Annotated in this window: 93 protein-coding genes, 1 tRNA gene and 1 pseudogene (1 of these 95 running past the window's edge); 44 read left to right on the top strand and 51 right to left on the bottom strand. The window is 41.7% G+C overall.

Annotation, left to right across the window (positions count from 1 at the left end):
• The 13 genes from E0E36_RS20610 to E0E36_RS20550 all read left to right on the top strand — a co-directional run.
• Nucleotides 1-1,779 carry the 3' portion of a SusC/RagA family TonB-linked outer membrane protein gene (locus tag E0E36_RS20610; protein ID WP_130857566.1) on the top strand. The gene continues 1,212 nt to the left of window position 1, outside the view, so only the last 1,779 of its 2,991 coding nucleotides appear in the window; its start codon lies off the left edge, out of view; it ends in the stop codon at nucleotides 1,777-1,779.
• Nucleotides 1,780-1,790: 11 nt separating this feature from the next.
• On the top strand, nucleotides 1,791-3,455 hold the full coding sequence (locus tag E0E36_RS20605; RefSeq protein WP_130857565.1) for a RagB/SusD family nutrient uptake outer membrane protein: 1,665 nt from the start codon (nucleotides 1,791-1,793) through the stop codon (nucleotides 3,453-3,455).
• Between the two features lie 386 nt (nucleotides 3,456-3,841).
• Nucleotides 3,842-6,943, top strand: coding sequence for a SusC/RagA family TonB-linked outer membrane protein (locus tag E0E36_RS20600; RefSeq protein WP_130857564.1), 3,102 nt, complete (start codon nucleotides 3,842-3,844; stop codon nucleotides 6,941-6,943).
• A gap of 30 nt (nucleotides 6,944-6,973) precedes the next feature.
• A complete protein-coding gene (locus E0E36_RS20595) occupies nucleotides 6,974-8,656 on the top strand; it encodes a RagB/SusD family nutrient uptake outer membrane protein (protein ID WP_013666157.1) in 1,683 nt (560 codons plus the stop codon).
• 122 nt (nucleotides 8,657-8,778) lie between these two features.
• On the top strand, nucleotides 8,779-10,410 hold the full coding sequence (locus tag E0E36_RS20590) for a glycoside hydrolase family 28 protein (protein WP_130857563.1): 1,632 nt from the start codon (nucleotides 8,779-8,781) through the stop codon (nucleotides 10,408-10,410).
• An 8-nt stretch (nucleotides 10,411-10,418) separates the two neighbouring features.
• On the top strand, nucleotides 10,419-12,320 hold the full coding sequence (locus tag E0E36_RS20585; protein ID WP_130857562.1) for a glycoside hydrolase family 88 protein: 1,902 nt from the start codon (nucleotides 10,419-10,421) through the stop codon (nucleotides 12,318-12,320).
• Between the two features lie 139 nt (nucleotides 12,321-12,459).
• Nucleotides 12,460-14,001 carry a tagaturonate reductase gene (locus E0E36_RS20580; RefSeq protein WP_130857561.1) on the top strand — a complete coding sequence of 514 codons (1,542 nt, stop codon included), beginning with the start codon at nucleotides 12,460-12,462 and terminating at the stop codon, nucleotides 13,999-14,001.
• A 3-nt stretch (nucleotides 14,002-14,004) separates the two neighbouring features.
• A complete protein-coding gene (locus tag E0E36_RS20575) occupies nucleotides 14,005-15,648 on the top strand; it encodes a UxaA family hydrolase (protein WP_130857560.1) in 1,644 nt (547 codons plus the stop codon).
• A gap of 116 nt (nucleotides 15,649-15,764) precedes the next feature.
• Nucleotides 15,765-17,177 carry a glucuronate isomerase gene (uxaC, locus tag E0E36_RS20570; RefSeq protein ID WP_013666162.1) on the top strand — a complete coding sequence of 471 codons (1,413 nt, stop codon included), beginning with the start codon at nucleotides 15,765-15,767 and terminating at the stop codon, nucleotides 17,175-17,177.
• 316 nt (nucleotides 17,178-17,493) lie between these two features.
• Nucleotides 17,494-18,936 (top strand): MFS transporter, encoded by a 1,443-nt coding sequence (locus tag E0E36_RS20565; protein WP_130857559.1) that lies wholly within the window; start codon nucleotides 17,494-17,496, stop codon nucleotides 18,934-18,936.
• A gap of 232 nt (nucleotides 18,937-19,168) precedes the next feature.
• Nucleotides 19,169-20,338, top strand: a complete 1,170-nt coding sequence (locus tag E0E36_RS20560; RefSeq protein ID WP_013666164.1) for an MFS transporter — start codon at nucleotides 19,169-19,171, stop codon at nucleotides 20,336-20,338.
• 764 nt (nucleotides 20,339-21,102) lie between these two features.
• Nucleotides 21,103-22,512, top strand: coding sequence for an alkaline phosphatase (locus E0E36_RS20555; RefSeq protein WP_130857558.1), 1,410 nt, complete (start codon nucleotides 21,103-21,105; stop codon nucleotides 22,510-22,512).
• A gap of 75 nt (nucleotides 22,513-22,587) precedes the next feature.
• Nucleotides 22,588-23,571 (top strand): 2-hydroxyacid dehydrogenase, encoded by a 984-nt coding sequence (locus E0E36_RS20550; protein WP_130857557.1) that lies wholly within the window; start codon nucleotides 22,588-22,590, stop codon nucleotides 23,569-23,571.
• A gap of 593 nt (nucleotides 23,572-24,164) precedes the next feature.
• Here E0E36_RS20550 and E0E36_RS20545 read toward each other — a convergent pair.
• The 10 genes from E0E36_RS20545 to E0E36_RS20500 all read right to left on the bottom strand — a co-directional run bounded on the left by E0E36_RS20545 (nucleotide 24,165) and on the right by E0E36_RS20500 (nucleotide 40,282).
• Nucleotides 24,165-25,247: a metallophosphoesterase gene (locus E0E36_RS20545; RefSeq protein WP_130857556.1), complete on the bottom strand. Its 1,083-nt coding sequence runs from the start codon at nucleotides 25,245-25,247 to the stop codon at nucleotides 24,165-24,167.
• Nucleotides 25,244-25,924 (bottom strand): GDSL-type esterase/lipase family protein, encoded by a 681-nt coding sequence (locus E0E36_RS20540; RefSeq protein WP_130857555.1) that lies wholly within the window; start codon nucleotides 25,922-25,924, stop codon nucleotides 25,244-25,246. The genes E0E36_RS20545 and E0E36_RS20540 overlap by 4 nt, the downstream gene beginning before the upstream one ends.
• Nucleotides 25,925-25,932: 8 nt before the next feature.
• Nucleotides 25,933-26,886 carry an HAD family hydrolase gene (locus E0E36_RS20535; protein ID WP_242627347.1) on the bottom strand — a complete coding sequence of 318 codons (954 nt, stop codon included), beginning with the start codon at nucleotides 26,884-26,886 and terminating at the stop codon, nucleotides 25,933-25,935.
• Between the two features lie 5 nt (nucleotides 26,887-26,891).
• A complete protein-coding gene (locus E0E36_RS20530) occupies nucleotides 26,892-27,671 on the bottom strand; it encodes a glycerophosphodiester phosphodiesterase family protein (protein ID WP_130857554.1) in 780 nt (259 codons plus the stop codon).
• Nucleotides 27,672-27,788: 117 nt separating this feature from the next.
• Complete coding sequence (locus E0E36_RS20525) at nucleotides 27,789-29,363, bottom strand: RagB/SusD family nutrient uptake outer membrane protein (RefSeq protein WP_207303792.1); 1,575 nt, start codon at nucleotides 29,361-29,363, stop codon at nucleotides 27,789-27,791.
• A 20-nt stretch (nucleotides 29,364-29,383) separates the two neighbouring features.
• Complete coding sequence (locus E0E36_RS20520; protein WP_130857553.1) at nucleotides 29,384-32,479, bottom strand: SusC/RagA family TonB-linked outer membrane protein; 3,096 nt, start codon at nucleotides 32,477-32,479, stop codon at nucleotides 29,384-29,386.
• Nucleotides 32,480-32,711: 232 nt separating this feature from the next.
• Nucleotides 32,712-35,894, bottom strand: a complete 3,183-nt coding sequence (locus E0E36_RS20515; protein WP_242627345.1) for a TonB-dependent receptor — start codon at nucleotides 35,892-35,894, stop codon at nucleotides 32,712-32,714.
• A 247-nt stretch (nucleotides 35,895-36,141) separates the two neighbouring features.
• Nucleotides 36,142-36,876 carry an MIP/aquaporin family protein gene (locus E0E36_RS20510; RefSeq protein ID WP_130857551.1) on the bottom strand — a complete coding sequence of 245 codons (735 nt, stop codon included), beginning with the start codon at nucleotides 36,874-36,876 and terminating at the stop codon, nucleotides 36,142-36,144.
• A 258-nt stretch (nucleotides 36,877-37,134) separates the two neighbouring features.
• Complete coding sequence (gene glpK, locus E0E36_RS20505; RefSeq protein WP_013666175.1) at nucleotides 37,135-38,649, bottom strand: glycerol kinase GlpK; 1,515 nt, start codon at nucleotides 38,647-38,649, stop codon at nucleotides 37,135-37,137.
• A 34-nt stretch (nucleotides 38,650-38,683) separates the two neighbouring features.
• On the bottom strand, nucleotides 38,684-40,282 hold the full coding sequence (locus E0E36_RS20500) for a glycerol-3-phosphate dehydrogenase/oxidase (protein ID WP_242627343.1): 1,599 nt from the start codon (nucleotides 40,280-40,282) through the stop codon (nucleotides 38,684-38,686).
• A gap of 177 nt (nucleotides 40,283-40,459) precedes the next feature.
• On the opposite strand from E0E36_RS20500, the gene E0E36_RS20495 reads away from it, so the two are divergent.
• The 6 genes from E0E36_RS20495 (at nucleotide 40,460) to E0E36_RS20470 (ending at nucleotide 45,793) form a co-directional block, all read left to right on the top strand.
• The gene (locus E0E36_RS20495; protein WP_013666177.1) at nucleotides 40,460-41,224 is read left to right on the top strand and encodes a DeoR/GlpR family DNA-binding transcription regulator; all 765 of its coding nucleotides are present in this window, start codon (nucleotides 40,460-40,462) and stop codon (nucleotides 41,222-41,224) included.
• A 290-nt stretch (nucleotides 41,225-41,514) separates the two neighbouring features.
• A complete protein-coding gene (locus tag E0E36_RS20490; RefSeq protein ID WP_130857550.1) occupies nucleotides 41,515-41,760 on the top strand; it encodes a thioredoxin family protein in 246 nt (81 codons plus the stop codon).
• Between the two features lie 16 nt (nucleotides 41,761-41,776).
• A complete protein-coding gene (gene nrdI / locus E0E36_RS20485) occupies nucleotides 41,777-42,181 on the top strand; it encodes a class Ib ribonucleoside-diphosphate reductase assembly flavoprotein NrdI (protein WP_013666179.1) in 405 nt (134 codons plus the stop codon).
• Complete coding sequence (nrdE, locus tag E0E36_RS20480) at nucleotides 42,144-44,261, top strand: class 1b ribonucleoside-diphosphate reductase subunit alpha (protein ID WP_013666180.1); 2,118 nt, start codon at nucleotides 42,144-42,146, stop codon at nucleotides 44,259-44,261. Before nrdI ends, nrdE begins: the two co-directional genes overlap by 38 nt.
• A gap of 192 nt (nucleotides 44,262-44,453) precedes the next feature.
• Complete coding sequence (gene nrdF / locus E0E36_RS20475) at nucleotides 44,454-45,437, top strand: class 1b ribonucleoside-diphosphate reductase subunit beta (RefSeq protein WP_013666181.1); 984 nt, start codon at nucleotides 44,454-44,456, stop codon at nucleotides 45,435-45,437.
• A gap of 101 nt (nucleotides 45,438-45,538) precedes the next feature.
• The gene (locus tag E0E36_RS20470) at nucleotides 45,539-45,793 is read left to right on the top strand and encodes a YgaP family membrane protein (RefSeq protein WP_013666182.1); all 255 of its coding nucleotides are present in this window, start codon (nucleotides 45,539-45,541) and stop codon (nucleotides 45,791-45,793) included.
• 184 nt (nucleotides 45,794-45,977) lie between these two features.
• Here the strand turns inward: E0E36_RS20470 and E0E36_RS20465 are convergent, their stop codons facing one another.
• Entirely contained in the window at nucleotides 45,978-46,868 is an 891-nt protein-coding gene (locus tag E0E36_RS20465; RefSeq protein WP_130857549.1) for a bestrophin family protein, read from the bottom strand.
• Nucleotides 46,869-47,128: 260 nt separating this feature from the next.
• Here E0E36_RS20465 and E0E36_RS20460 point away from each other — a divergent pair, with 260 nt between their 5' ends.
• From E0E36_RS20460 to E0E36_RS20440, 5 genes are all read left to right on the top strand, one after another.
• On the top strand, nucleotides 47,129-47,917 hold the full coding sequence (locus E0E36_RS20460) for a hypothetical protein (protein WP_013666184.1): 789 nt from the start codon (nucleotides 47,129-47,131) through the stop codon (nucleotides 47,915-47,917).
• Nucleotides 47,918-47,942: 25 nt separating this feature from the next.
• A complete protein-coding gene (locus E0E36_RS20455) occupies nucleotides 47,943-49,442 on the top strand; it encodes a GH3 auxin-responsive promoter family protein (RefSeq protein WP_130857548.1) in 1,500 nt (499 codons plus the stop codon).
• Nucleotides 49,443-49,543: 101 nt separating this feature from the next.
• Entirely contained in the window at nucleotides 49,544-50,722 is a 1,179-nt protein-coding gene (locus tag E0E36_RS20450; RefSeq protein ID WP_130857547.1) for a 1-deoxy-D-xylulose-5-phosphate reductoisomerase, read from the top strand.
• Nucleotides 50,723-50,725: 3 nt separating this feature from the next.
• Nucleotides 50,726-52,066, top strand: coding sequence for an RIP metalloprotease RseP (rseP, locus tag E0E36_RS20445; RefSeq protein ID WP_130857546.1), 1,341 nt, complete (start codon nucleotides 50,726-50,728; stop codon nucleotides 52,064-52,066).
• Nucleotides 52,067-52,151: 85 nt separating this feature from the next.
• Nucleotides 52,152-52,231 (top strand) — tRNA-Leu (locus E0E36_RS20440).
• Here E0E36_RS20440 and E0E36_RS28410 read toward each other — a convergent pair.
• The 23 genes from E0E36_RS28410 to E0E36_RS20325 all read right to left on the bottom strand — a co-directional run bounded on the left by E0E36_RS28410 (nucleotide 52,192) and on the right by E0E36_RS20325 (nucleotide 77,543).
• Complete coding sequence (locus tag E0E36_RS28410; RefSeq protein WP_423213034.1) at nucleotides 52,192-53,721, bottom strand: recombinase family protein; 1,530 nt, start codon at nucleotides 53,719-53,721, stop codon at nucleotides 52,192-52,194. The two genes, E0E36_RS20440 and E0E36_RS28410, sit on opposite strands and share 40 nt — an antisense overlap.
• 418 nt (nucleotides 53,722-54,139) lie before the next feature.
• Complete coding sequence (locus E0E36_RS20430) at nucleotides 54,140-54,433, bottom strand: hypothetical protein (RefSeq protein WP_130857545.1); 294 nt, start codon at nucleotides 54,431-54,433, stop codon at nucleotides 54,140-54,142.
• Between the two features lie 7 nt (nucleotides 54,434-54,440).
• Nucleotides 54,441-55,514, bottom strand: coding sequence for a hypothetical protein (locus E0E36_RS20425; RefSeq protein ID WP_130857544.1), 1,074 nt, complete (start codon nucleotides 55,512-55,514; stop codon nucleotides 54,441-54,443).
• 21 nt (nucleotides 55,515-55,535) lie between these two features.
• Entirely contained in the window at nucleotides 55,536-56,336 is an 801-nt protein-coding gene (locus E0E36_RS20420; protein ID WP_130857543.1) for a hypothetical protein, read from the bottom strand.
• Nucleotides 56,337-56,367: 31 nt separating this feature from the next.
• Nucleotides 56,368-57,192, bottom strand: a complete 825-nt coding sequence (traN, locus tag E0E36_RS20415) for a conjugative transposon protein TraN (RefSeq protein ID WP_130857542.1) — start codon at nucleotides 57,190-57,192, stop codon at nucleotides 56,368-56,370.
• A gap of 34 nt (nucleotides 57,193-57,226) precedes the next feature.
• Nucleotides 57,227-58,495: a conjugative transposon protein TraM gene (gene traM, locus E0E36_RS20410; RefSeq protein ID WP_130857541.1), complete on the bottom strand. Its 1,269-nt coding sequence runs from the start codon at nucleotides 58,493-58,495 to the stop codon at nucleotides 57,227-57,229.
• Between the two features lie 44 nt (nucleotides 58,496-58,539).
• Complete coding sequence (locus tag E0E36_RS20405; protein WP_130857540.1) at nucleotides 58,540-59,364, bottom strand: DNA-methyltransferase; 825 nt, start codon at nucleotides 59,362-59,364, stop codon at nucleotides 58,540-58,542.
• 20 nt (nucleotides 59,365-59,384) lie between these two features.
• The gene (locus E0E36_RS20400; RefSeq protein ID WP_130857539.1) at nucleotides 59,385-59,828 is read right to left on the bottom strand and encodes a hypothetical protein; all 444 of its coding nucleotides are present in this window, start codon (nucleotides 59,826-59,828) and stop codon (nucleotides 59,385-59,387) included.
• Nucleotides 59,829-60,449 (bottom strand): conjugative transposon protein TraK, encoded by a 621-nt coding sequence (traK, locus tag E0E36_RS20395; RefSeq protein ID WP_242627341.1) that lies wholly within the window; start codon nucleotides 60,447-60,449, stop codon nucleotides 59,829-59,831.
• 9 nt (nucleotides 60,450-60,458) lie between these two features.
• Nucleotides 60,459-61,682 carry a conjugative transposon protein TraJ gene (gene traJ, locus E0E36_RS20390; RefSeq protein WP_130857538.1) on the bottom strand — a complete coding sequence of 408 codons (1,224 nt, stop codon included), beginning with the start codon at nucleotides 61,680-61,682 and terminating at the stop codon, nucleotides 60,459-60,461.
• Complete coding sequence (locus E0E36_RS20385; RefSeq protein WP_242627339.1) at nucleotides 61,679-62,341, bottom strand: TerB family tellurite resistance protein; 663 nt, start codon at nucleotides 62,339-62,341, stop codon at nucleotides 61,679-61,681. Before E0E36_RS20385 ends, traJ begins: the two co-directional genes overlap by 4 nt.
• Nucleotides 62,331-62,987, bottom strand: coding sequence for a hypothetical protein (locus E0E36_RS20380; protein ID WP_130857537.1), 657 nt, complete (start codon nucleotides 62,985-62,987; stop codon nucleotides 62,331-62,333). Before E0E36_RS20380 ends, E0E36_RS20385 begins: the two co-directional genes overlap by 11 nt.
• Nucleotides 62,988-62,991: 4 nt before the next feature.
• Complete coding sequence (locus E0E36_RS20375) at nucleotides 62,992-63,432, bottom strand: hypothetical protein (RefSeq protein WP_130857536.1); 441 nt, start codon at nucleotides 63,430-63,432, stop codon at nucleotides 62,992-62,994.
• Nucleotides 63,433-63,443: 11 nt separating this feature from the next.
• Complete coding sequence (locus E0E36_RS20370; RefSeq protein WP_130857535.1) at nucleotides 63,444-64,133, bottom strand: conjugal transfer protein TraI; 690 nt, start codon at nucleotides 64,131-64,133, stop codon at nucleotides 63,444-63,446.
• Nucleotides 64,134-64,135: 2 nt separating this feature from the next.
• Nucleotides 64,136-66,589 carry a TraG family conjugative transposon ATPase gene (locus E0E36_RS20365; RefSeq protein ID WP_341273593.1) on the bottom strand — a complete coding sequence of 818 codons (2,454 nt, stop codon included), beginning with the start codon at nucleotides 66,587-66,589 and terminating at the stop codon, nucleotides 64,136-64,138.
• A gap of 101 nt (nucleotides 66,590-66,690) precedes the next feature.
• The gene (locus E0E36_RS20360) at nucleotides 66,691-67,239 is read right to left on the bottom strand and encodes a hypothetical protein (protein WP_130857534.1); all 549 of its coding nucleotides are present in this window, start codon (nucleotides 67,237-67,239) and stop codon (nucleotides 66,691-66,693) included.
• Between the two features lie 299 nt (nucleotides 67,240-67,538).
• Nucleotides 67,539-69,158 (bottom strand): hypothetical protein, encoded by a 1,620-nt coding sequence (locus tag E0E36_RS20355; protein ID WP_130857533.1) that lies wholly within the window; start codon nucleotides 69,156-69,158, stop codon nucleotides 67,539-67,541.
• Nucleotides 69,158-70,291: a hypothetical protein gene (locus E0E36_RS20350; protein ID WP_130857532.1), complete on the bottom strand. Its 1,134-nt coding sequence runs from the start codon at nucleotides 70,289-70,291 to the stop codon at nucleotides 69,158-69,160. Before E0E36_RS20350 ends, E0E36_RS20355 begins: the two co-directional genes overlap by 1 nt.
• Nucleotides 70,292-70,303: 12 nt before the next feature.
• Nucleotides 70,304-70,642 carry a DUF4133 domain-containing protein gene (locus E0E36_RS20345; RefSeq protein WP_130857531.1) on the bottom strand — a complete coding sequence of 113 codons (339 nt, stop codon included), beginning with the start codon at nucleotides 70,640-70,642 and terminating at the stop codon, nucleotides 70,304-70,306.
• A 27-nt stretch (nucleotides 70,643-70,669) separates the two neighbouring features.
• The gene (locus E0E36_RS20340; protein ID WP_130857530.1) at nucleotides 70,670-76,177 is read right to left on the bottom strand and encodes a helicase-related protein; all 5,508 of its coding nucleotides are present in this window, start codon (nucleotides 76,175-76,177) and stop codon (nucleotides 70,670-70,672) included.
• A gap of 34 nt (nucleotides 76,178-76,211) precedes the next feature.
• Nucleotides 76,212-76,646 carry a hypothetical protein gene (locus E0E36_RS20335; protein ID WP_130857529.1) on the bottom strand — a complete coding sequence of 145 codons (435 nt, stop codon included), beginning with the start codon at nucleotides 76,644-76,646 and terminating at the stop codon, nucleotides 76,212-76,214.
• Between the two features lie 8 nt (nucleotides 76,647-76,654).
• The gene (locus E0E36_RS20330; protein ID WP_130857528.1) at nucleotides 76,655-76,984 is read right to left on the bottom strand and encodes a DUF4134 domain-containing protein; all 330 of its coding nucleotides are present in this window, start codon (nucleotides 76,982-76,984) and stop codon (nucleotides 76,655-76,657) included.
• An 82-nt stretch (nucleotides 76,985-77,066) separates the two neighbouring features.
• Nucleotides 77,067-77,543: a hypothetical protein gene (locus E0E36_RS20325; RefSeq protein WP_130857527.1), complete on the bottom strand. Its 477-nt coding sequence runs from the start codon at nucleotides 77,541-77,543 to the stop codon at nucleotides 77,067-77,069.
• 436 nt (nucleotides 77,544-77,979) lie between these two features.
• On the opposite strand from E0E36_RS20325, the gene E0E36_RS20320 reads away from it, so the two are divergent.
• Complete coding sequence (locus E0E36_RS20320; protein ID WP_130857526.1) at nucleotides 77,980-78,357, top strand: DUF2784 domain-containing protein; 378 nt, start codon at nucleotides 77,980-77,982, stop codon at nucleotides 78,355-78,357.
• 113 nt (nucleotides 78,358-78,470) lie between these two features.
• Here E0E36_RS20320 and E0E36_RS20315 read toward each other — a convergent pair whose 3' ends face one another.
• The 4 genes from E0E36_RS20315 to E0E36_RS20300 all read right to left on the bottom strand — a co-directional run bounded on the left by E0E36_RS20315 (nucleotide 78,471) and on the right by E0E36_RS20300 (nucleotide 85,363).
• Nucleotides 78,471-81,608, bottom strand: coding sequence for an error-prone DNA polymerase (locus E0E36_RS20315; RefSeq protein ID WP_130857525.1), 3,138 nt, complete (start codon nucleotides 81,606-81,608; stop codon nucleotides 78,471-78,473).
• A gap of 3 nt (nucleotides 81,609-81,611) precedes the next feature.
• Entirely contained in the window at nucleotides 81,612-83,117 is a 1,506-nt protein-coding gene (locus E0E36_RS20310; protein WP_341273592.1) for a Y-family DNA polymerase, read from the bottom strand.
• A 2-nt stretch (nucleotides 83,118-83,119) separates the two neighbouring features.
• Nucleotides 83,120-83,863 carry an ImuA family protein gene (locus E0E36_RS20305; protein WP_130857524.1) on the bottom strand — a complete coding sequence of 248 codons (744 nt, stop codon included), beginning with the start codon at nucleotides 83,861-83,863 and terminating at the stop codon, nucleotides 83,120-83,122.
• Nucleotides 83,864-84,223: 360 nt separating this feature from the next.
• Nucleotides 84,224-85,363, bottom strand: coding sequence for a hypothetical protein (locus tag E0E36_RS20300; RefSeq protein WP_130857523.1), 1,140 nt, complete (start codon nucleotides 85,361-85,363; stop codon nucleotides 84,224-84,226).
• 603 nt (nucleotides 85,364-85,966) lie between these two features.
• Between E0E36_RS20300 and E0E36_RS20295 the strand changes: the two genes are divergently transcribed.
• The 3 genes from E0E36_RS20295 (at nucleotide 85,967) to E0E36_RS20285 (ending at nucleotide 87,601) form a co-directional block, all read left to right on the top strand.
• The gene (locus E0E36_RS20295) at nucleotides 85,967-86,515 is read left to right on the top strand and encodes a Crp/Fnr family transcriptional regulator (RefSeq protein ID WP_165447040.1); all 549 of its coding nucleotides are present in this window, start codon (nucleotides 85,967-85,969) and stop codon (nucleotides 86,513-86,515) included.
• Nucleotides 86,503-87,060, top strand: coding sequence for a Crp/Fnr family transcriptional regulator (locus E0E36_RS20290; RefSeq protein WP_130857521.1), 558 nt, complete (start codon nucleotides 86,503-86,505; stop codon nucleotides 87,058-87,060). The genes E0E36_RS20295 and E0E36_RS20290 overlap by 13 nt, the downstream gene beginning before the upstream one ends.
• Nucleotides 87,061-87,235: 175 nt before the next feature.
• The gene (locus tag E0E36_RS20285; protein WP_130857520.1) at nucleotides 87,236-87,601 is read left to right on the top strand and encodes a hypothetical protein; all 366 of its coding nucleotides are present in this window, start codon (nucleotides 87,236-87,238) and stop codon (nucleotides 87,599-87,601) included.
• Here E0E36_RS20285 and E0E36_RS20280 read toward each other — a convergent pair.
• The 5 genes from E0E36_RS20280 to E0E36_RS20260 all read right to left on the bottom strand — a co-directional run bounded on the left by E0E36_RS20280 (nucleotide 87,555) and on the right by E0E36_RS20260 (nucleotide 95,507).
• Nucleotides 87,555-88,913 carry a TlpA family protein disulfide reductase gene (locus E0E36_RS20280; RefSeq protein ID WP_130857519.1) on the bottom strand — a complete coding sequence of 453 codons (1,359 nt, stop codon included), beginning with the start codon at nucleotides 88,911-88,913 and terminating at the stop codon, nucleotides 87,555-87,557. The two genes, E0E36_RS20285 and E0E36_RS20280, sit on opposite strands and share 47 nt — an antisense overlap.
• A gap of 9 nt (nucleotides 88,914-88,922) precedes the next feature.
• Nucleotides 88,923-90,245 (bottom strand): RagB/SusD family nutrient uptake outer membrane protein, encoded by a 1,323-nt coding sequence (locus E0E36_RS20275; RefSeq protein WP_130857518.1) that lies wholly within the window; start codon nucleotides 90,243-90,245, stop codon nucleotides 88,923-88,925.
• A gap of 11 nt (nucleotides 90,246-90,256) precedes the next feature.
• On the bottom strand, nucleotides 90,257-93,550 hold the full coding sequence (locus E0E36_RS20270) for a SusC/RagA family TonB-linked outer membrane protein (protein ID WP_130857517.1): 3,294 nt from the start codon (nucleotides 93,548-93,550) through the stop codon (nucleotides 90,257-90,259).
• A gap of 110 nt (nucleotides 93,551-93,660) precedes the next feature.
• The gene (locus tag E0E36_RS20265) at nucleotides 93,661-94,818 is read right to left on the bottom strand and encodes a FecR family protein (protein WP_130857516.1); all 1,158 of its coding nucleotides are present in this window, start codon (nucleotides 94,816-94,818) and stop codon (nucleotides 93,661-93,663) included.
• A gap of 83 nt (nucleotides 94,819-94,901) precedes the next feature.
• Complete coding sequence (locus E0E36_RS20260) at nucleotides 94,902-95,507, bottom strand: RNA polymerase sigma factor (protein ID WP_130857515.1); 606 nt, start codon at nucleotides 95,505-95,507, stop codon at nucleotides 94,902-94,904.
• A 316-nt stretch (nucleotides 95,508-95,823) separates the two neighbouring features.
• Between E0E36_RS20260 and E0E36_RS20255 the strand changes: the two genes are divergently transcribed.
• Entirely contained in the window at nucleotides 95,824-96,354 is a 531-nt protein-coding gene (locus tag E0E36_RS20255; protein ID WP_130857514.1) for a MauE/DoxX family redox-associated membrane protein, read from the top strand.
• Between the two features lie 35 nt (nucleotides 96,355-96,389).
• A complete protein-coding gene (locus E0E36_RS20250) occupies nucleotides 96,390-96,677 on the top strand; it encodes a hypothetical protein (protein WP_130857513.1) in 288 nt (95 codons plus the stop codon).
• A gap of 56 nt (nucleotides 96,678-96,733) precedes the next feature.
• On the opposite strand, the gene E0E36_RS20245 is transcribed toward E0E36_RS20250, so the two are convergent.
• From E0E36_RS20245 to E0E36_RS20225, 5 genes are all read right to left on the bottom strand, one after another.
• Complete coding sequence (locus tag E0E36_RS20245) at nucleotides 96,734-98,104, bottom strand: TlpA family protein disulfide reductase (RefSeq protein ID WP_130857512.1); 1,371 nt, start codon at nucleotides 98,102-98,104, stop codon at nucleotides 96,734-96,736.
• Nucleotides 98,094-99,467 carry a RagB/SusD family nutrient uptake outer membrane protein gene (locus tag E0E36_RS20240; RefSeq protein WP_130857511.1) on the bottom strand — a complete coding sequence of 458 codons (1,374 nt, stop codon included), beginning with the start codon at nucleotides 99,465-99,467 and terminating at the stop codon, nucleotides 98,094-98,096. Before E0E36_RS20240 ends, E0E36_RS20245 begins: the two co-directional genes overlap by 11 nt.
• Nucleotides 99,468-99,472: 5 nt before the next feature.
• The gene (locus tag E0E36_RS20235) at nucleotides 99,473-102,382 is read right to left on the bottom strand and encodes a SusC/RagA family TonB-linked outer membrane protein (protein ID WP_130857510.1); all 2,910 of its coding nucleotides are present in this window, start codon (nucleotides 102,380-102,382) and stop codon (nucleotides 99,473-99,475) included.
• Between the two features lie 56 nt (nucleotides 102,383-102,438).
• Entirely contained in the window at nucleotides 102,439-102,642 is a 204-nt protein-coding gene (locus E0E36_RS20230) for a hypothetical protein (RefSeq protein WP_130857509.1), read from the bottom strand.
• Nucleotides 102,643-102,792: 150 nt separating this feature from the next.
• Nucleotides 102,793-103,407 (bottom strand): hypothetical protein, encoded by a 615-nt coding sequence (locus E0E36_RS20225; protein ID WP_130857508.1) that lies wholly within the window; start codon nucleotides 103,405-103,407, stop codon nucleotides 102,793-102,795.
• A gap of 447 nt (nucleotides 103,408-103,854) precedes the next feature.
• Between E0E36_RS20225 and E0E36_RS20220 the strand changes: the two genes are divergently transcribed.
• Together E0E36_RS20220 and E0E36_RS20215 are read left to right on the top strand one after the other, a co-directional pair.
• On the top strand, nucleotides 103,855-104,268 hold the full coding sequence (locus E0E36_RS20220; protein WP_130857507.1) for a helix-turn-helix domain-containing protein: 414 nt from the start codon (nucleotides 103,855-103,857) through the stop codon (nucleotides 104,266-104,268).
• 31 nt (nucleotides 104,269-104,299) lie between these two features.
• The gene (locus E0E36_RS20215; protein ID WP_130857506.1) at nucleotides 104,300-104,704 is read left to right on the top strand and encodes a helix-turn-helix domain-containing protein; all 405 of its coding nucleotides are present in this window, start codon (nucleotides 104,300-104,302) and stop codon (nucleotides 104,702-104,704) included.
• A gap of 73 nt (nucleotides 104,705-104,777) precedes the next feature.
• Here E0E36_RS20215 and E0E36_RS20210 read toward each other — a convergent pair whose 3' ends face one another.
• Complete coding sequence (locus E0E36_RS20210) at nucleotides 104,778-105,605, bottom strand: hypothetical protein (RefSeq protein ID WP_130857505.1); 828 nt, start codon at nucleotides 105,603-105,605, stop codon at nucleotides 104,778-104,780.
• 183 nt (nucleotides 105,606-105,788) lie between these two features.
• On the opposite strand from E0E36_RS20210, the gene E0E36_RS20205 reads away from it, so the two are divergent.
• Entirely contained in the window at nucleotides 105,789-106,946 is a 1,158-nt protein-coding gene (locus E0E36_RS20205; RefSeq protein WP_130857504.1) for an AAA family ATPase, read from the top strand.
• A gap of 20 nt (nucleotides 106,947-106,966) precedes the next feature.
• Entirely contained in the window at nucleotides 106,967-107,413 is a 447-nt protein-coding gene (locus E0E36_RS20200) for a hypothetical protein (protein WP_130857503.1), read from the top strand.
• Between the two features lie 193 nt (nucleotides 107,414-107,606).
• On the opposite strand, the gene E0E36_RS27820 is transcribed toward E0E36_RS20200, so the two are convergent.
• Complete coding sequence (locus E0E36_RS27820; RefSeq protein ID WP_165447038.1) at nucleotides 107,607-107,756, bottom strand: hypothetical protein; 150 nt, start codon at nucleotides 107,754-107,756, stop codon at nucleotides 107,607-107,609.
• Nucleotides 107,753-108,241, bottom strand: coding sequence for a Y-family DNA polymerase (locus E0E36_RS20195; RefSeq protein WP_130857502.1), 489 nt, complete (start codon nucleotides 108,239-108,241; stop codon nucleotides 107,753-107,755). Before E0E36_RS20195 ends, E0E36_RS27820 begins: the two co-directional genes overlap by 4 nt.
• 303 nt (nucleotides 108,242-108,544) lie before the next feature.
• On the opposite strand from E0E36_RS20195, the gene E0E36_RS28215 reads away from it, so the two are divergent.
• The 10 genes and pseudogenes from E0E36_RS28215 to E0E36_RS28405 all read left to right on the top strand — a co-directional run.
• Complete coding sequence (locus E0E36_RS28215) at nucleotides 108,545-108,673, top strand: hypothetical protein (RefSeq protein ID WP_278045573.1); 129 nt, start codon at nucleotides 108,545-108,547, stop codon at nucleotides 108,671-108,673.
• Nucleotides 108,674-108,727: 54 nt separating this feature from the next.
• Nucleotides 108,728-109,864, top strand: coding sequence for an LpxL/LpxP family acyltransferase (locus E0E36_RS20190; RefSeq protein WP_165447039.1), 1,137 nt, complete (start codon nucleotides 108,728-108,730; stop codon nucleotides 109,862-109,864).
• 7 nt (nucleotides 109,865-109,871) lie between these two features.
• Nucleotides 109,872-111,056 carry a sensor histidine kinase gene (locus tag E0E36_RS20185; RefSeq protein WP_130857500.1) on the top strand — a complete coding sequence of 395 codons (1,185 nt, stop codon included), beginning with the start codon at nucleotides 109,872-109,874 and terminating at the stop codon, nucleotides 111,054-111,056.
• 6 nt (nucleotides 111,057-111,062) lie between these two features.
• Nucleotides 111,063-111,770 carry a LytR/AlgR family response regulator transcription factor gene (locus E0E36_RS20180; protein WP_130857499.1) on the top strand — a complete coding sequence of 236 codons (708 nt, stop codon included), beginning with the start codon at nucleotides 111,063-111,065 and terminating at the stop codon, nucleotides 111,768-111,770.
• A gap of 4 nt (nucleotides 111,771-111,774) precedes the next feature.
• Nucleotides 111,775-112,071, top strand: a complete 297-nt coding sequence (locus tag E0E36_RS20175; RefSeq protein ID WP_130857498.1) for a hypothetical protein — start codon at nucleotides 111,775-111,777, stop codon at nucleotides 112,069-112,071.
• A complete protein-coding gene (locus E0E36_RS20170; RefSeq protein ID WP_130857497.1) occupies nucleotides 112,052-113,224 on the top strand; it encodes a hypothetical protein in 1,173 nt (390 codons plus the stop codon). Before E0E36_RS20175 ends, E0E36_RS20170 begins: the two co-directional genes overlap by 20 nt.
• A 42-nt stretch (nucleotides 113,225-113,266) precedes the next feature.
• A complete protein-coding gene (locus E0E36_RS20165; RefSeq protein ID WP_130857496.1) occupies nucleotides 113,267-113,800 on the top strand; it encodes a hypothetical protein in 534 nt (177 codons plus the stop codon).
• 504 nt (nucleotides 113,801-114,304) lie between these two features.
• A complete protein-coding gene (locus tag E0E36_RS20160; RefSeq protein ID WP_130857495.1) occupies nucleotides 114,305-114,844 on the top strand; it encodes a single-stranded DNA-binding protein in 540 nt (179 codons plus the stop codon).
• A 41-nt stretch (nucleotides 114,845-114,885) separates the two neighbouring features.
• The gene (locus tag E0E36_RS28060) at nucleotides 114,886-115,092 is read left to right on the top strand and encodes a hypothetical protein (protein WP_341273591.1); all 207 of its coding nucleotides are present in this window, start codon (nucleotides 114,886-114,888) and stop codon (nucleotides 115,090-115,092) included.
• A pseudogene (locus tag E0E36_RS28405) lies at nucleotides 115,043-115,216 on the top strand (DUF932 domain-containing protein); the annotation flags it as partial. The gene E0E36_RS28060 and the pseudogene E0E36_RS28405, both read left to right, overlap by 50 nt.
• Between the last annotated feature and the right edge of the window lie 127 nt (nucleotides 115,217-115,343).

Here is a 115,343-nt window from a genome sequence, read left to right as displayed (position 1 = left end):
GATAATTATATTATTTACCCCGGACAGGGTGGAGCCATCAACCCCTTGGCGGATGAGCAACCAGGCAATTACAAAAACAATGTAAAAACACTCCGTGTATTCCCAACCGTTTTTGCGGAGTTTAAACCCGTTGAAGGATTGAGTATTCGCGGTAACTTTGCAGTAAATCTTTCTAATTTACGCGATGGTTTATATGAGGGTTCCTACTCAATTCGTCGTAACGGAGCGAATTCACGCGCTACCTATGTGACAAACAATGGGTTAGGCTATAACTGGCAAGCAATTGTGAATTACCAGAAGACTTTCGGTGAACATGATTTCAGTATAACAGGTATCAGTGAATACCTTTATAATGATACCGAGAATGCGACAGCGCAAGGGGAAAATCAATTATTAGACAATAATTTCTTTTATAACCTTGGTTCGAATACGCAAAACCTCGCTATAACCAGCGCTTATACCGAAACAAAACTACTATCGTATGCCGCTCGGGTAAATTATGGTTATAAAGGAAAATACCTGTTGACACTAACGGCACGGACGGATGGTGCTAGTCAGCTGGCTGTAGGGAACAAATGGGACTTTTTTCCTTCTGTAGCGGGCGCTTGGCGTATCGTAGATGAGGGATTTATGAAGGAGCAATCGTTGTTTAGCGATCTTAAATTGCGAGCAAGTTATGGTGTTTCCGGCAACTCTTCAGTCGTTGCTTATTCATCGCAGAGTACGCTCACCAGAATCCCTTTTGCTTATGGTGACGCGTCTGCTCCTGGATACGGTTTTCCAAACAATTCACGAAACCCCCAGTTAGGTTGGGAAAAATCGGCTAACACCAATATCGGGTTGGACTTCGGATTGTTCAAAGGAAGACTAAACGGTACCTTAGAACTCTATCACACCAGTACGAGCGACTTATTGCTCGATAGAATCCTGCCACCTACTTCCGGCTATTCTTTCGTTACACAAAATATTGGTAAAACAGAAAATAAAGGTATTGAGTTTATGTTAAATGCGGCTCCAATAAGCAACAACCAATTTAAATGGAACAGTACGGTATCATTTACCAAAAATATTGAAAAGGTGAAAGAGCTGATCGATAACCAAGATGTGATCAGCTTGGATGCTCGTTACGTAGTTGTTGGCTATCCCGTTAATTCTTATTTCGATTATGAAAAGCTCGGTATCTGGCAACTAGGAGAAGAAGAACTAGCGGGTCAATATGGTCAAAGACCCGGTGACATACGAGTAAAAGATCAGAACGGCGATAACGTGATTACCGCAGATGGTGATCGCGTAGTAGTAGGCTCGCAAGTGCCTAAATGGAGCTTGGGTTGGAACAACGATTTTAGCTATAAAAATTTCGATTTAAACATTAATGTTTTTGCGCGCATTGGACAAATGATCAACGCCAATTACCTGACCCGATACGATCCCCAAGCCGTTGAAAATAGCACAGCTGATATTAGTTACTGGACACCCGAAAATCCTAGTAATCAATGGCCACGGCCTAATGCCAATTTAAGTAGAACAAGTATGCTCTATACTTCTACCTTGGGTTATACGGACGGCTCTTTTGTGAAATTGAGAAATGTAACCCTAGGGTATACTTTACCCACTTCCGTGACGGATAAATGGGGCTTAGCTAAATTGAAGGTATATGTGTCGGGTAGAAACTTGGCGATGTGGACCAAAACCATTAACGGATACGATCCGGAGCGTGGAGGCGGTGAATCAGCTCCCTTAACGCGCTTAATTGTGGCAGGTATTAATGTTAACTTTTAAAGGCTATTATAATGATTGTACATACTAGATATAAAACAGTTTTAATCGCTGCTTTTTTATTGGCAGCTGGACTAACTTCATGCAAAAAAATGCTTGATGAGGAGAACCTCAGTGGTATTACCGACGAGACTTTGTATACAACACCTAAAGGTTTTGAGACCTTGGTTAATGCCGCTTATAGTTATCAACGTTGGTGGTATGGTAAGGAGCGTGGCTATAATATAGGAGAAACTGGTACCGACTTATGGACCAATGGTGCGGGTGATGTATATCCGGATCTTACGACCTATCAAAATCTTCAAGCAACCAACGGCGCCTTACAGGAAGTATGGTCTAATTTTTACAAGGCCATTAATGTATGTAATGCCGGTATCGCAAGAGTCGGAAATTCGGGGATGGATCAGGCACTGCAAATACAGCGGACAGCGGAATTTCGATTTCTGCGCGCCTTCTATTACTATCACATTGTAGAAACCTGGGGAGGCGTCCATTTGACAACCGAGGAAACAGTAGGTGTCGTTACAGAAGCAAGGAAATCGAGTGTCGATGATTTTTACAACTTAATTATCGAAGATTTACGTTTTGCTGTTGATCATTTAGCGCCTACTACCGCTGATTATGGGCGCGTAACAAAGCCAGCTGCGGAGGCGTTTTTGGCACGTGTATACTTAACCAGAGGGTTGAATGCCGAAGCGGGTGCTTTAGCTAAAAAGGTAATTAGTGATTATGGTTTTGCTTTACTGCCTAATTATGCTGACTTATGGAGAATGAACAATCTCCAAAATAGTGAAATTGTTTATGCCGTTAATTATTCTTCTAATCTGAACGATAATGACAAACAGGACGATAATGTTTATCCGGATGGAGATAATAGAGGGTCAAATAGTGCCCATATGCTTTTCCTGATGAAGTATGATGATCAACCGGGAGTGATTAGAAGCTTGGAATATGGTCGGCCTTTTAACCGTTATCAGCCATCAAGATATTTATTATATCTTTTTAATGAAAACATCGATAGCCGATTTGAAGCCTCTTTTCAGAACGTATGGTATTGTAATCAACCGAATGCGTCGGGAAGACCTGCAGGGATGAATGTTGGCGACACAGCCGTATTTATTTCAAAGTATACGGTTCCGGCCTCGGTACGTGCAACAAAAAATTACACCATCTATGATGATGGCGATATTTATAATACAGATGGCTCATCGAAGAATCGGCTACGTTATATTTCACTTAAAAAGTTCATGGATAACACCCGAGGAAGTATAAACGAAGCGCAGAGTGTTCGGGATGCTTTTGTTATTCGCTTAGCCGAAATGTACTTGATCGTAGCCGAAGCTGCCTTTAAAACCGGCAATAACGAGGAGGCCGTGACTTATTTGAATATTATTCGTGAACGTGCTGCAAAAGAAGGACATAAAGAAGAAATGGATGTTAACGCTGCTGATGTAACGCTCGATTTTATATTAGAGGAACGGGCAAGAGAGTTCGCGGGAGAGCAGATGCGATGGTTTGACTTAAAACGTACCGGAAAATTAAAAGAAAGTCTGCAAAAATACAACCCACATGCGATTACTTATTTCAGAGATTATCATATGCTTCGTCCAATCCCTCAAAACCAATTAGACGCCGTAACCAATAAAAGTGAATTTACTCAAAATCCGGGATATCAGTAGCAGGTGGTTGAGTAGTTGAATAGTTGAGTAGGGAAGTAGTTAAGTAGTTGAGTTGTCAAGTAGGGAAGTGGTGAATTAGCCAATGTGATGATTAGCCAATGTGATGATTAGCCAATGTGATGATTAGTCTTTATACTTACCTGCTTACCGTCAGGCAGGTGTCCTGATACTTATATCTTGATTACTCAAATTAGCCTCCAGCATATTGCCTATTGCTTAAGGCTTAAAACTACGCAATCGTTGCCGGCAACGATTGCGTAGTTTTTTACGAGATCTCTTGAGGGGATTTCTTTTTTATCCATGTATCTTGTAGCTATCAACGAGCCAATCATAGCTTTTTGATTAACCAATAAATCCACAATTTCTATTAACTTATTAGAACCATTATGACTAAAAAATTATGGACGCTTTTTGGGCTCTTATTTTTCAGTTATTGCTCTTCGTTTGCCCAAACAAGATCAATTACCGGAAAGGTCGTCAATACAGCGCAAGAGCCGCTACCTGGTGTAACGGTAGCCGTAAAAGGAACAAGTACAACTACAAGTACAAATGATGTCGGAGCGTTTAACATACAGCTGCCAAATACGCAGAACCCCGTGTTAACCGTTACCTACCTGGGTTACAAAATGCAGGAAATTCCTATTAACGGACAACAAACCCTCACAATTACTCTAGAAGAAGATGCAACAGGTTTAGACGAGGTGGTCGTAGTCGGCTACGGGACGATGAAAAAAGGAGACCTTACAGGTGCCGTCGGTTCGGTCACTTCCGAGACTTTAAAAGCTCGTGGAACTACCTCTGCTATGGCTGCTTTACAAGGCTCTGTTCCGGGGGTCGATATCAGCTCCACCTCAACAAAACCCGGCGGTGGATTTAATATCCAGATCCGGGGGCAAAACTCGTTAGCGGGTGGAAGCCCTTTGTATGTTGTGGATGGCGTAGTGATGGGCGATATCAATTTTTTAAATCCAGCCGATATTGAGCAAATTGACGTTTTGCGTGATGCCTCTTCGACAGCCATCTACGGTTCGCGCGGCTCGAACGGCGTTGTTATTGTGCGAACAAAGAATGCTGGCAGTAATCATGGTTCGCGAATGTCAGTGACTTACGATGGTTTCTACGGCATTCGTAAAATTGCAAGATTACCGGATTTTATGAGCGGACGAGAATGGGTAGACTTCCGCACGTCGGCCTACTATACTTATAACACCAATTTAGGTCAGTATGAATTAACGCCCGCTAATAGAAATTCTGTTTTACAGCGAAGCCCGCTATTGGAACAACGTCTATTTGATGAAGATTATGAAGATTGGCTTGCTTTGGGTACACAAGATGGGCATCAGCAAAATCATTATGTAAATATTGGTGGAAGCTCAAGTGATCTAGCTTATAATCTCGGTTTAGGTTATCAAGATGAAGAAGGTAATTTTATCAACGAAAACCTAAAGCGATACAATATGAAATTGAGTATCGACCACCGGGGATCCAAGTTTTTTTCGGCAGGAGGTACCATTAATTTATCCCATACCGTTACTAATCAAGGAAGCCAGTACGGCTATCGCGATATTATGCGAATGCCCGTTATCTTGCGTGCGTATGATGATCAAGGTAATCTTATTCAACAACCCGGTATTGCCGCATCTATTCAAGGTAGTGGAAACTTTACGAGCTCACCCAATCCACTGCAAGAGATTAATAGCGGTAATCAAGAGACTAGACGGTATGACGTGTTAGCAAGCGCCTACGCGCAAGTAAACCTGTTTGATGGATTCTCTATAAAAAGTACCATCATGCCACGATTTACCCGTGAGCGAGTGGGACAATACTATGACGTTGTGCCAGGTAATAGGAACCAGAATGAGGCTTATCAACAAAATGATGAAAGTTTGGAATATACCTGGGATAATCAAATAACCTATAATAAGACCTTTAATGATAATCATCACTTAAATGCCACCCTTATAAACAGTTTTTATAAAACTCGATTTGAAAGAATACAGGCCGCTACCCAGAATTTACCTTACGATTCTCAGTGGTATAATTTATTTACAGGTAACTTAATGCGGGACAATTCACTAACTTCATATAACGAGTCTGGTTTGATCTCTTATGCCGCACGTGTTAACTATGATTATAAAGGAAAGTACTTAGTTACCGGAACAATCCGTTATGACGGAAGCTCTAAATTGGCCGACAAATGGGCCTCTTTTCCTTCCTTTGCACTAGGTTGGCGCTTATCAGAAGAAGAATTTATGAAGGCCGATTGGCTCTCCGATTTAAAGGCTCGATTTAGTTTTGGTTACTCGGGAAACAATAACGGAATTAGCCCTTACGGATCAATGCAAACACCGATTTCGGATGAATTGATATGGTATGATTTTGGCGATGGTAATGCAGTTTCCGGCCTCCGACCAGGCTATCCAGTCAATCCTGCAATTACGTGGGAGAAGACACGGGAGCTGAACTTCGGACTGGACTTTGGTTTTTTCAATCAACGACTTTATGGATCACTTGATGTCTATGATAAGTTGTCCGATGGCTTGTTAATGAGTAGATCGTTGGCTATTGAATCGGGTGTTGCTACCATGACAGATAATATTGGTTCAGTAAGCAATCGCGGAATTGAAATTTCCCTAAACTCAACCAATATCCGTACGCCTAATTTCCAATGGACTACCTCTCTGAATTTCGCTCATAATAAAAATGCCATCGAATCTCTTTATGGTAAAAAGGAAGATGTAATGGGCGAAAAAAGGTTTATCGGACACCCTATTGAGGTAATTTACGACTATCGTGTTGTAGGAATTTGGAAATCGGATGAAGTGGAGGAAGCTGCGCGATGGGGGCAACAGCCGGGTCAGGCACGAGTAGAGGATATTAACGGTGACGGCATTATTACAGCGGCTAACGACCGGGTAATTTTGGGTAGTCCTAATCCTAAATGGACTGCCAATCTTCGCTCAACTTTTAATTACAAAAGCTGGGATTTATCAGTTGATTTGTTTACTCGTCAAGGGATTTTTGTACAGGATCGATTTTTGGAAGAATTTGGCCCAGGTAATACGCAGCGTGGAAGACCTAAAATTCGCTTCGATTATTTCGTGCCTCAAGGGATCGATAGATACGATTGGAATAATTGGGGTACAAAAGAAGACGGATCTCCCTCGGCTACTTGGTCACCTACCGCTGGAAACGAAAACGGGAAATATCCGGCTATTAATAACGCCGGACCATATTATGGCAGTAACGGACAATATACTGACGCCTCTTTTGTAAAAATAAGAAACATTATCTTGGGTTACATGCTTCCAAGCAAAATGTTGTCGAAAGCGAAAATAAGTCAGTTACGCGTATACCTTAACATACTTAACCCATTCACTTTTACCAAATACGAAGGTTGGGATCCGGAATATGCAACTACCTCCTTACAGAACGGTAATGGTCCAAGTACAGTTACTTATCAATTGGGTGTAAATCTTAAGTTCTAATTTGATTATTGACGATTTAATATAACGATCATGAAGCGTATTTTAATATATATAGTTCTTACATTGTTACTCAGTGGCTGTAAGAAATTTTTAGAGGAAGATAATAAAGGAGGGATCACGAACGAAGAGTTCTATCGAACCGAGGCGGGTTATGAAACTTTAGTAACAGCCTCTTATTCATCCTTACGTGAGACGTTCCGACTAACTCCCTGGTTGCTGGTAGCGGGTACTGATATGTATCAACGAGCGAGAGGTACGGGTGATCGATCTATTCAGGAATACGAACAACTTTATGCCACGGATTCCTATGTAAAGGACTATTACCAACTCTGTTATAAAGCTATTCAAACTGTTAATATGGCTATTTTTTATAATGATATAGCCGAAATTGACGCGGAGAAAAAAGCAACTTACCTAGCTGAATTGCGCTTTTTGCGCGCTTTTTATCACTTTCTTTTGGTGGAGCAGTTTGGCGGGATCTATATTAATACAGAAGCCACTTTTGAACCGCGATTAAATATGCCGAGAAACAGCTTGGAGGAATGCTATACCTTTATCATTGGCGAAATGGAAGCAGCCCTTCCCCTTGTCGGAACAGCTAAGGCGCGAGTAAATAAAACAGTCATTAACCATTACTTAGCGAAAGTGCATCTCACCAGCGCATGGGACCTGAAACAAGCGGCTGATTTTGAAAAAGCAAAGACTTATGCCTTGGCTGCGATAAATGGCAAAACAATTAGTATTCCATTTGAGCAATTATGGAGCCCTTATAATGAAAATAATGATGAGATCATTTTTGCGATACAATATGATTTGGAATCCATTGCTTCCAGTACGGACGGAAACAATCAACAGGGTATTTTCGGTCCCTACTTAGGTGGATCCGAGCTAAATCATAAATACATGAGTGCTCAATTATACCCTTCCTGGAATTTACATACTTTTTATGGAGAGAATGACGCTCGATACGATGCAACTTTTATGCTAACCATTTATGATCAATATTTTGATTATTATGATGCCAGCAAAGATAAATCCAGCATCTTGATCAGAGCCTATTATCCGCGCGTTTGGGGTAGAGAATATACAAGCGCCGATTCTTTAGCGTGGGCAAATCAACACCAGGGACAAATAGCAAGTAATTTCCGGTATTACCCGTTTAAGTACGATGAAGAGGCTTATAGAGCCTTCTATGACGCGGATATGAGTACACCGGTTATTAAAAAGTTTGATAGTCCGCAAACTCGTACCATATTTCAGCAAACAGCCAGTGTGCGAGATATTGTATTGGCACGTTTGGCCGAAACCTACTTCCTTTATGCAGAAGCTTGTATTGGATTGAATGATTTCGCCAGTGCAGCAACTTATGTACAGGCGGTGTTGGATAGACCGGGTAATGCAAAAGACGGCGGACGGTTAAGTCCGAACATAGATATCGCCACAGCCGCTGGCCAAAGTCAGGCACTTGATGCTTATCTGATTGAAAGTGCGAAAGAGTTTGCGGGCGAATATTTAAGGTGGCCGGAGTTGAGAAGAACAGGGAAATTGAAAGAATTTTGTGCCAAATATAACTATGATATCAAACGGATTGGAGTCGATCGCGCCTTTAGAGGACCAGACGGTCAAGATAAGATTTTGCGACCGATTCCACAGGACGCTATTGATCTCAATGAAGCGGAAATCCAACAAAACCCAGGATACGAAGCCAGATAAAAAAACAGCGCAATCGTTATCGGTAACGATTGCGCAAATAAAGACCTTTAAATGTTTGAAAAGATTAGCGGATAGCCTTAGAATTGTAGGGGCATAACCGATTGATACCTTGATAATGCTTTATGAATAAGATACTGAAAACTGTTATACTCTTAATTTTTACCCATGGGGCATTCGCCCAAAAACTTGCTGAACCAACTGTCTCATTACCTACTTTTAAAAAGGATACGGTATCAATCACTGCTTTCGGAGCGATTTCCGGTGGACGTCATTTAAATACGGAATCGATTAATCAAGCTATTGATCAAACACATAAGAAGGGTGGAGGCGTGGTCTTAATTCCTGCAGGTGTATGGCTATCGGGGCCTATTACCTTAAAGAGCAATATAAACTTGCATTTGGCCGCTAACGCGTTGCTGCAGTTTACAAAAGATTTTTCGCAATATTCCTTGGTACAGACCAGCTGGGAAGGGATCCCGCAGATGCGGAACCAATCGCCTATATGGGCCTTAAATCAGCAAAATATAGCGATTACCGGGAAAGGGGTTATTGACGGAAATGGTGATGCTTGGCGAATGGTGAAAAAAGCGAAAATGACAGAAACGCAATGGAAGAAGCTTATAAGCTCCGGAGGCGTTCTTAACGAAAAAGGAGATATTTGGTATCCTTCTCAGAGTTCTTTGAAAGGAGCTTCTTATAAGGATCCCGGACTTGTGGAGAAGGGGAAAAATGCACAGTTCTATGAGGAAATAAAGGACTATTTGAGACCGAATATGATTTTGCTCGAGAAATGTGAGCGTATTTTACTGGAGGGTGTAACATTTCAAAATTCAGCTGCTTGGAATATCCATCCCTTAATGAGCGCCGATTTAACCATACGGAATATTAATGTACGCAATCCTTGGTATTCCCAAAATGGAGATGGCTTGGATATTGAGTCTTGTAAAAACGTACTGGTGGAACAAAGCACCTTTGATGTAGGTGATGATGCTATCTGTATTAAAAGCGGCAGAAATGAAGCGGGTAGGGAACGTGGTATGCCAACGGAAAATCTGTGGGTACGGAATTGTACGGTTTATCATGCGCATGGTGGTTTTGTTGTGGGAAGCGAAATGAGCGGCGGTGCGAAAAATTTATATGTTGACAATTGTACGTTTATCGGAACCGATATCGGTTTACGATTTAAAACGACACGTGGAAGGGGAGGCGTAGTAGAAAATGTATATATCAATAACATTTTCATGAAAGATATTCCCGGAGAGGCTATTCTGTTCGATATGTATTATGAAGCAAAGGATCCGATCGTGTTAAGTGGAGAACATCGGGAACCTCCTAAAGTGGAATTTTTGCCTGTTACTGAAGCAACACCGCAATTTAAGGATTTTTATATTAATAATGTGGTTTGCGATGGGGCAGCTAAAGCGCTCTTTATCCGAGGCTTACCTGAAATGCACATAAAGAATATTCAATTGACTAGGCTTGACATGGTTGCTAAAGAGGGCATCGATATACAGGAAGCATCCAATATAAGCCTGCGCGACGTAAAGTTGCAGGTTGAAGATGCTTCTAAGCAAATTGCCTATATTTTAAACAGCAATGATATAAAGCTGCATCAGCTAGAAGTGAAAAATGCAAATATCTTTCATCTTCAGGGCGAACGTACTTCTACAGTTGATGTGCAAGGCTTGACGGGAGCTCAACCGGTTATTAAAGCCGATTTTGGTGCCAATAAAAACGTTATAAACATTAATTAAGATAAGGAATGGATTGGATTTTTAAGCGGCTCTTGTTGCTATCGCTCATGATAAGCTATTTTAATGTACAAGCACAGGAAGTAAAATATAGTGAGTTGATGACGCAAACGGCTATGCGACTTTGGCCTGATGCTTTTACACTGGAAAAAAATCAGCCGGCTAAATGGAGTTATGACTTGGGGGTAATTCTAAAAGGAGTAGAAGGGGTTTGGAAGAATACAGCGAATAAGCGCTATTTCGATTATATCCAGCATAAAATGGACCATTATGTGCAGGAAGACGGTACCATCAATGCTTATAAAATGGAGGATTATAATATCGACTTCATTAATAACGGAAAAATCCTCTTATTTCTATATCAGGTAACTGGAAAAGAAAAGTACTTAAAAGCAGTCCGGCATTTAAGAAAACAACTTGATACACATCCACGAACCAAACAGGGTAGTTTCTGGCATAAGAAGATCTATACACATCAAGTCTGGTTAGACGGCTTGTACATGGGACAACCTTTTTATGCGGAATATGCAAAGCTGTTTAACGAGCCGAAAGCTTTCGACGACATTAGCCGTCAATTTGCTTTAATTGAAAAGAATACGCGTGACGAAAAAACGGGTTTATTATACCATGGTTGGGACGAATCGAAAGAACAACAGTGGGCTAATAAGGAAACGGGTCGGTCACCAAATTTTTGGAGCCGTGCGTTAGGATGGTACGGCATGGCCTTGGTAGATGTACTGGATTATTTTCCTAAAAATCATTCCGGTAGAGATACGATTGTAGCTATTTTGAATCGTTACGCAGATGCAGTTGCCAGGTTTCAGCAAGCGAATGGTCTTTGGTACCAGGTGACCGATATGCCTAGTAGAAAAGGAAACTACCCAGAGGCTTCTGCTTCATCGATGATTGTCTATACTTTAGCAAAAGGTGTGCGTTTAGGATATTTACCTGCTAAATTTTTGAAAAATGCTGAAAAGGGTTATACGGGTATTTTGAAAGAGTTCATTGAAAAAGATGAACAGGGCAATGTCAACTTAAACGGCACGGTGAAAGTTTCCGGTTTAGGAGGAAAACCCTATCGTGACGGCTCCTTTGAATATTACATGAGCGAACCGGTCATTCAAAACGACCCGAAGGGGATCGGTGCTTTCATACAATGTGCAGTTGAAATGGAAATGGTCCCTAATTTGAAATTCGCTAAAGGAAAAAAGGTGCTGTTGGATTATTATTACAACCATGAAACAAGGAAAAGCTTACTAGGGCAGCAAGAACGTTATCATTATACCTGGGAAGAGCAGGATAACGGTGGTTATTCCCTGTTAGGGTACATTTTCCGTTCCTACGGTGCAGTTACTGATTCATTGGGAGTAAAACCTACAGAAGAAAATCTTCGAAAGGCCGATGTATATATCATCGTAGATCCTGACACCGAAAAGGAATCTGCCCATCCAAATTATTTGGCTACTCCTGAAATCGATGTAATTGTTAAATGGGTTAAAAATGGAGGAACACTTGTATTGCTTGGAAATGATGCCGGCAATGCTGAGTTTACGCATTTTAATGAGCTTGCAGGCCATTTTGGTGTTCAATTCAATGAAGACAACCATTTGATGGTGAAAAACAATCAATTTGAACAGGGAGCCGTTCAAGTCGATAAAAGTAACCCTATATTTAAAAGGCCCTATAAATTGTATATCAAGGAAATCAGTTCACTTCGCGTTTTTGCTCCTGCCACACCAATCGTTGGAACAAAAGGGTTAAATATCATGGCCATTAGCAAATACGGCAAGGGAAAAGTGTTTGTGTTAGGAGACCCATGGATATACAATGAATATTTAGATGGAAGGAAGTTACCTGCAAAATACCAAAATTTTCAAGCAACACATGATTGGGTGAAATGGTTAGTGAAATAGTTAAGTAGTTAAGTAGTGAAATAGTTAAGTAGTGAAATAGTTAAGTAGTGATAGCATACAGGTTAAGTACCATTGGTGATCGTATTTAAGAACTACTCAACAACTTAACTACTCGACAACTCAACATAAAGCAATAAAAATGGAACGTTTAAACAATAAGTTTTTGCAAAAGGGTACGTTACCTGTCGAGGTTGAAGTGCCCGCGGCCAATTGGAAGGAATTGCCGGTAAAGGTAATACAGTTTGGTACGGGCGTATTATTAAGAGGTCTGCCTGAATATTTTATTGACAAGGCAAACAGAAAGCAGGTATTTAATGGAAGAATCGTTGTGGTGAAATCTACGGCAAGTGGCAGAACAGATAGCTTTGAGGAGCAGGATGGCTTATATACCCTTTGTGTAAAAGGAATTGAAAACGGAAAAGAAATCGAAGAGATCAGTATTAATTCTTCCATTAAGGAAGTATTAACCGCTTCGGAAAATTGGGGAGAAATATTACGTTATGCAGAAGAACCGCAATTGCGGGTAGTAATATCGAATACAACGGAAGTAGGTATAATGTATGATAAAGATGATAAGATTACATTGAACCCACCGCATAGCTATCCAGCTAAATTATTGGCTTTCTTGTATAAACGTTTTCAGTACTTCGGTGGTGATAAGGAGGCGGGAATGGTTATATTGCCAACAGAATTAATCTCAGACAATGGAAAAAAACTGAAAGAAATTATAGTGAAATTAGCTGAGCAACATCGGTTGGAGGCGGCATTTTTACATTGGCTTGAAGATGCCAATTATTTTTGCAATACATTGGTGGACCGGATCGTACCAGGAAAGCTTCCCTTCGAAGAACATCAAAAAATGCAGGAGCGTGTAGGATATCAAGACGACTTAATGATCATGGCGGAGCCTTTTCGACTTTGGGCAATAGAGGCGAAGGATCCGAAAGTTGCGGAAATTTTATCATTCAGTACTGTGGACGATGGAATGGTCATCACTTCAGACATAAGTAAATTTAAAGAGTTAAAGTTACGGCTGTTAAATGGTACGCATACCTTTTCGTGTGGATTAGCTGTTTTAGCTGGTTGCGAAACTGTAAAAGCAGCCATGGCTGATCCTCTTTTAGAAGGCTTTATAAAAAAACTACTAATGGAGGAAATTGTTCCAACCGTTGTGTCTCGCGGTGGTATCGAAAACGAGGAAGCCAAGCTTTTTGCCGAAAAAGTGCTGGATCGTTTTAGAAATCAGTCACTCGACCATAAGTGGATTAACATTACATTGAATTACACGTCTAAAATGGAAATGCGTAACGTAGCGCTTATAAAAGGATTTTATGATGCAGTAGGTGAGGCACCGGAGTTTATGGCCATGGGCTTTGCAGCTTATATACTTTTTATGAAGGCGAAGCGCAGTATTGACAATACCTATAAAGGTTATACTAACGAGAAGGGGTATTATACCATTAATGATGAATATGCCGCCTTATTTGAGGGACTGTGGAGTAAAGAACCGGAACAAGTGGTTGAAGCAGTTTTGAATGATCAACGCATATGGAAACAGAAGCTGACACTCCCCGGTTTTCAGGAGAAGGTACTGCATTATTTACGTTTATTAATGGATAATAAGGTTAAAGAAGTAATAAAAGAGGCTGTTAATAACAAAAAATACAATCAGCTTAATTAGGTTATGGGAGCAAGGGTTTTAAAGATACATCCGAAAGACAATGTATTGGTCGCGCTGCAAGATTTACAGCAAGGAGAACAAATCGTATATCAGTCGGAAACATATCTGCTGAAGGAAGATATTCCGGCAAAGCATAAGTTTTATACGCAGGATTTGGAAAAAGGAGCGGAGGTTCTCATGTACGGAACGCTCGTTGGGAAAACACAATATCCCGTGAAGGTGGGGGAACGTATGAGTACGGATAATCTAAAGCATGCGGCTGCAGCTTACGCATTCCGACCCTACAATTACCATTGGGAAGCCCCGGATGTATCCAAGTTTGCTAATAGAACTTTCAATGGATATCACCGGTCTAATGGTGAAGTTGGAACGGCAAATTACTGGTTATTTATACCTACCGTTTTCTGTGAAAACAGAAACCTAGACGTCATAAGAGAGGCATTGCATAATGAATTAGGGTATGCCGTGACAGATAAATACAAGAGGAAGGCGCGCTTACTGAAGGAATGGTACCGACAAGGTAAGGACCTTGCTTCAGTTGATTTAGATTTGCAGGAAGCATGGGTCCCAACCGATCGGGTTTTCAAAAATGTAGACGGCATTAAATTTCTGAACCATCAAGGTGGTTGTGGTGGTATTCGACAGGATGCGGCGGTATTAAGTAAGCTTTTGGCAGCTTATGCCGATCATCCGAACGTGGCCGGTGTAACCGTGCTCAGTTTAGGATGTCAAAATTTACAGGTGCAGGACTTTTTAAATGACTTAAAAGACCGTAATCCAAACTTTGACAAGCCGCTTTACATTTTCGAACAGCAGCAGTCTAAAAGCGAAGAACAAATGGTTACGGAAGCGATTAGACAAACGTTCATAGGTTTAGCCGAAGCTGATAAATTGGAACGGAAACCTGCACCGCTCAGCAAGCTTACACTCGGTGTGAAATGCGGAGGCAGTGATGGTTTCAGTGGTATCTCTGCCAACCCTGCTGTAGGCTACTGTGCTGACCTACTAGTAGCACTGGGGGGGAAAGTTTTATTAGCTGAATTTCCGGAACTATGTGGGGCCGAGCAAAATTTGATAGACCGCACAAAGAATGAAGAGGCTGCAAAAAAATTTATAACCCTTATGGGGGCCTATAGCCAAGCGGCCGAAAATGCCGGTTCGGGATTTCATATGAATCCTTCTCCCGGAAATATTAAGGATGGCTTGATTACGGATGCCATTAAAAGTAATGGTGCCGCTAAAAAGGGTGGGACAGCGCCGGTAGAGGATGTGTTAGACTACACGGAACCAGCTATTAAACCGGGTTTAAACTTGGTTTGCACCCCTGGTAATGACGTAGAAGCAACCACGGGTAAAGCAGCCAGCGGAGCAACACTGATTTTATTTACAACAGGTTTAGGAACGCCCACAGGAAATCCCGTATGTCCGGTAATTAAAGTCGCCACCAATTCTTCGCTCGCTTCTCGTATGGCAGATATTATTGATATTGATTGCGGTCCGATTATTTCCGGTGAAAAAACCATCGAAGAAATGGGTGAGGATATTCTGGAATATTGTATTCGGGCAGCAAGCGGTGAGGTGATTCCCAAAGCAGTGCAATTGAATCAAGATGACTTTATTCCTTGGAAGAGAGGGGTGTCTTTGTAGTTGCTAGTTATTAGTTGTTAGTTGCTGGTTATTAGTTATTAGTTGTTAGTTATTGGTTGTTAGTTATTAGTAGAAGCAGGCATAAAGCGTACGCCTACTGCCTAAAGCTCACGAGTATGAAAAAATTCTTAGATAAAAATTTCTTATTAGAAAGTAATACAGCGCAAACATTATATCATGAATATGCGGCGAAAATGCCCATTATCGATTACCATTGTCATTTGTCCCCTCAACAGATAGCCGAGGATGCCCGATTTGAAAATATTACACAAGTATGGTTATATGGCGATCATTATAAATGGCGGGCAATGCGTACGAATGGTGTAGATGAACGCTATTGTACCGGCGATGCCAGTGATCGGGATAAGTTTTTAAAGTGGGCTGAAACTGTACCATATACCCTAAGGAACCCCCTTTACCATTGGACGCATTTAGAATTGCAGCGGTATTTTGGCATTGATAAAATACTGGACGCTAGTACTGCTGAAGAAATATACGATGAAGCGAGCGATTTACTTAAGAAGCCGGAATATAGTGTCAGGAATCTATTAAGGAAGATGAATGTAAAGATTGTGTGTACAACAGACGATCCGACAGACAGTTTAATATATCATCAACAGCTAAAAAAAGAGGGCTTTGAAATTCGGGTACTACCTGCCTTCCGGCCAGATAATGCGATGAACCTTTCTGTACTGTCGAAATTCCAGCAGTATGTAGAAAAATTGAGCCGCGTTTCGGGGGTAACTGTTCAAAATTTTGATGACTATTTGCAAGCGCTGAAAGTTAGACACGATTATTTTGCTGAAAATGGATGCTGTGTGTCAGATCATGGGTTAGAGGAAATTTATAACGAATCCTACAGATTAGAAGATATTAGAACCATCTTCTCCAACGCATTGCAGGGTAAAGTTATTTCTGATGAACAGCATAATCAATTTCGATCGGCCATGCTAACCTATTTCGCTGAATGGGACCACGAAAAGGGATGGGTGCAACAGTATCATTTGGGTGCACTTCGAAATAATAATTCAAGAATGATGCAAAAATTAGGTCCTGATACGGGTTGGGATTCTATCGGTGATTTTTCGCAGGGAAGGGCTCTAGCGGGTTTCCTTGACAAACTGGATAGTCAGGATAAATTAGCTAAAACCATCCTGTATAATCTTAACCCGGCAGATAATGAATTAATAGCGACCATGATTGGCAACTTCAACGACGGTTCTTCGGCCGGAAAGATTCAATTCGGCTCCGGTTGGTGGTTCCTTGATCAGAAAGACGGTATGATCAAACAGATGAATGCGTTGTCGAATATGGGACTGATCAGTAAATTTGTCGGCATGCTGACTGACTCGCGAAGCTTTCTGTCTTATCCTCGTCACGAATACTTTAGACGAATCCTTTGTAACTTGTTCGGCGAAGAAGTCGAAAACGGTGAGTTACCTGAGAATTTACCTTGGATTGGCAAAGTTATCGAAGATATTTGCTATCATAATGCCGCTAGTTACTTCAATTGGCCTACAGAGGGGTGAGGGATAAGGTGTAGGGTGTGAGGTTTAAGGTATAGAGTATAAGGTATAGGGTGTAGGGTATAAGTATACGGTTTTAGGTATATTAGGGGATAAGGTTTAAGAGATGAGGTGTCAGAATAAGATTTTTTCTTGATACTTACCTGCCTGCCGGTAGGCAGGTGTCTTGACACCTATATCCTAACCACAGAAAGCCGACTCTACGCTAGGATTATTAGCCAAAATTTAATATCATTGTAGCTGAATAACTAACGTAAGGAAAACGTATGAATGTGCAAACGTTTTCTTTTAACCTAATTAACATTTATTGCCATAAATCATGAATTCTAAAGAGACAATAGGTAAGTACAGATGGACAATTTGTACACTGCTATTTTTTGCTACTACGATCAACTATATGGACCGTCAGGTGCTTTCCTTAACATGGAAAGATTTCATTGCACCTGAATTCAAATGGACCAATAATGATTATGGTAACATAACAGCTTTGTTCTCTATATTTTACGCGATATCTCTTTTGTTCGCTGGTAGATTCGTAGATTGGTTAGATACAAAAAAAGGTTTTCTATGGGCAATAGGAATTTGGTCGATCGGTGCCTGTCTTCACGCATTTTGTGGTATTGCAACGTCAGGGTTGTTAACCGGCAAATGGTTCGTAGGGTTTGAAGGCGCGAAAGAGGCACTAGCCCTCGTTGGCGATTCTGCAAAAATTATATCAATCAGTGTCACGCTTTTTATCTTTGCTCGACTTGTATTAGCGATAGGGGAAGCGGGTAATTTTCCGGCGGCAATTAAGGCGACGGCTGAATATTTTCCGAAAAAAGATAGAGCCTTTGCTACCAGTATTTTTAATGCGGGTGCAACGGTAGGTGCACTTGCGGCTCCTGTTACCATACCGTTTATAGCCGAAGCCTATGGATGGGAGATGTCCTTTATCATCATAGGCGCTTTAGGGTTCATATGGATGGGATTTTGGGTGTTTATGTACCATAAACCTGAGGTACACCCACGCGTTGGAAAAGCGGAACTCGACTATATTCAGCAAGATTTAATAAACGATAGGAAGTTGGTTGACTATGTAGAAGAAACAACCGATAAAGCTTCTTTCGTTAAATGTTTGAAATATAATCAGACATGGGCATTTGCCTTTGGTAAGTTTATGACTGATGGAGTTTGGTGGTTTTTCCTCTTTTGGACACCTGCTTATTTAAGTTCCGTATACGGTATGGATTCTACACAAAGTGCCTTACCTCTTTTTGTTTTATACCTTATTACCCTGCTTTCTATAATTGGCGGTTGGCTTCCAACTTACTTCGTCGATAAAAAAGGGATGAATCCGTATGAGGGCCGTATGCGATCGATGTTGATTTTTGCCTTTTTCCCTTTGTTAGCGCTGTTTGCTCAACCTTTAGGACATATAAGTTATTGGCTTCCTGTAATTATTATCGGTATAGCTGGTGCAGCACATCAGGCTTGGTCTGCCAATATTTTCACCACCGTAGGTGATATGTTCCCCAAAAAAGCTATTGCTACGATTACGGGTATCGGCGGTATGGCTGGAGGCGTGGGTTCTTTCTTTATTAATAAGGGTTCCGGAATGCTCTTCGATTACAGCAAAGAAACGGAGATGTCCTTCATGGGTTTTCATGGTATTGAAGCTGGTTATTTTATTATATTTTCCGTTTGCGCGGTTTGCTATATCATTGGCTGGGTAGTTATGAAATCGCTAGTACCTCGATATTCGCCTATTACGGATTTATAGTTATTGGTTGCTAGGTTGAATAGTTGAGTTGTCGAGCAGTTCTTAAATGTGATCGCCACTCAACTACTTAACTAGTATAAAAACTCTACTAATCCCAAAAAAAATTTATGTAATCTATGTTCTTTTTATGAACTTTGCGTAAGAATTGGATATTGAAAAGAGAGCCAAACTACACCTGCTCTTATCGTCTTTGGCTCAATTTGAACCGATTCGTTAAGTTTATTAAATAAACGTGGAAACTCATATACTTCCTGCTACTGCGTATAATCGCAACCGTGTCCGTTTGGCTGTATCTCTTTTTTATTTTTGTCAAGGCTTGGCTTTTGCCTCTTGGGCAAGTCGTATTCCGGATATTAAAACTAAACTTCATCTTTCTGACGGGCAATTAGGTAGCTTACTATTTGCACTACCGCTAGGCCAATTGGCTACAATGGCGCTCTCCGGTACCTTAGTAACTAAGTTTGGCAGTAAAAAAGTGTTAACCGTAGCTGCCGCTTTATATGTGGTTGCACTTACTAATTTAGGTTTAGCTTCTCAGGGTTGGCATTTAGGTGTTTCCTTATTTATATTTGGAATCATCGGTAACATGTGTAATATAGCAGTAAATACACAAGGGGTTGCCGCAGAGAATCTTTTCGACAAACCAATCATGTCCTCTTTTCATGGGGCTTGGAGTATTGCAGGGTTTACAGGTGCTTTGGTAGGCCTATTGATGATCAATCTACATATTGCTCCTTATCTACATTTTTGGATTATCGCAGGCCTGGTATGGATAAGTATCCTAATCAATAATAAGTTTCTTGTAGCAGGGGTAGGACCGGCCAGTACTACTAAAAAGAAATTATTCTCCAAACCTGAGGGGGCTTTGCTACAATTGGGTGTGATAGGCTTCTGCAGTATGGCTACTGAAGGGGCGATGTTTGATTGGAGTGGCGTATATTTCAAAGATATCGTAAAAGCGCCGCAGGCATTGGTACCCCTTGGCTACGCGTCCTTCATGGTGATGATGGCTTCAGGGCGTTTTATTGGAGATCGGCTCATTGCTCGATTGGGTAGAAAAAGGGTTTTGCAAGTGAGTGGCGTATTGATATCATCGGGTATGTTCTTGGCGGTGTTGTTTCCCTATATTATTACGGCAGTAATTGCTTTTATGCTGGTAGGACTAGGAGTCGCAACCGTTGTTCCTACGGTCTATAGTGTTGCCGGGAGAAATGCTAAAGTATCACCGGGAATTGCCTTAGCAATGGTATCGAGCGTGAGTTATCTTGGTTTTCTTATGGGACCACCGCTCATTGGTTATATCGCTGAATTAGCCAGTTTAAGGTATTCTTATGCAGTTATTGGCGTGTTTGGATTGGTGATCACGTTGTTGGTTGCTAAAATAAGGGCTATTAATCAGTAGTCGCACCTTAATTCCGTTTCTTTTAATCTCACGGGCTTAAGTATAATCGGGGGAGGGTGTTAAAGGAAAGATTTTTTTTATCAACTTTTTCTTGGCAAAAAGTTGAGCAAAACCCAAGGCTTTGTAGACTATCTCGCAACTGATGGCAAAGCATTCATGGCGCGTATTGGAGCCGTTTCACTTCCTCAATCCGCTTGAGTATTGCAAGACGAACATGTGTGCAAATGCTTTGCTGCTCGTTGCATCGATATCCTCCAAGGCCGTTTTTCCCACACACAGGGCTATATTTAGGGCTGAAGAAATAATAATACGTCCGGTTAAAAGTAAAGTCCCTTCGTTCTGCCACAATGTCGCCTAGGAAATTTGCGGTTTGCACGTTGATGCATTACCATTTAAAGCAAAGTTCCAAGCGACGAGTCTTTGGTTACTTTTTTCATCACTTGTTCGTTTTTATGGCATTCAAGCTACTTCGTGGTCTTCGGAAGAAAGTGACAAATTAAACCTTCGTTTAATCTAAACAATCTATTGAACATAAAAGTGGTTGCCGTAAGGAGAACCACTTCTTGGCAATAGTTTTTTGCAATACATCTGCATTTTATGTTCTCTATTTTTAGTGTTTGAAAACACTTACCGCAAACTTGTTAACTTAATATAAAATTAAAATGAAACTAAGTTGCTATTAATATTATTCGTTTAAATTTGTCATTTACTAACACTGCCCATAGGAGTACGTTTGGGAGCTAATGATATAAAAACAAAAATAAATGAAACGTAGAGATTTCTTTAGAAATACCGCATTTACCGCATTAGGGGCTTCCGTATTATCCCCGTTTCAATCAATTGCCGGCAATCGGCCAATGAAAAACCCGTCGGTAAGGAAAGCCAAGAATATTATTTTTATGGTGAGCGATGGGATGAGTACCGGAACCTTAAATATGGCTAACTTACTGTTGCAAAGAAAGGAAGGTAGACAAAGTAATTGGTTATCACTATATGAAAGAAATGAGGCGGTTCGAGCGTTAATGGACACAGCGTCCGCGAGTTCTTTGGTGACTGACTCAGCTGCCGCGAGCTCTTCTTGGGGAGGAGGGGTACGTGTTCCGAATGGTTCATTAAATGTGAATGCTGATGGTTCTTTTAATAAACCTATCCTACAAAAATTTAAGGCTGCAGGTAAATCGGTTGGTTGTGTTACTTCTGTCCCCATCACCCATGCTACGCCTGCCGGTTTCTGCGTAAATAGCAATAAGCGCTCAGATCAACCCGGTATTGCACTTCAATATTTAGACTTGCGTTTTGACGTCATGATGGGCGGCGGGCTTGAATTTTTCAGTGCCGATAAAAGGGAAGATAAGCAAGACCTTTTCGCTAAATATCGACAAGCTGGATTTATGGTATTTCAAAATCGGGATGAAATGAATACCCTTTCGGATAAGGAAGATCGTCCGATATTGGGTGTCTTTTATGCCGACGGTTTACCATATGCGTTGGATCGAGCGAATGATCCCACACTAGCATCAACAACGCCAAGTTTGGCCGAGATGACTAAGGCAGCGATTAAGAAGTTAAAGAATAATAAGAATGGTTTCGTATTACAGATAGAAGGAGGAAAAGTAGATTGGGCTGCTCATGCGAATGATGCAGGAGCACTTATTTATGACCAATTGGCCTTTGATGAAGCAATAGGAGAAGCAATGGCTTTTGCTTTAGCTGATAAGGAAACCTTAGTGGTTTTGACCACTGATCACGGTAACGCGAATCCAGGTCTGTTTTATGGGGAACAAGCGAATAGGAATTTCGACCTCATTCAGTCGTTCAAACATACAAATGACTGGATTCTAAACGGAACGGATAAAAGTTATACGCCATCGAGGTTGATTGAGCGTATCGAATTTGCGCAAGGCTATTCGATCACGATCGACGAAGCAAACGAACTGTTGAGCCATTATGAGACGCTTGATGGAGATGGCCTTTATAATCCACGCAAACTTCCATTTAGAAAGCTAGCCCAAATTCAGGAGAAACACCTTTCCGTCGGTTGGGGTTCAATGGATCATTCTGCCGACTATGTTGAACTTGCTATGTATGGTCCTGGAAGTGAACAACTTAAACCCTTTGTTAAAAATATAGAGTTGCACAACTTTATGCTACAAACTACGGGAATCTTTGTTTAGCAGGTAACCTAACTGCGTTTTATTTTGTTATATAAGGGAGATCGTTTATCTTGTATCGATAAATATATACACAAGATGAGGATCGCTTTTTATAGTGCACAACCATACGATAAATCTTCTTTTGAAGAAATGAACAAGGAGAAGGCTTATCGTTTTCTTTTTTTTGATATCGACCTCAATGAGCAAACGGTAAAACTTGCGGAAGGTTGTGATGCGGTCTGCATTTTTGTAAATGACCATGCAAATGCCAAAGTGCTTGAAAGGCTCGCTGGCTTAAACATTAAAATCGTGGTTTTACGTTGTGCAGGATTTAATCAAGTCGATTTAGAGGCCGCTCAGCGCTTTGAAATCAGCGTATATCGCGTCCCCGCCTATTCGCCGGAAGCAGTCGCTGAACATGCGGTAGCTATGATCTTGACGCTAAATCGAAAAACACATAAAGCTTATAATCGAGTGCGGGAAGGTAATTTCTCCTTAAATCGTTTAACCGGCTTTAATCTGCATGGAAAGAAAGTAGGTGTGGTAGGTTTAGGAAAAATAGGACTGGCATTTTGTAAAATTATGCATGGTTTTGGATGTGAGCTCTTAGGGTATGATCCGGTCGAGTCGACTCATCCCGACTATATTATAAATGTGAATTTTGAGGAACTCCTGTCAAAAAGCGATATTATTTCACTCCATTGCCCATTAGTGCCGAGTACTAAACATATGATTAAGGAAGAGAGCCTTGCTTTAATGAAAAATGGTGTTATGCTTATTAACACCAGCAGAGGGGCCTTAATTCATACTACAGATATTATTAATTCTTTGAAAACCGGAAAAGTGGGACATTTAGGTATTGATGTATACGAACAGGAAGAAAAGTTGTTTTTCAGGGATTTTTCGGAGCATATTATTGACGATGATGATATTTTGCGATTAATGAGCTTCCCCAACGTACTTATTACCTCACATCAGGGTTTCTTTACAACGGAAGCGCTAGCCGAAATAGCGTCGATTACCTTGAAAAATCTAAGGGACGCAAAAAATGGTCTAAAAACGAACAATTCATTAACCTAATAATGAATTGACATAGATGTTTTTGACAAGATGACCTTCGGTAACGAATAATGTCTTTTTTTATGTTAAACGAAGGTTTTTTAATCAGATTCTTTTATTTTTTAATTTATCTCAATTTACCTTGATGCAAAGTGAGTCAAACATCAAGGCTGTCCGGTTCGCGCTAAAAATTCGTTTCTCAACCCACCGTTCTGCGGAGTCGCCCCAATTCACAATTCCTTCCCTTCGCTTTTTCGCATAACGTCTTTTCCACACTTCTAACAGAATTTTCTTTACGCCCACCCTAGAAGAATTAATATATAGTCCATTTTGTTAAAATTTGTTAAAATTTTAACAGCGAATGTAACCATTTGACTTTTCCATAGTCTTATAGTTGGTTTTTGTTTATATTGGGTTTGTCAAGCCCTGTGGTTCCCAAATCACAGGGCTTGTTTTTTAAACTGACAATCATTGTCATCAAAATGTTAAACAGCAAAAAAAGATTTGTCAAAGTGTATTTTGTACACTATCTTTGTATCATTCATAATTTAGGTTTATAATTGGTTAGTTAGGAAGCCTTCAATCTCCCCGGTTGAAGGCTTTTCTTTTCTGATTTAATCCAGTTCAAACGAAAATTCATCGTAGTCTTTTGTGCGCCAAGCTAAATGTTGTGTCGCCGGCGAAATGGCAAATAAAGGAGAGAAGGTTTTTACTTTGATGGTCTTTCCATCCGGTAAAAATTCCAATATACGTAACCATCCGTCACCACCGTTGCCATGCCAACCACCTCCCAAGGCCTGCGCGTTAAAGGTCATTTGCTGTACTTTTTTCCCACCGGCATTGGTATCTGTTCGGAAGCCGATATGGGCTCTTTCATCATCAGGTGCACCAATATGGCCGGAAAAAACTAAGACAATATTTTTTGAAGGTTTTACTAACTTTTCCCACACAGCCTTTCCATAATTTGGATTTTGCAATTTGTAACCTTCTGATTCTATGTGTTCGTTTTTCGCATTTAGATAGGAGTGTGTAAGCAAGACAACCCGATGTTGTGCATAAGCGGGTTTATTGACTATTTCTTTCGCCCAAGCTAGGGTACCATCGTGCGGTGCAAATTCAAGCACTAAAAATAAGTATTTGATGCCTTTTGGGTCGCTAAATTCATAAGCCGCGTTTGTTAAACTTGGTTTACCGTCAATATCGTAACCAACTTCCTTCAGTAAAGCTTTTGACAATGGATTTTTATCGAGTGGGAAATACTGATTATAGTTGGTTTCGCGATTTTCTGCACTTTTAATGCCGTAATCATGATTGCCTGTAGCTGCAATATAAGGCACTTTGCCATCTAGTTTATTAAAGCCCTTCGCTACCGAGCGCCATTGTTCAATACTTACTTGATTACCATTTTTGCCTTCGGGGATCCATATATTATTCTGTTCAACCAAGTCGCCCGTGCACAGAACCATTTTAATATGTAAGGGATCTATTTGTTCGCCTATCCAACTGGTCATCAGGTCAAAAATAGCTTGATTACGACTAAATTTCACATACGTTTGCGGGTCGGGTAATAAGATCATTGACCATGAATTGCTATCCGTTAGCGCAGGGGGTTGATAGGAGTTGTTTTGTCCGTAAGTCTCCGTTCCAAGGTGGAATAGAATAAAGCTAAATACCCAAATTTTTAAAATAGATTTCATAAGTAACCTCCATCTTTTAAGATTTTTGCCCATAATTGATAACCTTCCATACGTAAATGTAAACCATCGTGCGTCAAGGAGGCCTTCAAACGATTGTCTCCATCAAGAAAATGCGGATATAAATCGATTAATTGAATGCCCTTTTCCGTGGTTAGCTTTCGGATGCCTTCGTTTATGTAAAGAATATGTTCGTCTTTACCATAGTGGTTTTTGAACTTCTCAAAAGTACTGTTTACCGGTAACAGAGTTTGGAAGTAGATGTGGGTTTTGGGTGAACCTTTTTGTATTCGGTCGATTATTTTTTCGTAATTATTGAGAATAACGTCGTCCGGTATATTTCTGGATATGTCGTTAATACCGATGAGCACGAATATCTTTTTCGGTCTACCGGCAATCACATCATCTAGTCGTTCAAGGACGCCAAACGTTATGTCCCCGGAAATACCTCTATTACGCGCTTGCGGGATTTGCAATAATTCATTCCAGTCTGTTCCTGCAGTAATGCTATTGCCAAGGAAAATGATGTCTGACTTAGCTTTTGGAAAGGATTTAAATTGATCAACGAGCAGGGGGTAAATGGCCGGGCGATAAGTGCTATCCCAACCTTGCTGAGCTTGTGATTCTAAAAAGCCCATGAACAGCAAATAAGCTATTAAAAGTGATTTCAGCTTGTACATAGTTATATTTAATGCTTAATCTTTGGATGACTTTTATTAGGGGGGATACCCCATTCTTTTGTGATATAGGTAGATTTTGTGTCGTCGGCATCATGGCAATAAACGGTTAAGGCATCATGCGCTTCCCAGTATTGTTTAACCGTATACCCATCCATGTCACCCGCGTGTATGCCTTTTTCTATTTTCTCATCATCGGGATTTACAATAAGTTTGATACCCACCGATTCGTTCATCATTTCCAGATCCCCGCGACTGTTGCCACCTACTAATAGGGGGCGAGCCTTGATAAATGTTTGAATGGCTTCCGCTTTACCCCCGTCTTGCGGAATGGGGCAAACCAACTGATTAGTTACTCTGCCGTGACTAACTACCGACTTTACACCTAGTATGCGTTCTTCCGGGATGCCAAGGTTTTCCTTTACAAATTGCTGATAGAGTAGTTCCGGCGATGCCGAAAGCACCCAGATTTCGAATCCATAGTGTTGTAGATTTGCGAGCAATTCACGCATTTCCGGGTAAAATTTCGGCCGATATTTTTCATAGAAACAGTTTTTTCCAATTGCATTTACTGCATCTGGCGTTAAGCCCGCTAAAAAAGCAATGCGATTTTTGACATAGTTGACGCCTACATTGTCTCCATGCAACATTGCATCGATAATGGCCATTTTCGCTTTAGATAAATTGTCTACCTTTTTTGCATAATTCTCCTTGGCAAACGCGTAAATTGCTTCGTCAGCTAAGTAATAAGGAGATTGTCCAAAGAGTGTTCCATCACAATCGAAAACAGCAACTTTTCGCTCCTTGATAATTAAGGTCGAGTTAAGGAAACTTTCCAACTTTTGATTAACCTGGTCTGTCCAACCGTGGATTGGCCGATAGGTTTGCGCAAAAGAAAAGGTAAATAAGAAAGAAAAGCCTCCGATAAACAGGGCTTTCTTGATTTTGTTTACTACTAACATCATCGGGCTTACTTTTTGCTGAGAATGTCAAAAAGCAGCTCAGGTTCATTGGTGGTGATGTATTCTACTTTTTGATCGAGCAAACTTTTCATTTCCTCTGCGTCGTTTACAGTCCAAACGTTAACTGTTAAGCCGATCTTGTGGGCATCCTTAATCCATGATGGATTTTTTTTGAAAACATTGTAATGGTAATCGATGCCTTTAAACCCATCAGCTTTTGCTTCGGCCGGACTTAAGTCGCCGTTAAGATAGGCTACTTCAGCTTTTGGAGCCAGTTTTGCTAGGTGTTTGCCTGCGTCGCGGTCGAAGGTAATATAGTCTACCCATTTTTCGGCACCTAATTTTTTAACAAGGGCAACAGACATTTCCGCAGCCTTCAATACACGTTCCTTGCCTAATTTGGAAGGTTTCAACTCAAAGATCAGTTTTGTCTTTTTCTGTTTCATACCCTCTTTAAGATAGGCCTCAACGGTTGGAATAGATTCGCCGTTCGGATGCTTTTTGGCTAGTAATTCTTGATATGTTGCAGTCTCTATATCGATACCGTAAAAATCCCTATCGTGATTTACCACCAGGATATCATCTTTAGTTAAGTACACATCGAATTCGGAACCGTAGCAACCGAGTTCAGCCGCATGATTTAATGACGCAAGGGAGTTTTCCGGTAAACCGGCCTGTTTCCAAGCTCCTCGGTGTGCAATAACCACGTTTTTATTAAATTGAGCATAAGTGCTTTGCATAAAAGTAAATAAACAAATTGCAGTGATTAAAAAAGATTGTTTTTTCATTGTTTTTGTGTTGTTAAATATGCTTGCAAACAATTGAGCAAATTACAAATTATCCATGATAATAGGCGAGTTTGCTCGGATTGCTTTGTGTTATATAAATGCTATCTTTATGTTAATTCAATAATTTGGATTTTGTTCAAGTTTCGAATTCAGATCCAACTCTTTTTGCGCAATAGGCCACCAATAATCTCTTGCCGGATTGAATTTTCTCGTCTCAATAATGTTGCTTTGCCACGTTTTTATAGGGGCATTCATAACAACTTCGGCAATTTTCCAACGTCTTATGTCGTTATAATAAAGCGCTTCTCCTGCAAACTCAATCCGTCTTTCTTTCCTGATGAGTTCGCGCATTTCTGATTGACTTTTATTGGATGGAATTTCCGGCATACCGACACGTTTTCGAATTTTGTTTAGGCTTTCGAGAATGGCAGGATTGCCTGGATCTATTTCATTGAGTGCCTCTGCATACATCATCAATATATCCGCATATCGTAGGACAATGAAGTTCGTTTCTGATTGCCCGGACTTTAAATCAGATTTATCTTTTGGTGGTTTTTCTGCGTCATAAATGGAATATTTTTTCATCGCGTAGCCGGTCTGTTTATAATAGTCGGCACTTGCAACTTCTCCCTTAAAAAGGGCCCCAGGGTATACGACTGTTGCGGCTAGTCGGGGATCACGATTTTCATAAGGCTTTGCAGGATCATAGCCGGCGCCAGGGTCGGTAATAGGCAATCCGTTCTTCATGTCGTAAGTATCCACCAAATCTTGAAGTGGTGCATTCGAATTATATTGTGTATTGATCAGATCAAATGAGTGTCCTTCGTCAGGAAATAGAAATTGTACATCGAAAATAACTTCTTTATTGTTTTCGTTTTCGGGAAGGAATAATTTCCTATAGTCTTCAAACAAATCATAGCCTGCCGCAGGAGCGAGGTCTAATACAGCTTTTGCTGCATCTGCAGCAGCCTGCCATTTTTCGGAACTATTGCTCGGATTCAAAAGAGGGCTTGCTTCGTAGAGGAGCACACGCGCTTTTAGTGCCATGGCGGCGCCTTTTGTAGCTCTTCCTAAATCTCCACCTGCATGTTTTACCGGAAGTTTCTCAACGGCCGTATTTAGATCAGCTATAACCTGTGCAATCACCTCTTCTCGGGAATTCCGAGGCATGCTTACTTGTGTGTCCGGATTTGGTGCTTCCAAAATAAGGGGCACTCCACCATAATAGGTAGCCAGTTCAAAATAATAAAGCGCTCTTAAGAAATAAACTTGCCCCTCCATGAGGTTCTGTTTTTCAGCATCGAGCCCAACATCGCCCACTCGTGCGAAGAATGTATTAGCACGTCCTATACCTTGATAGCATTGTGCCCAACGATTGGCAATAATTCCTTCTGTACTGGCGGATTGCTGGCTACGTCCAATCGCATCGTAGCCTAAGGTACCGCCACTATAACAATAAGCGTTAGGAGTTGCGCCTTCTTCCCATAAAGGAGTGGCATCTCCTCCGAACAAACCATTACCGGTTAATACGGCGTAAATGCCGGTTAATGCTGCGTTTGCAGTAGCTTCTGTTTGCCAAAAATTGCTTTCGGTATACTTGAAATCGGGTTCCCTGTCTAGAAGATCCGGGTTACATCCCGCCAAAACAAGCATCGTGTAAATGGCGGCTATTTTATATTTTTTACTTTTCATTTTTTTGTCTTAAGATGATTTTAGAACGTTACATTTATGCCACCACTAAAGGTTTTTAACATCGGATAATGATATAAAGAGCTATAATTGATAATCGTTTCCGGATCGAAATCTTTGTATTTAGAAAAAGTCAGGAAATTTTCTGCATTTACAAAGACGCTAACCTTAGCGATATTGATTTTTGATGTCCATTTCTGAGGAATCAAGTAGGCCAACTGTACGTTTTTTAAACGCAAATACGAGCCACTTTTTAGCCAAAAATCAGATTGGAGAAAATTGTCCTTATTGCCCGTACTTTCCGTCACAATGGGTAATCGGGCTTGCGTGTTTTCAGGCGTCCAGGCATCAGTGAGCCATTCGGTTGTGGCACCTGCTCCGTTGTTGAAAGGATAAGCTAGGTTTGCCATCGGGTAAATTCTAAGACCGGCTATGCCTTGAAAAAATGCGCGAAATGATAAACCTTTATAATCGATGTTAAAACCGAATCCGTAAGTATACTTCGGAATAGCAGACGATTCATCCAAAGCTACTCGATCTTCACCGTTTATAATATTGTCGCCATTGATGTCTTTGTATTTGATGTAGCCTGGCCTAGTTGCGTTGCTTTGAAAGGCATGGTTGTCAATTTCCTCCTGATTTTGGAAAAAGCCGTCCGCTTGCAATAGGTAGTGAGCGCTAATGGGTAATCCTTCTTTTGTTATGGTTGATAAATTAGTGTCGAAATCGTAAAGAATTTGGCCGTCCAAATCGATCACTTTATTTTTATTGTATGCTACATTACCCTGTATTCCATAGCTTACTGCGCCTATTTGATCGCGATATTGCGCCGTTAGTTCGTATCCCGTGTTATCTACGGTGCCAACATTTCTCTTAGGTCCTGTTAAGCCTACTTGAGAGGGGAAGTTAACTGTTCTTAAAATACCAGTCGTATGCTTTTTATAAACATCTGCGGTTAGATTTAACTTGCTTTGCATAAGTTCGATATCAAGGCCCCCATTGTAGGTCGTTGTTGTTTCCCAAGTTGTCCTTGGATCTGCATAAGCCAAAGCCGCGGCACCCGGAGCTAATAATCCACTCGGCCCTCCGAAACTATAATCTTGCTTAAGTTCAATGTTGTTTTCATAACTATATAGCTCGACAGCCTGATTTCCTAAGCGGCCAACCGAGGCGCGTAACTTTAATAAATTGATGGTATTTGAGTTAAAGAAATTTTCCTGATCAATACGCCACCCGGCTAAAATGGAAGGGAAGAAACCCCATCGGTTTTCTTTGGAGAACCTGGAAGAACCATCGTAACGAAAAGTCGCCTCCAATAGGTATTTGTTTTTATAATCGTAGTTCGCTCTTCCAAAATAGGATATCAAAACATCTTCGGTAGTTTTTCCGGAGATTGCGTTCCGAATGCTTCCTACACTCAGTGCCGTTAAGGTTTCGTCCAAGTATCCCGTCATTTCAGCAGCAAACTGTCCATTGCTGAAGTAATCATAAGCAGAGCCTACCATGATCGCTACATTGTGCTTCTGCTTAAACTGTTGTTTCCAGTCTAATGTGTTGTAGAAGTGGAGATTTAAGTCATTGTCGTCCGTTTTATTAGATCTTGGCGCCGTAGCGGGGCTGTTCCAATTGGTTGGTTTCAATGTCTTTGGATTGAAGCTTTGCACTTGCGGGGTAAATTGAGAAAGGAGACCATCATATTTGTCTGCACCAAACTTGATGTTGTAGGTGATGTTCCAGGGCAATTTGTATTCTCCGAAAACGGAGGCTAAAAAGCGCTGAACGATTTTTTTGGAATAACCGGTTTCGGCAATCATTCGCGGATTCTCCCAATTGTTTCTGCCAGGCGTAGATAACCAGGAATTGCCGTAACGACCATCTGCAAGTCGATCTGTCAAAATGGGTAGTGTGCGACTTAAATATTGGAAAAAGTTATTTCCATAAAAGGGTTGCTCATAGTTTCGATAATATCCGTCAATGGATGCGCCCACTTTTAAACGTTGCGAAATATTGATGGATGCATTGAAACCGAGCGAATAACGCTTTTCGTTATCAGAGGGCCCGATAATGATACCATCTCTGTCTAAATACCCCAATGACAAGCGGTATTGATAGGTGTCCGAACTTCCACCAAAGCTCAGGTTGTGCTTTTGTATGTTGCCATCTTTTAAAGCGATGTCAAACCAATTGTTGGCTGGGTAGGTATGAGGATCTGATGCCATTCCAGCCTGGTATTCTTCAATTTGACTGTCCGAATAAACGGGGGCCTGTCCTTGGTTGGCGAGTGCTTGGTTTTTTAAACGCATGTATTGAATCGGATCCCAGATGACGTCGGGCATTCGTGTAGGATTTTGAATACCGTTGTAATAATTATAATTCACTTGTGATACCCCAGTTCCCTTTTTGGTCGTAATTAAGATAACACCGTTGGCAGCTCTTGATCCATATATTGCGGCTGATGCATCTTTCAGTACCGTTACGGTTTGAATATCATCGGGATTTAGTTCGTCCATCGAGTATTCGATGCCATTAACCAGAACGAGGGGGTTATTATTGCTAAGTGTACCCATGCCTCGAATCCTAATTTCCGATCGATCAATTCCCGGTTGACTTTGGCCAAGTCGAACGAACATTCCAGGCATCCCTGCTAATGCATTACTGATGTTTGTAGTTGGCGATCCTTCTTTTTCCTTCATATCCAAGGTACTGACGGAACCTGTTACATTTTCCTTTTTTTGCGTACCATATCCAACGACGACAACATCTTCTAACAAAGTGTTCGCTGATTCTAAGCTGATTGAAAGCTTTGTTAAATTACTTGTCACATTCAATGTATAGGGTCGATAACCGACATATTTGAAAATTATGCTGGTATTAGCATTAACTTTAACAGCAAAATTCCCATTCGCGTCGGAAATGGCAATAGCTTTATTGTTGGCAACGATAGATACACCTGGTAACGACTCTTTCGTGTCTATGGCTTTAACAGTACCTTGAATAGTAAAGGTTTGTTGACTATAAGCCGTGGCCGCGTATAATAGGAACGCTAATAGGCACCGAAACCTATAATCGGCAAAGATCAAACTTCTTTTTTTTAGTGGTCTGGTTTTAATTTTTTTCATTTGTTTTTTCTTTTATTATGAACAGGCTCTACCCTAAGCGAGAGGCATGACTAATGATTTCTTCTTTTTGTTTTCTGAAAATTACGTAGGTTTCATAATGTTTCATTTGATGTAAAATATTGATTGAATGAAAAGTGTGTCCTTGAAACGAAAGCAAATGATTAAGGATGTTCCCGAAATCATATAATAGTTGAATAATTAAAAAGGCTTTCGAGCGGTTTATTACCGCCGATCAAAAACCGTAGCGAATACCTATTTGTATTTGATAAGGATTTCCGGACGGATTAATGACGCCTACATTGGTATTCACATTATAGTTGTAAACATTTAATGTCGGATCAAAGCCTCTGATGTTATAAATATTCTGCTTTCCCAAGGTTTTTTGTACGCCCCAGTCCTTATTGAGTAAGTTCGCTAAATTGAAGATATCTCCGGAAAGCTCGATATACTGCGATTTGTAAGTCGTAAATCTCTTGGTTATCCGCAAATCCCAGGTTCCGTAGAATCCATTGGTACCACCATTCCGCTCGGCGATCTGTCCGATGCTCTGTTTAATGTATTCCTTTAAACCGGCATCTGCCTCCGGATTATCCAAAATCTGTTGAATGGCATTCCGATAGGCTTGGGGCACGTTGTTATTATTCGGATCGAAAATATAAGCTAAGTCGTTTGAGTTAACAAAATCACCATTTACGTTTCCGTTAACGGCCAATGAATAGCGTGTTCCGCCTATTCCCGAATAGCGCAAACCGATACTGATGCCATAGAAGGTGGGTAACGCTCCATATATTACTAACTTGTGGCGGAACTGCGTATTGGAATAAGCCATTCTACTTAAATCACGTGGATCGCCCGGCGTCATTAATTCTAAGGTAGCAGTATTGGCAACATCACCATTAAAGGAGGTGTTATCTTTGCTATCGTTCCAGGTGTAGCTGAACGATAGGACGCCGTCTTTATAGTATTGATAAGTTCCATCGAGAACAACGGCATATTGGTTGATCTTTCCTTCGCTATTCAGTTCCAACACCCTTCCTAGTTTAGTTGATTTACGCCCGTTCTGCCAGTCGGCCGATCCATTCGCGGTGTTAATTGTTGATGCCGGAACGTATACGCCTCTATTCGCTTCATTGGCAATGCGAAAAAATGGTTCGTCAACCATATTTTTATCGACATACATATAATTGTTTCTCGCTAAACTGGCATATAGACTTAATCCTAGTTTTAAACGATTGGTAATAAGCCGGTTGTATGAAATGTTTCCTTTATAAACGGTAGGTATCTTGGCATCGCTTCCGTTCATGTTAATAGTAGAAGTAGGACTTATGCCTAATTGCTCAAATAACTCATATCCTGGTGCGGTACTTGGATCTTGTCTATATTGTGGAAAGTTGGGCGTAATGCCAAGAGGCGCACCGGGAGCGTTACGCTGAACATCAATGGTTGCCACCTTTGTCCCGTCGAAAACCATGTTATTGATCATGGCATAATTGTTAATGTCGGATCCAAAAATGCCGGCGCCAAACTTAAGGATATCCCGTTGTTGCTCGTTAATGTCCCAGGTAAATTGAATCCGTGGCTGAAGGATAAAACTATTTAAGGCATTGGATGTATTTAATCCCAGCTCATCATAAACCAGTTGATTGAAATTCGGTTTATTGATGTAAGATGTGTAGTCTGCCCGGATACCGGCCATCATGTCTAAGCCCTTTCCGAGCTTGGTTTGCATCTGGGCGTAAAGTGCGGCAGTCAAAATATTTTGCTTAACGCTGGGATCGTCTTCCAAAGCAATTTCGCGAGCATAACGATAAGGATCTAAATTATTAAACTCTTCCAGTCCTGTGAAATAGAAGCGCCCGTTCATTTCACTGCCGTATAGCGACTTCATATGGGTATACATGATGTCTGTTCCAAAAGTGTAGTTTATCTTTTCGGTATTGTAGTATAAATTGTCAGATAACTGAAATACGTTGTTGTAAAAATATTCCGGTATATAGCGCTGTCCGCCTAATTGTATATCGGTTAAAACTTCTTTTCCATCAATGGTTGAACTGATATTTTGAATGATTGCTCTCGGGATACTTTTGCCGGGAAGCTGTTCATTGGGAACAGAGGATTCGGAAGTGTACAAATGCTGTGCTTTGAGTTCATTGGTGATTTTGGGACTTAACACAGATCTCAGCGTTGCTAAGAAACTGTTATCGGATGTTTTGACGGAGCCATACACTTCATATAGGTTGATTTTGGAATTATCACCCAAACTATGATTGTTCTTGTCATAGACAAAATTTTCTCGTAGGGTGAGCAAGTGTTTGTTGTTAAGTTGCCAGTCAACACGCGCAAAGATGGCATCGGTGCTCCGCTTTCGGTCGAAAGATCCAAATTGCTGCGAACTGGCAACACCATATTTATTTCTGGCAATATCTAAGAACTGATCAAGCGTTGATTGGGTTACATTATACCGCTTTTCATCTTCGGGTGAACGGATGTCGGCAACTTGGAAGGGTCTGGCATCCGCTTGATGATCCCAGGTGACATAAAAATGTGCTTTGTCCTTTACAATCGGTCCTCCCAATGAAAAACCATATTGGTAAGTAGAGAATTCATTATCTTGCTTATTACCACGGATATCGTAGGGACTGGATAACCAGTCGGCCCGTGCAAAGCCAAATGCGCTTCCCGTAAAGGTGTTGGTTCCGGATTTGGTCACCGTATTAATGGTACCACCGCCACTACGACCATAAGTTACATCATATTGATTGGTTACAATCTTAAATTCGCGTATCGCCTCCATGGAAATAGCATAGGAGCCGCCACGGCGATTGGCGGTACCGCCTGAAGTTGGGTTACGAGACGTCATGCCATCCAATGTAAAGTTGGTGGAAGATGCTAATTGTCCGGCCATACTGTTACCATTACTCATAGGGGAGAGGTCTATCAGGGAGGTGAAATTTCGGCCATTTACCGGTAGTTTTTGTATATCATTCCCCGTAACGGAAGTTGCAGCACCAAAGTTCCCTACGGTATTCTTAATATTAGATGCACTGATTTCGACTTCATCCATTTGGACGGATTTACTGGCTAAAGAAATATTGAGACGTAAAATATCTCCCTGATTGAGGGCATAACCGGTTTGTTCATAGGCAGAATAGCCAATATAAGTAACTCTAATGGTATAAGGTTTACCTAAGGGCAGCTGCTTAAAGTTGAACTGGCCGTTGCTGTTCGTTGTTGTTGTGTTGGTAAACCCCGTAGATTCATTTTTTACGATTACAGAAGCGCCGGCGATCGGACTTTGGTTTTCTCCTTTTACCGTACCGGTGATAGCCCCTTGTGTTGTTTGCGCCATCAGGTGCCCAAAACTTACTGTACTTACAATAAATGCAAATAACAGTAGACAAATGTTGCTTTTCATAATTTTCATTAATAATTTGTTCTTAATGGCCATGAAACTTACCCTTCCGCCAAAGCAAAGGCATAAACTATTACACCGTTGGCCATGGCAGTCTAAGTAAATTCATTTAAATACGTGTGTCTAAAAGCTAGACACTTTATGAAGCTGTGGTACAGCCGGTTTATAATGTTATATATATGTTATTAAATTGTTAGCTAACATTGAAAAAGGCACGCGTACACCTTCTATCAGGCATACGAACAAAATATTACGTGACGATTATATAAACAACATAGGCCAGGGCAGCGCCAATCAGTGGACCGATAACGGGCACCCAAGCATAGCTTGCATTAAATCCTGCTTTATTTTTTATAGGCAGAATGGCATGAATAATCCGAGGGCCTAAGTCGCGGGCCGGATTAATCGCATAACCGGTTGTTCCTCCAAGTGACAAGCCGATCACCCACACAACAAAAGCTACAGGTATTGCGCCGATGGATCCTAAACCTATTGGTGCTTTGGTATCATCAATGGCGATCTCACCATCTTTAAAGAAAAACACAGCGATAATAAGGACAAATGTTCCGATAATTTCGCTGATTAAGTTGATAGGTAGATTTCTGAGAGCAGGCGAGGTACAGAATACGGCTTGCTTGGCACCTGCATCTTCGGTTTCATCAAAATGGTCCTTATACATGAGCCATACTAAAAAAGCGCCGGTCATTGCGCCGATAAATTGTGCCAGCACATAAGAGCAGGCGGTAGCCCAACTTAGATTATCGCTTAAAATCATTGCTAATGTAACTGCTGGATTTAAATGTGCCCCACTATAGGGGCCTGCGATAACTACGCCTGTGAAAACCGCTAATGCCCAGCCGGTTGTGATTACGATCCAGCCGCTACTGTGTCCATTGGTGCCTTTGAGTACCACATTAGCGACGACGCCTCCACCTAATAAGATCAGTATCATCGTGCCTAATAGTTCAGCTATAAAAGGTGTCATAATTTAGTTGTTAACTTCTAGTTATTGGTTATTAGTTATTGGTTATTAGTTATTTGTTGTTCGTTATTGGTTATAAGTTATTCGTTATTGGTTAGTAGTTGTTAGTTGCTGGTTGTTAGTTATTTGTCGTCAATTATTTGTAACCGATTGCGAGTTCCTTTTTCAGCCAACAAGCTAATTCCGAATGTGTTAAAGGCCGGATAAACTCACCTCTTCGGTTGTCACGCCGGCTCATTTATCGACTAATTATCACATTGGCTAATTGGCCGATTGATTTTCCAATCTTGCCCAGGCTTTCGCCGCTTCGACAGCGCGATGCCAAGCTTGCATACGATTTTCAATATCGATTTTAACATCTGGTTTAAAGGTTTTGTCGATTTGCCATTGATCTTTCAAATCATCCATGTCTTTCCAATAGCCAACCGCTAAGCCTGCAAGATAAGCTGCTCCGATAGCCGTAATCTCGGTGATTTTCGGTCGTACGACCGCTGCTTGCAAAATATCTGCCTGGAATTGCATAAGCAGATTGTTGTTAGTAGCGCCACCGTCTACACGTAATTCGTGGATTTCTTTTCCTGCATCTGCTTCCATAGCCTTTAATATGTCAACTGTTTGGAAAGCGATTCCTTCCAACGCGGCGCGAGCAATGTGGGACGCATTGCTACCTCTTGTCAATCCAACCATTGTCCCTCTAGCGTAGGAATCCCAATGCGGAGCACCGAGACCCGCAAAGGCAGGAACTAGATATACACCGTCCGTATCTTCCACCTTACTGGCTAAGGCCTCCACTTCTTCAGACGATTTAATAATGCCCAGACCATCACGAAGCCACTGTACGATGGCCCCGGCAATAAAAATGCTACCTTCTAAGGCGTAAGTCACCTGGCTGCCGATTTTCCATGCTATGGTAGTCACCAAATTATTCTTTGAAACGATTGGTTTGTTGCCGATATTCATCAGCATAAAGCAACCTGTCCCATAAGTGTTTTTTACCATTCCTTCGCTTGTACATAATTGTCCGAAGAGTGCAGCCTGTTGGTCGCCTGCAATGCCGGCTATCGGAATGCGATCTGTCAGTATTTTTCCTGCGGTTTGTCCATAGATTTCGCTCGATGACTTAACTTCTGGAAGCATGCTTGCGGGTATTTCAAAAAGATCCAACAGTTCTTTATCCCATTGCATGGTTGAAATATTGTATAGCATCGTACGGGATGCATTTGTTACATCAGTAACATGCTTTTCGCCATCCGTCAAATTGTATATAAGCCAGCTATCAACGGTACCGAAGAGGAGCTTTCCGTTTTCGGCCTTTTCTCTCGCTCCATCTACGTTATTCAAGATCCAACGGATCTTTGTTGCGGAGAAGTAAGAGTCTATTAATAATCCGGTTTTCTTTCTGATAAGCTCCTCATAACCTTGTTCTTTAAGTTCGTCGCAATAGGGAGCGGTTCGTCTGTCTTGCCAGACAATGGCATTATAGATAGGTTTGCCGGTTTCACGATCCCAAACAATTGTTGTTTCGCGTTGGTTAGTAATTCCGATGGCCGCTATATCTACTGATTTAACTTCTGCCTTTACCAGGGCCTCGGCGATAACGGCTATTTGTGAAGACCAAATTTCTCGCGGATCATGCTCTACCCACCCGGATTTAGGATAAAATTGTGTAAACTCTTTTTGCGCGATGGATACAATCTCTCCCTGGTGGTTAAAAATAATAGCACGAGAACTTGTTGTGCCTTGATCAAGTGAAAGTATATATTTGCTTTGGCTCATATTTTATTTTATAATGTTAGTTTGTATCGACTTATTATTGTAAACCAATAAGGTAACCTTTGGCAAGCGTGTCAAATTCCATAAGTTGTTCCTTTATCCAATTTGCATCTTTCCCTAACTCACTGGCCATTATTTGGGCAACGGTTGGGGCCATTTCTATAGCAGCTTTTGCATCGAGAAAAAGCATGCGTATTCGCCTAGCCAGCACATCTTCAATCGTACGTGCCATTTCTTCGCGGATAGCCCATACTACTTCTGCTTTAACATGCGGATAGTTGACATGCAGCTTTTCTCCCAATCCATTTTCTTCTGATATCAGGCTTTTGATTTTTTCGGCATCTGAGCCATAAACGGTCCAATGACCTTGTTCGTGATTGCTTATGTCTGCACCATGAATTCGGATGTCGACTGTTTTACATGGCTGAAAAGCGATATTGGCGGTTTTAATGGCTTGATTTACGGTGTCTTCCGCCATTTTTCGATAAGTGGTCCACTTACCGCCTGTAATGGTAATTAGTCCGGAATCGCTGACTAGCAATTTATGGTCACGTGAGATTTCCTTTGTGCTTTCTTTGCCGTCTTTAGGAGCCGCCAATGGTCTTAAGCCGGCAAATATACTTAATGCATCCTTTCTGGTTGGCCTGTTGTCAAGATATTCCCCCGCAGTCTTTAAGATAAAATCTATTTCTTGTTCAAGTGCTCTTGGTTCTAGGCTGTGTTGATTAAGTGGGGTATCCGTTGTACCCAGCACTAGTTTGTTATGCCAAGGGACGCCAAAAAGAACCCTGCCATCACTCGTTTCAGGAATCATTAAGGCGCTCTTTCCCTGGAGAAAAGAACGTTCTATTACAATATGAACACCTTGGCTGGGCCTAACTAGCGCTTGATGTTTTGGCTGTTCAAGCGTTAAGATTTCGTCTACAAAAACACCGGTGGCATTGATAACCACTTTAGCTTTTACTTTATAGGCTTCCCCACTTTCTTGATCGAGAACCGTAAAACCATTTGTCTTTCCTTTTTCGTCTTTATTTAAGCTGACTACTTTGGCATAATTCAGCAGCGTGGCTCCAAACTGTGAAGCCGTTTGTGCAAGATTGATCGCTAAACGAGCATCGTCGAATTGTCCATCGTAATATTCTATACCACCTTTCAGGTGCTTGACTTTTACGCCTTGTATACGAGTGGTAACTTCTTTTTTGGACAGAAGGGACGACCTCCCGATGCGATATTTGCCTGCCATCCAATCGTAAATCTTGAGTCCTATTAAAAATTTCAGTTGCGCAAACCAGGTGTAGCATGGTATGACGAAACTTTGCGCATGTGCCAAATGAGGCGCATTTTTGAAAATAATTCCCCTTTCCCGGAGCGCACCGTAAACAAGCTTGATATCACCTTGTGCAAGATATCGTACACCTCCATGAACCAACTTGGTGCTTCGACTGGAAGTACCTTTGGCGAAGTCTGCCTGTTCTACCAGTAGCGTCTTATAACCTCGGCTAGCCGCATCGACTGCTATGCCAAGGCCAGTTGCTCCACCTCCAATGATGGCGATATCCCAAAGACTGTTTTGACTTAGCTGCCCTAAACTAACGTTACGGCTGAATGTGTGTTGGAGAATGGTGTTTTCTTGCATGTGGGTGCCCAATTTAGCTATTCTTTCTTTTCTTATCAATTGGTTTGTATAGCAAAGTTAAATCATCCTTTTAAGAAATCAAAAATAATCTTTCGAAATAATTTCGAAATAAAATGAAACAACTTGCTATTCTTGTGTATTCAGGCAAAAAAGTTAAATTAGCGCAAAATAAATGCTATGAATAGTGTAGAGCGTCATCAGATTATTCTTAAACGACTGCAGGAAAAAGGGTCTATCAATGTGTTGGATCTAGGAAAGGAACTCGACGTGTCGACTGTAACGATCCGAAAGGATTTAAAATTGCTGGAAGAAAGACAGATGCTTTTTCGTACCCACGGAGGTGCTACCCTGAATAATCCCTATACAATTGACCGATCCGTGGTTGAAAAAGAGAAGTTGCAGTCGGAAGAGAAGGCGCTCATAGCAGAGATGGCAGCATCCCTGGTGGTACCCAACGATTCTATTATTATTGCATCGGGGACGACTGTGTTAGCAATGGCGAGGCATATTCACCCGCAGGGAAATCTAACCGTCGTAACATCAGCTCTTCAGGTTGCAATAGAATTAAACAGGCATTCGAACGTAGAAATTCTTCAACTAGGGGGCATGATGCGATCGAGTTCAGCTTCCGTAGCAGGACCGTATGCCGAAAAAATATTGGAAGATTTTTTCTGTAGTAAACTATTTCTGGGAGTAGATGGTATCGATCCTGACTTTGGGTTGACTACTACCAGTGGATTGGAAGCGCATTTGAATCGTAAAATGATTGAAGTGTCCCAAAAGACAATTGTATTGGCCGATTCCACTAAATTTGGCCGACGCGGTTTTGGTAGAATCTGCGGCTTTGATGAAATTGACGAAATCATTACAGATAAAAACATCCCATCCCATATGCTGAAGGAACTCGAAGGCAGGGGGGTGAAGGTGACGATTGTAGAATAGTTAAATAGTTGAGTAGGGAAGTGGTTGAGTAGGGAATTAGCCAATGTGGCAATGTGATGATTAGCCGATGAGCCAATGTCATGGACCGTGCAAGCTTAAAGCTTACTGCTTATGGCCTAAAGCCTAACAACTAATAACATCCATCCCTCAAAATAAAAATCATACCAATTTTCTTCAAATAAAGAAATGTGGATTAATCCACCCTGTGTTGAAAATTATTTACACTGATTCTAAATGTTAAGGTGCACCTTTGCACTTACCCTCTATTTACAACAAAAAATAATAAGGCTATGATAAGAGTTATAAAATTCGAAAAAGATAATTGCGCGCCTTGCAATATGGTGTCAGAATTTCTAGATAATAAGGGTATTAACTACGAAAAAGTAAACCCTTTTGAGAATCCCGAAGTAGCCATGCGATTCAGGGTGCGAACGGTGCCAACCGTTATCGTAACCAAAGAGAACGAGGAAGTGAAGCGTGTCATCGGTTTCAAGCCTGAGGAATTATTAACCATTAGCAGTCTGCAGCAAGCGTAGATAAAGATCTTCGGTTATGCAACATTGGATCTATTACGATAGTAAAACCGGAAATGTAGATCGATTTGTGCATAAGTTAGAGGCCAGAACGGGTTGGTCCATCCGACGAATTTCTGAAAACCTGTCGATTTCTCAGCCGGGCCATCTTATCACATTTACTACCGGAAGGGGTGAGGTGCCCGTGGTAACAGATAAGTTCATGCAGCAAAACCATGATTTGATAAAGACGGTTTCTGCCAGTGGAAATAAAAATTGGGGACTCAACTATGGCAGAGCGGCAGATACCGTTGCAGCGATCTATCAACTCCCCGTATTATTTAAGTTTGAACTCTCGGGCAGTACCGATGATGTTCAACAATTTATTAACAAGATAAACGAATACCATGAATACCACAGTAACAAAGAATGCGAACATAGCTAAAAAGTGGATACTCCTGAATAACGAGATCATGACGAAAGATGACGACGATTTTCGCCTTTATAAGGATAAGGAAGCGGTAAGGTCATACTTTTTGGATTATGTAAATAAGAATACGGTATTCTTTTATACCTTGAAGGAAAAGATAGATTATTTGATTGAAAACAAATATTATATCAATTTCTATGCGCATTATTCTTTCGAGCAAATGAAGGAGGTATACGACTTTGTGTATGCGAAAAAGTTTAGGTTTCCTTCTTTCATGAGTGCTTTTAAGTTTTTTCAAAGCTATGCTTTACGAGATGATAGCGGTGAAAAATTCTTAGAGCGTTATGAAGACCGCGTGGTATGTGTTTCCCTTTATCTGGCATCGGGCGATTTGAATCGCGCGTTGGAGTATGCTGAGATATTGATTAATCAGGAATACCAGCCCGCGACACCTACTTTCCTCAATGCCGGCAAGCTACGTTCCGGTGAACTGGTTTCTTGTTTTTTGGATGAGATAGGCGATAGTTTGAGTGGTATCAGTTATGCCATTGACGAAGCGATGAAGCTGTCTTCTATTGGAGGAGGAGTCTCTTTTAATATTTCTAAAGTGAGAGCCCGCGGTGAAGCCATAAAAGGCGTGGAAGGACGTTCGAGTGGTGTTTTGCCGGTGATGAAAATAATGGAAGACACATTTTCTTATGCCAACCAATTGGGGCAAAGACCGGGAGCAGGGGCTGTTTATCTGAACGTTTTCCATAGCGATATTGAAGAATTTTTGGATTGCAAGAAAATCAACGTGGATGAGAAGTCGCGCATCAAATCCTTGTCAATCGGTGTTATCATTCCGGACAAGTTCATGCAAATTGCAGAACACGATGAGGTTTGCTATCTTTTCTACCCGCATACGGTCTATCAGGAATATGGTCAATACCTAGATGAAATGGACATGACCAAAATGTATGATGAACTGGTGAGCAATCCGAAAGTGAAGAAACGCAAAATCAATGCACGTCATTTACTGATTAAAGTTGCTCAAACACAAAAAGAAAGTGGCTATCCCTACCTCTTCTTTAAAGATAATGCCAATCGAGGGCATGCATTGAATGGGATTGGATCAGTGAAGTTTTCAAACTTGTGTACGGAAATTATGCAACTGTCAGAGGTTTCGGATATCAACCCATACCATGAAGAAGATACCATTCGTTACGGTATTTCCTGCAATCTAGGCTCGCTTAACATTGCTACCACAATGGAAAACCGCCGCATAAAAGAAGTCGTAAAAACAGCAATGCGGTCGTTGACAGTCGTATCCGATATGACAGATATTAAAATGGTCCCGACGATACAAAAAGCCAATCGCGAACTACATAGCGTAGGTTTGGGAGCCATGAATTTACACGGTTTCCTTGCTAAGAACTTTATTACCTACGAAAGCAAAGAGGCGCTCGATTTCTGTAACGTATTCTTTATGATGGTAAATTTCTATTCGTTGGAGTGTTCTATGGAAATCGCCAAAGAGCGGGGCGTGACATTTAAAGGTTTTGAGAATTCGGATTATGCCAATGGCGCTTATTTCGACAAATACATAAATAATGATTATTTCCCGGTAAGTGATCGCGTTAAAGAATTATTTGAAGGAATAACAATCCCGGACCGTGCTGCATGGGAGAAACTAAAGCAGGATGTTATGCAACATGGCGTATACCATGCTTACCGCATGGCCATTGCTCCTAACCAATCTACTTCCTACATTATGAACGCAACAGCTTCTGTTATGCCGGTAGTAGATACAATAGAGGTTCGGGAATACGGCGATAGCACGACCTATTATCCTATGCCTTATCTAAATAACGACAACTATTTTTATTATAAATCGGCCTACGATATGGATCAAAATAATGTGTTGCGTTTGATATCTGTTATACAAAGGCATGTGGATCAAGGTATTTCAACTATTTTGCATACCAATTCGAAAGATACAACGAGAGATTTAGCTAAGTACTATATATATGCTCATAAAATGGGATTGAAGTCACTATATTATACGCGTACGAGAAAAGCTTCTATCGATGAGTGTATCTCTTGTTCGGTTTAGTTTTTAGTATCAAGTAGCGAGTAATAGGTATCAAGTATCAAGTAGCGAGTATCAAGTAATAGGTATCAAGTAGCAAGTATTAAGTAATAGGTATCAAGTAGCAGATAGCAACATAATAAAAGCGTCAGCTAGGAGTCCTGATACCTGTATCTTATGTCCTTATACTTGCATCTTACGTCTAAATAAAAAATAATGAATCAATATAAAGCAGTCAATTGGAACACGCCTGAAAATGAATATGTTGGCATGTTTTGGGAGCAAAATATAAGGCAATTTTGGATCGATACGGAATATATTCCCTCGAAAGATATCGATGTGTGGAAGAAGCTCACCCCCGAAATGCAGGAAACCTATAAAAAAGCGCTTGGAGGTTTAACTTTGTTGGATACCTTGCAAAGCCATACAGGGATGCCGAAGATCTTGGATCATATCGATGGACTGCAGAGTAAGGCTGTTTTGTCTTATATGTGTATGATGGAGGCGATCCATGCGAAATCTTATTCGACGATCTTCACTACAGTAGCGAGTACACCTGAAATCAATGAATTATTTGAGTGGGTGCAAGACAATAAGTATCTCCAGTTTAAGGCTGCTACGATTGATCAATATTACCGATCATTAGATAAGAAAAAGGTAAGTAACGAGGAATTGTATATGTCACTTGCCGCTTCTGTTTTGCTTGAATCGTTTTTGTTCTATAGTGGCTTTTTTATCCCACTATGGTTAGCGGGGCAGGGACAAATGGTGGCAAGTGCGGATATTATTAAAAAGATTGTTGCGGATGAATCCATTCACGGTGTTTTTGTAGGGCTTTTGGCACAAGACATCTTCCGAAAATTATCGAATCAGGAAGAAGTAAAGAAAAAGGTTGTCGACTTATTGATGTTGCTCTACGAGAATGAGTTAAAATATACCGAAGAGATTTACACCGATGTCGGCCTTACTGCTGAGGTAAAAGAATATGTACGCTATAATGCCAACAAAGCGTTAATGAACTTAGGTTTTGAAGAGCTTTTTGAAGTGAAGGAAGTCAATCCAATTGTGTTGAACGGATTGAACTTGGAAACAACGCAGCACGATTTCTTTTCAAAAAAATCTACAAATTACGAAAAGGCTACGCAGATCAGCCACCTGCACGATGAAGATTTTGCGCCGGATTTAACTTTACCTGTTTAGAGAATTGGAGGGAGTAGTTACTATTCCCAACTAACAGGTCTCTATTAACTATGGAAAAACCGAATGGCCAAACATTTGTTATAAGATAAAAAATAAACATCATGGCACATAGAGAATATCTTTTAACAGAGAGTGATTGCACGAATATTGAATTTTCCGAGCGTGTGATATCGATAGGAACGGGTACTTATATGATTTATAAAGGCGTTCGTGAACTTTTTAAGAGACCGTTGTTAGCTCTTGGTCAGGTAGCGATCGGCAGTGCATTATTATACCGAGGCGCAACAGGTACATGTGACGTGAAGCGATTGATCGAAAGGGAATATGAACATCCCGAAAAAGCAGAGTTTGTTTAAAGAAAATTTTATAATGAAAGCAAAGGCCCTATCTGTGTCTATCAGCAGGGCCTTTATTATTTTGCACACACCTCGCTGCTACAGCAGGTTTCTTTTTTGAATGATGGATCTTTTATTTCAGAAGCGTCATGAGTTCGTTTTGATCAGGTTTTTACTTTTGAATTTTTACTTTTGAATTTAATTATTACATACTAACGCCGGCTTTTGGCGTGAGTGGCTCGGGAAGTGGGGATTCTCCTAATATTTCCTTTAAATCAATCTCGATATTTTTGGCAATAGTGGTCATGGGTGTATCATTGGGCTGCCCTTCAAAGGGATCCTGTATTTGAATTGCGATTTGCTCAATGATTAAAAAGATAAAAGAGATAATGATGGCTAGAATAAGGGTAGCGTAACCTAGCTCTTTAACCATAGCAAGGGGTATCAAACAAGCAAAAGTGTGTACCAGCAACCACGAAAAATAACCGTAAGGTACAGGAAAAGGGGTGTTTTTTATCCTCTCTGCTTTTCCTAACTCGTCGGTCAAATTTTGCAGAATGGTTTCCAACTGGACGAGTAAGTAAGTATTAAGCCTCCCCGACTCATTCAGTTCAGTTAGTTGTTTTAGATTCATCATTAAAAGCGTATTCGGCACATGTCTTTTGCTCTTGATCGTGTCATAATCTTCGGGTGATAACAATCGATTTAAATGTTCCGCACCACCTTGCCTCCTTAGGTGTTTACCCATGGATTCGACAAAACCAATTTGTCTATAAATCAATGTGCGTGCAATATCGGTATTTTCCTTACCTAAAAAGCCCACCACTTCACGGGCAAAGGTTCGGGAGTTGTTGACGACAGCCCCCCAGATGATTCTTGCTTCCCACCACCTTTTATACGCAGCGTCGACACGGAAACCCATCAGAATCGAAAGAGCAGTACCCATGATGGCTATTTCAGTTTCCGGAATGGCGATTCGCCATCCGAATTCTATATAGCCAATGCATACAATAATTGATAACAATAAGTAAATAATGATCCATTTAGCAATAAGCCGAAACATATGGGCGGCTCGGATGTTGGTTTCTACAATCATATATTATGTATAAATACTATGCGCTTTGAAGGTGTGGCCATATCGAATAGGGTAACACTGGAAACGGACTATTGTTTTTTAGGCGTCGCAGTTTCTTGCTAAGATAATAAATGAAAATAAGTAGGGTAATTGGGATAGAAAAACCTTCGTTTAATACAAATACCCCATTATGCGCTAAATAGATTGCCGTAGAAAATTAGCGTGTGAAATTAGGCTAATAAAAAAAATTTATATTAGGTTTGTACTGATATAAAAAATTTATGATTCAGTTTCTGAAAGATAGTACCTTTGCCGTAAATGACGTCATCAACCGGTCGTGGGATGTGTTAAGAAAACACTATTTCTCTATTGCCGGACTTTGTTTACTGCTTTTTTTAACTTCCAATGCCTCCGGAATCTTGGCTTTCTACTTTCGCGATGTTAGTCGCGTATTGAGCTCGTTTATGGCATTTGTTTTTGTGGTATTGTATTTCGGTATCCAACTTACATTATTCAAGTATATCTTTCATGTAGTGGACGATGCAAGGGAACATGTTTCATTACAGGATACGATTCCAACAACAAAAGAAATTAGCTATTTTTTTATCGCGATGATAAGCTTAGTGGCAATGATATTGATCGCTTTCGCCATATTAGCGGTTATTATACTGCCGGTTATTTATATTTTTAATAGTACGGAACATGCGGTCGATTTATTTACAATCTTATCTGTAATCTTTCTTATCAGCTTTATGATGCGGGTTGCTTTTTACCCCTTTTTTATTATCGACCGCCACGAACGTCCGTTTAAGGCTATTCGCCTAAGTTTTGCCATTACGCGGGGTAATTTCCTGAAATTATTGCTTCTATTAACTTTTTTAACCATTTTGCATTTGTTGTCGATTTATTTCAACTATCGGTCGTATCCCATGTTGTCGGCAGCTTTGAGTTTAGTGAACTCCTTTTTAGTTGTTCCGCTTTCCAGTGTTGCTATCGCATTGGCGTATCGGCAGATGATGAGAGAATACAAAGGGGAAGACGACCCAACGTTTATTAAAAATATTATTTGATTGGAATCAACCGTTAACTGAAAGTATGGGATTAAAAGCTGCTCTAAGTAAGCCTTTCGCTGCACTTGTGACTAAGAAAATTGATCGATGGAAATATCAAGCGGCGACCGTACAAGAAAAAGTTCGGGAGCAATTGGTATCGGCAGCGAAGAACACGACATTCGGAAGAGACCATCATTTTTCAACGATTCATTCATACGAAGATTTTAAAGAACAGGTGCCTGTTCGGGATTACGAAGGTTTACGACCCTATATAGAACGGGTGGTGGCGGGAGAGTCTGCCGTATTGTGGCCAGGGAAACCACTGTATTTGGCAAAAACCTCAGGAACTACCTCTGGAACAAAGTATATTCCGCTTACACGCGAGTCGATGCCGGAACACATAACAGCGGCTCGAAATGCCTTGCTAACTTATATCCATGAAACAGGAAATACATCGTTTGTTGATGGAAAAATGATCTTTCTTCAGGGAAGTCCGGAGTTGAAAGAAAAGAACGGTATAAAAATTGGACGTCTTTCGGGCATTGTTGCCAATTATGTACCTACTTATCTTCAAAAGAATAGATTACCCACTTACGAAACTAACTGTATAGATGATTGGGAAACAAAAGTGGATGCAATTGTTGATGAAACGTTAAAGCAGGACATGCGGTTGATCTCGGGCATTCCACCCTGGGTTCAAATGTATTTCGAACGAATTTCCGATAAAACAGGAGGAAAGAAAATTAAGGATGTATTTCCAAACTACAGCCTTTTCGTATATGGAGGGGTTAATTTCGAGCCCTACCGCGCCCGATTGGAGGACATGGTAGGTAAAGGTATCGACTCTATTGAAACCTATCCCGCTTCTGAGGGGTTTATTGCCTACCAAGACTCTCAAACAGAAAAAGGTTTATTGCTCCTTTGTAATGCCGGAATTTTTTACGAATTTATCCCTGTGGAAGAAATCTTCCATGAAAAACCGACACGGCTTAGTCTTGGACAAGTCAAGTTAAATGAGAACTATGCCTTGATATTAAGCACGAATGCAGGCTTATGGGCTTACAATATAGGGGACACAGTAAAATTTGTTTCATTGAATCCTTATCGTATTGTCGTTACCGGGCGTATCAAACATTTTATTTCAGCCTTTGGAGAGCACGTGATTGGCGAGGAGGTTGAGTTTGCACTCATGCAGGTAGCCAAAGAAGAAGGCGTTGAAATCATCGAGTTTACGGTCGCTCCGCAGGTGAATCCACCGGCAGGTGAATTACCTTATCATGAGTGGTTCATCGAATTTGGAAAGCCACCGGTTGATATGGAGCGCTTTAGATTAAAGGTAGATCAGGCATTACAGCAAAAGAACACCTATTATTTCGATCTTATTGAGGGAAAGGTTTTGCAACCACTGGTCATTAGGATCATGAAAAAAAATACTTTTGTAGACTACATGCGATCTTTGGGGAAATTGGGTGGACAAAATAAACTGCCTCGTTTGGCAAACGACCGATCGATAGCGGAAAAAATAGAAGGCTATATTGTTTGATACAAATAATAATAACGCACAAAATGTAACATTTGGTTTCTTTAGAGAAGCTTGTAATTTAATAACAGATCCCTGATTTAAGGGAAGCAAATTACTTACAGATGAAAAGAATAGCAATATTGGGTGCGACGGGAAGTATAGGAACGCAAGCTTTGGAAGTAGCTCGGGAGCATTCGAGTCTTGTTAAAATAGAAGTACTTACTGCTGCAAACAATGCTGAATTGCTGATCAAGCAGGCACTGGAGTTCCTGCCAAAAACAGTCGTAATAACAGAAGAAAGCAAATACCAGCACGTTAAGGAAGCATTATCTGCAACAACAATTGAGGTGTTGACAGGTTGTAATGCGTTAAATGATGTGGTGAAAGGCGCTTCTATAGACATGGTTTTAACCGCTTTAGTTGGGTTTGCCGGTTTAGAACCAACTGTGTCGGCAATTCAAGCAGGAAAGGACGTCGCATTAGCCAATAAGGAGACATTGGTTGTTGCGGGGGAGCACATTATGTCATTGGCCAATCAATATGGAACCAAAATATTGCCTGTAGATTCGGAACACTCAGCTATTTTTCAATGTTTATCCGGTGAGTCACTTGCTTCAGTTGAAAAAATCTATCTGACTGCATCCGGTGGCCCGTTTAGAGGAAAAGATCGAAGCTTTTTAGCCCATATTACAAAACGGGAAGCACTGAAACATCCAAATTGGATAATGGGGCAGAAAATAACGATTGATTCTGCATCCCTAATGAATAAAGGTCTGGAAGTGATTGAAGCCAAATGGCTGTTCAATCTTTCTATCGAGCAGATTGAGGTTATTGTCCATCCCCAATCCATCATACACTCTCTCGTACAGTTTAACGATGGATCATTGAAAGCGCAATTGGGATTACCGGATATGAAGTTGCCGATTCAATATGCGCTTTTACATCCTGGCCGGCCCACCAATTCTTTTCAGCGATTTGATTTTATGGACTATCCGCAGTTGAGTTTTGAGAAACCGGATTTAGAAACTTTCGCAAATCTTCGACTTGCCTACCATGCAATTCAACAGGGGGGTAATATGCCATGTATTCTAAATGCTGCCAATGAAGTGGCTGTGGCAGCATTTTTGAGCGACGAAATTGGATTTTTGGAAATGAGTGCGATTATTGAAGAGACGATGACACTAATACCTTTTATTCTTTCTCCGTCCTTAGTAGACTATGTAAGCATAGATAGGGAAGCCCGTAAAATTGCGAGTGATTTAGTAACAAAAAAGAAAAAAGTATATCAAATAGAAAAATAAAGAATGAGTGGATTAGTTATGGCGGGCCAACTATTGCTTGGCTTGTCAATTTTGATTGTTTTACATGAGCTGGGGCATTTTTTAGCGGCCCGAGCTTTCGGAATAAAGGTTGAAAAATTTTATCTATTTTTTGATGCTTGGGGCGTTAAACTTTTTAAGTTCAATTATAAGGGTTGCGAGTATGGTATAGGTTGGTTGCCTTTGGGTGGTTATGTGAAAATTGCCGGAATGATCGATGAATCGATGGATACGGAACAACTTAAAGGTGAGCCGCAACCTTGGGAATTCCGATCCAAACCGGCGTGGCAGCGACTTATTGTCATGCTGGCAGGCATTATTGTCAATATCATCTTAGGCATTTTCATTTTCTGGATGTTAACGCTTCGTTATGGGGAGACTTTCATCCCAAATGATAAACTGACAGATGGTTTGGCGCCCGGTATTATCGGAAAGCAAGTAGGCTTAAAAGCCGGAGATTTAATTACGGCAATTGATGGAGAAAAGGTCGTGCGATTTGAAGATGTTAGGAGCCCAAAGGTGTTGTTAGGTAATACCAAATTATCGGTATTAAGAGATGGACAGACAGTTGACCTTATTGTTCCCGGCGATATCTTAAATGAAGTTTCAGATTTAGGTATAGACGAATTTGTTATACCTCGGTTTAGAGTCACGCATATCGAAAGTTTGCAAAAAGGTGGAACCGCCGAAAAAGCAGGGTTGAAACCGGGCGATAGTCTAATCGCTATCAATAATCAGCCGATCGTGTTTTGGGATCAGATGTCAGACGCCTTATTGGCAAACAAAAATAAAGAAACCAGTATAGTGTTTTGGAGAGCTGGTAAAATTGATACCGTGCAGGCAACGATAGATCCGGAAGGTAAGTTGGGTATTGCCGCGGGTCGTGATATTAGTCGGATTCCGCAAGAGCAGATTAAATACGGATTTTTAGAAGCACTGCCGATTGGTGCCGGTAAAGCATGGGGGTCTTTGACAGACAATGCAAAAGCTTTGGGCAAGGTGGTAACGGGGCAGGTGAAAGCGAATAAGGCCCTATCCGGGCCCGTTGGTATTGCCCGTATGTTTGGCGGAGAGGTGGATTGGGTGAAATTCTGGAGTTTGGTGGGCTTGCTATCGATGGCCCTGGCCTTAATGAATATTTTACCGATTCCAGCTTTGGATGGTGGCCATGCTTTATTCTTAATCGTAGAGATGATTAAGGGTAAGCCGCTAAGTGATAAATTCATGGAGCGAGCGCAAATTGTAGGATTCGTAATTATCGTTGCCTTAATGATTTTTGCGTTAGGAAACGATATTATGAAGGCAATGGGGGATAAACTTCCTTGATAATCTGAACGATAAATAAATTTTTAAAATTTATTTGGTGATTGTTCTATTTAGCAATATATTTGCATCCCGTTCACGAGGGAATGCCCAGGTGGCGGAATTGGTAGACGCGCTAGTCTCAAACACTAGTGGGAAACCGTGCCGGTTCGATCCCGGCCCTGGGTACTAAGCGGGATAATGCCCGATTTAAGAGAGGGTTGCTCATAAAAAAGCAACCCTTTTTCTTTGATTTTCAACAAGTTATCTTCAAAGATCGGGTTTATAAAAGTGGTTCTAAACATATTGCTACCCCATACCAGATTATCTTTGAACACACCTCTAATCAGCATATGTTTTTGGGTGATATTACTTTTCTCATAAATCTGATAAAGGTTCGAAAGTTCAGGAAGCAGACGCTGGATAATGTCATCACTTGTGTCAATCTTCGGTTTCTTTTTTCCTTCTAAAGAGATTTCTAACAAGGCCTTTTCTTCTTTGAATTTTTGAAACCATGTTTTATATGTGCTGGCTTCAATTTCATTATTCATAAGCCGTTCTTCTAGTTTGAAGATCTTTTCGTTTATGTTTTGAAGAGCTTGAAGTTTTTGGTTCAGTCTTTCCTGCTTTAGTTTTAGAGGTTCAACCAATAGCGCTTTTGACGTTTCGATAAGAAACGTGATTTGATGAGGCTGAAAGCTTAGCGCCTTTAAAACCTTTTCAAATGTTTCATGTAATAGCGGCCCTTTTAAATTGAAGTTTGTATGTTCTATGCATCTGTAATATAAATAATATTCTTTACGCCCTTTTGTCCATCCGGCGGTCATCTTTTTTCCGCACCAGCATTTCAAGACTCCTCTTAAAGGGAAATCCTCCGCGGGTTGCACTCTTGTCCGTCTTTTACCAGCTTTTAACATATTTTGAACAAGCCAGAATTCGGCGTCTGAAACGATAGGCTCGTGTAAAGCTTTAGCATATTTTTCGGGTTGATCTTTAAATGCCGGCACCTTGATTAGCCCAGCGTATACGCAATTTTCTAATATACTCTGTATAGCAGACTTACCCGTATGATGAAAGCCTAGCGGTTTGACGTTTTTATGTATAATATAGAGTGGAATACCCGATATATAATCTCGGAAGATTCTTTCAACGATTAGGGCTTGTACCTTATCAATTTCAATCAGATTTCGTTTCGTTCCATCTATTATATTTTTGTAACCAAAAGGAGCTCGTCCCAGATAACGGCCTTTTTCTTTGGCATTTCGGATCCCCTGTTTAGTTCTCTGGCGAATGTTAAATAGCTCTTTATTGGCCATCATATAGTCAAATGCCCTCTTCATAAACACATCGGGATCAGATGTGTCGAGGTCAATACGTTCGCTTGTCGATAACACTTTTACACCGTATTTTCTTTCGAGCTCTGCAATCTTCATTAACGCTTCCGGTAAGTTTCGACTGAACCTGTCATGATCTAATACTATCAAATATTGGCATTCACCTTTATATTTCTTTAGGTACGCTTCCAATGCTTTATAGTCTGGCCTATCAAAAGTATAGCTGGACTCTCCGTTGTCTTTAAATAAGCCTATTATTTTTAGCTCATTTTTTGCGCAATACTGTCTTATGGACGATTCCTGATATTCCAGTGATTTAGATTGGTCTTTTGAACTTAGGCGCATATAACCGATAGCATTCATAGTTGTTCCTCCAAAATGATCTCTACAATTAGGTTAGCTAGTAAAGTTAGGAAAATTTTGTCGTTCTCATTAAGGTTTTTATTGTTAATGTGTTGTTTTTTAGGTGTTGATGAGGTGTTATCCACTATCAAAATGGGGTTGGAGTAACTTTCTTTCTTCTTTATATAACTCATAAAAATTGATTTATCAGTGGGGAAATGTTGCTACAGTGCTGACGATTTCTGGACGGCACAAGGTGATTTAAAGTTGGATTGGCTTATCGAGTAAATACCTTATGAAATAGGCAGCGTGATAGCAGTAAGTAAAATCAGATTTCTGCATAATTTCGACTTCTTGCTGATCAGAGATTCGATTTTTGTTGGCGAAATCTCTATATCCGAGTAAGGGATGCTATTTCAGACTAGTACTCTTTATGGACGTAAATCTTACTTGATTTCGTTTTGTTATGAGAAGCTTTATAATCGATATAGCCGCTTTCATGAAGTTGTCTGAGTGCCCTATAATAAGTGATAGAACTTTGTATTTTAGCATCAGGCATCAATTCTTTGCTACCAATTGAAATGGGGTTATTGAATCCGGTCTCTATCCACTTACGGAAAATTGCCATGTACAGAGCAATATGAACAGTACCCAAAAAAGGATCCTTTTTCGCAGTGACAAGAAAATTCAACAGCACATTTCTTGATTTTTCCATAATGGTATCAGATTGATTTGCCCCTTGAACGGGACAGTTTAATTATCTTGCCGGCCTCGTTATCCTTTTCAGTGACATGCTTTGTCGTACGGACTGGTTTATTGGTTTTTTGGCGTATAATATCCCCATAATCCAGATGTTTACCCCGCCGGTTCTTTATGTAAAGTGCTCTTTTCTGAGGGTCTGTACTTATAAAAAGATCAATGGGCTTCCCATCAAGCTGAACGGTAACCTTTTCTTCCTCACCCATCTTCAAGGCCTTTGTTATCTGATCTTTTATTTCCTCGGTAAAAGGCAATCTCTCCAACTGTTGCAGAAGATCAAAACCATAGGCTGGTGGGAATTCCTTTATCCTGAAATTTCCGTTATTATCTTTATCCGTGAAATCAAGCTGCTTCCATACCGTTACTGAAGAACCCATTGACCCTACTTCTTCCAAAGCGATGGCTTTTCCTTCCAGCAGTTTCCGGGCCTGTCGTGCGTTTATCCGATAGCCATCTTCACCTCCAAAAATTTGTTTGCGGATATGCGAAGGTTTCCTCTCATCATAGAGGGATGCGATGTAATCTTTTAACTGATAATTTCCATTTACTTCCCTGATAATGTTAAGACTATAATCCATCCGTTGGGTGTCCGATACATAATAGGAAATCGGCAAATGAAAGGCGTGCTTTCCATGAGCTATCTCGCGATCGATCTTGCTGTCAAGTCCCTCAAACCCCATTTTCCTTACGGTTACTTTCAACTCGTCTAGATTCCCGGCTATCCGCGTTTTCAGTTTAGCAGATCTGCCGGGCGCTGTCAGGTAAGACCAGAGCCTACGAAAAAGTCTTTGCAACCTATTTGGATACAGTTTTCTTTCCATCGCACTTTTTTCCACATGCAATATCCGCAGGGTAAGTTGCTCTTCCCGGTTTTCACTTCTGCCATAAAGGAGGCTCAGTTCTTCCAGAAAGCGCAGCTTATCCACGAGAAACGGCCTGTTTCCCACAAGGCTGCCAGGGAAGAGTTTTTCAAATCGCTCTTCCCTCGACTGCCATGCCAGCAGGTCCCTTTCCACCCTGTTTATTGGTTCTTCCATCACTAAAAAATGAAATGATCGCTAAACTCCCTGAGCTTTTCGTTTTCTTTCTCTTTTCTGTTCCTGTTGCGGGGAGGGAGTATTTTCAGTTTCCCGGCTCTGGGTCTGTGATTCCGCTTTTTTTTTACCGGCCGCCAGGTTATCCTCCAGCGAACCTTTTTGGGAAAGGAGCATTGGCTTCTGGTTCTCATCATAGACGTTAAGTTTTTTATAGCGTGCGTCTACTTCAACATAGCGGGTAACATCCTTACCGACGGCATCGACAAAAACAGTAGATTGCCTGTTACCTTTTTTAAGGGAACTCTCCAACGTCGCCATTTCAGCCTCGTTCTGTAAGGCCTTAATGGGATATTCCTTTAAAAGTTTTCCCAGATCAAACTCATTTTTGCTTCCCAGTTTTTTTATTTTCCCATTTCCAAACTGGTCCTTATCCTGAAAATCGATATAGGACCAAGCTTCATACTTTTCTTTTGACCTTGTGGTATGTTCTTTTCCCACCTGACGGCCTTCCAACATATTGACGCCTTCGCGGAAAGTATAGGTATTTCCCAATTCCACACGGAAGCGCTGTTTGAGTATTTCACCATCTTCTTTTTGAACGGAAAGGTCATAACTATTAAAGAAATACCGATCCTGTGTATCCGATTTTCTGAAATTGAGTTCCGCAGAGAAAGTTTTTCCACCAAAGAATTCTTTCTGGTAATCGATTTTGAACTCTTTTTTACCCGAGATGATATTCTCTACGAGATCTCTTTCAGGGATATCACCAAATCCGGCATACATAACCTGAGTTTTCAGGAATTCTAAATTTTCAATGTTCATGATTAAACTGTTTTATGGTTAAAGAATTAGTTTATTCCGATAGGGGGCGGACCGTTTTTACCAGTTTACGGTTTTTGATTTTGAGTTCCGGGTTCCGTCCGCCATTGGACTCAAAGAGTTGAATCACCAGATGCTTCCTGTCGGGTATAGTGAACTTCCGGAATACCAGAACAAAATGCTGTGACGCTTGGCCGGGAATCCTGGAAGGTTCGGCATACCGGTAGACCGGATGGATCTCAACCTCCTGCGTCGCGGTTCGCTTTGCCCGGCTGTCATCACGAACAAAGACCCTCAGCTGGTCCGTATCGAAATCGATATTCGAATTATTTTCAATCTTTGCCTGGAAATAGAACAGGTCTCCGGTTGAATAAATCCCCATTACCGACAGATTGATACCGAAGGCATCATCGTTCATGCTGGAAATGGCCTTCTTCCGTTGTGTTACCAAAGCAGCCGTCTTTTCAAGAACAGCTGCGTTCGGTCCGCCGGATACGTCTGTCAGGCTACCCGTAACATCGCTTCCTTTGTAATTGATGTTCAGCTGATATGGGTTATTACTGTAGTTCAGCACATAGGAGTAGAGCTTCCCGTCGGCTGTAATAACTGTCAGGTTGGTTTCTTCAAAATCTGCAATTGCCGCTTTGATCTGCAAGACATTTTCAACGCCTGCTGCCTTTTGGGCAAGCAGATCAGGGCTTCCCCGGTCAACACTGATGACAGCGTAGGGATACACTAGATTGGTGGTCTTGTTATCGGATATTTCCAAGTTCATGGCCTCAATGTCCGTTTGGGCAATGGCCGGAATTGTGGATATAAGGAGAAGTCCTGCTATCGCACGCACTATTATCTTTTTCATCTTGCAGGTAATTATTGTTTATTAATCTAATTATTCAATCTTTCTGTTCCCGATCTTTCAGCAATACCATATCACCGGCTTTCAGGTCGACTTCTATCAGTTTGAGTTTTTTAGTGAAGAGACTTTTGGAGCCTTCGATCGCAGCGCCCATAGCTTGGGTTTCAAGGGAAGTACCGATTCCTGTCATTCCCACTCCCTGTACCGCCCTTTCTCCCGATTGTCTGGAAACATCTCTTGAAATAGCTCCATGGATATGGATGCCGTTCATTCCGTCGGCTCCGAACACCTCTAGGTTAACCGGGAAAATCGAGTTCCCATACGAAATGCTTTTTATCGTGCAGTTCAGACGTTCACCACTTAACGCGGCCTCACCGAAAACAAATGTATTCCTGGGAACCTGCACTCCATTGATGACAACCTCATCTATCAGCCGGAATTTGACCGTGGAGCCGCTCACAATGGTCTGATCTTCGTGTATAACCGCGCGAATGGCGTTCTGCTCTTTCCGTTCCTGAACTGGTTCCATTGAATAGAAGCCGCCCTGACTTCTGGCTACGACGGAGTCAGGTAATTTCCCGTTGCTTCTGCCAAGCAAGGTAACAGAGGCATTTCTTCCTGCCGCCAGAACGGGATATACCTTACCCCGGTTCTGAACGGATTTTTCAACAAGGCGCTGCTGAACCCTTTCGGGGTGCTGGATATCGAGAATGGTCTCCATCATACTGTTCAGTTCCCCCATTTCAGGATCTTCGGTACTGCTATCCGATTGCATTTTTTCCAAAAGTCCCTCCAGCCGGTCTACATCACGTGATTCCAGAGTCGACTCTTTTGGGGGCTGAGCGGACTCAGCTACCATTGGATCGGGCGCATTGAGTGTGCGGTCCAGCTCGGCAAGTTTGTCGTAAACTTTCTTTTCGCTTGCGCTATATCCGTCTCCGTTAGAATAGGGAGTACCCAGAGGAGCGCGATAATAACCCGTTTTACCGGTCGTCGCTGATTCATCTGTGCTGTTATTTTCATTATAATAGGGATCGCGTCGCTGCTGTTGGTTCAGTTTGGCCGAATCCGCTTCGGCCTGTTGATAATAACTGAATTTGTCAAGCTGTTTGTCCTTAAGCTTTGCAGCGGGAAGATCCGGATTCAGCCCGCTTTTTGCATCCGGTTGCCCAGCAGCTATTTCGGCAGCACTGCCTCCACCGAGTACCCAGAAGATCAGAGTAACGAACGGCAATACCAGGATGGGAAGCGCAGTCATAAAGCTACGTTCCTTGAGAAACCTGGAAGTTTTTTGAGAATTTCCCATAGACAATATATATTAGTGGTTAAAAAAATTCATTCGCAGATTCTTTAAAAGTGGTCGAGGTCAACTTGGGAAGCCTGTATCCTTGCTTCCTTGATCCTTTTCCAGGCTGTCGCTATGAAATCAACCGGTTTTCCAAGTTTGTATGTCCGCTCGTTCTTTTCTATCCCTATAAAGGACCGATTTTCGAGTATGGCAGAGACTAGGAAGGAGCCGCTTCCACAGGCATTGTCTAGGACGATCTCTCCAGGCCTGGAATAAGTCCGGATAAGCCATCTTCCCAGACTTATGGGTTTCTGGGTTGGATGGAACGAGCCGTCTTTTTCTGCAGTGGTGAAATAAACCCAGTCGGAAATATCCTCTTCCTCATAAAAGAGGATATCCGTGGGATAGCGACTGCCGTCTTCACTTCCTATGTACGCACCGCCATACTTTCCGTAAATGTCCGAAGTGTTTTTCTTCCTTAACCCACCAGTATAGGGTTTGCCTATAGTTTTCTGGGGATTGTATACTGGGCTTTTTCGGTAAAATATGCAGATATCCTCATGTTTCTTCAATGGCTGCCTTGAAGCATTCAGAAAGTTGGATGCCTTGGATTTTATCCAGACAATCTTATAGCGGAACCATTCAGGGTTGCTTTCGATCAGAGTGGCGGTAAACCTGCCTTGAGAGGTAAGAGCGATCACCCCGTTGGGTTTCACCACTCTTCTGTACTGCTCCCAAAGCCGGTCCAGGTCGATCTGCTTATCCCATGCGTTACGGGTCATTCCATAGGGTAGGTCACATAACACCATATCCACTGCTCCCTCAGGAATTATTTTCATAACTTCCAGGCAATCTCCTTTAATAATACTGTTTAGATGCAACTCCATAATCGTCCTTCTCTTTTATATCATTCCATATTTTGCAGCAAAGCTCTGGCGCTGTCGATCAGTCCCGGACGGTTGCGCTGTATACTATCTCTTTTAAATCTTCCTGTGACCGTATTATCCAAGCTGTCAAACCAGTAAAGAAAATCCTTTGTACGCCGGATAATGCCCGTATCGGTAGATTCCTGTTTTCTTACCGGCTGGAGATTCACGCTGTCATGCCGATTTTCAAGCATATTGAGTACGGTGTGCTGCGCAGGACTACCGGACATCAGTCGGAGATTCCAACATATGGCGGCTGCGAAAAAGCATGCTATCAGTATCTTTTGTGTTCTGGGAGAAAGACTCCCGAATGTGCGTCCCATAAAACGCGCCCACTTCAATTGTAAACCTGTCAATCGATCCGCAAATTTCTGCGCCGCTTTTTCCCGTTTTCTGCCCGCTCCTCCGTTACTTATCTTCATCATTTACCGTTGTTTTACGCTTATATCCCTGTTCTCCGTTACTGACCAGTTTTCGATCAGAAAACCGTGGGAATTGAGGTTTGATCTCTTCACCTCCCGTAGTCTCCCTTCGGTCACCAGGTTCCTTAGCGCCACAGTGGTGGGGCGGGTAATTTCAAGCCTAGCAAAGCACCTGAAGGTATAGGGATAACCGTTGTTGCTTACTTGGATACTATCAATCGTGATCCGCTGGGTCACATTTCCTGAGATGATGTTAGTGTAAAAACCACTTTCCTTCAGATTTTCATACTCCCTTTTTGCTGACCCGTCCGCCAGATAAAGTGCCCTTGATATACGGGACTGGATCAGTCTGTCATCAGGCTCAAGCCAGAAAAAGTATTCATGGAAAGTGCGGATATGGTCGCGGATCTCTGCGGAAAGGTTTTCCTTGCGGTCGGTTGTTACTGCTTCCACTACTTTTCCGGTCGGCAGGATCAGCACTGTTTCATTGCGGCTGCTTTCGACGCTTATGCTCCTGTAGATTGTAAAGCAGGTGATCGCGCTACTGCAGCACGTTATCAAAAAGCAGAATAGCCTGAACTGCCGGAAAGTCGTGTCTATATTTTTTGCTTTAGTGAACATCATTTCAATATTTTATTTTCCCGAAAGTTTGTCGTGCATCCATGCCCCATTTTTGCCTAGGCTGCGTCCGATAGAACCGGAAATTCCGGCACCGTCACTCTTTCCTGATCTACCCTCACCATATTGACCAGCTGCATGTATTATATTGCCAGCTCCCGACATGGCACGTCCACCAAGGGTACCTGCGGTGTGAGTCGTCGCAGACGCGGAGCTGGTCATAAGACTGGTGACTTTCTGTAGCATTGCGCCTCCACCTCCAGCATTGACTATATAGCCCGCCACAGATGGAACTGTGAAATAACCCACGATGGCAATAATCATGAAAATCATATATGCTGTGTCAGTACTGCTGAAAAATGTATCGCCCGCATCATGGATCTGCCCGAAGTCCAGTTCCAGCATTTTCTGCTGAATACGGCCTATTATCGTACCGAACAGGTTCGCCACGGGTAACCATAGATAGACATTGATGAAACGGCTGAGCCATGCGACTAGGCTGTTCTGGAACGAATCAAACACTGCCAGACCAAAAACCAGGGGGCCAAGTATGGAAAGGACTACCATGTTAAAGGTCCTTATCGTATCGATGCATAGCGATGCGGCCAGGTAAAGCACCCGGAGTACTTCTGACATCCATTCCTTGATTGAGTTCCTGAAATTGTACTGCGCCTTGGACATGGCAAAGCGGATATCGTTGCCGATGCCGTCTAACCAGTCTTCATTCTTGGAAGTCTCTCCCTCATGCGTATATTTGTACCACTTCTCTCTGTCCCCTTGACCTTCCATACCGACGTACATTTCCCAATATTTGCTTTCCTTGATTGCTTCCTCTTTGGCTTTGAGCAGGGCGGTTATGGCTTCATTGGAATTTTGGACCATAACTTTGGTCACACTGACGGCAGGTTCCATAACCCCGTTTATGATGGCCAGAACTGCAGGGAAGTTCATGATGGCAAATCCCAGCACGAACGGCCGGAAAAGTGGAAAGAAATCAATGGCCTCTGCATTGGCAATATGTCGCCATACCCTCACAGCGATATACCACAGTGCGGCAAAGCCCGCAATACCCTGACCTACGGATATCATATCCGCGCATAAGGGCATCATTTCCTGATATAGGTCGGAAAGTATGCCGTGGAGTCCATTGACCTCTCCCTCAAACCCCTGAGCGAACGCGAGACAGGGGAGAAGGAGCATCCCAACCGTGGAGCTGAAAAATTTCTTTCCCTTTTTCATGGTCTGACCTTTTGATTGATCCCGTAGATATCCCCGACTCCGAGCACATCGTTATTCTCTCGGTGACGTTGCGCAGAAAGAACCGAGGTTCTGCTATTAAAATCACGTAGAAAGGCAAGCTGGTCCTGCGTACCTTCATAGATTCCGTCAATCAACTCCAGCCGTTCTTCGTCCGACATACGTAGCTGGCCGGCAGTGATAACTAAAGCAAGATCATCCAGGTTCTTCAGGCTCTCACTGAACAGCTTGTCATACACCCTTCCCAGATAGGCAATTTCATCGGCATTGAAAGTACCGGCATCCCGAAAGCGTTTAAAGGATGCCTTATATTCCCGGACGATCGTAAGCTGGTCGCCGATGATCAGCCCTGTTTTCCGGTAATTCCTGACGACAGGGTTTACTTTCAGCAGATTGTCCAGAAAAACGTTATGAATGCTGAAATTTCCCTCTGAGACATCTTTTACTGCCTGATAGCCGGAACTGACCAGGCGCCAGCCGTCTTCCATATTCTTCAGGATACCGTTCAGAGCCTCGAGTTTCGTCACGTTCAGCAGCAGCTGTGTAATTTCCTGGCTCTGCCCCCTAGCCAGAGGTGGAAACACCGTCAGTGCCAGGACAATAAAAACGACAATTTTACACTTCCCCATTTTACTCTTCATTTGTTGTTTTGTATAATTCTTTCACTTTCTCTACCGACTTAAGTTCTTTGGTGCGGGCGGCTACCAGAAGGCCTGTTTCTCCGGAGAAATAAGCTGAAAACTGTTTGTTTTCCTGCATTCTCCGGTATAGCTCATCCAGGCGTTTAAGCCGCTCATCATCCGACATGCTCAGCCCGCTGGCGGAACTGAGGTCGGCCAGTTCATCGATCAGTTCCGCACAGTCTTCCGTCAGCTTTGTAAAAACCGAGGATACATAGTTCATCTCCTGCTCATTGAATATCCCCGAAGCGCTGACGTTGCCAAGACATTTACGTCGCATCCCAAGGATTTCAACCTGCATGGATATGATTTCTGATATCCGCGCATAGTCTCTAATTTTGGGGTTGAGTCCGAGAAGCCGGTTAAATACGTCATTGTGGAGATTGAATTCCCCGTTGCGTATGTCCCAAAAGGTATTCAGTCCTGTACGGGCTATTTCGTATCCCTTTGCGAGTACTCCTTTATAAGCTTCAAAAGCCGCGATCTGCTGAACGAGATACTTTTTCTGCGTTTTCTTCTGTGAGAACCACTCCGAGAAGGTTTGCGCGCAGACCCAAGAGGAGAGTAATCCCAAGGTTGCAGTTAACATTATGGATTTTCCATTCATCCTATTATATTTTTCTTATCCTACTTTGTTTTTTTGGCTTATTTAAAACCATATTCATCGCCTGCTTACAATCGGGTATTTTATGGTTGCCCTGTATATTTTCTATCTTTTTCTCGTTTCCGGTCTCGCCGTAAATATTTTCGGTTCTGATGGTCATTTCTCTTACCTGAAAGCTCTGCGTCCTTGAGTAATCGACATTCATGTTCAGATGGATTGAGGAATATTCCGGATCTGCGCTCCAGCGCAGGTAGGTTGAGAAAGACAATCCTTTCTCCGTGCGGGACTCGGTTCCTGCAATAATACCATAGATATAATCCATGATACTTTCACGGAATCTGCCCGGACACCCCGCATTGGTTAGAAAATAACCTTCGTAACCTTTCGATTTTAGCAAGCGATCAAAACCATCTATATTTTCAAGCAGTCTTTCCAGATCGTTTCTCATCAATACTCCTTTCAATTTTTGATTCCATAAAGCTGTTTCACGCGGTCAATGTCGCCCCGGTCCCGCGCGCGCTGCAGGCTCAAAAGTGTATTCCCGCGATTAAACTGCCGTAGGTCCGACAGGTTTTCTTCCATCATCTCCTTTGCTGCGTTGATCGTTTCAAGTCGCTTGGCATCGCTCATCTGCGTGCTGAACGCCTGTATTACCAGCTCTACCTGATCGAGGTTTTTAACACTCTGTTCCAGCATCCCGTTATAGACTTCCTCCATAAAACTGAGCTCGTCCGGACTGAAATGGTCGTCTTGCCTGAATAGTTTCCACGCCCTTTGGTATTCATTGACCATATCGACCTGCAGCTGCACCATGTCACGCACCCGTCCGTAATAGCTGATCGCACTCTTCACTTTCCACATTTCATCGAAATAGTCTGCATAGAGGGTACGCTGCCGCTCCGTCCAGTCGGTGATCTCGTCCAGTTTAAGTTTTGACAATGTGTTCTCAATGGTTTTCTGCGCATTCTGCAGCCAGATGATCTTGTTCTGTTCACGCTGGATCTTAAGGTCGACTGCTTTGATCACGCGCTTTACCCCTGCCTGTATTACCGCAAGGATAGCTGCAGGAACAGCTGCACCCGTGCTCCGCGGAAATAGAACAAGGACACACAGTGCCGTTCCGATAAATAATTTTCTGATCAGATCCATGTTCATTCCTTTCTTTTACTATCTTCTACCAGGTGCCGTATCCCTTCCTCCATACTGCCATATTTTCTGGCATACTCAATCACTTCCACACGTTCCTTTCCTTCGGTCGTAAAGGCATAATATTCCTCCGGGCAGAGTTCGTTGCGTAGAACCTTCATCACCTGACCGCCGAGGTCCACAAATATTTCGCGGTTGTCTCGATTGACGGACAGGAGCTGCGTTCTGCCTTTTTCGGAGAACCCGAGCGTATCCTGCAGTTTATCGAACTTGTTCATGAACTTGCGCATGTCGAGCAGGATTTTGATGTCGGCATTGTTAATGATCGCCTCCTTTATGATCTCCGAACTGATCAGGTCATCGAGTTCCTGTGTAATGACCATCGGAATACCGTTGAATTTACGGATGGTCTTGAACGCATATTTCAGGAATTCGGCCATGCCCGATTTGGCGATAGCTTTCCATGCCTCGTCAACCGTAAGCACCTTGATCACTCCGGGAAGTTTGCGCATCTTGGAAATAAAGAGCTCAACAATCGTGAGTGTTACGACCGGAAAAATCGTGGGATGATCCTTGATATTGTCGAGTTCCAGCACGATGAAAGGCTGGTCAAGCAGGTCGAGATTTTCCGTGGCATTCAGCAGGAAGTCAAATTCACCCCCGCGATAATATGGTTGCAGGACGTATAGAAAGTTGTCGATATCAAAGCGGGTTTCCTTTACCCTGCTTTCTTCAAGTGTATGGCGATAAGTGTCCCGTAGGTATTCGTAAAAAGTATCAAAGGAGGGAAAGATGTTTTTATCGGACGCCAGAAGCCGATAATAACCGCTGATGGCGTTAGATAGCGCGACATATTCTGAACGATTGAAGCTCTCATTTTCCTCTTTCCATAGGGATACGAGCAGGGCCTTAAGGCTTTCTTTTTTCTCGGTATCCAATACCTGACCCGCAGGCAGATAGAACGGATTGAACCGGATCGGATCATCTTCGGTATAAGTGAAGTAATAGCCTCCCAGCATTTCACACAGTGCGCGGTAACTTGCGCCAATGTCAACCACCACACAGTGCGCTCCCTGATTATACAGCGAATGTAGGATGTGGTTGGTGGTCATGCTCTTTCCGCCACCACTTGAACCGCAGATGAGGGTTCCCATGTTCGAAGTGATTCCCTTTTTTCTCGGACCTATGAAAAAGTCCGTAAAAACAGGACGCGCGCTCAGCCGGTCGCAGAAACGGATACCCGTACCGGACGGGTCGCTTTGGTAATTCGTATCGACATTGAGAAAACATGCAGACTGCTCGGCAAAGGTGTCGAAACACTCATTCAAGGGAAGATCGGCAGCATTCCCAGGGATACCCGCCCAGAACAGCTGAGCCGCACCAACCGTTTCGAGCTTGGTAGAGGCGTCGATCCGCGACATGGCCGTAGTTACCTGGTTACGCAGATCTTTAAGCTCCTCCCTGTTTTCGGCCCAAACGATCACGTTGAAATGGGACTTGACGGGGAGGCGCTGCTGTCCGATCGCCTCGTTCAGGAAAGCGTTGGTCGCTTCCCACGCAATGGCGTTCTCTCGTGAATAGGCTGCCAGAGACTGCAAGCGTAACCTTTTCTTTTCCAGTTTTACAATCGTTTTCTGTGGGTCTTCGAGAACAATGAACTGGTTGTAGATATGGTTACAGGGCAATAGAAGTCCAAGGGAAGAGGCAAAACCGACACTGAAACTGCTCCTGTCCGTACTGAACCTATCGTAGGTAATCCTGCTTCCGGACAATGACGGCAGGTCTGCTGCATCTGAAAGCGCATAGAGTTCAACGCGCTGTCTGCCTATCTTAAATTCTTCTCCTTCTATCTGAATGTCCTTTACAATCGGGCTATCCTCTTTTTCTGATAAATAACAGTAACGCTCAATGATACCCGCTTTTTTGCCTGTGCTGAGCAGATCGTCATCCTTTAATCGCTGCATTGAAGCAAGACCCGAATCATTGATGATCTGTCGGAACTGCTGGCAGCTGGCAGAAAACTCCTGCAACATCCGGTCATTTATCAGTTGCTCGGGAATAATGCCTGGACCGATCAGATGGGACGCCATGGAAGAACCGGGTTTGCGTCCCTCGGGCTTCTTGGTGAGGAAGAGGTAGGCCGTATGATCGAAATATTTCCTGCCATTAAAGTGGCGCGCAGCTGCGTCGGTCAGAAAACTTCGGTTGTCATGTGGATAGCTGAACGACTTTTCAATGACCCAGTCCTGTTTGTGCACTACGCAGTGCTTTGGAAGTACTTTTATCGCCTTGATCCATGACTGGTGCAGGGCTTCGTAATCTTCACCTACCAAGGTGAACAGTTCTGGCAATTCCATCCGATATCCGATGGTAATATCTCCTTTTTTGGATATAATACAGTTATGTTCAACATCCATGATGGGCAATACTTCTTCCAACCACTTTTCCATTTTCACCATTGCCTTATTATTTTATCTTCAGTGATGGGGATATTGAACCCACACTGAATTCTGTTCAGTTTATGAAGCGGAAACCGGTTTCTTCCGATTCCGACTGTTTATTATTTGATATGTTTCGCTCTTCTTGACTTTGTCTTTTGTCTCTCTCCGATAGCAATCTCTTTTTCGATCTGGTTTCTGCGTACGATTTCGGGCAGCGCGGTATCCTTCAGCTGGGTTACCCTGGCAACGTGCCGCATCTGTAATGGATATTTCCGCATAAAATACAAGTCGTCCAGACCCAGACTCCTTGCCACACCCAGCGGATCAAGGTGAATTTCATTGGGAAGTGTAACAAGTACTACATTTTCCGGCAGTCTGGTCGGTGCCGCCGGTAGGTATATCCGTTCACCACTTCCGGTATGGAAATAAAAGTCTATCTCTTTACCTTCTGAGCTGCTGGGGACTGACCGCAGATTGATAATCTTTCGGCTATCATGGACGTGACGTAATACTCTTTCATTCCAATCTATCTCGAAGTCATGCCCTCCGACGTGAATGACGGGCAGTTCCCCGTTACGTCTGCGTTCAAGCATACCGGGGTCTGTAAGCAGTTCCGTATCCGTTCGTCCCCTAATCTCCGCCTCGTTCAATCCGCTCAGCTTTGCCATTCCTTCAGGGTCAAGCACGGTCAGCGGTGGAAGGCGGACAAGCGCGAAAAGGTCATCAATACCGGGGAAATGGCGGGCAATGTTGTGGGTCTGCTGGTCATACCAGAACTGGTACCACTTTCCTTCATAGGTCATATCCTTGAATGATATGGTATTGTCCGGCCTATCGACCTGACGCAGTTCGTCCTTCATTACATCGACCGTGAACCAGCAGTTCTCCAGGTAATATTTCGGTAGTCCTCTTTTCATATTCGTCCTCTTTTCTGATGAATCATCTGTTCCATAAACCGGAGTATTGTTCATAGCTTTCTTTTATACTGTTTTCTCGGATTGAGCTTCAGATCATCGCTGTATTTCTTTACGAAATGGTTTTTTCTGACGGTTTTGACAAGCATTGTTTCCTTTGGGTTGATTTCAACTGCATGTTTCATCTCATAGATATTGTTGTCATTCAGCAAATATGCCCAACAGTCACAGCGGCGGGCGGCATAACCGATCGGGTCCAGGTTCATCGGGTGGGGTATTTCCAAAAGACGTAATCCTCTGGGAATTTCCGTCAATTTACCGGCATCGGACATGGTGCCATTTTCAATGTCCATAAACCCCTTTAACAGCCCATCCCACTGCTCGAATTGATCGAAATGAAGCGTACCGGTCTTATCGCATGCCTCAAATTTTTCATTCGCGATATCAATGAAATATGGCTTGTGTGCGATTTCCAGTATAGGAAGATGACCGTCAAACCGATCAAGTATGGTTCTGTCCACGAGCTGCACAGGAACGCTTTGATGTTTGCACTCGAGATTAAATGCATAAGCATATGCCGAACCCTCTTTGTAACCGGATCTGAGTAGATCCGTGGGGATGCATATATGCATTATCCTGGTGTACAGACTGTCACTGAAGCTCGGATTTTTGGCAATATTCCTTGTTTTTCTATCATACTCAAAGGCGAAGTAGTTACCGGACTCCAATCCAGCGAACGAAATTGTATTACCGGGATCTCCCAGCTCAATAAGATGTTGACGGACAGTATCGATACCGAAAACGGTTTGGTCGATAATAATCCTCGGCATGCCGGTTTCCTTCAGTGTGACCAGCGATTCACTTATCTGGTCCGAGGGATATTCTTCGGTTTGCGGACCGGAGCTCCCAGAGCTGATCTGTATCCGTGTGCGAACGGAATCTATCTTTTCGCGGTTGCCTCGGACAATGTCGCTCAGAATTGTCCGATCGGGAGAAAATCCCCATCCGGCAAATGATGCGCCTTCACCTGAAAATTTTCTCAGGGACTTATACCATCTGCCGAAGCGGTGATCGGCATATCCTATCGGGTCCATAGCTTCCATTTTTGGAATTTCGATGATTGACAGGTCTTTCGGGATTTCCGCCATCGAATTGATATTCGGTATGACAGGAACTCCTTTCTGGAAAAAGCCGAGAAGGTGATTATCAACCTCGGTGAAATGGTGAACGGAAATGGTAGCGGAATGGCCCACGCCTGTCAGTTCGCCCTTTGAAACGTCCACCTCATAACTTGTGGCGGCGATACTGACAGTCGGAAGTTCACCGGACAGCCTTTTTTCCATATAACTGTCAACTAGCAGAACACCCGCATCTATTTCATAGCTCCGTTCATTGAAAGTGTCAGCATACTCGGACCCCTCTTTATATCCCTTTTCCAGCAGGCGCCTAGGGATTTTAATGAGTTCAAACGGCGGTATATCGCTCATAGGGAAGGCACTGAGGTTTCCTACATTCTTTGAAGCCGCATTGTAGACCAGATCGTAATGTCTTTCGCGTCTTTCCATTTCGGCAAACGGAATAATATTGTGCGGATTATCGGTCTCAACAAGCTGTTTACCTGAGATATCAATATAAAAAAGTGCCTGATCAATAATGATGCGTGGTAATAGCATTACATTCTCCTTCCTTTTTTTCTATCCTGTTTGACCTGTTGTTTTTTCAGGTTCTCTTCGATCATTTCTGCAATGGGCTTTATTTTTTCCAGCGGAAAAATCCGGGCCTCCATCCGCTGCTGGATCGGGTATTGATCCAGTAAAGCCAGCTCGTCACCCCAGTCTTTTCTGCCCGCGCCGACAGGGTCCAGTTTAGATTCATGTGGAAGGGCCACCAGAACCGTATTTTTTGGATACGCAGTGATATTTTCGTTGATGTCCACCAGCTCATGCCTGTGGTAGTTGTAGGCAAAAAGTAAAGATGAATCACGTGCTTCTTCGGTACGGTTTAGATCAATTGTCTTCCAGAATTGATCAGTTGCCCTTAATTGACCCATGCGCAGATCAACATAATAGTCTCTATCAACGATGCGGATAACCGGAAGATTCCCTTCATGTATCCTATGATGGATCATTTCGTGGCTGCACTCGATGTCTTTGTCCTTTTCCGGCAATTTTTCTACCGGTACGCCATATTTAAGCGACATCCCTTCCGGATCAAGCTCGACCATTTCAGGCAGATGGATTTTGATCCGGTCTTCAACGCCCTCTTCGAAATAATTGATTGGCTGGCTCTCCCTGTCAAAAACAAAAGAATATCCCTGTTCCTCTTTTTCCATATCACAGAACTCGATCACGGAGAGGGGGTCCTCTTTTTGCCTTAGTACATCAAAGGATACATCGATCTCATATTCAAATCCGCCGATATCGATTGTGGGAAGGTGACGGTGTTTAAATGTCAATGGGTATTCTTCCAGTTCCGCCAGTGTTTCTCTGTCAACCAATCGGATATTACACTCCCGGGCATGCTCCATGTTAAAATTCTGCGCATAGTCGGAACCTTCTTCATATTCTCCATAGATAACTGCCTCTGGAATATTGATCTTTTGGATTTCGCTTGGTGTTTCCCCATCCGTTGCCGGGTCAATCTGGAATTTGGCCTTGTCGATTACCGTCGAATAGTAGCCTGATCGATCCTGTAAGCTATCGAAATGGATCTCATTGTCGGGATTTCCCACCTGTATGAAGCGTCCGAAAATAGGATCAATCCTAAACAGGATATCGGCTAAGAAAATTCTCTTTTGCTCTTCCATCTTTCTTTTTTGCTAACGGTTAACATTTGGACTACCGGTTCTCTGCCTGAATATTTTCCTGCTGTTTGACCTGATTACCCTAGGTATTCTTTTGCTGGCCGTCAGTTTCATTAGGCCATGTGGCCCATAGGTTTCCGATAGCCTGTAAATCCGCATGACGGCAAGTGTGCCACCGCCGCCGGTAAGGACAATGCATATCAGCGAAGGGATACCGACCATATAAAGTATCGCGAAAAGGATAAGAAGCACAACGATCAGTCCTCCCAGGTACCAGATATACTGTGCTTTCAGACCTTTGAATTCTACCGGAGCATTTACCCCTTTATTGATTTCGTATACACTGTTTGCCATGGCTGTTTATAGTTAAAGGGTACTGTGTCATAACCGTACGGCAGAAGTCTTACGTCCTGCCGGTTCTTCTTCCTTTTTCAGAGGAATGACAGGTACTTGTACGTCCATATCTTCCCGTTGCTTTTTGTCGGAAACTTCCGTTCCTTCCTGGATCTTTTGTGTGGCTTCCATTTTCTTTGTCAGTCTTTCCTCCAGATCTTTTAACTCTTCTTTCAGTGCAGCGAGCTCTTCGGCCCGCTGGAAGGGCTTCTCCATCAGAGAGGCAAGGCCTTTGAGCTTTTCGTCCTGTTGATTATATTTTGTCTCCGATTTCTCGCGGAGTTTGCCGACACGGTCAATAGCACTGAGAAAATAGCGTGATGCGGTTTTCGGGTTATCTCTGTTGGGCTCTCCGCCCGAATACGTATAGCGTATTCCGGTAGCGGGACTTTCGGCGTAAAGTGTGTTAAAATACCGGTACGTCCAGCCATTTTTCCCGAAACCATTGGTTTCGCAGTGGTGGTGCACGTAAAGATCATAACCGTACAGCGAGCCGATCTGTTCACGGTCTCCCGAACCTCCTTTCGGTTTCCAGCCCGAATGGATTTTGATCAGGGCATTTCCAATGATTTCCGGATCACCCGCACTCAGGTCACTCAACTGAATAGGGTTCATTTTGGTGCCGTCCTTATCCCGGAGCAGATTTTCACTGTAATGTTTTTCATCCGCCCTGAGCTTTTCGAGCGTGGAACCGGTTTTTTCATGTTCCGATTGCAGGTCTTCCAGTTCATAGCGCAGCCGAGCCTGTTCCTGCCGGTGGGAGTGATGGAGGTTTTCCAGTACGGTGATCTTTTTCTCCACACGTGATTTTTCAAGTAGCGTGGTATCTCCGGACAGGATGGCAATATATTCCGAGAAGTTCATGCCGCTCTTCTCGTCAAAAGCACCTTCGTCGATGCTCCTTACCGAGAGACCGGAATTTTTCATCTGGCTGATGAACAGCTGTTTGTTCTTGAGCAGATTGAACTTGTAGTTGTCCAGGCTCTGTTCAACGGCATAAATGAAATTCTTGATCTTGTTTCCCTTGTGTTCCTTGGCGGCCACGTTACCCTGACGGGCACCACGGCCCACACGTTGGTCGAGATCTTTTGGTGTCCAGGGGATATCCAGGTGGTGAAGGGCCACCATCCGCCGCTGGACGTTCAGGCCGGTACCGGCCTTTTCGGTACTGCCTATCAGGATGCGTATCTCTCCGCTGTTCATTTTGCGGAAGAGCTCCGGTTTTTTCCGGTCGGTCCAGTCATGGATAAAAGTGATCTCATAAGCCGGAATGTGAAAATCTTCCACCAGTTTCTTTTTAAGTGCATCGTATACGTTGAATCCTTTATTGCCCGGTGTGCCGATATCGGAAAAGATGAGCTGTGTTCCCCTGAATGCAGCAGTTTCCCCGTAAAGCAAAGCAACATTGCGGGCACAGGTATTGACCTTGTTATCGGGATGGTCTTCATATTCCGGACTGATCAGGCGCATATCCACGGCCATCTTTTTGGCGTAATTGGTCGCAATCAGCATACGGGCCTTGTCTTCTGTATCTGTTAGGGGATCCCTACCGAGAAGCGTTCCGTCACCTGTCTGGGCAAAGCTCATCAGCCTGGCTATAAATTCTTCCTGCTCGGGTGTAGGCTTGATATTGACCAGCACTTCATCCACCTGCGGGCGGTCGAGTTTGATGTGTTCGGCTGTTTTGTAATCGGTAATATCATTGTAGAACAGGGCGAGCTCGGGCACTTTGATAAAATGGCGGAAACGTTCCTTGGCAATGATCTCATTGGTCACGGAGAACTCAAAGTCGGTGGTCTTCCGGGCATAAACGGCAGCCCAGCTGTCGAAATTTGAAATGTTCTGCCGCTGAAGTTCATTGGGGCGCAGGTATTTGAAGATCAGGTAAAGCTCGGTCAGGCTGTTACTGATCGGTGTGCCCGACAGGAAGGTAACGCAGAGGTCACTCTGGAACTTTTGCTGGAGGCTGCGAACCGCAAAGAGCATATTCAGTGCCTTTTGGCTACCTTCCGTATTCCCCAGACCTGCTACGCGGTCGTGCCGGGTAGAAAAGGTCAGGTTCTTGAATTTATGGGATTCATCGACAAAAATATGGTCAATGCCCATATCCAGAAAGTAAATGTCCTGATCTTTGCGGTTATCCATGCTGCGCTGAACTTCTGAAAGACGGTTCTGCAGATTGTTCTTCCTGATCTCCAGTCCTTTCATGATCTGCTTGCCGGTCCTGCCATTACCCTTTTCCATGGCGTCCAGGTCCCGCTCCAGATTGAAAAGCTCGGTCTGTAAAATCTGCTGCTGGATCTCGGGCGACTGCAAGATCTTTCCGAACTGGTCATGGGTCAGGATAACGGCGTCCCAATTGTTGTTGCGTATCTCATGGAAAATCCGCGTCCTTTTGGCCGGAACGAAGTCACTCTCAGTGGGGGCAAGTATTCGGGCGTTGGGATAGGCTTTCCGATAGGTAACTGCAATCTCGGCTACATTGGCCTTCAATGCCAGAATAAGCGGTTTATGCGCAATACCCAACCGTTTCATTTCTCGACTGGCGACTACCATGGTCAGTGTTTTTCCCAGACCGACCTCGTGATCAATCAGGGCACCCCGGGACTGGATAATCCGCCATATGGCATCTTTCTGGGAATTGTAAAGATCATGTATTCCCAGCGCATTCCTGCTGAGTCCCGGAAATTTCAGGTGAGTACCATCGAATTTCCGTAGGACGTAGCAATTGTAGAGTTCATTATAGGCCGTTTCAATCGCTTTTTTTTCGGTGCCCGGGAGCTCTTTCATGAACAACAGGAACCTGTCCCGTATCTTTTCGATCTTTTCGTGCGCCTGTTGGATGGCCTCATTGTCGGGGACCCGCACTTCCTTTCCCTCGGCATTGGCAATAGGGTAACTGAAGGAGGGAAAGGTGTTTTCCAGTGCATGTTCGAAAAGCGTGTAGCCGTACATTGTCCTGCCACTTTTGGGCTTGATCGCATACTCTTCGGTCACGGCCAGATTGGCATCTGGAATCTCAACCTTGAAAATGTCCACCGAACGGTAATAACTGACCGTTGCCGGTGTTCCGAAAAGCCCGGAGGCAAAACGGCTGTAGTATTCCTGCGGTATCCAGCGTTCCCCAAGGTTGAAATCCAGCAGTTCAAAAGAGATCTTTTCGGGCTGCACCTTTTCAATGGCCTGTAGACTGTCGGCAAAAAAAGGGGTTTCTGCCTCTTCTGATACCTGCTCCCTGGCGACTTTAAGTTTTGCAACCACATTGCCGCTGAGGTAGCTATCTGCTGTTACCCATCTTCGTTCTCCGGGTTCAAAATAGATATGACCTTTGAGTTCCGCGATCAGCAGGTGCTGCTCTTTTCCCGTAAGCTTTCCAATATAATCGAGATCGACGCCTCCCTTATCGTTAAGGCTGACCGCCAGCGCCTCTACCGGATCTTCTGTGTGAAAATCATGGTCCGCACCGAGCGGACCGTCCAGCATATCGGCCTTGACAAAACGGTCGTGTTCCCGTCGTTCCAGAGAGGAAAATACTTCGTGCGAATATACCGGATCCAGCGTCGCCAGCTGCCTGTTCTGCGCCGAATTGAGCTGTCCATGTTCGCTGGCGAACCGATCATACAGATTGTTGAGTTCGCTGCGGGCATAGCCGGTATCCTGTTCCGCCGATTCCAGCTCCATTAGTCGCAGGTAGCCGTCCCGCAGACCGATATAAGCATGGGAAGCTTCCAGTCTGTTTTTGCCAACTTCCAGTGGCTCAAAGCCCGCACGGTCCTTTCCAAAATCCGGCTTGAGCAAACGGACGATCCGCCCTTCGTATATAAGCGGCATCCCTTCTTTATGGAAAGGCTGCAGACCATGGAAGATATCCTCTTTTTTTTCAGACAGCCCAAAAGCTTTTTCCAGGCTCCGGTCACCCTCAAAACGGAAGGTATTGCCGTAAACCGAAAGAAGGTTACGGAGTCTTTCCAGTTCAGGGCCGAGGCTCCTACCGCTGTGCCACATCGAGCGGAAGGTGATCTCCCGCAGGTTGGAAAATAACCTGTACAGATATCTGCCCGTTTTTGCCTGCTGTGCCGTAATTAGCACAACGCTTTCATGGTCGTTTTCTTCGGGAGTCCTAATGGTGGCAATGATACGGGCCGTATCCGCACGCATCGAGGCCCTGTCCAGCTCGTTGAGGTAGGCAGCAGATCTGTCGGGAGCCTCCCGTGGTATATCGAAAAGCCCGAGCTGTACAGTTACCTGCTCCCTTTTACCACCTTCGGGCGGCGGTAAAAAGGTGAGTTTTTTACCCTCTTTTACAACCTTTGCCGGCTCAATGGGGTCGTGAACGGTTTCGTAGCGGCTCCTCTCGAATCTTTTACCGAAACCGTCCAGCAGAAGAGCCTCAAGGCGCCTGCCGATACCGCTGATCTCACCCTCCTGCAGGATCTTAAGATGCGCCTCGCCATACTGGTTTCTTCCTTCAACCATCCGGTTACCCAAAATGATATCACTATACTCGGCTATGTACCGGTTGAGCGTATAGCTGCCAAAGTCATTTTCCCGGCTCACGGTTTCCAACAGGATTTTATCCGTTTCCGTAAGGGCTTTCTTACTGTTGTTTTTCTGGACAATGATCAGGTGGGAGGGAGCGTCGGTATTTCCCGTATCCCGCATCAGGTTCTCAGGCAGCACGGCAAGGGTGACAAGATCAGAACGGGAGAATAAATGCTCCCGGGCGGCACGGTTCAGCGAACTGTTAAGGAAGGTGTCCGTACTGATATAGGCAAGAAGCCCACCGTCCCTCAGTTTATCGAGACCTTTGGCAAAAAAATAATTATGGATCCTTCCGGTAAGGTTTTTATCCGTTACCGTGGGATCGTACACCGAAAAGTTTCCGAAAGGAATATTGCTGATCACCAGATCAGCCCGGCCGTTCTCCTCACGGGAAGTTTCTTCCAGACCTTTTTCCTGAACCTGTACATTTACGGGAAATGTAGAGGCATATGCTTCCAGCACCATTGCCGTCAGCTGATCTTTTTCGATAGCTGTCACGCTTTCAAGCTTAGGTACCATTTTTACAGCACCGGCGACAAAGACGCCCGCTCCTGCGCTTGGCTCATAAATATTCCGCAGGCTGATACCCAGCTTGTCCATCGTTCCGTAAATGATTTCCGGAAGAAAGTCCGGCGTGTAAAAAGCGGTTAGGACGCTGTGTTTAAGGGAGGAAAGTGTTCTGCGATATTCATCCGGGGTAAAATTTTTCCTCAGTACCGTATGGAGATCATCTAGGAGCGGATAGAGCTCCCGGTCCCTTTCCGAAGGAATCTGGTCCATCCAGTCTTCGCGGTCCCTCCAGTCGTAGAGGACAGCTTTAATCCCCCCGAAGCCGCTGTAACGCGATAATACTGCTGCTTCATCCGCTGCAAGTACCTTGCCATTACGGTAGTCAAAAGCTATACGGATAGCCGCCAGGTTATCTTTCAGTTTCTCCTTTACATTGTATCCCATATCGCACTTTCCCTTCCATCACCAATGCTCTGGTTTATGATCCCGATAGATAATCCCCGACGGCGCCCGTAATTTCATACCGCAGGTAACGGTCTTCTTCCGTTTCCTCCGAAAAGGCATTTCGCTCAAAAATGTCGCGGCAGCAGCCGAGTATATTGATCAGCTCATAGGTGAGGATACCATCCTCACGCATGCGGTGAAAATCCTCCTCAAATTCCTCTTCCAGCACACGGTAGAGGTAAAGGAACGGGGATGGGCGCAGTTTCCTGGTCAGCTCATCCATACAGTATTCCTCGATGTACAGATCGGGTTCTCCCGATTCCTGCATTTCCCTGATCTGCGGTGCAATGGCCGACACACTTGAGTTCAGGTACTCCTTCAGCCCGCCTTTGTGCTGTAGGTCCAGAAAAAGGTCAACCCTGTTGTCCACCAGATAGCTGTATAACCGTTCCTTTAATATTTTCTGCATAAATCACTTTAATTGATCCCGAAAAACGAGCGGATAATCGTGGTTACCACAACCAGAAAGATGCAGCTTCCGAACCAGGCGGCCGCAACTTTATTTGTATCCTGCTCTCCCCCGTTCCATTTTTGATACACTTTGACCGCGCCGATCAAACCGATCATCGCGCCCACCCCGTACATCAATTTTGTTCCCGCATCGAAATATCCTCTCACTTCCGTATTGGCCTGTTCAATGCCATCCAATCCGCTCTGCGCTTTTACAGCTGCCACAAACATTACAACCAGCGCTGCTGTCATTACTGCACGTAGTTTTCCCTTTTCCATCTTTCTCCACTTTCCCATACTTCACTTGTTAAAGGTTAAATTCCTGCGCTTTGCCCCGTTTTCCCCTGCCGGATAGGGCAGGGGATGGAGCGGGCTTCCGTCAGCTTCCCTCTTTCCACAACCCATCTAGCTCTACAGCACTGAGGGGGACGGAACCGTATTTTTCCAATTCAGTATTGATCACGTTATTGATAGCAACCTGAAAAGCGTTGTCCCGGAACTGTGGATAGTCATCCAATAAGGTACCAAGCAATAAGCAGAGATTATCTTTGGAAAGGCTTTTATCAACAGCCTCCATTACGGTAATCCGAATCTGATTCGATAGTTCTTCGGCCGAAGCAAAGGCTTTTTCAGTTGACTCTTCATCCGAAAAAAGGTTGTGTACTTCATCCGCTTTCGTCGCAGACCCGCTTTCTGTATCAAAATCCTCTTCTTGTTCTTCGTTTCCTTTTCGCTTTCCGGAAAGGCAGCGCTTTAGTTCTTTCGGGTAGTACCGCAAGGCGATAAGCAGGTAATAAATAATCACTGCTATGAACAATGCCGTTAAATACTCTGACCAGGTGATTCCGTTTAACATAACTTTTTTGTTTGCTTCGTTTTGTTGGAACAAAGGTGGCAAGAGCAGAAACGGCTCAGGGATACAACTTTTGCTGTATCCTAAAATTGTATCCCTGTATCCTTTGTAGATCAGGGAATTATCTTTATATTATGAGGGCGTAAAAAATATGTGCCATTGGTCGTACATATACCAATAATCCATATGGTTCCAAAAATGGAATAAGTTATGGATTGGCTGGAAGTAGTAGAAAGGTTGCAAGGGGAGGATTTTTGTTCGGTGCGGAGCTGGGAAGTGAAGTACTGAGAAGTAAAGTCGACCTTAAATATAGTGATGTTATCTGGGGCGATTCATGATTAGATTTCGAGGGAAGGACTTTCCTGAACAATGTCTTTATAAACGTTTTTCCCTTTTTGGGAAAGAGAGTTGATATTTACAATAGTTAAAGCTAAAGCCGATGGAAAAATATATCTATCTTTTTCTCACGCAACTTACGGTAATCATCCATTTGTTGTTTATATTTTTTGTTGTTATTGGCGGTTTTTTTCTAAATAAAAGCTTATGGGTCAGGATTCTACATCCGGTCTCAGTTATTTGGGGTGTATACGCGGAATTATCGTCAGGCGTGCTATGCCCGCTTACTGCGCTTGAAAATTATTTCGGTTATCATGCCGGGCTTTCAACCTACGAAGAAGATTTCATTACAAGACACTTAGTTCCGATAATATATCAGGAGGACCTGACTCGGAATATCCAATTTGTTTTAGTGGTAATTGTTATTAGTGTAAATGCCATTGCCTACTCGCTCTACTGGAAAAGAAGAAAGTTAAGATAGAAATTCCATAAAACTGTCTGTAATCTATAAACTTGTTTGAAACCATACCTTTGCGCTGATAAGATATGCGATGGAAATAAACGACAACTGTGTCAAAGTTCAGCTGATCAGTACTATTGAAAGTTCCGTCCTTTATGGAAAGCACCGCTCGCATCATCTTTATCGTCTGTCAGGCCTTTTAACAATCCGGACATGTCCAAGCAGCGTTGAGCCACCACATGGATGACTTCCCCCGCTAGCTGTACTTTACCCGCTACCATAAACAGTTTCGACCGAAGGATTTCTTTCCGATACTGTTCAAAAACCTTTCCCCATATTACGAGATTGGCAAAGCCCGTTTCATCCTCTATGGTGACAAACAGGACGCCTTTTGCCGTGCCGGGACGCTGGCGTACGGTAATGAGTCCACAAACCTTTACAGGCATATCATTTTTCATAAGGCCCAGCTTTTCCGTTGGCACCACATGCAGTAAGTCCAGTTTTGCACGAAGAAAGCTGACAGGGTGTGCTTTGATAGAAAGGGCTGTAGTGGAATAATCATGGACTACATGTTCACCTGCGGTCATCAAAGGCAATTCGATCTGTCCTTCTCTGGCGCTTTCGGACAGTTGTCCTTCAAAAAGTGCAAATGGTCTGTCAGCCAATGCTGATATCTCCCACAATGCCCGCCTACGGTCAATACCGAGCGAGCGAAAGGCATCCGCGTCTGCAAGCCTTTCCATTACGGATAAGGATAGGCCCGCATCCATCAGGGAAGTTATGGAAGTATAATCTTTACACCGCGCTTTTACCAATATAATAGCATCTTCTTCCCGAAAACCTTTTATCTGACGTAAACCCAATCGTAAGGCATGCTGTTTGCCTCTTTCGCCTTCCAGCATATTGTCCCAATGGGAATGATTGATATCGATTGGCAGTACACTTACACCGTGTTTCCTCGCATCGATAACGATCTGGGCAGGTTGGTAGAAGCCCATGGGCTGGCTGTTCAGTAGGGAAGCGGCGAAAATATCCGGATAGTAGCATTTGATCCACGATGAAATGTACACCAGAAGTGCAAAACTTGCCGCATGGCTCTCCGGAAACCCATAACTGCCAAATCCTTCCAGTTGCCTGAACACCCGTCGGGCAAACTCTTCTTTGTATCCCTTTTTCATCATTCCCTCCACCAACATCCGTTCGTACTCCGATACTTTTCCCTTGGCTTTGAAGGTAGCCATACTGCGTCGGAGCCCATCTGCCTCTGCCGGTGTGAATCCAGCGGCTATGATGGCGATTTCCATGGCCTGCTCCTGAAAGAGCGGAACCCCGAGCGTCTTCTTAAGAATACTTTTGATTTCCTCCGAAGGATAGTCCTCCGGTTCCTCGCCGTTGCGGCGGCGAAGGTAAGGATGTACCATATCTCCCTGTATCGGTCCGGGCCTGACAATTGCTACCTCGATAACCAGATCATAAAATACTTTTGGTCTTAGTCTTGGCAGCATCGACATCTGTGCACGGCTTTCAATCTGGAATACACCCAGTGTGTCAGCATGACTTATCATCTCGTATACGTCAGAATCGTCTTGCGGAATGTTTGCTAAAGTGAGATCCAGGTTATAATGTTGTTTGGCAAGATCAAAAGCTTTCCGGATACACGTTAACATGCCTAAGGCCAATACGTCAACCTTCAAAAAACCCAACGCTTCCAGATCATCCTTGTTCCATTCCAGATTTGTACGGTTTTCCATCCGGGCATTGATGAGGGGACAAAGTTCATGGAGATTACCCTGCGTAATGACGAAGCCTCCGGTATGTTGACCCAGCTGCCTTGGAAATCCGATGTACTGATGCGTCAATTCGAGCACTTTCCGTAAATGCGGATCATCGGGATTAAAGCCCTGTTCAGCCAATCTTTCCAGATCGATATGGTCATCCCAATGGCTGCTGATAATGCCCGACAACCGGCCTACGGCATCCAGTGATAATCCCATCGCCTTTGCCACATCCCGTATCGCCCCTTTTGAATGTACCTGCGTTACCGTGGCTACAATTGCTGCACGGTTGCGGCCATATTTTTCATAGATATACTGGATTACCTCTTCACGGCGTTGATGTTCAAAATCCACATCAATATCAGGGGCTTCGTCCCGCGCATCGGACATGAAGCGGGCAAAGAGCAACCTGAATTTCGAAGGATTTACTGATGTTATACCAAGACAATAACAAACGGTAGAGTTGGCCGCAGAGCCACGGCCCTGACAAAGGATGCCCCTTTCCCGTGCAAAGCGCACATAATCATAAACAGTCAGGAAATACGAAGCATAATTCTTCCGTTCGATAAAATCCAGTTCCATATTTATGGTATCCCGAATGGCTTCAGGGATATCCTCTCCGAACTGTTCTCTGGCACCGTTCCACGTCAGGTAGACCAGTTCTTCCAGTGGTGTACGGCCATTTGGAGCCAGCTCGTGGGGATACACATATTCAAGACTGTCGAGTGAAAACCTGCATGCTGCTGCAATCTCTCCGGTATGATAAATGGCGTCAGGATACTGACGGAACAACCGTTCCATTTCCTGCGTCGGTTTAAGATAACGTTCTGCATTCGGATGCAATTTGAAACCTGCGGTATGAATGGTGCATTTCTCGCGGATACAGGTCAGGATATCCTGTAACTCACGCCGTTCGGGCACATGATAATATACATCGCCAATAGCAACCAACCCGATATCCAGTCGTTCACACAGTTGGTTGAGCCGGAACAGCATCTTGGCATCATCGCCCCTATAAAGACGTTTTGCTCCAAGATAAAGCGCATGTCCTAGCATTTCCCGGTATTCCTGAACGTGCTGCATATATCCGGTTTCTAGCTCAAATGAGAGGGTGAGTTTGTCGGGCGGAAGGACGATAAACTTCATGCCTTCACTATGTTGGTAAACATCAGTTCTATATAGATGACATTGGCCTTTCTCTGTACGAAGGTTGCCCACCGTGAGCAGTGTCGATAGCCGTCCATAAGCTTCCCTATCCGTCGGATAGGCCAATAAACTGGGCCCATCCAATAAGTCCAGGCGACAGCCTGGAATAAGACGGATGCCGTGTTTTTTTGCGGCTATATGTGCACGGACAATACCCGCTAAAGTATTCCGATCAGTAACTGCGATTTCGGTATATCCCAATTCCGCGGCCTGTTCCATCAGCTCATCCGGATGCGAGGCTCCCCGTAGGAAGCTAAAATTTGTGGTAACCTGTAATTCAATGTATCCCATAAGCTAGGCAAAAAAACCGTGCAGAAACCATTGGCCGGACTGGCTGCTCCCATAGTGGCCTGAGCGATATAACCAAAAACGTTGGCCTTTCTCGTCTTCGACATAGTAATAGTCCCGGTGTTCGCCTTTATCCATCCACCATTCCCGTTCGATACGCTCGGGGCCGTCTGCTTTTTTAATGGTGTGCATTTTCCCTTTATAGCGGAATAACATAGGTGGATAATCCGGTATGGGAGCGGTAACCGTAATCGGCTCCGGTGTAGATAGCAGTCGTGTTGGTCGTGGCCTGTCCGTTGGCCAATCGATAATCGGTTTTTCTTTAATGGAAGATGCTTCCTTCACTGACCGCTCCGGCCAATAATGCTGATCCGGCAAATAACGGGAAATTTCACAGGAACCATCCCTGCTTTTCAACCGATCCAACAATTCCGATACCGCTGTGTTTTCCAGACCTGTTCGACTGCTCCATATCGACTCCTGTACGGGATCGACATCTTCTGTTTTAGGAGCTTCCAGTATAAACAGTTCAATACCCAATGCCGGTTCTATCTGCGATATCTTCAATGCGAACAGATTAAAGAGATGCGGCACATTAGCCGTTGCATGGCTGGTGCCGATGCTGATCTGTTCCATTTTTCCGTCAATACGGTGGCACTTGAGCAAAGCTTCCCGCAACCCTTTTCCTTCGCCGGACAAGCGTTTGCAGAGATTTTCCAACAATTTCTGAAGAGCAAACTCTATTCCCTTGTCCGTACTGATCGGCTCCAGGCAGGGTAAGCGTTCTTCATAAGGGACAATTGGTTTTAGGGGCACAATAAATTCATCCTCATAGCCGAGAGCCTGACCCAACCGTAACAGGAATGTGTCACCGAAGCGCCTGCGCAGAACTGTACGCGGCATCGCGGCAAAGCTTCCGACGGTTTTCAATCCCAAACGTTGCAACCGCTCCAGCGTATGCGGTTCCAACCGCAATGCGATAGGAGGTAGGGGCATCAGGGCATCAAGTTGGTCACAGCTTTCAATGATCGGTTTTACCTTGCCAAAGCGGGCAATAGCCCAAGCGGTACCGATGGTATCGGCTATGGCCATGCGGGTATCATAACCGCGCTCCTTTAACCTTGAAACGAGAGTTTTCAGGTACTTCCGTTCGCCGCCCCAAAGATGGGCGCAGCCACTGATGTCCAGAATAAGACCGTCAGGTTCATCCAGCGCAACGATTGGTGTGAAACGTATACACCAATGACCGATGGCTTTAAGCAGTTTTTCGGATAGCCTTGGACGTTCATCGATGACTTGCAGCGATGGAAGGAAAGCCTTGGCATCAGCAACTACCATACCGCGGGTAACCCCTTGCTGTTCCGCTACCGGATTGGCGGCACAGATTACCATCCGGCCATGTACGGGAGCGGCAAAGACGAAGGGAACATCCTTCATTACAGACCTACGGACCGTCATCCAATCTGTGGTCAGGTGGTGAAACCATATCGAAGCAAATCGTCTTTTCATCATCTTTATCCTAAATGCTGAATCCGTTGCGACCATTTTTCTGATTGGCTTTGTTTGCGCAGCGGAATCAGTCCATCTGCTGACCACTCCACCCGCCATTTTCCCGGATTGCCGTTACGTACCTTTAGCAGTTCCACTTCCCAACGCGGAAAGCCGATTCCCGGCATGTTTTCTTTTAATTTGCTTGGTAGGGAAGTGATCCTCCACCGGGCAGCGCAGGCCGTGGAATCCAGCGAACGTGGATTATGCCGAAGTATAAAACCCGTAACCCTGCTTTTCTCTACGGCCAGTTGAAGACGACGTGATTGTACAAAATCGAGTTTATGGATCTCGGCAATAACTGCAGCGAGTCCTTCGCACTTAAGCGCCTCCTCCATTGCCCAAAGGATATCTTTCTCGTGTTTCATACGAACAAAAACGATATGTTCCGGCGTTACGCCGAATGTTTTAAGTGATGCAGGAAACAGCGCTTTGAAACTGCTGATCCAGATGCAGATACCACCATTCTTCATCAGATTGCCCAGTAACCCGCTCATAAAGCCACATGAAACGGCACTTCCTATCCGATCCGTACTGATAAACTCATGCACGCTTCCTTTAGGGAAAATGCCGTTCGGAAAAGCTTCTTCCATTGGTCCAAGGCCAATACTGTCCTCTTGGCTTTCTTTCGGCCTCACTCCCTGCCAGAGCAACATGTTCTTTTTCAACCTGCTTATCAACGCACGCTTATCTTCTGATATCTTAGCCATATCGTTACAAATTAGGACAACAAAACTAATACTAATAATATTAGTAAACAAGATGTTTTTGCCATTGCTTTTGGTTGAATAGAGAAACCATCTGTCAAGTATTGTAGGCATAATATTGAGTTTTTCTATTTATAAATTCCTATTTAGATCTTTAGCAAACAATATTGTTTAAAATCTTACCTAACCGTGCAAAAGCTGGCTGAGGGATGGTTTGGCAGTCTGTTTCAGAGATAAAGATATTGTTTCTTATGAGGGGGGCCAGAAAGGCTTTGATGCGGTAAATCAAAGAATATTTCATCCATAGTTTAAAATGATTGGCTAAATCGATAGTTTGTTATCATCTATACCAAATACTGTTTTTCAACACTCCCTGATCCATCGGATCATTTTTTCCAGCGAACGGATAGTAACCAGTTTATCGTTTTCCTCTGTTGGATAAGCATTGCTTCTTAGGCTGTTCGCAGAGATTTCTTCCTGATTTGCTGTTGCAAATATCGGAGCCATTGTTTCACAGACGTGGCTAAAGGATGGTGCATCGAGTAGTTTTGTCTGATCGGCCGCCCGCAGAAGAATACCGTACTGATCCACAGAAAGTTTGAGAATCACCTTTGTATTCTTTGTTTTTCGCGATAGTGGACTTTCTTTTACGGCCGGGACGGATGAACTTTCAATCATGGGGGTATACGGATTCCGTGTAAACCAGTTATGCATAATTCTATGAAGGGATTGATGAGTATTAGAGTAATAGATATCCCTTCGTATATTTATTTCCCGAAAATACTTTCGGCCATCAATGTTATTCTTTGCTCCTTTCAAAATCTTTTGCTGTAAATAGGAGACGAAATGTGCATGGTTGAAATTCATATTGATCAAAAATTCTTCAAGGGTATTGAAATGGGAAATTTGCTGTATAGCCTCCATAGACAACAGTCCCCCGAGCATTTCCTGCCAATAGTTCAATTGACCAAAGGTCACCTCTTTGTTTTCAAGAGTTGATATTGCAGATGGGATTACAATCCGATCAATGATGGGTTCATGTCTAAAAAAAGCCTTTTCTTTAACTTTCTTTAAAAGATTTTTCAGACCGCTTACCGTGATATTCCTGAATGTATCCGATACCGGCGAGTCATTATGTAGATAGTTTGGAAATCTCATTTCAATCAGAGATAACAGATATTCTACAAACTCCTCGGCATAGCAATTCAGTTCATAAATCCGCGGATAGGTTGTTTTCGTATGTTTCAGGTTACGTCTGACATGTTCCCGAAGCAGTACAAACTGAAGATGATACCGGTTAACCAAACGCTTGCATTGCCGCTCATTTTTAAGCGATAATAATTTTTGCAGAAATTCAAATGGCAGTGTTTCTTTATTTTCGGCCAATGTTCTGGCTACCAGTATAACTTCTTCCCGATTTAGGGGAGTGACTGCGGAACCCGCTGCTGAAAGTTTATTGATGATCAGGTTGTCCAACCATTTAAAAGAGTAAATCGCTCCCATATCCACCATATTAAGTAAAACCCAGAACTCAGGACAAAAAAAAGACTTGATTCCCTTTTAAAAAAGTGGATAAAGTGGTGGGATAAACCGCTTCCATACGCGAAATCAGGCAATCACGCACCTTAACACCAAAAAATTGTGGCATTGTTCGCCTCCATTTTTTTGGCTCCCTATTAAGTGCCATTAGGAAAACTCGATGGTCAGTGCGGAATTCTATCAAAATTAAACTCATTTTAGTAGAAAAAAAGAAAATATTTAACCAGGGTAAGCTAAAAGGTATTTTTTGCTAAAGCCAGTAGCCACTCGCTACTAAAATATTTAGTGTGGCTTAAGCCTAAAATTGCTCCCCTTAATAGAATTGTTTTGTAACCTCTTTACCGGTAACCAAAATAGATTTTTGAGCTGCTTTTAACCCTCTTTCAGTTACACTGATGGTTATCATGATGAAAAATTGAAGCCACTTTATACCACCCGAAAAACTGGCTTTAAATAGTGCTCAGCTGTAATAAAACCGTGGTAAGCTCAACCATTTTTAACTTTTGCCACTTGACGGATTTACGCATTCCGTTTTTATTAGTATCAACAGTTAAACCGTCAGAAGATATGCAGTTTGAAGATTTCTTTGATATTCTGGATAACAAGAGAATGTTGAAAAATGATTTCCGTCAACAGGTCAGGAGTTTATTGATGATCAGGTATTTTGAAAAGGGCGATTTATGGCAGGGAGAGCAGAATTCTGCGATGGAAATCCCCTTCGTCCATAAAGGGACTGCTGTCGGTTTTCGCCCGCTTGACGGGAAAAGGCAGATATGCAACCTATGGGAGCAAGGGGAGATAATCATTTGCGGGAATAATATTTTTGGAGAAAATAAAGACAAGGCAATATATGTTCAGTTCCTTGAACTGTCGTCTACTTATGTCCTGAACACCTTGGATATTATCAAACTTTGCAACAGGCACGGCGATGCACGGTTTATGGTGCAATATTTTTTGGCAAAAGCTTTTAAAAGAATGGAGGATCAAAATTATAGGCTCTCCTATCTTTCGCCGGAAAAACATTTGGACGTGGTTATCCGATCTACCGTAACCACCCATTTTATTGAAAGAGTAATTTTCTCTTTACTGCAAAACTCAATGCTATGGAAGAATTAAGGAAAAGACTGCGATCTCTAAAAACCGCTGATGAAAAGACTGTCACTTTATTGGAAAACCTTTTTATCCCAGTAACGTTCAAACGGAATTGGGTAATTTCTTATCCAACGGGTATTTCTGCGGCAAACCTTTATTATATCACAGATGGTCTGGTAATGAGTGTTATTTCGAAACCCGATGAAGACTACTGTTTATGGATAATTAATAAAGGTTTTATAGTGCCGGGGAACGGTTTTCTAACTGGAAAAAAGAAAGAAGAAGTTATTGAGGTACTCAATGATACTAAGGGTTACGCTCTGAATCTTTTACGGACAGATACCATTGCCCGTAATAATATCAATATGTATAGAATGTTGTTGGAAATTTATGAAGAAGCTTTGGTAGAAGGAGCAGGAAGGGAAATCATGTTGCGGATTAAAAATATAACAGACCGATATGATCACTTTCTTAAGGAGTACCCTGATCTGGCTCGAAAACTGACCATTGAACAACAGGCCAAGTACCTGCAAGTTGACAGGAGATATCTGTACAAGATTATTAAGTAAAACCACCTACCTTTATGACTGGTTTTCTCTGTATCAGACTAATTTTATTCAAATCGAAAGGCATTGTCCTCGAGGGCAATCTTATTTCTGACGATTCAATGCAATTTTTTGTATCTACTCATTATTACCAAAATAGCTCCGTAGTATTCGAGACATTATTACAGTTAAAAATACTATGGATACGATTATCAATAGCCTACGAAAAGGTGATAATGGACCGCGGTTCATAAAAAACCAAAAGTCTGTTCTATCCGGAGAATTTCTATTCGTATGCTCAAATCTAAACGCAGACAATGAAGATCCCAAACTTTATAAGCAAAATATCCCGATAGATATTTACAATATACATACTGGAATATATGAGGGAAGCTTTTACATTCCTTTGTCCGAAAATAAATTGATCAAGAGTTTTGTGTATGATGGTCAGATCTTGGCGGCTTTGTATTATGATAATGTACTGGTACGATATGATTTGAATTTTGATTCAGTTTCCTTTAGTCATAGACAACAAGAACATCTACAAGCCGAGGCTCTATATTAACAACAAAACCATATTTTTCCAGCGTTTCCTTAAACAGCTTAACATCGAATTTATTATTTATAATAAGGCCGTTTCTGGGATCTCTAAGGGATGAGTCATGAAAATCTATTACGATGTTGACAGGATAATCAATACCCGTTTCATTGATCAAAGGTTCGGCGTTAATGAAATATTTAAATAGGTTAAAAAACTTTTCTATAGGCTGATTTAAAACGCCTATAGAATCAGCCGTAAGTATTGTCCTTTTATTACACGATGAAGGTTGTAATATGTTTCCTGAATTCCCTTTCCTGACAACAACAGTTGGGATTGTCCGCTTTTCTATTCTGGCCTTAATAGGAAAATATCTGTTCAGATCATCAAATATTATGTTAAAAACAATACTATCTGGAACCCCATATGGCAGCTTTAAATTATAAGTTTTAACGTTATCCTTGTCGTATTCTTGACGGTTTGAATAATTTAAATAAGGGAAATGTCGAGGAAAAAATGGCAATGGAGACAGTTTTTTATTCGCATAACGCTTGTATACAACAGAATCTTTAACCTCAACAAACACTCTTTGGGAATTTATTGGTGCCATTAATCCTAACTTAAAGTAGGAAAATACAGTATAAAACATACCTATCGGAGTAAGCTCCAAATTCACACTTTTGATAAATCTGTCATCATCATATCTACTAAGTGATCCGCGGCCAAGTCCTCCATCCTTTAATGATGAGGACCAGATAACATTTGTATCATCTAATTTATCATTGCTTGAGCTATGGCTTCCACCAAAATCGTCTTTCAAAGCCAAGGTTGTTTTTTCTCCCGCAAGTAGCTTTTTTATATTGTGATCAGTCAATTCAGATTCACTGGTGAGCGCAATTATCTTCCTATCAGAATCAATTATTACCTCATGAGGTATAATAATATGTGGAAATGTTTTCTTAAGGATACTATCTTCTGTTATAAATGGTAAAGTGATGCTTTCATTTTTGGTAATTTCTGATCTCTTCAATAAGCTGTTTACCTTTTGAAGATCTTCAGAAGTAACCACTAATATCTGTATTCTATCAGCATATTTATCCTGAAGTTTCTGAAGTTTTGGTAATGCGTTTATACACGCTTGACAATAACTTGCCCAAAAATCAAGAATGACCAGTTTCCCTTTAAAATCGGAAAGTATGGTTTTACCTTTGTATTTGGTTGATTTTCCCAATACAAAGTTGTGAGGAATGGAATCTCCGATATCAATAGGACGTATTTTTTGGGCAAAAAGGCACTTAGTGCAAATTATTATAATAAAAAGTATTTTAACTGTTTTCATAGTGTTGATTTAGTATCCCGGATTTTGTGTTAAAAATGGATTAGATTCTATTTGCGATTGAGGTATGGGCCACAACATTTCAATTTTACCTTTTTGTTTCAGATTTATCCATACGTTACACCATTCCAGAAACAGTTCATTTTTTCTCTCTTTATCAATTTCATTAATTAGATTTTCATTATCCTGTGCTAAATCTGATAAACCGGCCCTTTTTCGTATTGTGTTAATGTCATTTATTGAACCCTTGATATTACCCATCTTTAGCCTTGACTCGGCTCTTATTAAGTATTGTTCAGCTAGCCTGAATACGACTAAATACTCCGTTAAGTTTTCACTTCTCTGGATTTTATATTTATAAGGAAAGTAGTATGTCTGGCTTTTGATTTCTTTCTTACCTATCCAGGAAGTTAATCTTAGGTCATCTCCAGAAAATGACTGAATTGTCTCATCGGTGAAATAATAATCTGGAATCGCCTCGTTGGTAAGAGATGGAGGAACCAATATCCGTCCAATATTAGTGTTGTAGGAAGGAGTAACTGGCATTAATTGCCATATCGTTTCTTTGCTGTTTTTTAAGAATATAGTTTCTGGATACTCTAATTGATATAAATTGCTTTCTATAATGATATCTGAAAACTGTTGGGCCTTTTCCCAATTCTCTAAAAGAAGATTGACTTTTGCCAACAATGCACATGCTGCAAAATAATTCGGTCTTATTCTTTCAGGATTACTATAGTCCTTGTTTAGAGCTCCTATTGCATCCTCTAAATCTGAAATAATTTGTTCATATATCAGCTTACTATCAGTTCTTGGTTCGATTGCATTTTTTTCGTAGTCCGTGCCCGAAATTAAAGGTACATCGCCATATAAGTTTGTGAGGAAGTAATAGCAAAATCCTCTTAAAAATTTAGCCTCACCGATAAAATTCTGTTTCACGGGTTCACTTAGACTATTCGAGTCATTCAATCCCTCTATTACGGCGTTCAGACTATAGATAGTCGAGTAGGTATTAGTCCACAAATTGGTGATTATGGAATTGTTTATCTGAATAGAGTTGTTTAAAAAATCAATAAGCTGCTGATCAGAAGCGGCAAAGGTTATTTCCTTAGCAGTTAACGATGTTGCAATCTGCATTTCCGCATTAAGTGTATGACTAATGGAAGATAGGTCACTATAAATACCGGAGAATACAGCGTCTACCGTTTGTTTATCATTATATACATTTGATCCAATCAACTGGTTGGGAGGTGTATCAACCTCTACAAATTTTTCGCATCCTGTAAAAATGAATGCTATTGTTATCAACCAAAAAATATTGAGTTTACTGTTCATTGTGTCAGGAGTTAAATTGTTAGCTGAAAGCCTAAAGTAACCGTCCTTAAAGGCGGTAAGACGACCATACTGTTAACTTCAGGATCATTTCCCTCATATCCAGTGAATGTTAAGAGATTTTGTCCCTGTAGATAAATCCGAAACCGCTGGATATTAAATCTATTTACCCAATTAGACGGTATAGAATAACTTAGAGAAGCATTTTTAAGACGTATGAATGAAGCATCGGTCATTACGCCATTCGATAAAAGATAGTTAGTTCTCGAAGAGGATGCTATTCCTGTAGTGCCGAAACGCTGAATATCTGTCTCTTCGTTCTGTGATTGCCACCTATCCTCAAAGATCACAGGCATATTATAATTCATTCCTCCGGCAAGGGCAGGTAAGGTATAAATGAAATTTCTACCTGTTTTCTTAATAAATTGGAAAAATATATTTAGTTCAAATCCCTTATACTCTATACTATTATTAAATCCCCCATAGAATTTTGGAGTAAGATTGGTAATGGCCGATTGTCCGGCATTGACATCAGCTGACCATAAACCTGTCTTTTGATCAATTCCATTATAAGGATATGCTTTCGCAATATTTAAGGAATGCCCGATTTCATATTTATTTGAATAGCTGGAAGCTTTGAGATTCGGAAATTCTAAAAGCTTATTTTCTGCCCTGGTCAGATTGAAGGAGGTTTTCCAAGTAAGGTTTTTATTTTGAATATTCAAGGTATTCACTTCAAATTCGAATCCCACATTTTCAACCAGTGCGGGAAGATTCCGAATAACTCCCGTAAATCCCGTTTGTGAAGGAAGGGAATATTGCAATAATTGGTTCCCACTTCTATTTCTAAACCATCCACCTGATAGTAAAATTCGATCCTTTAAGAATCCCAGATCTAACGCAAACTCCAGTTTTCGGTTGCTTTCCCATTTATACACGGCATTGAATAACCGCTGGGCAACTAAACCGCTAACTCCGCCGTAAGGATATTTAACACTGCCATAGGTATCCATAAACTGGTAATTACCTATTTTATCATTGCCCGTTAATCCAAAGCTGGCTCTGATCTTTCCAAAACTTAAAAAAGATACGTCGTCTTTAATGAAAGGTTCTTCAGTAAAGATCCAAGCCCCACCGATAGCGCCAAAGTTGGCAAACCGTTGGCCAGGGCCGAATCTGGATGAACCATCTCGACGAGCGGTAAGGTTTAGTAAATAACGTTTTTTAAACTGATAATTAATTCGACCAAAGACAGACTGATACTTATACAGACTGTACAGTTCACTCGTACTTATAGTTCCAGCGCCCGCAGAAGTGTGTAGGAGGGCTTCATTACTGTAATTACTTGCATTAATAGTTGTTCCTATGGTTTCTTCCTTCTGCCAACTAGCTCCCAATAATACATCTATTCTATGATTATCAAAGGATTGGTTATAGCTAATTTGTGGTTCTATAATCCAATTTCTAATGCGGGATTTCGCAAATTGGGATTGACCACTCGTCCGTGAGGCCGAAGGCACATAGGACGCCAACGGAAATAATTTTGTTTCTTCCAATTGGAGATAGGTGTATCCTGTATTTACTTTAACCTGGAAATTCTTACTAATTGAATATCCGAGACTCAAATTACTAACCATATTATCTGTTACCGAATTGATCGTCTGTAAAGTTTGAGCTATGGGATTGCTTCGGTTAGCAGAACCATTTTCATTCCATGCAAAAGAACCGTCTTCGTTATAAAGTTTTAGATTTGGAGCACTGTAAATTCCTGATGTAAGATCAAATGAAGGCAAATTGTTGTCATCATTCGAATAATTTAAAGTTAATGATGAGCGTAGTTTTCCGTTTTCCGAACGATGGGTGAAATTTAATTGCCCACTTCCTCTTTTATCAGCATCTTTATTTGGATAAACATTGGTTTCTCTTCTAAATCCACCGGTCAACCGGAACTGCGTGTTGATACTACCGCCTGATAGGGCCGCCTGAATGTCGGTAAGACTTGCGGTATTCCCGATCAGTACTTGCATCCAATCCGTAAAGCGCTCTTGGTTGTATAGTAAAAGATCAGGAGCATTGGTATTTGTAGGCGTAATGCCGTCATTGGCCAGTGCTTCTTTACGCATAGCCAAATATTGCTCCGTATTCATTAAAGGCATTGTGTGACCGACTTTGCTGAAACCGGTATAAGCGTTTAGGTCTACTGTGGTTCTTCCTATAGAACCTTTTTTAGTTGTAATAAGAATCACTCCATTGGCACCTCTGCTTCCATAAATAGCCGTTGCATCAGCATCTTTCAACACTTCAATGCTCTGAACATCCTGTGGATTTATACTGTTAAAAGGGCTTTGTGACCCTGCCGAGCCAGCTATTTGTGATAAACTTGTACTTAGCCAAGGTACGCCATCTATAATGTATAGCGGTTCATTCCCGTTTGCAATTGAGCTCTGGCCGCGGATCAATATATTAAAATTCGATCCTGTTCGTCCACTTTGTTGTGTTATCTCCACTCCAGGGATGCGTCCTTGTAAGGCTGCTATTGGATTCGCGACAGGTTGTCTCGCAATTTCGGCCGCTGTAACCTTACCTACGCTTCCGGTATTCAAGCGTTTGGTAGTTTGCCCATAAGCAATTACTACCGTTTCGTCAAGCTTGGAACTAAGTGGTTTAAGAATGACAGTTTTCAGTGTTTTTAAGCCGTCGTAAATCCTATTTTCCGGTGCATAGCCAATGTATGAAAAACGAATATTTACGCCCTTAGGTACAAATTTTAACCTGAATTCACCGTTCTCATCACTGTTAGTAGTTATATTAGTGCTTTCAATCCGGATTGTCACCCCAAGCAATGGCCTCCCCAAACTGTCCGTTATCTTTCCCCTTACGCTGTCTTGTTTCGTTTCAGTTTCATTCGGTTTTACGTTGAACTTCGGGACTAAAGTGATAATTTTCTCGTTTATTTTGTATAGAAAAGGTTGATCGGCAAAGACCCACGGTAGTACTTTTAAAATTTCCACCTTAGTAGCCTTAAGTGTTAAAGGCTTGGCCTGGGACAGATAGACTTCGTCATATAAAAAACTATATCCACTCTGCTTACTTAATTCTTCCAATACTTCTTCAAGAGGTGTGTTCCGAACCGACAAACTAACTTGCTGTGAATAAACTTTCGCCGATACCTGCAAACTTAAAACTAGCAATAGTAGGATATTTAGTTTCATTAAAACAAGGGTTCTAATCTGCGTTTTGCTTAAATTAAGGCCGTTGCTGCGTGTTTTTCGACGCAGTAATAGACTGATATGAATACTTTTATTCATACATTTGTGTTAGGTTAGTTGTTAAATATTTAGTGAAATGAATGTCTGCGATTGACCGATGAACCGGTAGTGTTGTCAGCACTTCCGGTTTTTATCGTAAAAGAAGTCTTTTATTCTACCATAAGCCTCCTTCCTTGCCAATGAAATTCTAAATTACTCGTCTCTTCAATAGTTTTCAATACAGTAGATAGTTTTACATTGCGCGGGATCTTTCCCCGCAATTTCCTTTTAGGCAAACTTTCATAGTCCACCTCTATATCGTACCATCTCTCCAGCTGCCGCATGACACTGGTCAAGTCAGTTCCTTTGAAGTAAAAGAAATTGTCTTTCCAGGCAACAGCCTCAGCTACCTCCACTTTCGTTATCTGTATTCCCTTGGTAGAAATCTGGGATTGCTGGCCTGGAATTAGTGTTTTGGGTTCCAGATGGGTGGTTGATCCTTCATTAACACCATAAACCCGTACTTTGCCTTCTATTAAAGTTGTTTTCACAGTAGATTCATCCATATACCCATTGATATTGAAATGAGTACCCAGCACCTCTAACTGCTGGGTAGCAGTTGTCACGATAAACGGAACCTGTCCCTTATTTTTGTAGACCTCGAAATATCCCTCACCCTTAAGTTCCACACGCCGTATTTTATCGTCAAAGCGTGTGGGATACCTTAAAGATGAGGCTGCATTGAGCCAAACACATGAACTGTCGGGTAAAATGACTTTATATTTGCCTCCCTTTGGAGTTCTTATTTCGTTATAGCTTAAAGATTTTGTAGTTTTCTTCGATTCGTTTCTTCTACTTACGATTTTATAGACTAATTGTCCGTCATCAGTTTTACTAATTCTGATGCCATCCTCTTCTGTAAGTTGCCCTTTTGTGGCATCGGTCAAATCTATCTCTGTTCCATTTGCTAATAAAAGGGTTGCCTTAGCACCACCTGGATCTACATCATGTTGCACAATCTGTTGCTTCTTTTTTTGGGGTTGCTGGTTTAAGTACAGGTAAGTGCCCATACCAACAAAAAGTAAAAATAAAGCTGCCGTCATCCATCGCGTAGCATTTAAAGACCAGACTTTAACCGTATTTCGCTTCGATTTACGATCGATTTGGACCTTCATATTTTTGGCGAGCCTGTCCTTGTTTTGAGTATCAAATTGTAGTTCCTCTTCTGGCAATACATCAAACCATTCTTCCACAGTTTGCTTTTCCTTTACTGTGCAATGCCCAGAAAGGTATTTGTCTAAAATCTGCTCTGCTTTCTTGATGTCCATAATATGGCCTTATACTTCCTTGTTGCAGTTCAGGGATTGAGGTAGTAGATAAAAATAAAAAAAATTGAATAGGTTTCCCGAATCTACGGATGCAGTAAAAAAGCAACGAGTATAAGACTTCCAAGACTATCCGCATCGATCTTAATCCTGAACTTCTTGAGCGTGTTATTGATCTGCTTCTTTACCGTTTTGTCAGATATACCCAGCTTTTCGGCAATCTCCTTGTAAGATAGATTCTCTTTTCTGCTAAGAATAAAAATTTCGCGCATTTTCGCTGGTAATTTGTCGATTTCACGGTCTATGAGAGCAGCCAGTTCACTTTCCGCCAGTTGTTCATTGAGCGAATCGGAAATTTCCGATAGTTTTTCACTTAATGAGAGCAGGTATTTCTTTCTATTACTGTTTGTGCGTAAGTGAAAAAGCGCTTGTTTCCTTGCTGCGGCATATAACCAAGATATCAGATTATCGATCTGTATCTCATTTTTTCTTTTCCACAGGGAAAGAAAAATCTCTTGAACTACATCTTGTGCATCTTCGCTATCAATTGAGATTACCTTGCTCACATAGCGAAGTATTTTTTCCCAATTTCGGTTATAGATTTCAGAAAAGGCACCATAATCCTCTTTTTTTAAAAGAGAACAGAGTTCTTGGTCGTTTAATGCGATATATTTTGCGGTTAGGATATGCATTTAAAAGCTAATCTATAAAAATATATGTAAAAAGGATCATTAGCCAATTTATTTTTGTCAAAAAATTAGTCATAAATTTTCCATGCTTGAAAAAACAATTTTCTTTACGGCAACTATTGTGGCAGACTCAATAAACGGTCCTATGGTATCAAGAGGTAAATTTCAATGAATTTGCCATTTTAGTTTTTGTCGGTTTTACGACAGAAACTTGTGTCTTTTACGACAATCCATGTCTCATTTTTGACAAAAGTTTTCGAAAACCGACACAAAAAATCATTTACTTGTTACCGAACTTTACTATATCAAACCAATAGCAATGAAGGTAACAGTTTTACAAGATCTAGGTCAAGGAGAAAGCAAAAGTAAGACCCAACGATATTGGGATACGGCTCGCTCATGGAACTGGCGAGAGATTATCATGGTAGGTACAGCTGGATTTGTTATCCTGCTGTTCGCCTATACCGGTATCAGCAAGTTGTTAGATTACGAGAAATTTGTGTTCCAAATGCGGTTGGCACCTGTACCCCTGATCAAAACAGTGGCGCCTATAATTGGGAGGGTTTTGCCTTGGGTGGAGCTGGCTTTGGCCGCTATGCTCTATTTTGAAAACACCCGTTATTTCGGCTATCGAGCTTCTCTGGTGTTGATGATACTGTTCGAGATATACATTTCATGGATGAAGATCGTGTCCATCAAGACAGGTATTCATCTACCGTGTACCTGTGGAGGTATTATAAGCTCTATGGGGTGGCTAACGCATCTCATCTTTAATGCCAGTGTAATCGTACTCTTGTTGTTATCTACTAACTGGTATAAGAAAATGCACGCACAAATAAGCAAATCTTAATTCAATATATTGTTTAACTCTTAAATTTTAGTATCATGAAAAAGCTAAGTTTAAAACCAAAAATCCTGCTTACTGCATTTATCCTCGGAGGAAGCATAGCAGGTGCAACTGAAATTGCTCAGAGAATAACAAGTTCACAGCAACAGACATTGAGTTGGCAAAAATATGACCGGGAAACACAGCAACCCGTTGGTTCACCATTCAATGATACTGAAGCTAACGTCCGAGAAGATCTTGGATGTAACGATGAAACGGAGTCTATTTGTGCTACCGGAACTGCTCCAGGGGTATCGACAACTATTTATTACAACGAAGAGGAATAGTAGTTGTGTGACTATTGGAAGTACACTTGGTACTTCCAATAGTTTAAATAGATATTCTAGGTATCCTTTAATACTAATATAGGATAGGTTCTCATTTCTTTTCGAAATGAAAGGCCCAGTCGCCGAAGTTTTTTGAAGACTGCTTCTAAAGTGAAGATTTTTTTCTCGGCAAAATCAGTATCTGAGGAAAAATCCAGGACAAAGTTCAGACGTGTTTGACATGCGTCTGCCGTTTCGTTTATAAAAGGTTCATCGAGTTTTTGAAAATTCATTGACAGAAATTTAAGCAGTTCTTCTAACGTGCTATTTTGTACTATCATTTTACTGGCCGAAAAAGAGATCATAGCCTCATTAGAAGAGGCAGTTGATAGAAGCTTATTGTTCTTTTTATCCATTGAAACTACCCAGCAAGGGATTTTAGTCATGTCAAATGAGACAGAAATCTTAAAGAATCGTTCTAAGTCGTTAAACATATAGTTTCTGAAAACAGAATCTGGAACAGGCTGGTCAAGGGACAGCTCATAGCAAAAGGTGTTTTCTTTTGCCCATTCATCTTTATCATCATACTTTGAACCAGCCAACAGATGCTTATTCTTTCCGACAGGCCAATAGAACTTTAAAGAGTCCTGCGTTTGAACTTTTATTAGATTATGTTTAATTCTTGGATTAAAAAAGCTGTATGCAGCCCAATATAACTGAGTAATGGTTCCGTTATATTGAAAAAATCTATCTGTTAGTCCTCCAGAAGATCGAACTGACATTCCACCATTTATACCATTAAAACGTGGAGTTATTATCGATCTATATTTAAATAATGAGTCGCCAAGATGAAAAGTTTCAAGTGGATTAAAAGTCATATTGTCCTTTTTTATATTTGCTGCTAGATTACGGCTTTCGTTGTAGAAATTAAGCACATTAGCCTCGGTAATATCTTTCCCGCCTGTAATAGCTCTAACAATGCCAAGACTGTCGATCCATATATTGTGCGGAAGAAATTTATGGGGAAAATATTTTGTTAACAATGTATCATCAGTTTCAACATTAAGACTGGAAGTCTTTATATCCTGATTTCTTTTTGAGGATAGAAAAGTAGAAATGCTTTGCGATTTTTCGTAAGAGACCGATAATACATTAAACTTTTGAGGCTGTTTTTTCTTTATCGAATCTAAAAGTGTAAGTTCTTTTAGGCAGGGAGCGCACCAAGTTGCCCAAAAATTAATAATCAGTAAACCGTTTTTATAAAGGTCCTTTAGTTGCAGCTTATTTTTGGACTGATTTATAATATTGTTTATTTCTAAATCAGGAACTTGATCGCCTATTTTTAATTCATTTTGACCGAAGCTCTTAATGGAAGCTAAGAGCAATATTATCACTACTGAGTGCTTTATTATTAATAAAAAAGTGCTGTTTTTAGATTTAGTAACCATTGTTTTGTCTTAAATTACGGTTATATATTATTTCGTTTTGTGGAATGGGAAATACATCGGACAGGCCATTTCGCCATGTAGATTTCGTTGAACCGATTATTTCGTCTAACTTTCCAATCCGTTTTAAGTCCATAAAGCGATGACCCCATTCTCCAAAAAATTCTAATCTTCTTTCATGAATAATTTCTTCCAGGTATTCGGCAATCGCTCCACTGCTCTGAAAAATAGATAACCCTGCTCTTGTTCTTATTGTGTTAATATCGTCTAAAGCTCCGATAAGATTGTTTTGGTGGGCTCTTGCTTCAGCACGTGTCAGATATTGTTCACTTAATCTTAAAGCCATAAGATATTCTGTTTTTGTGGTATTGTTTGTCCTGTTTTTATACTTAAATAAATAGTGATAACTAGCAGTTTCATCACCTGATATAATGGTATTTGTGTTGATCCAACTTGCTCTCCTTTTATCGCTTATATCAAACGCTTCATATAAAGCCGGATTTAATGTGTATGTTGGTATATTGGAACTGGATGAAGGAATAATTTGGGCAGCATCGCTAATATATCCGTTTTGTGTCCAAAACTGTAGAATCGCTTCCTTACTATTCGCTAGAAACACCTCATCCAAAGAAGACGTTAAAGAATATATTTTTGAATTGATAATCTCAGAGGCTTGCTGCTCTGCTAATTGCCACTGTTCCTGAAACAGATATACTCGCGAAAGCAATGCGGCAGCAGCCCACCTGTTGGCCCGAACCTTGTCATTTCCATCATATTCCTCAGCTAAACCTTTCTTAGCATCTAATAAATCTTTCGTTATCTGTTCATATACTAGTTGGGGTTCTGATTGTCGGACAACGGAATTTTCAGAAACATCTGTAGTAAGTATTAAAGGAATGTTTTCATAAAGATTTATCAGATAGAAATATGCGTAAGCTCTTAAAAATTTAGCTTCACTGGTTAGCCTTTGTTTAAAGAGAAGAGATATAGTTGATTCACTATCAATATTTTCTAAAATAGAATTACATTGATAAATAATAAAAAACAAATTGCTCCAAAGACTTTCATTGTTACTATTATTTACGGACAATTTACTTTGACTAAATTCTAGAATAGGTGTAGACGAAGAAGTATAAACATAGTCATCTACATACAGTGCCAAATGCTTACTTGCACCGTGAACTGAAGTGCTAAAATAACTATAAACACTTGTTAGGGCAGTAACAGCGGACGATGAATCTGAGAACACTATCTCGGCCTCAAGTTGATTTTGAGGCGGTGGTACCTCAATCAGATTGGAGCAGGAGCAAATGGTAATAAGAGAACTTAAAACCACGGGAAGTTTAGATATTTTTTGCTTTTTCATTTTTATTAAAAAGTTAGCTGTAATCCTAAAGCGTAAGATTTTACTGGAGGAATGTTTTTTGAAGATGCTGTTAACGCTCCCGACTCAGGGTCGAGAATTGCAGCGTTTTTATCCCAAAATGTAATAAGATTTTGTCCCTGAAATAAAATTTTAATCCCTTTAACTTTAATTTTATTCGAAATTTCTGATGGAAGACTGTAAGAAAAGGAGACGTTCTTTAGCCTTATAAAGGACGCGTTGAATATATTTGCAGATGAAGCACTATAATAGGAATCCCAAAGTGTTGTTGCTTTTGGAACATCTGTTTTTTCTCCAATTTCATTCCATCTATCGGTTGTTAATCTATAGTTATTATACACGAAAACTCCAGGGTAATACTGCAAGCCCCCTTTACTCACCTGCTTTGTAAATTGGAAGAAAATGTCAAATTGAAACTCTTTGAAGCTTAAAGTATTTCCAAAACCTCCGTAAAAATCTGGAGTGGATTTGCCAAGTGTATAATAGAAATAAGGTGTGGCAGATTCTTTTCCATCTTCACCAGCGTACAGAGGATTACCTGATTCAGGATCTACTCCAAGAAATTTATAACCGTAAAATCTATTAATATCATAGCCAAGTTCATATTGCATCGCATAACTCGATGTTTCAAAATTTTCAAATGACTTCAATTGATTTTTAGGTAGTGTGATGTTAAAGATTCCAGACCAATTGAAATTTCTATTTTGAATTATTTTGGCATTAAGTTCAATTTCCCAACCTTTATTTTGGATGACAGCAGGAAGATTGGCAAGATAGGAGGAGAAACCGGTTATTTGTGGTATACTATATGAGACCAGTTGATCTCTACTTTGATTTAAAAAATAATTGGTATTTATAAGGACACGGTCTTGGAAAAAGCCAAGCTCCATTGCTAATTCTATTTTTCTGGTATTTTCCCATCGAAAATTTGCGTTGGCAATACGGCTTGGAACAAGTCTCGGTAATCCTTGATATAATGTTGATCCAGAACTCCCATAAGTCGAAAGGTACTGGTAGTCGCTTATTTGGTCATTGCCTGTGGTACCATAACTTGCCCGTATTTTAGCGAAGCTAACAATAGGCAATGCCCATTTCAAAAATTTCTCATTACTTATTAGCCATGCTGCACCGATAGAACCAAAATTTCCAAATTTATTGCCAGGACCAAATCTTGAAGATCCGTCTCTTCTTAAAGTTCCATTAAGAATATATCGGTCTTCAATATTAAAAGTAACCCTGCTGAAGAATGATAAATATTTATACTGTGTATAATTATTGGTTCTAGCATTGATTTCACCAGCAGAGGCCAGATTTTCCATTAAACTTTCAACGCTAAAATTACCGGCATTAATAAATTGTGCTTTGGAAGATCTATTTTGGTATGTGCCACCACCTAAAATAGTGAACAATGTTTTATTGAGCTTTGCTTGATAAGTGATCTGCGGCTCAACAATAATAGATTCACTTGAGTTGATTCCGAAATTCGTATAGTTGACCGTACCGGGATATAAGGATATTGAAGGGAATTTTTGAACTTGATCGTAGTTTGTCCTTGTATACCCTCCACTTAACTTTAAGTCTAGTCCTTCAATTAGACTATAGTTCAGATTTATATTATTAATAAAGTTGTTAGTACTGTTTTTACTTTGAGCGTTTTGTTCAGCTAATATATTCGTACCAGCATACCAGTTATAGCTATTATCGTCATTATAAATTGGATAATGCGGTGGCAGCAATATATTTGATGAGAGATTGGTAACAGGATTTGGTAGTTTTGTTAAATTTTGACTATAGTTGTTAGAAAGATTGATTGAGAATTTTTGGTCTGTAGACCTATAATGTAAACTAGAATTAAATCCGCCTCTACGAAAGCTGGAATTACCAATTAATATGGTACTTTCTTTCCTGTAGTTGGCACTTATAAGAAAATTTATCTTATCGGTTCCACCTGAAAGACTTGTTTGTATGGAGCTGAAATTGCCTACATTACCTATAATATAATCAGTCCAATCCGTAGTTCTTGTTGTGTCCCATATTGTTAAATCTGGCGCATAATTAGGAGAGGTCGGATCGGAGGAAGGTATAAGACTATCATTTTGAAACGCTTCTCTACGAATTTGCAAATAGTCCTGAACATTCAGCAATCTAGGTTGATTAGCAATTTTGTTATAACCCTGAACAAAATTTACATCAAATTTCGTGTTACCAGCCTCGCCCCTTTTTGTCGTTATTAATATAACACCATTCGTACCTCTACTTCCATATATAGCTGTTGCATCTGCATCCTTTAAAATCGTTATGGATTCTATATCGTTTGGATTTAAATTATTCAATGGGCTAATAGATCCTGCTATATTTTCTATCCCCAATCTTGAACCTTCATTAATCGTTCCTCCGTCATACGGCACCCCGTCAATGATATACAACGGCGCCGTCCCAGCGGCAATGGACCCTTTTCCACGGATTTGGATATTGATATTGCCTCCTGGCAAGCCATTTGTTGTTTGCACGAATACCCCTGGCATTCTTCCTGATAGTGCAGATAGAACATTCGTCACCGGTTGTGACCCAATTTCTTTAGCGGTGATTGAGGAGACACTACCCGTGTTAAAGCGTCTGCTTGTCTCACCATAGCCGATTACAACAGCTTCATCCAATGTGTTTTCTTGGGGCGAAAGACTTATGGTATAGTATGCAGTTGATGAGATATCAAAAGAAACTTCCTTACTTTGAAAACCTAGAAAGGTGACATTTAATACTCCCTTACTTTTGTCTGTATTTATAGTAAAATTTCCGTTCCGGTCCGTTTTCGTCGAAGCGGCGTTTATTTGTATTGTAGCCCCCGACAGCGAAGAACTATCAACCGCCGAGTGTACACGCCCTGTTATAGAATGCATCTGACTACAAACAATGTGAGTAGAAAAGAGGATAACTAAAGAGAATAAGAGATTTTTCACTGGATAAACGCTCCTTTCTCTGATGTTATATTTCTTTCAGTGTTTGTTTGAAGTATAAAGACCGCCTTGGCGGCAGGCTCATGTCGCAATAGAGCCTGCACTTCCTTGGCGGCAAACAAACACAGTTCGTTATATTGATTGGTAATGGTGTTAATAAATTGGTTAGGGCATAAAAATCCCATTATGAAATTTAAATTCATTTCTTTTACTCATTAGGTTGGTTAAGAATAAATACGCTTTTAGGTATGATGTAAAAGAAAAATTTTTATACAGGGGATTTAATGATGTTCTTATAGAGGTTCTTAAGATTTGAACATTTCTGCTTAAATAATGGCATATTGAGGAGATACCTATTTTGCATAGCATTCTCCTTTCTTTTTTATCAATGGTTTTACAGTTTCTTCTTTAAAGGAAGTATATAAGGCAAAAAGAAGGTGCTTTAAATCCCCTTTGAACTTGACCGTTTCATTACGATCAGAAGTTTCGCTCTTAAGAGAGGCCAAAAGGTCTAGCGCTTCCTTTAGTCCATAACGGACGAAAAAACGTGTTAGGATATCTGCGGGTTGTGGTTGTTTGCCTGAAAGTAGCTTTATTAATTTATTGTCTATATATTGGTCATAGTTGAATCTCTTTTCAATGTGTTCGGCGGTCGGTTCTCTTTCAAAAAAAGGTTGGCATAATAGGGATTTAGATTCTTTTAAATTATGGTTTCTTTGCGGGATTTGGTGTGTTTTAAATGCGGCTTCGGTAGGCTGTATTTCGATTAACAATTTATTGCATCTTTCTAGAAACGAAACAAGGGAATATTTTCGATTGTCGCTGATTCCGGATTTTTCATCAATAGCGCAAATTGAGATAATATCATACAATAGCTCCGAATGAATACCGAAGGGATATTCATTAAAGAAATCTTTAATTGTTTGGTAGGCAAATTGCGATATTTGGTTATCAATGGTCATTATCATTAATCGTGATAACGAGCCTATTAGACTATGTGTGAAGGACTGGAAGCCCACCGCTGTCTAAGACCGCGAGGCTCTGGTAAGCCACTACTTCTTGCGAAATAGCTCCTGTCAGAGACGCAAGTGGGCTTCCGGCCCTATATTGATCTATAGAAACCGGACGCTTTCACTCACACTCGCAGGATTGAAATTTACCAGATTTCGCGGCGAGGCTCGAAAGCAGTCCTTACTTTAAGACTGCAAATGTACTATCTTTATATTTAGCATAAAAATTTATTGAACGGCTAAAACTCAGCTCATTCATAATATTAATGCTTATCTTACTTAAAAAATCCTTCTTAGATTTTTGTAATGCTAATATGATGAATTACATGTACCTCTGTGAATTTATTTCATTTTGTGTTTGTAATTTAGATTTTGTAACTTAGAGGAACAATTTAAATTATCGTTATGGAAACTAAGCTTGAACAAACAAAAATTTTTGCAACTATCGGGGCTAACCTTCATACAGTCAGAAACGCAAAGAAAAAGACGCTTGAAGCAGTTGCTTCTGATCTTAATATTACCCATCCCGTTCTTAGTAAAATTGAGAATGGTAGATATCCTGGTTTAAGTCTGGCCTTGCTTTTTACATTGTGTGAGTATTATGGGGTGACTTTTGAGCAAATTTTGGATATAAATGGTTCAAAAATTTTCAATTATTCACAATACATCAATCAACCTACTGGAAATCATACGTTAAACAATCAGATAGGTGATGGTTATGAAATTGCCATTAAAGCCTATAAAGAGCAAATTCAGCAATTGCAAGACCAAAATCAGCTACTAATAACTTCTTTGTTAGATAAACAACAAAAAAAATAACGATATTTAAACAAGTATAAATTTGAAGAAAATGTTAGACAAAATAGACTTAGACATCTTAGCCCTTACTATTGGAAAAAATATTTCAGCTTATAGAACTTTTCGCAAAGAAGCAATTGAAGTTACCGCACGTGAATTGAATCTTGACATTGAAACACTTCAAGAGATTGAAAAAGGAGCATTTTCAGGCCTCAACTTAAATCTGATCGTAGATATTGCAAATTATTTCAATGTTACCTTACAGCAGCTTTTAAATCTTCAGATTGTACAGGTTTTTAACCATAGTCAAAATGTTTTACCCGGAGAAAGAAAGGTAATTCTGAAAAATGAACAAAGAGATGGTTATACGTTCTATATAAATGATTTAAAGGAAGTTATTTTTCAAAAAGAAGAAAAAATAAAGGAACTTGAGTTGAAATTGTCCGAGTACAAATAATTTCAATCTTTTTGATAACTAAAAAAGCCATCCCAAAAGATGGCTTTCGTTATTATATCTATTATGAAAAAGATTACAACTTCTCGATTTCTTCAATGGGAAGCTTAGTGGTTTTTGCAATGAAGTCAAGTGCCAAACCTTCTTTTTTTAGCTCACGGGCAATATCAATAGCTTTCTTATGCTTGCCTTTTGCTTCTCCTTTTGCCTCACCTTTGCGATAAAGAAAATCTTTCTCTTCCTTAAAAAATTTGCTTACTGTTTCCATAGCTTTTTCAAATTGTTGTTCCAGACTGCTACGTAATTGTACAAAGATACGTAATTGCTTGAAATACCTGCTCTCTGCAAAATCTCCTGTTGTATGCGATTTCACGCCCTCGATAATCTCTTTTACAACAAGATAACTGTCACCACTTCCAAAGTTACCTAAAATTCCCAACATTTTTACTTCCGGATTGTCAGATTTTAGAAATAGGCGATAATTTGCTTTTCGAACGGAAATAAGCTCATAGCTAAATTTCATGTGGACTGTATCTATTTCCGTGGACATTCGTGGATCGGCATCCCCCAAAAAAACAACATACTGCCGTATCGGAAGACGATACCTGCGCGCCAGCATGGCGTAATACTCAAGCATCCGAAAAACCATATCACTCTCCTCTTTTACCTGAAATTCCACATGCAGTACAAATGTATTGCCCGCCACATCTGTTACTTTCTTTAAGGCGTCGGGCTTCCTTTCTTTTGTATGTTGAACATCATCCGGTAGCTCTTCACTTTTGACTATGTCTAGACCCAAAATCTCCTTAATAATGACGGGAAGGGTGATTTCAAGATTTTCTCGCAGTATTTTGTCGTATTGGTTTGTCTGCCTGCGGCTTTGGTTCTCCTTTTTATCGGGCATGTACAAAGTTAGGGATTTTTATGTTAGACGGAATAGATTTATCTATATTAGCTCTTGTTGTTAAGAAAAATATTACGAAGACGAACGGTTGGTGTTACGGCAAACGGTAAGAATAAAAGTAGACCTGATAAAAAATTTCTAAAAGTTTAAAGGTATGCTCATACATATTGCCTATAAAATGAAATGGAGAATATCAAGATAAACAAACTGGGACCTATCGGCAACGCTGATGTCAATTTTGGAAGTTTAACAGTCCTTGTCGGACCACATGCAAGTGGTAAAGGTATTTTACTCCAATTGATAAAATTATTGGTTGATAAGGAGCAGATCAGACAGACTATCGAGCAATATGGATACGTTTGGGGAACGGACGTCCACTCAATATTGGATCGGTACTTTGGTGAAGGTATGTCCCGCATATTGGGTGATGACTCTACTATAGAGTTTGATGGAAAAGATTGCCCGCTTGCCGAATTATTGCCAGAGGTAAACGATAAATTGAAACCTGCAGCAGAAACCTTATTTTATATTCCAGCTCAACGGGTGGTATGCCTTCAGAACGGATGGCCACGTTTCTTCACGGACTATGAAGACTCTGTGCCTTATGTGCTCCGGCATTTCAGTGAAACATTACGCCATTTTCTGGAAAGTAGTACAGGCCCTTCAGGTGATGTCATTTTTCCGCAAAATCAACGGTTAAGAACACCATTAAGGGATTCTTTTAATGATAGTATTTTTCACGATGGAAAAATTACTTTGGATCAGCGTGTTAAAAAGCGCTTCAAATTGAACGTCAGCGGTTCAAGTATTCCTTACATGGCATGGAGTGCTGGACAAAAGGAGTTTATGCCGTTATTATTGAGCTTTTACTGGCTCTGTCCGTCATCATTAGCAGGCCGAAAGGAACATGTTAAATATGTAATCATCGAAGAACCGGAAATGGGGTTGCATCCGCAAGCTATTGAGTCTGTAATCTTACAGGTGATCGATCTACTTTCGCGAGATTATAAGGTAATCATTTCGACCCATTCGCCTGTATTGCTGGAGTTTGCATGGGCTTTCCAATATCTGAAGAAATCAAAGGCTGGGGACAGTTTATTGGCTGAACTGTTTAATCTTCCTCTATCGGAAAGTGTAAACGAACTTTTTAAGGGTATCCTTAGAACAAAAACGATACAGACCTATTATTTCGATAGGGTAAATGATAAGGTCGATATTAAGGACATATCTACTTTGGACGCTGGCAATGCAGATCCTTCCGTAGCCGAATGGGGAGGCTTGTCTTCCTTTAGTTCAAAGGCCTCCGATATCATCTCAAGGGTAATGTCACAAGAAGCTTGAATTTACCAACACAATCTATTATGATATTCAAAAAAGCTGTTACCGCAACACCTGATATTCGTATGTGTTTCCAGAAAGGATTAAAAGCCTTAGGCGGCAATAGTCGGAAAATTTCTTTGGCAGATAATTCAAAATGTGAAGGAAGCTTGGATATTGACAACTGCACCCGCACGCTGTATCCTCAGAGCAATCGATGGGATTATTGCTTTTGCTACAGAAATGAAATTTACTTCGTGGAAGTTCATACAGCGAATACTACAGAAGTTTCTACAGTAATTCGGAAATTACAATGGTTGAAAGATTGGTTAAACCATCAAGCTCCAGAGCTTAACAAGTTAAAAGCAAGTAGCAGACATCCTTTTTATTGGATTCAGTCGTCAAAGTTTAATATTCCGGCTACTTCAAAACAATTCAGAACGGTTGTTCAGGCTGGGATTAAGCCTATCCCAGCACTAAAACTTCCATAACTATAAATGTTGAATTAGCAAAGCGTTATAGAAAATAGTATTCACTATAGAGGATCTTATAAGCTCTTTTTAGTAAGGTTGATTTTTCTAAGAATTTTATTTATCTGAGTATCGTAATCTTTTTATGCACAAAAGCCATCTTTTTATTGGATGGCTTTTGTTATTATATCTATTATGAAAAAGATTACAACTTCTAGATTTCTCCAATGGGAAGCTTAGTAGTTTTTGCAATGAAGTCAAGTGCCAAACCTTCTTTTTTTAGCTCACGGGCAATGGCAATTCCTCCTTTTAGTTCACCTTTTGCTTCTGGGCCGGACAGCTTGCTTCTCGACCTGTTTTTCACCACTGGGCCTTACATTCGTCTGTAGCCATTTTACTGACAGTCTTTTTAATAGAAAGGCCAAAAGAAATCGGCAGATGCGTTTCCTTTATGATTTTCTCCCTTAGTTCACGGGCAAATTTCATGCAACCGAAAAAACGTTCCATCCCGCTCATATTTATATAATGTTCGTCAATAGACGCTTTTTCCAATAGCGGTACTTTTTCTTTAAGTATATCCGTTATCGCATGGCTGGTCTTGCTGTATTCTTCTATGTTGCCCCTGATAAAAATGGCATGAGGGCAGAGCTGTCTGGCCACACGGGAAGGCATGGCAGAGTGTACACCATATTTACGTGCTTCATAACTGCAACTCGCCAAAACACCACGATCGGAAGTACCACCGATAATAACGGGAGCGCCTTTCAATTTGGGGTTTTTACGTACCTCTACTGCTACGAAAAAGGCATCTTGATCCATGTGGATAATATTTCGTTCTCCTGTTACCATACCTCACTTAAGTTAGATTTTAATCACAAATTTATACTAAAATATTTAGTAAATACAAATGTATTACTAAAAATAGACGGAATATGTGCCGTGAATGATCGAAAAAACCGTCCAAAACATTCACATGTAGAAAAGCGACATTCACATATAGAATCCTGTCATTCAAACCAAGTTGATTGAAATTACCTATACCGCACCCGAAATTCGACAACGGATATCCCAAGAGAACCTTATGGCCATAAGTAGGGCGTAACCGAAAACCCTTGATCAGAGTAGGCAATGGTTTTAAAAAATATCAAAAAAATGAAACGTAAAAGAGGAATATCATGGACAGGCAGGCTTTTCAGCGCACCGATTACGCTGACCGCACTGGCAATTCTCATGGAAGTAGCAGAAAAAAAAGATAAATGCATCCCTTATGAAGGGCTTTAGTAAACAGTTTCACTGCCCGATGGTATGTATACCGTCGGGCCAATTTTTCAGGTTATGGTTAAGGACAAGTTAATAATACCTGCCGGATTTTTTACTTCCGGCCATGAAAATAACCGTTTCGCACCGATCAGTTCATTATGGTACAAATTTCAGGTGGTGAGCGCGAGTTTCCACAATTTCCTTCCTTCCCTTGAATACCGGGAACATGAACCGAATTTCATAAGGCTGCTGGAGAACCAGAAACGGACGTATGCCGAGCAATATATTTCCGGCCTACCGGATAAGCTTAAAGTACGTTTCCACGGTTATACCTTACAGGACATCAAAGATAGGCCAGGCATTATCTGCACCTTTCACAGCGGGTCTTTCAGAATGATCGGGCATTATCTTGCAGAGAACGGTATATCCTTTGTACTGCTCGTTTCAAAAGACGGTTTACAACGGGAGGATGAACTGGCAAGCCGGAAATACGATGAACGTCAACGGCAGATGCTCGGCCTCGACCTAATAGACGCCAATGATAGCAACAGCCTGTTCAGAATAACCAGAGAATTGAGAAAGGGAAAAAGCATATTGATTTATGCTGACGGCAATACCGGAACAGGCGATGAGCGCTCCGGCCATAACCTGCTATCCATTCCTTTCCTGAACCAGCAGATCAGGGCAAGGGCAGGAGCAGCCTTTATTTCCCACCTCACTTCAGTACCGATATATCCCGTGATCTCTACAAGGCAATGGAAGTACGTACCCTGCCTGGATTTTTTCCGGCCAATTTTGCCTGATAAAAAGCTGAACAGACAGGTGTTTGCAGAACAGGCTATTTCACGAATTTATAAGTACCTCGAAAAGGCGGTGGAAAAAAAGCCGTGGCAATGGGAGGCATGGCTATACCTGCACGAGCACGCCGGAATTACAAACCCGATCCCCGAACAGGAGTCCTTGCCAATCCGAGCGGAGGGAAAGAAGAAAAGGCAGGTAAGGTTCAATGAGCAGGATTATAGCTTTTTCTCCGTCTACGGCAAGTATTTTCTTTTCCGAAAAAGCAATTACCAATGCTTTGAGATCGAACGTTGGCTATATCAGAGATTAATAGGGATTTACATGCAAGACTATGCCTATACCGTAGCCATGCTGAAGCGTAACCGCATGGGTAGTCTTGTAACAAATAGGGTGGTTTTAGAGATCCAATAAAAACATCATGCAATCAATAGGAACCTTTAAGGAACGGGAAAATGATTTTCTTTGTTCAATTTTTTATGGAAAGTGGCCCAATATCTTTATATTGTGGTATGATGAACCAAAAAAACCGGAAGATATGGTCGCTTTTTTCCGTAAACATCCATTCCTGTTCAATATTCTCTGCTGGGTAATCTATATCCAGTTTGTATATATCTATAACCTGCCCAAAATAGACCATGTCGATTATTTTCACATTATCGGACTCTGTTTCCTGTACGCAATAGTATTTTACAGCAACTTCTTTCTCTTTAAATTTATCGAAAACAGGAAAACCAATCTCGGTACCGTCATCCTGATGATTGCATCGGTCTTTTTGATCCTTGCAGCACTTGGCTATCTTGCCGTATATAATGTGTTCCCGTTATTCGGGATCAGGCTGTACTATGAAGGTGTCCCGTTTACAATCAGTCTGTACCTGCGTAACATACTTTCTCCCTATATTAAATACGCCAGCTATGCCATTATCCTGTACTTTGTGCTCAAATGGTTTGCCGATCTGGCGTATAAGCGCCGGATGGAAAAGGCCCATTACGAAATGGAGCGTGAAAAGTTCGAGTATGAACAGGCTTTTTTAAGGGCCCAGGTCAATCCGCACTTTCTGCACAACACCCTTAATTTCATCTATACCGAAGCACTCGCTCTATCCAAGTCTTTGGCCGAAAGTATTTACCTGCTTTCCATCATGATGCGCTACTCGCTTGACAATGCCATCAAGGGCAAACAATTGGTTCCGGTACACAAAGAGCTCGAATACCTTGAAATCTATCTGGAAATCAACAGAAGGCGATTTGGTGGCGGAAAACAGTTCCATTATGAATTCAATGGCGATCCCTATCTGCATTCAATCCCGCCATTGTCCTTTATAACGCTTGTAGAAAATGCCTTTAAATATGGTGACCTGTCAGATCCGATGTACCCTTTGCAGATCAAGATCGCGGTTGACCGTAACAGAATCTATTTCTACTGCACCAATAAAAAAAGAGGCGCCGGAAAATTGGATACCTCGGCCAACCATATCGGGCTAAAGAATGTGGAAAGACGGTTAAAAGGTGCTTTTAGAGAGCGGGCAACAATGACACGCACCGAGGAGGACAATACGTATACCGTTGAGCTGTTTATTGATTTTTTAGATAATCCCAAATAACCAGCTATGATAAACTGTATAGCCATTGATGATGAACCTGCGGCGTTGGAACAGATCAGCCGTTACCTGAAGCTGGTGCCCGATATTGCTCTGATCGGAACAACGACCAGACCCGTTGAAGGATTGGAAATGGCGGGTGAGCTGAAGGTGCATGCAATTTTCCTTGATATGGAAATGGACGAAATGACAGGTGTGGAGGTTATGCGCAGGCTTGATCCTTCGATCAAGGTGATCGTGTGTACGGCCTATACTGAATTCGCGATCGAGAGCATTGAACTTAATGCCGTGGACTACCTGTTGAAGCCCGTACAGTTTGACCGTTTTGAAAAAGCTGTGGAAAAGCTGAAAGAAAGGGTATTGCACAGAACATTGGAACTACCGGTAGTCAAAAACGATTACATCTTTGTACAGGTTGAACACAAGGGCAAACTGAAGAAAATAGATTTCAGTGACATCATTTACATTGCGGCAAGGGGAAATGATGTAGTATTCCATGCGCACGATGAATTTGTGGTATCTGCCATGCGTATGGATGATATTGAACCGGAACTACGCGTGACCGACGGATTTATACGTATACACCGATCTTACATTGTATCGATCAAAATGATTGATGTCATCGATGAAGGACTGGTAAAACTTAAAAACAAAAAAGCACTTAAAATCGGAAGAACATATAAGGATTATGTTTTGAAGACGCTATATCCACACTAATGCCATGATGAAAATATATGCCAGATCAAACCAATTAGCCTGTCCGGAAGATCTCCATGCACTCATAGATGAGATGCTGGTTTCGGAAGGTTACAGGGAAAATTTCACTTCCTATAAACAGGCGTTGCAGCAGTATTTTTCAAGTCTGGAAAATACTGATTCCGACATGATCTTTCATGGGGCACCAAGAAGATATATATTGGTTGACAAATACCAATCCAGTATGACCAACATATTAGAGAAATGGTGGACGAGACTTAATAAGGAAAAACTAAACGAAAATGGAACATTTGACTTGTGATCAGAATGTCGCTTTATCCGGAGATAGCGTTATAGACCATTTTGGACAGATCAGAACGATAAAACAATATTTTGATGCGCTATATGGAAAGATCCGGCATGTACTCGAAGGTAGTGATACGGAAAATCTCCACAATTGCATTTACCATTATCAATTGGATATTACCTCACTATTGGAAAAGACCGGCTTGCTGATAAAGACCATCGATGAGGGCAAGCTGCCCTTAAAGGCGAGAAAAAAGTACAGGTATGTCCTTTGGGTGGTCATAAAACGTTCGTTCAGGTTCATCGAATTGATCAAAAGTCGTTATCCCGATTATTTTGATCGGAACATGGCTATCCCGCAAATATTATATCCCTTTTATATGACCAAAATCCTCAAACGCTGGTTCAATATAAAAAAGTCTCTGCAGCATAATAAAATAGATCCCGGATTAATTGATGTTCTGAATGGATTTTTCAATGTTGGAAAGAATGGTGTTATGGATAGAAAGATGACCTGGCAGGATCTCTCTTATCTTGATATAGTATCATCAGAGGTCAGTTGGATAACCGACAAGGGGAAAACAGTGGAATACAGACAGGATATACTGCAGAACCTCTTCCGTCTCAATTTCAACCATCCTTCTTTCTTTTCCTATTATGTGCGTTATATGCATAACCAGATTCAGGGTGTTGATACTTATTTACAGGAACGGCGGGAATGGCTGGACTATCGCAGGAATTTAAGTGCATTTATTGTCTGCCGGGATATCTGTTATGATGATAGTATGAAAGATATCAGGACACAGCTGATGGAATATGTTATCGAGCAGATCAGGTACGTAAAAAAGAAAGAAAAGCTCCATAGGTCAACTATATTCGGTAAACTAGGTCGGGCGGTTTATCCTTATTATTTTCATGTGTCGCTGACTGTTTCACAACTGATTTTTCTTTTCCGCCTGTTTACCGAGACGGGAGTGGTTATTGTCAGGCACCGGAAAGACCTCAACGAGTTTCTGGTCAACCATGTAGGCACAACACGAAAAGACAATATCTCTATTGGAAGCATAAGGAGTAAGTATACCCGACCCGATAAAGACGTTGTGAACAAGGTCTCCGCGGTTCTGATTTCCATGTTGAATCTATTGAATGCGAAATATAAAACAAAATGATAGAAATATATTCCAATTGTTGGATTGATCATACCATAAATTATGAAAACTTATATTAGAACTCTTTTTTTACCGGTAGTGTCTTTGATTTTTACCATTGTGGCTTCCTGTGATACGAAGCGAAAGGAAAAACAAGCTGTTTTGGATTGTATGTTGGATAAAATCGCTGTTACCGATACATTAACGTATGAACTTTATCTGTCAGATCCTATCGAGGTATCAAAATACCAACGAGCAGGTCTAATGAATGACAGTCTTCTAGAGCCGATAAAAAATGTGAAGATAAAAGATGTGGGCAGCCCCCTCACAGCTTTAACGCACTTGGGTCGGAAATACAGCGTAGGCACTTCAAACAAGAAGTCGCAAAAGAATGTCGTCATGGCCTACGCTGTTGTAGAGAAGTTAACGGACTTGAAGAAAATTGGGCAGAATCACTATGAAGCAGTATATGAAACATACTTTACCGGTGTAACTCCATTTTCTAAATTATCTGCAAGAGATTATAATAAAAAGGAATTACACAAAGTCACCATTCTTTGGAAGAACAATGACTGCATTATATTAACGAAAAAATAAACTTGCCGATTTGATACAGAAAGTCTCGGATCACCTACCTGTATCGAAAACCTACGGACGGTATAACGGCGGAACTAAAAAAGCAGAGCTAAGTTAAAAGCCAATAAGTACTTTACCCACTTATCGAAACATAAGTGGGTTTTTCTTTTTTAAAGATAAAGAATGATCTTGTTTTTTCATATCTCAATTGGGCTGTAAACCTATTAATTCTTAGTTTATACGACCTCTTTCCGTTCGTTTTCTGCTAACGGAAACGGCCAAACCGTTCCGGTTTGCCTATCGGTGCCACGGCACTCCCCATGCGTCGTGCAGGGCAGCCGTCCCTTAGGAACAGCGAGCCTCTCTAGGTTGTACCCACCCGAAAGAAGTCCAGACCTTTTTGCTGCAAAGAACCCACACGGTGATGGAAATTTTCCGGCTTTTTGCGATGCAAATTTATACCTCTTCAGTCAGCAAGCCCGTTGCAAATGCCTGCAAAAAAATCTTCCTCTCCATTCCCGGAGAGTGTATTTTTTCTGGGCAGCCTTGCAGACTCGCCCCGCGCGCAAATTTTCGGCATCTATCAAAAAGCCGGGAAATGGCTTTAGCCCGAATTGGGTAGAAATGGATTTTTTAACACTAAAATTTAACGTTATGCAATTTCCAGCAAGACTGGTTTCCGATGCAAGGCTCAGGGAAACCAAAACAGGGAAAAAGGTTACATCCTTCACCGTGGCACTGAACAAAAGCTTTAAAAACAGTGAAGGCGAAAAGGTACAGCGCACCACTTATGTGGATTGCAGCTACTGGAACAGACCCAACATTACGGGCTATCTCACAAAAGGTTTATTGATTGCTCTTTCAGGCTTCATCACTGCCAATGCGTGGGTGGACAGGGATGGTCATGCGCGGGCAGGTATCCGCATGGAAGTGGACGATATTGACTTTCTGACTGGTAGCAAAAAAATTGGGCAGTCGGAAGAAAGTGAAGGGCAGCAGGAGGGAAAACAGGGGACGGAATCCGTGGAAGTCGTAGGGGAGAAGGACGATGACCTTCCTTTTTAGTCGGGATAGTAAACAGTGATGGACATTTTAATTTTTGAATCATGGCACATAACATTTTTTATAATGAGTTAACGGGACAGCATTCGTTTTTTTCGGTGAAAGAGAAAGCATGGCACGGATTGGGGCAGATCATTGATGGGTACCCAACAAGTGCAGAAGCCATAAAACATGCGGGGCTTGATTATGAAGTGGTGAAAAGCGCTCTGTCCGAACAGGGAAACCCTCGAATTTATCAGAAAGGGAGCTGAGGATGAAATTTCCACGGTATTCAAAAATGTCGTAAACGATGCATATGCGTATGCCATGACAAGCGATACACAGCAAATGGACACAACCAAAGGCACGCTGTTCGGTGCGTACAATGCTGTTACTGATGCGCCCGTACTGGATGTGCAATAAATATACCTGTAGCGAGGTATTAGGCGAGTGTTCTTTGAAGCCTATCATCAACCGACTTATCTGGAAGGGAAACTGGACAGGGAGTGTAGCATGTCGGTGA

Origin of the sequence: Olivibacter jilunii (assembly GCF_900607235.1) — a bacterium.
In the GTDB taxonomy this organism is placed as follows: domain Bacteria; phylum Bacteroidota; class Bacteroidia; order Sphingobacteriales; family Sphingobacteriaceae; genus Olivibacter; species Olivibacter oleidegradans.
The sequence above is the reverse complement of the archived record's forward strand: the minus strand, read 5'-3'. Positions and strand labels throughout refer to the sequence as shown.

Bases quoted from the DNA above. Each gene is read 5' to 3' on its own strand.
- traJ (WP_130857538.1), bottom strand. From the start codon at position 61,682: ATGAAAAAGGGAAAGAAATTTTTCAGCTCCACGGTTGGGATGCTCCTT.
- E0E36_RS20580 (WP_130857561.1), top strand. From the start codon at position 12,460: ATGGAACGTTTAAACAATAAGTTTTTGCAAAAGGGTACGTTACCTGTC.
- E0E36_RS20225 (WP_130857508.1), bottom strand. From the start codon at position 103,407: ATGATAATGACCATTGATAACCAAATATCGCAATTTGCCTACCAAACA.
- E0E36_RS20290 (WP_130857521.1), top strand. From the start codon at position 86,503: ATGGAAGAATTAAGGAAAAGACTGCGATCTCTAAAAACCGCTGATGAA.
- uxaC (WP_013666162.1), top strand. From the start codon at position 15,765: ATGAAAAAATTCTTAGATAAAAATTTCTTATTAGAAAGTAATACAGCG.
- E0E36_RS20350 (WP_130857532.1), bottom strand. From the start codon at position 70,291: ATGGAAGAGCAAAAGAGAATTTTCTTAGCCGATATCCTGTTTAGGATT.
- E0E36_RS20200 (WP_130857503.1), top strand. From the start codon at position 106,967: ATGATATTCAAAAAAGCTGTTACCGCAACACCTGATATTCGTATGTGT.
- E0E36_RS20235 (WP_130857510.1), bottom strand. From the start codon at position 102,382: ATGCATTCTATAACAGGGCGTGTACACTCGGCGGTTGATAGTTCTTCG.
- E0E36_RS20500 (WP_242627343.1), bottom strand. From the start codon at position 40,282: ATGCAAGAAAACACCATTCTCCAACACACATTCAGCCGTAACGTTAGT.
- E0E36_RS28215 (WP_278045573.1), top strand. From the start codon at position 108,545: ATGAAACGTAAAAGAGGAATATCATGGACAGGCAGGCTTTTCAGCGCA.
- E0E36_RS20170 (WP_130857497.1), top strand. From the start codon at position 112,052: ATGGAACATTTGACTTGTGATCAGAATGTCGCTTTATCCGGAGATAGC.
- E0E36_RS20245 (WP_130857512.1), bottom strand. From the start codon at position 98,104: ATGGTTACTAAATCTAAAAACAGCACTTTTTTATTAATAATAAAGCAC.
- E0E36_RS20465 (WP_130857549.1), bottom strand. From the start codon at position 46,868: ATGATTGTAGAAACCAACATCCGAGCCGCCCATATGTTTCGGCTTATT.
- E0E36_RS20535 (WP_242627347.1), bottom strand. From the start codon at position 26,886: ATGATGTTAGTAGTAAACAAAATCAAGAAAGCCCTGTTTATCGGAGGC.
- E0E36_RS20565 (WP_130857559.1), top strand. From the start codon at position 17,494: ATGAATTCTAAAGAGACAATAGGTAAGTACAGATGGACAATTTGTACA.
- E0E36_RS20210 (WP_130857505.1), bottom strand. From the start codon at position 105,605: ATGCCCGATAAAAAGGAGAACCAAAGCCGCAGGCAGACAAACCAATAC.
- E0E36_RS20315 (WP_130857525.1), bottom strand. From the start codon at position 81,608: ATGGGATACATTGAATTACAGGTTACCACAAATTTTAGCTTCCTACGG.
- E0E36_RS20190 (WP_165447039.1), top strand. From the start codon at position 108,728: ATGGTTAAGGACAAGTTAATAATACCTGCCGGATTTTTTACTTCCGGC.
- E0E36_RS20340 (WP_130857530.1), bottom strand. From the start codon at position 76,177: ATGGGATACAATGTAAAGGAGAAACTGAAAGATAACCTGGCGGCTATC.
- glpK (WP_013666175.1), bottom strand. From the start codon at position 38,649: ATGAGCCAAAGCAAATATATACTTTCACTTGATCAAGGCACAACAAGT.
- E0E36_RS20275 (WP_130857518.1), bottom strand. From the start codon at position 90,245: ATGAACAGTAAACTCAATATTTTTTGGTTGATAACAATAGCATTCATT.
- E0E36_RS20300 (WP_130857523.1), bottom strand. From the start codon at position 85,363: ATGGGAGCGATTTACTCTTTTAAATGGTTGGACAACCTGATCATCAAT.
- traM (WP_130857541.1), bottom strand. From the start codon at position 58,495: ATGGGAAATTCTCAAAAAACTTCCAGGTTTCTCAAGGAACGTAGCTTT.
- E0E36_RS20305 (WP_130857524.1), bottom strand. From the start codon at position 83,863: ATGGCTAAGATATCAGAAGATAAGCGTGCGTTGATAAGCAGGTTGAAA.
- E0E36_RS20550 (WP_130857557.1), top strand. From the start codon at position 22,588: ATGAGGATCGCTTTTTATAGTGCACAACCATACGATAAATCTTCTTTT.
- E0E36_RS20180 (WP_130857499.1), top strand. From the start codon at position 111,063: ATGATAAACTGTATAGCCATTGATGATGAACCTGCGGCGTTGGAACAG.
- E0E36_RS20310 (WP_341273592.1), bottom strand. From the start codon at position 83,117: ATGATGAAAAGACGATTTGCTTCGATATGGTTTCACCACCTGACCACA.
- E0E36_RS28410 (WP_423213034.1), bottom strand. From the start codon at position 53,721: ATGCGCCTAAGTTCAAAAGACCAATCTAAATCACTGGAATATCAGGAA.
- E0E36_RS20250 (WP_130857513.1), top strand. From the start codon at position 96,390: ATGAAAAAGCTAAGTTTAAAACCAAAAATCCTGCTTACTGCATTTATC.
- E0E36_RS20555 (WP_130857558.1), top strand. From the start codon at position 21,103: ATGAAACGTAGAGATTTCTTTAGAAATACCGCATTTACCGCATTAGGG.
- nrdE (WP_013666180.1), top strand. From the start codon at position 42,144: ATGAATACCACAGTAACAAAGAATGCGAACATAGCTAAAAAGTGGATA.
- E0E36_RS20495 (WP_013666177.1), top strand. From the start codon at position 40,460: ATGAATAGTGTAGAGCGTCATCAGATTATTCTTAAACGACTGCAGGAA.
- E0E36_RS20375 (WP_130857536.1), bottom strand. From the start codon at position 63,432: ATGAGAAACGATCTGGAAAGACTGCTTGAAAATATAGATGGTTTTGAT.
- E0E36_RS20255 (WP_130857514.1), top strand. From the start codon at position 95,824: ATGAAGGTAACAGTTTTACAAGATCTAGGTCAAGGAGAAAGCAAAAGT.
- traK (WP_242627341.1), bottom strand. From the start codon at position 60,449: ATGATGTTCACTAAAGCAAAAAATATAGACACGACTTTCCGGCAGTTC.
- E0E36_RS20515 (WP_242627345.1), bottom strand. From the start codon at position 35,894: ATGAAAAGCAACATTTGTCTACTGTTATTTGCATTTATTGTAAGTACA.
- E0E36_RS20320 (WP_130857526.1), top strand. From the start codon at position 77,980: ATGGAAAAATATATCTATCTTTTTCTCACGCAACTTACGGTAATCATC.
- E0E36_RS20265 (WP_130857516.1), bottom strand. From the start codon at position 94,818: ATGGACATCAAGAAAGCAGAGCAGATTTTAGACAAATACCTTTCTGGG.
- E0E36_RS20380 (WP_130857537.1), bottom strand. From the start codon at position 62,987: ATGAATGGAAAATCCATAATGTTAACTGCAACCTTGGGATTACTCTCC.
- E0E36_RS20240 (WP_130857511.1), bottom strand. From the start codon at position 99,467: ATGAAAAAGCAAAAAATATCTAAACTTCCCGTGGTTTTAAGTTCTCTT.
- E0E36_RS20470 (WP_013666182.1), top strand. From the start codon at position 45,539: ATGGCACATAGAGAATATCTTTTAACAGAGAGTGATTGCACGAATATT.
- E0E36_RS20575 (WP_130857560.1), top strand. From the start codon at position 14,005: ATGGGAGCAAGGGTTTTAAAGATACATCCGAAAGACAATGTATTGGTC.
- E0E36_RS20270 (WP_130857517.1), bottom strand. From the start codon at position 93,550: ATGAATAAAAGTATTCATATCAGTCTATTACTGCGTCGAAAAACACGC.
- E0E36_RS20175 (WP_130857498.1), top strand. From the start codon at position 111,775: ATGATGAAAATATATGCCAGATCAAACCAATTAGCCTGTCCGGAAGAT.
- E0E36_RS20165 (WP_130857496.1), top strand. From the start codon at position 113,267: ATGAAAACTTATATTAGAACTCTTTTTTTACCGGTAGTGTCTTTGATT.
- E0E36_RS20330 (WP_130857528.1), bottom strand. From the start codon at position 76,984: ATGGGAAAGTGGAGAAAGATGGAAAAGGGAAAACTACGTGCAGTAATG.
- E0E36_RS20455 (WP_130857548.1), top strand. From the start codon at position 47,943: ATGGGATTAAAAGCTGCTCTAAGTAAGCCTTTCGCTGCACTTGTGACT.
- E0E36_RS20365 (WP_341273593.1), bottom strand. From the start codon at position 66,589: ATGGTGAAAATGGAAAAGTGGTTGGAAGAAGTATTGCCCATCATGGAT.
- E0E36_RS20335 (WP_130857529.1), bottom strand. From the start codon at position 76,646: ATGCAGAAAATATTAAAGGAACGGTTATACAGCTATCTGGTGGACAAC.
- E0E36_RS20450 (WP_130857547.1), top strand. From the start codon at position 49,544: ATGAAAAGAATAGCAATATTGGGTGCGACGGGAAGTATAGGAACGCAA.
- E0E36_RS20220 (WP_130857507.1), top strand. From the start codon at position 103,855: ATGGAAACTAAGCTTGAACAAACAAAAATTTTTGCAACTATCGGGGCT.
- E0E36_RS20525 (WP_207303792.1), bottom strand. From the start codon at position 29,363: ATGAAAAGTAAAAAATATAAAATAGCCGCCATTTACACGATGCTTGTT.
- E0E36_RS20460 (WP_013666184.1), top strand. From the start codon at position 47,129: ATGATTCAGTTTCTGAAAGATAGTACCTTTGCCGTAAATGACGTCATC.
- E0E36_RS20260 (WP_130857515.1), bottom strand. From the start codon at position 95,507: ATGCATATCCTAACCGCAAAATATATCGCATTAAACGACCAAGAACTC.
- traN (WP_130857542.1), bottom strand. From the start codon at position 57,192: ATGAAAAAGATAATAGTGCGTGCGATAGCAGGACTTCTCCTTATATCC.
- E0E36_RS20605 (WP_130857565.1), top strand. From the start codon at position 1,791: ATGATTGTACATACTAGATATAAAACAGTTTTAATCGCTGCTTTTTTA.
- E0E36_RS20230 (WP_130857509.1), bottom strand. From the start codon at position 102,642: ATGAATTTAAATTTCATAATGGGATTTTTATGCCCTAACCAATTTATT.
- E0E36_RS20345 (WP_130857531.1), bottom strand. From the start codon at position 70,642: ATGGCAAACAGTGTATACGAAATCAATAAAGGGGTAAATGCTCCGGTA.
- E0E36_RS20590 (WP_130857563.1), top strand. From the start codon at position 8,779: ATGAATAAGATACTGAAAACTGTTATACTCTTAATTTTTACCCATGGG.
- E0E36_RS20185 (WP_130857500.1), top strand. From the start codon at position 109,872: ATGCAATCAATAGGAACCTTTAAGGAACGGGAAAATGATTTTCTTTGT.
- E0E36_RS20585 (WP_130857562.1), top strand. From the start codon at position 10,419: ATGGATTGGATTTTTAAGCGGCTCTTGTTGCTATCGCTCATGATAAGC.
- E0E36_RS20280 (WP_130857519.1), bottom strand. From the start codon at position 88,913: ATGAAAACAGTTAAAATACTTTTTATTATAATAATTTGCACTAAGTGC.
- E0E36_RS20215 (WP_130857506.1), top strand. From the start codon at position 104,300: ATGTTAGACAAAATAGACTTAGACATCTTAGCCCTTACTATTGGAAAA.
- E0E36_RS20405 (WP_130857540.1), bottom strand. From the start codon at position 59,364: ATGGAGTTGCATCTAAACAGTATTATTAAAGGAGATTGCCTGGAAGTT.
- E0E36_RS20545 (WP_130857556.1), bottom strand. From the start codon at position 25,247: ATGAAATCTATTTTAAAAATTTGGGTATTTAGCTTTATTCTATTCCAC.
- E0E36_RS20295 (WP_165447040.1), top strand. From the start codon at position 85,967: ATGCAGTTTGAAGATTTCTTTGATATTCTGGATAACAAGAGAATGTTG.
- nrdF (WP_013666181.1), top strand. From the start codon at position 44,454: ATGAATCAATATAAAGCAGTCAATTGGAACACGCCTGAAAATGAATAT.
- E0E36_RS20510 (WP_130857551.1), bottom strand. From the start codon at position 36,876: ATGACACCTTTTATAGCTGAACTATTAGGCACGATGATACTGATCTTA.
- E0E36_RS20205 (WP_130857504.1), top strand. From the start codon at position 105,789: ATGGAGAATATCAAGATAAACAAACTGGGACCTATCGGCAACGCTGAT.
- E0E36_RS20370 (WP_130857535.1), bottom strand. From the start codon at position 64,133: ATGGATCTGATCAGAAAATTATTTATCGGAACGGCACTGTGTGTCCTT.
- E0E36_RS20530 (WP_130857554.1), bottom strand. From the start codon at position 27,671: ATGAAAAAACAATCTTTTTTAATCACTGCAATTTGTTTATTTACTTTT.
- E0E36_RS20285 (WP_130857520.1), top strand. From the start codon at position 87,236: ATGGATACGATTATCAATAGCCTACGAAAAGGTGATAATGGACCGCGG.
- E0E36_RS20385 (WP_242627339.1), bottom strand. From the start codon at position 62,341: ATGAAGAGTAAAATGGGGAAGTGTAAAATTGTCGTTTTTATTGTCCTG.
- E0E36_RS20420 (WP_130857543.1), bottom strand. From the start codon at position 56,336: ATGAACATTGAAAATTTAGAATTCCTGAAAACTCAGGTTATGTATGCC.
- nrdI (WP_013666179.1), top strand. From the start codon at position 41,777: ATGCAACATTGGATCTATTACGATAGTAAAACCGGAAATGTAGATCGA.
- E0E36_RS20600 (WP_130857564.1), top strand. From the start codon at position 3,842: ATGACTAAAAAATTATGGACGCTTTTTGGGCTCTTATTTTTCAGTTAT.
- E0E36_RS20595 (WP_013666157.1), top strand. From the start codon at position 6,974: ATGAAGCGTATTTTAATATATATAGTTCTTACATTGTTACTCAGTGGC.
- E0E36_RS20195 (WP_130857502.1), bottom strand. From the start codon at position 108,241: ATGGTAACAGGAGAACGAAATATTATCCACATGGATCAAGATGCCTTT.
- E0E36_RS20400 (WP_130857539.1), bottom strand. From the start codon at position 59,828: ATGATGAAGATAAGTAACGGAGGAGCGGGCAGAAAACGGGAAAAAGCG.
- rseP (WP_130857546.1), top strand. From the start codon at position 50,726: ATGAGTGGATTAGTTATGGCGGGCCAACTATTGCTTGGCTTGTCAATT.
- E0E36_RS20540 (WP_130857555.1), bottom strand. From the start codon at position 25,924: ATGTACAAGCTGAAATCACTTTTAATAGCTTATTTGCTGTTCATGGGC.
- E0E36_RS20360 (WP_130857534.1), bottom strand. From the start codon at position 67,239: ATGGCAAAGCTGAGCGGATTGAACGAGGCGGAGATTAGGGGACGAACG.
- E0E36_RS20430 (WP_130857545.1), bottom strand. From the start codon at position 54,433: ATGGAAAAATCAAGAAATGTGCTGTTGAATTTTCTTGTCACTGCGAAA.
- E0E36_RS20490 (WP_130857550.1), top strand. From the start codon at position 41,515: ATGATAAGAGTTATAAAATTCGAAAAAGATAATTGCGCGCCTTGCAAT.
- E0E36_RS20355 (WP_130857533.1), bottom strand. From the start codon at position 69,158: ATGCTATTACCACGCATCATTATTGATCAGGCACTTTTTTATATTGAT.
- E0E36_RS20520 (WP_130857553.1), bottom strand. From the start codon at position 32,479: ATGAAAAAAATTAAAACCAGACCACTAAAAAAAAGAAGTTTGATCTTT.
- E0E36_RS28060 (WP_341273591.1), top strand. From the start codon at position 114,886: ATGGCACATAACATTTTTTATAATGAGTTAACGGGACAGCATTCGTTT.
- E0E36_RS20425 (WP_130857544.1), bottom strand. From the start codon at position 55,514: ATGGAAGAACCAATAAACAGGGTGGAAAGGGACCTGCTGGCATGGCAG.
- E0E36_RS20325 (WP_130857527.1), bottom strand. From the start codon at position 77,543: ATGTTAAACGGAATCACCTGGTCAGAGTATTTAACGGCATTGTTCATA.